Genomic DNA, 113,127 nt, shown 5'->3' on the forward strand with positions numbered 1-113,127 from the left:
CGGCCGGCGCCGGCGGCGCCACATAGCGCGGCGCCGGCGCGGCCTCGTACCGCCGCCCGGCCCAGATCAGATATCCGAACAGCAGGCCGAGGCCGAATGCCGTCAGGATGATGAGGATGGTCTCGCTGGCTCCGTGTTCCATGTCCGTCCCTTTCCCGATCGTGTTTCCGAAATGGCCCGGACCGGGTGGCGGCCGGAGCTCCGGCTCAGCTGCCGATCCAGGCGAACTCGATCCGCCGGTTACGCTCGCGGCCCTCGGCGGTCTCGTTGGAGGCCACCGGCGCCGCCGCGCCGCGCCCGACCGCGCGCAGCAGCTCGCCCGGAAGCCCGCGCGCGACCAGCGCCGCGCGCACCGCCATCGCCCGCTCGGCGCTGAGCGCCCGGTTGCGTGCCGGGTCGCCCTTGGCATCGGTATGGCCAAGGATCTCGAGCCGCCGCCCGGCCACGGCAAGACAGGCATAGGCGATGCCGGCGATCCGGTCGAGCACCCGGTCCATCTCCGGGCCGAGCACGCTCTGCCCGCTCGGGAAGCTCAGCCTGGGCGCGCGCTGGGCGGCGGCGATCGCCCGGGCGCAGCTCTCCCGGTCGGCGGCGATCTCCGGCTCCGGGATCCAGTGCCCGGCGATGCGCCGCTCGGTGCCGCCGGTGAAGGGATCGGTGCGGCGGTCGGTGGCGCCGGCGGGCCGCGACCGGCCGGCCACCGCGATCTCCCAGTCGGCCGGCAGCACCGCGGCGAGCCAGGCCGCCACCTCGTCGGCGTCCTGCCCCGGCGCGAGGCGGCCCTCGACGGCGAAACGCACCGCCGCGTCCTCGCCGGGGGCAAGGCTGCCGGCGGCGGTCTCGTAGATCAGGGCGAGCCGGCCGATGGCGCCGAGCGCCACGCTCCAGTCGGCGCTGTTGCCGGTGCCGCCGCCGGTGAGGCGCGCCTCCGCCGGCACCCCGAGCGTGGTGACCGCCTGGCGCACCGAGAGCCCGTCCGGCAGCATGCCGGTCAGCGCAAGCGCGGCGGTCTCGGGCGGCGGCGGCAGCGGCGGCGGGCCGGCGCCGAGCTCGGGCACCGCCTCCGGATCGTCCCGCAGCGCGGTCTCGCCCGCCGCGGCGGCGGAACCGGCCTCGTCCGCCTCGGCCCGGCCGATGCGGAAGCTGAGAGCGGCGGGCGGCGGCGGCTCCGCGAGGTCGAAGGCCAGCTCCCAGCCGGCGCCGACCGCGAGGCGCAGCGCCGCCGCGGTCTCGGCCCGGGCGAAGCCCTCGCGCAGGCGCCCGCTGAGCTCGAGCCGGCCGGCGCAGATGGTGATCCGGGCCACCGCGATGCGCGGCAGCGCGATCTGCAGGGCGGCGAAGGCGCGCTCCCAGGCGACCGGGTCGCCGGGGCCGGCCGACACCAGCTCCTCGGAGATCCGGGCGTTCGGGAACAGGCTGCGGAGGCTGCCGGCGCGCAGGCTTGCCGGCAGCGCGCCCGTGACGCGCGGCCGCTCCCCGGCGGTGACGGCGATGCGGAGCACCGGGTCGGCGCCCGCCGCCGCCTCCCCGGCCGGCGCGGCATCCGGCGCACCGGCGATGGACAGGCCGAGCGCGAGCCCGAGCGCCCCCGCTCGCGACAGCATGCCGCCGACCACAGACCCGATCAGGCCACGCATCGCCCCCGTCCCTTTCCCCGTCTGCCGGGGCAACGCGCCACGTCGCCGCCCGGTCACCCGCAATCTGGTGCTGCGTCCCGGCGAGACTACCCGATGCCGCCGCCCCGCGCGACACATCTTCGCCGCGCCGGCCTTGCGGCGGCGCAGTCGCGGCGCCGGCCTTGCGGCGGTGCCGCCGCCGCGGGGCCGCCCGCCGCTCAGGGCGCGGCGGCGCCCCGGGCCACCCGCCGGCGCAGGCGGGTCTCGCGCAGCGAGATGTAGAGCGTCGCGCCGATGATGATGGCGCCGCCCGCCGCGGTCCAGCCGTCGATGGTCTCGCCGAACAGCAGCCAGCCGGCGAGCCCGACGGTGATCAGGCGCAGATAGGTGAAGGGCGCGATGAAGCCGGCATCGCCCACCGCATAGGCCCGGATGTCGGAATAGGTGCGCACCGCCGAGCCGAGCACCAGCACGGCAAGGATGGCCCAGGCGAGCCCGCCCTGCGGCAGGCCCCAGACGAACAGCGCCGGCGGCAGCGTCGCCGCCACCACGACGATGGAGGAGGAGACGAAGACCGCGTCGGAGCCGTCGACCGAGCCGATCTGCCGCCCGATGATCAGCGCCGCGGCGAAGGCGAGGGCCGAGAGGATCGCGATCGCCATCACCGGGTCGAAGGCGGCGATGCCCGGGCGCAGGATCACCACCGCGCCGAGCAGGCCGGCGGCGATCGCGCCCCAGCGGCGCAGGCCGACCGGCTCGCCCATGAAGAGCGCGGCGAAGGCGGTGGCGAAGGCCGGCGCCAGGAAGAACAGGATGGTGGAGGTGGCCAGCTCGAGATGCGCGATGGCGTAGAAACCGGAATTCAGCGCGACGCCGATCAGCAGCCCGCGCAGCAGGTGCAGCGGCCAGCGGCTGAAGCGGATCGGGGCGCCGCCGCTGAGCCTTGCCCGCACCAGGAAGGGCAGCACCAGCACCGCCGCGAAGGCCGAGCGCAGGAAGGCCAGCATGGAGGTGTGCAGCTCCGGGCTGAGCAGGCGCACCGCGACGGTCATGGCGGTGGCACCCGCCACCGAGGCGAGAAGCCAGAGCGCGCCCTGTGCATTCGGTGAGAGCGGATCGGGCCGGGGCATGGGAGGAGGTCCTCGGGACTGTGGGCGGCCAACCTAGCGGTTGTCTGCCCGCGCCGGCAAGACGCAAGGCCGCAAGGCTGCCTTGCCCGGCCTGTCGCCGGCCTGCCGGCCGGCCCGCCGCCTCCCCCACCCTGTCGGCCATCCGCCCCCGGCCCGCGGTTTCAAGAGCCCACCCATGGGAGGCGGCGGGGGCTGCGCCGGGCGGGGCGGTCAGTCCCCTCCCCGGGGATGGGTCGCGGCGTGCACCGCGGCGAGGCGGGCGGCATCGACGCCGGTATAGACCTGGGTGGTGGCAAGGCGGGCATGGCCGAGCAGCTCCTGCACCGCGCGCAGGTCGCCACCAGCCGCCAGCAGCTCGGTGGCGAAGGCGTGGCGCAGGGCGTGCGGCGTGGCATTGGCCGGCAGGCCGAGCCCGGCCCGCGCCGCGGCCATCGCCCGGCGCACCATGTTGCCGTGGAGCGGGCCGCCGCGGGCGCCGAGAAAGAGCGCGCCCCCGGGCGTCGCGGCATGCGGGCAGAGCCGGCGGTAGCGCTCGACCCAGGCGCCGGCGGCCGGCAGCACCGGCACCCGGCGGCTGCGCCCGCCCTTGCCGCGCACCGTCACCGCATCGCCGAGCGGCGCGTCGCCCCAGCGCAGCCCCAGCGCCTCGGAGATCCGCAGCCCGGCGCCCCAGAGCAGCGCCAGCACCGCGGCGTCGCGGGCGGCGATCCAGGGCTCGGGATGGCCGGCATCGACCGCGGCGAGCAGCGCCTGGGCATCCGCGGCCGCCACCGGACGGGGCAGCGGGCGCGGCGATTTCGGGCTGGTCACGCCGTGGATCGCTTCGCAGGCGATGCCCTCCCGCTCCTCGAGGAAGGCGAAGAAGCCGCGCAGCGCCGAGACCGCGCGGGACAGCGAGCGCCCGGAGCGGCCGCGGGCGCGCTCCGCCGCCAGCCAGGCGCGGAAATCGCCCAGCGTCAGCCCGGCCAGCGCCGCCGGCGCCGGGGCGCCGCCGAGATGGCCTGTGAGAAATCCGAGGAACCCCGCAAGATCCGCGACATAGGCGGTTCGCGTCGCCGGGGCCCGACCGCTGGCGGCGAGATGCGCCGCCCAGCGCGCCAGCAGCTCGCCGAGCGCCGGCGCGAGCCCGGCCGCCGCCGCCCCGCCGGCAACGGCAGGGCCCGGGCCGGAGCCGCTGCGCCCGGCCACCCGGCGCCTCAGGCGGCGGCGAGGCGCTGGAGCAGCAGCCGCTCCACCACGCCGCCGAAGAAGATCAGCAGGTCGACCCCCTGGTCCGGGCCGAAGCGGTCCGGGTCGGCGGCGCCGAAGAGCAGCAGCCCGGCCGCGCCGTCGAGCTCGAGGCGCATCATCGCCTCGGAGCGCACCGAGGTGAGATGGCCGAAGATCAGCTCCGCCTCGCTCGAGGCCTCGCGCAGCACCACGCCCTCGGGCACCGGGCCGCCATCCAGCATCAGATAGGCCTCGACCATGCCCTCGGGCAGCGCCAGCACGCGGCCCTCGAGCCCCTCGCCGAGCCCGTCCGCCGGGCGCGCCTCGTCGATCTCCGCCTCGAGGCAGAGCCGGGCCTCCTCGACGCCGATCAGCCGCGGCACCTCGACGGTGAGGCAGCGCAGGAAGCCGGTGAGCTCGGTCTCGGCGATCAGCGCCAGCACCGCGCGGTGCAGCGACCGGGTGCCGGCGACGTTCTCGTAGGCCGCGGCGATCACCGAGCGGTTGGCCTGCACGAGCCGCTTCAGCCGGCTCTCGAGGCGCTCCACCAGCCGGTCGCGCAGATCCACCACCTGCCGGTCCGGCGCCGCGGTCTCGCCGATCAGCGCGCGCATCACCTGGTCGTCGGCGAGCACCAGCTCGGGATCGGCCACGATCAGCGAGCGGATCAGGTCGCGCTCGTCGGTGTTGAGCTCGAAGCTGTTCGGCGCCCAGCCCTGGGCGGCACCGGTTCCGGGCCCGGTCGCACGATCCATGCCCCGCCCCTCAGCCGAGGATCGACTGGCCGGTCTTGGCCCAGTCAGCAAGGAAGGTCTCGAGGCCCTTGTCGGTGAGCGGATGATCGGCCAGCTTGCGCAGCACGCCCGGCGGCAGGGTGGCGACATCCGCGCCGATCTTCGCGGCCTCCTGCACGTGATTGACCGTGCGGATCGAGGCGGCAAGGATCTGCGTCTCGAAATGGTAGTTGTCGTAGATCTGGCGGATGTCCGCGATCAGCGCCATGCCGTCGAGGCCGATATCGTCGAGCCGGCCGATGAAGGGCGAGATGAAGGTGGCGCCGGCCTTGGCGGCGAGCAGCGCCTGATTGGCGGAGAAGCAGAGCGTGACATTGACCATGGTGCCGGCATCGCTCAGCGTCTTGCAGGCGCGCAGACCGTCCCAGGTGAGCGGCACCTTGACCGCGATGTTGGGCGCGATCTCGGCAAGCCGGCGGCCCTCGGCGATCATCGCCTCCGCCTCGGTGGCAGCGACCTCGGCCGAGACCGGGCCGGAGACCGCGGCGCAGATCTCGGCGGTGACCTCCTCGATCTTGCGGCCGGATTTCAGGATCAGCGACGGGTTGGTGGTCACGCCGTCGACCATGCCGGTCGCGGCAAGGGCACGGATTTCGGCGATGTCGGCGGTATCGACGAAGAATTTCATGGGATCTCCCGGGGCATGCTGTGGCCGGCGCGATTGCCGGGCGCACCATAGGCGAGAGCCGGGCGCCGCGAAAGCCCCGAGGGCGGCCGCGGCATCGCCGGGGCGGGAGGCCCGACGCCGCCCCCGGCCCGGCGCCGCCGCGGCGGCCTGCAGGGCGGCGCGGCACGGCCCGGGAGAGCGGCGGGCCGGCGCCCCGGGGGCGGGGCCGTGAGCGGCGCGGCGCGGGAGCCGCGGGAGGCGGTGTTCGGCCCCGGCGAGCGGGTCGCGGTGCTGGTGCCGGCGCCGCTCGACGGCCCGCTCGACTACCGCGTGCCGGAGGGGATGGTGCTCGCGCCCGGGGCGATCGTGGAGGTCGGGCTCGGCCGGCGCGGCGTGATCGGTGCGGTCTGGGGCCCCGGCACCGCGGCGATGGCCGACGACCGGGTGAAGCCGGTGCGCCGGGTGCTCGAGGTGCCGCCGCTCGGCGCGCCGCTGCGCCGCTTCGTGGCGCGGGCGGCGGAGTATACCCTGACCCCGCCGGGGCAGATGCTGCAGCTCGCGCTCCGGGTGCCGGACCTGGCGAACCCGCCGCAGGGCAGGATCGTCTACCGCCTCGCGCCGGCCGGGCTGCCGCCGGGCCTGCGCGTCACCGAGGCGCGGCAGCGGGCGCTCGATACCCTGGCCGGCGCGCCGGAGGGGCTGACCGCCGCCGCCATCGCCGAGACCGCGGGCGCCAGCCCCGCGGTGCTGCGGGCCATGGTGGCGGCCGGCGCGCTCAGCGCCGCGCGCGAGCACCGCGAGACGCCCTATCCCGCGCTGTTCGGGCAGGCCGCGGGGCAGCATCTCAGCGGCCCGCAGGAGGCGGCGGCCAGCACGCTGCGCGCCGCGGTGGCGAGCGGCGGCTTCGCCACCCTGCTGATCCGCGGCGTCACCGGCTCGGGCAAGACCGAGGTCTATCTCGAGGCGGTGGCCGAGGCGATCGCGCAGGGCCGGCAGGCGCTGGTGCTGGTGCCCGAGGTGGCGCTGACGCCGGCCTTCCTCGCCCGCGTCGAAGCGCGCTTCGGCGCCCGCCCGGCGGCCTGGCATCACGGCGTCGGCCAGGCCGAGCGGCGGCGGCTCTGGATGGCGACGGCGGCCGGCGAGGTGCCGCTGGTGGTGGGCGCGCGCTCGGCGCTGTTCCTGCCGTTCCGGCGGCTCGGGCTGATCGTCGTCGACGAGGAGCATGACGGCTCCTACAAGCAGGAGGACGGGGTGCTCTACCACGCCCGCGACATGGCGGTGCTGCGTGCCGCCGAGGAGGGCGCGCTGGCGGTGCTGGCCTCGGCGACGCCGTCGCTCGAGAGCTGGGCCAATGCCGAGGCCGGGAAGTATCGCCGGATCGACCTGCCCGAGCGCTTCGGCCCGGCGGCGATGCCGGAGATCCGGCTGGTCGACCTGCGCGGCGATGCCCCGCCGCGCGATGCCTGGCTCTCGGAGCGGCTGGCCCTCGCCATCGACCGGCGCATCGCCGCGGGCGAGCAGGCGCTGCTGTTCCTCAACCGCCGCGGCTATGCGCCGCTCACCCTCTGCCGCAACTGCGGCCACCGCTTCGCCTGCCCGGACTGCGACGTCGCCATGGTCACCCACCGCCTGCGCGGGCGGCTGGTCTGCCACCAGTGCGGGCGCACCGCGCCGCTGCCGCGCGCCTGCCCCGCCTGCGGCCGCGACGACCGGCTCTCGGAATGCGGCCCCGGCGTCGAGCGCATCGCCGAGGAGGCGGCGCGGCGGTTTCCCGGCGCGCGGCTCTCGGTGCTCTCGTCCGACCATGTGACCGGCCCGCAGGAGATGCGCGCCCGGCTCGAGGAGATCGCCGAGGGAAGGGTCGACCTGATCGTCGGCACCCAGATCGTCGCCAAGGGGCACAACTTCCCGCGGCTGACGCTGGTCGGCGTGGTCGATGCCGATCTCGGGCTGCATGGCGGCGACCTGCGCGCGGCGGAGCGCACCTTCCAGCTGATCTCCCAGGTGGCCGGGCGCGCCGGGCGGGCCGAGAAGCCGGGCACAGCGCTGATCCAGACCGCGAATCCCGACCATCCGGTGATGCGGGCGATCCTCTCCGGCGAGGCCGAGGCCTTCTGGGCGGCCGAGGCGGAGGCGCGGCTGGCCGCCGGCGCGCCGCCCTATGGCCGCATGGCCGGGGTGATCCTGAGCGGCCCGCAGGAGGGCCCGGTCTGGGAGGTGGCGCGCGCCCTCGGCCGCGGCCGCGGCATGCTGGAGCGGGCCGGGATCGAGCTCTACGGCCCGGCGCCGGCACCGCTCGCCCGGCTGCGCGGCCGCTTCCGGGTGCGGCTGCTGGCCAAGGCGCCGAAGGGAGCCCCGCTGCAGGCCGCGCTGAAGGCCTGGCGGGCACAGGTGAAGGTGCCCGGCGCAGTGCGACTCACCATCGACATCGACCCCCAGAGCTTCCTCTGAACCGGCACCGCGGACGCCGAGGCCCCGCCGGGCCGGGCGTGCGCGGCGGGGCAGGCGGCGGACGCGGCGTGCCTCACCACCGACGTCGGCCCGCGGGACTTTCCCTGAGCCGGCGTCGGGGAGGCGAGCGGATCCGCGCCGCGGAGGCCGGGTCTGGGCAGTGAGTGGAGCGGGGCAGGCGCGGGGCCGAGGTTCCGCCCGCTCGGGGGATGCCGAGCGGGAACGGCGCCGGGCGGATGATCGGACGGACATGATGGGCGGAGCGGAACGGGCACCGGGCGGACGTTCCGGCGGAACAAATGTTACGGGACCGATGGGGCGCCGGGCAGAAGTTCCGACCGAGCAAATGGCATGGAGCGGAAAAGGCACCGGTCGGAGGTTCCGGCCGAACAAAGGGTGTGGAGCGGGAAACGCGCCGGGCGGAGGTTCCGGCCGAACAAAGGGTGTGGAGCGGGAAAGGCGCCGGGCGGAATTTCCGGCGGAACAGATGGTATGGGCCCGATAGGGTGTCGGGCGGAGGTTCCGGCGGAACAGATGGTGCGGGGCTGGAATGGTGTCGGGCGGTGGCTCCGGCGGAACATCGGGTGCGAGGCGGGACGGGCGCCTGGTGGCGGTTCTGCCGGTGCCGGGCTCCGGCGCCCGGGCGGGCCCCTTTCCGTGCCGGATTCAAGGCCCGGCGACGTGCCAGGGGGGGGCGTCGGAGGGCGCCGGCGCTCAGCCGTGCGGGCCGCCGCGCCGCGGCGCGAAGCGCTCGATCAGCGCCCGCAGCTGGTCGAGCCGCACCGGCTTGGCGAGATAGGCGTCCATGCCGGCGGCGCGGCAGGCCCGGCGCGTCTCGGCGTCGTCGCTGGCCGAGACCGCCGCGATCGGCACCCGCGGGCGCGCCTCCATCGCCTCGATCTCGCGGATCCGGCGGGTCGCCGCCAGCCCGTCGAGCAGCGGCATGTTGGGATCGACCAGCACCATGTCGAAGCGCCCGGCGCGGTACATCGCCACCGCGTCCTCGCCGTTGATCGCGATCTCCGCCGCCAGCCCCTGCAGCCCCAGCAGCGCCGCCATCACCTGCGCGCTGGTCACGTCGTCCTCGGCATAGAGCAGCCGCAGCTGGCCGCTGCCGGCGGTGCCGCGGGCCGCGGGCTCCTGCGCCTCGATCCGCGGCAGGCGCACCGTGCTGCGATGCGGGCCGCCGGCGGCGCAGTCGAAGCCGACGCTGCCGCCGAGGGTCTCGACCAGGGCCAGCAGTTCGGCGATGCGCCGGGCCCGCCCCGGATCATGCGGGCGCCGCGGCGCCGGGGAGGCCAGGGTCATCCGCAGCACCAGCGCCCCCGGCTCGGCAAGCAGCCGCATTGCCAGCTCGCCGCGCGCGCCGCTGGCGAGGCCGTCGGCGAAGATCAGCTCGAGGATGCGGCGCAGATAGTCGGGATCGGCGAGCAGCCGCTCGGGCACCTCGGGCAGCACGCTGAGCGCGATCCGCGGCGCGGCGCCGGGCGCCAGCACCCCGGCGAGCCGGCCGCCCGGCCCCTGTTCGGCTTCGGCGGCCAGCGCCTCGATCCCGGCCAGAACGGTGCGGGCGATCTCCGCCGGGTCGCAGGGACGCGGCTCGGGCACCGCCGGCAGCGCCGGCCCCGGGGCGACGCCGCAGACCGGCAGCTCGTCCATCTCGCCGCGCAGGCGCGGGCCGCTGCCGGTCTCGCGGCGGATCAGCCGCTCGCGGATGCGCCGGGTGCTGCCACCCGGCCCGATCAGGCGATAGTCGACGAGGAAGGGCACGCCGGCCGCGGCGCCGGCCCGGCAGGCGGCAAGGATCGCGCGGCGGTCCTCGGGATGCAGCGCGCCCTGCCAGAAGTCCGGCTCGCGCCAGCGCTCGATGCGCACGCCGAAGATCGGATCCCCGGCACGGTCGGGAGCCGGCTCGATCCAGCAGGTTTGCAGGCCCGGAAGATCCATCTCCCTGACTGCGGCGGGAACCGCCGGCTGACCTGACCCCATGTCATTCCCTCGAGACGTACAACCTCAACAGCATACAACGCGTGAACCGCACCACCTAGTGGAGAGAGTGTTACAAAATGGAACGCTCCATGCAATTGCACAATTCCCCGCCCGGATTCCCCGGCGCCGCCGGCCGCCGCGGCCGGGCCTTGCGAGCCGGCCGGCAGCGGGTGCCGGGAGGCGGGGGGAATCGGGTGCATCCACCCGGCCGCGCGATGCGACGATCTGACCGGCACCGGGATCCGGCAGACATGCCGGGCGGCGCATGGCGCCAGTGCGGCGCGATCCCGCGAATTCCGCGGCGCTTCCGGCTTCGTGGCGCGACAGGACGCACCGTTGCGGCGCAGTTGCAAGCGCGTGAGCCCTGTGCTAGCTCGGCTGCGATTTCGGATGGCTCCGGCGGGGCCGGTCCGCATATGCTGCGCGCAGGCGCGACGGGCTTCGGGAGGACGGCAAGAGTGTCAGACGCGACCATGCTCACATCCACCATCGCCGGGCGCTATGCTACGGCGCTCTTCGATCTCGCACAGGAACAGGACGCCCTGGAGCGGGTCGAGACGGATATCGGGGCACTGAAGGCGGCGATCGGCGAGAGCGCGGATCTGCGCCTGCTGATCCAGAGCCCGCTCTATGGCCGCGACCAGCAGGCCCGGGCGATGGCGACGATCACCGACCGGATGGGCCTCGGCCCGATCACCGCGAACCTGATCGGCCTGATGGCGTACAAGCGGCGCCTCTTCGTGCTGCCGGCGGTGGCGGAGATCTTCACCGCCCTCCTGGCCGAACATCGCGGCGAGGTCACCGCCAAGGTGACCGCGGCGCGGCTGCTGTCGGACGCGCAGATCGAGGCGCTGAAAACCACCCTGCGCGCGAAGCTCGAGCGCGAGGTGAAGCTGGATATCATGATCGACCCTGCCATCATCGGCGGGCTGATCGTCAAGGTGGGCTCCCGCATGATCGACACCTCTATCCGGTCGAAGCTGGCGGGTCTGCAAAACGCAATGAGAGAGGTCGGGTGAGATGGGGATCCAGGCGTCAGAAATTTCGGCCATCCTGAAGGAGCAGATCAGGAACTTCGGCCAGGAGGCCGAGGTTACCGAGGTCGGTCAGGTTCTGTCGGTGGGTGACGGCATCGCCCGCGTCTACGGGCTGGACAAGGTCCAGGCCGGCGAGATGGTCGAGTTCCCGAACGGCGTTCGCGGGATGGCGCTGAACCTCGAGGCCGACAATGTCGGCATCGTGATCTTCGGCTCGGACCAGCAGATCAAGGAAGGCGACACGGTCAAGCGCACCAACTCGATCGTGGACGTGCCGGCCGGCAAGGCGCTGCTCGGGCGCGTGGTCGACGGTCTCGGCAACCCGATCGACGGCAAGGGGCCGATCGAGGCCTCGGAGCGCCGCGTCGCCGACGTCAAGGCGCCGGGCATCATCCCGCGCAAGTCGGTGCACGAGCCGATGGCCACCGGCCTGAAGGCGATCGACGCGCTGATCCCGATCGGCCGCGGCCAGCGCGAGCTGATCATCGGCGACCGCCAGACCGGCAAGACCGCCGTGGCGCTCGACACGATCCTCAACCAGAAGAGCTACAACGAGGCCGCCGGCGACGACGAGAGCAAGAAGCTCTACTGCATCTACGTCGCGGTGGGCCAGAAGCGCTCGACCGTCGCGCAGTTCGTCAAGGTGCTCGAGGACCAGGGCGCGATGGACTACTCCATCGTCGTGGCCGCGACCGCCTCCGAGCCGGCGCCGATGCAGTATCTCGCGCCCTACTCCGCCTGCGCCATGGCCGAGTATTTCCGCGACAACGGCATGCATGCGCTGATCATCTACGATGACCTGTCGAAGCAGGCCGTCTCCTACCGCCAGATGTCGCTGCTGCTGCGCCGCCCGCCGGGGCGCGAGGCCTATCCGGGCGACGTGTTCTACCTCCATTCCCGCCTGCTCGAGCGCGCCGCCAAGCTCAACGACAACAACGGCGCGGGCTCGCTGACGGCGCTGCCGGTCATCGAGACCCAGGCCGGCGACGTGTCGGCCTATATCCCGACCAACGTGATCTCGATCACCGACGGGCAGATCTTCCTCGAGACCGAGCTGTTCTACCAGGGCATCCGCCCCGCCGTGAACGTCGGCCTCTCGGTGTCGCGCGTCGGCTCCTCGGCACAGACCAAGGCGATGAAGTCGGTGGCGGGCAAGATCAAGCTCGAGCTGGCGCAGTATCGCGAGATGGCCGCCTTCGCGCAGTTCGCCTCGGATCTCGACGCCTCGACGCAGCAGCTGCTGAACCGCGGCTCGAAGCTGACCGAGCTGCTGAAGCAGCCGCAGTATGCACCGCTGACCAATGCCGAGCAGGTCTGCGTGATCTATGCCGGCACCCAGGGCTATCTCGACAACATGAAGCTCGCCCAGGTCGGCCCGTTCGAGGAGGCGCTGCTCAGCGAGCTGCGCAACAAGCATCGGGATCTGCTCGAGGATATCCGTGACAACGACCGGAAGGTCGAGGGCCAGCTCGCCGACAAGATCAAGTCGGTGATCGAGAGCGTTAAGCGCACCTTCGCCTGAAGCCCGAGGATTAGCTGAGGGGGGATCGCGGCGATGCCGAGCCTCAAGGACCTGAAGAACCGGATCAACTCGGTCAAGTCGACCCGGAAGATCACCTCGGCCATGAAGATGGTCGCGGCCGCCAAGCTGAAGCGTGCCCAGGAGCACGCCGAGGCGGCCCGGCCCTATGCCGAGCGCTTCGACGCGGTGATGGCGAACCTCGCCCGCGCCGCCAAGGACAGCCCGACGGCGCCGGTGCTGCTCACCGGCACCGGCAGGTCGGCCGTGAAGCTGTTCATCGTGGCGACCGCCGAGCGCGGTCTCTGCGGCGGCTTCAACGGCTCGATCGTGCGCCGCGCGCGCACCGACATCGACGCCCACATCAAGGAAGGCGGCACCGCCAAGATCCTGACCATCGGGCGCAAGGGCCGCGACATCCTGCGCCGCGACTACCGCGAATATCTCGTCGGCCATGTCGATCTCTCCGACGTCAAGCGCGTCGGCTACGGCAATGCCGCGGAGATCGCGCAGGACGTGCTGGCCCGCTTCGAGGCGGACGAGTTCGACGTCGCGGTGCTCTACTACAACAAGTTCAAGTCGGTGATCAGCCAGATCCCGACCGCGCAGCAGCTCATTCCGGCGGAAGTGCCCGAGCTCGACGAGGACCCCGACAACGGCGGTGCCCTCTACGAGTACGAGCCGGAGGAGGAGGAGATCCTCGCCGACCTGCTGCCGAAGAACCTCGCGGTGCAGATCTTCCGGGCGCTGCTGGAGAACGCCGCCTCGGAGCAGGGCGCGCGGATGTCGGCGATGGACAACGCGACGCGGAACGCCGGCGAGATGATCGACCGGCTGACCATCGTCTACAACCGCTCGCGCCAGGCGGCGATCACCAAGGAGCTGATCGAGATCATTTCGGGCGCGGAGGCTCTCTGAATGGACGCCTCGGCCAAATCGGAGGCGAGGACCAACCCGCTGCCAGGCTGGCCGCTGGTCGAGTCCCCGCTTTATGCCGATCTGGTCGAGGCAGCCGGTCTCGACGCCGAGGAACGCCGGATCGCCGACGAGCTGAACCAGCGCGGCTATGCGGTTCTCGACTTTCCCGATCCGGAGTTCGATACCGTGGCGGAGCGGCTCAAGGCCGCCCTCGTGAAGCGGCCGGAATTTGCCGACGTGGCGAAGATCGGCCCCGGCAACCCGGTCCAGCACTCGCGGCGGATCCAGGATCACGTCTCCAATGACGACGTGCGCAGGATCGCCTGCAACGCCAGGATCATCGCGCTGCTCGGCAGGCTCTACGGCCGGCGGGCGTTCCCGTTCCAGACGCTGAACTTCCCGATGGGCACGCAGCAGAAGGTGCATTCCGACAGCGCGCATTTCTCGTCGATCCCCGAGCGCTTCATGTGCGGGGTCTGGGTGGCGCTCGAGGATATCGGCCCCGAACAGGGACCGCTGATCTACTATCCGGGCTCGCATCGCTGGCCCGTGCTGCATGCCGACGACGTGGGCCATGCCCGCGGCCGCAGCGAGCTGCGCGGCCAGGCGATCTACCAGCGCGCCTGGGAGGCGATGATCGAGGCCCATGGCGTGGAGCCGGCCTATTTCCACGCGAGGAAGGGCCAGGCGCTGATCTGGGCGGCCAACCTGCTGCATGGCGGCTCGCCGCACACCGACCGGACCAGGACGCGCTTCTCGCAGGTCACGCACTACTTCTTCGAGGACTGCGCCTACTGCACGCCGATGAAATCGAACATGCGCCTCGGCGCGACCGTGTTCCGCGATCGCGTGCGCAACATCGAGACCGGCGAGCTGGTGCCGAACCTCTATGCCGGCCAGCCGGTCGCGAACGAGATCACGCGCTACCGCAAGGATCAGCGCCTGTCGGCAAGGGTCACCGAATTCGCGCGCGAGCACGGGCTGCGCGGCTTGGTGAACGCCGGTATCAACCGCCTGGCCGGCAGGGCCTGACCTGGCGGCCGAGCTTGAGGAAAACTGCCCGGGCCTGAGGCGGCCGGGGCGATTGATGGAGACGCGAAGATGACCTGGATCGTCGGGAGATCGGCCGAGCTCAGCGGCGCACTCGAGCCGATCGACGGGTTCGTCGACGCGTTTCACCCCTAATCCAACGCCAGGGCGGGGACCATGCCCGTCACGCTGACGGCGGCATGAGCCGCGAACGGAGGAGCACATGAGCCAAGCTGTCGGAAAAATCGCGCAGGTGATCGGCGCCGTCGTCGACGTGAAGTTCGACGAACATCTGCCGGCGATCCTGAACGCGCTCGAGACGGAGAACCAGGGCAACCGCCTCGTGCTCGAGGTCGCCCAGCATCTCGGCGAGAATACGGTCCGCACCATCGCGATGGACGGCACCGAGGGTCTCGTGCGCGGCCAGGAGGTCAGGGACACCGGCCAGCCGATCGCCGTGCCGGTGGGCAAGGCCACGCTCGGCCGCATCCTCAACGTCATCGGCGAGCCGGTGGACGAGGGCGAGCCGGTGAATGCCGACGAGAAGCGCGCGATCCACCAGCCGGCGCCCGACTTCGTCAGCCAGTCGACCGATGCGGCGATGCTGGAGACCGGCATCAAGGTCGTCGACCTGCTCGCGCCCTATGCCAAGGGCGGCAAGATCGGCCTGTTCGGCGGCGCCGGCGTCGGCAAGACCGTGCTGATCATGGAGCTGATCAACAACATCGCGAAGGGCCATGGCGGCTACTCGGTGTTCGCCGGCGTCGGCGAGCGGACCCGCGAGGGCAACGATCTCTACCACGAGATGGCCGACTCGGGCGTCATCAAGCTCGACAACCTCTCGGAGTCGAAGGTGGCGCTGGTCTATGGCCAGATGAACGAGCCGCCGGGGGCGCGTGCCCGCGTGGCGCTGACCGGCCTGACGCTGGCCGAGCAGTTCCGCGACGAGTCGGGCTCCGACGTGCTGTTCTTCGTCGACAACATCTTCCGCTTCACCCAGGCGGGCTCCGAGGTGTCGGCGCTGCTCGGCCGCATCCCCTCGGCGGTGGGCTACCAGCCGACGCTGGCCACCGACATGGGCGCGCTGCAGGAGCGGATCACCTCCACCAAGCAGGGCTCGATCACCTCGGTGCAGGCGATCTACGTGCCGGCGGACGACCTGACCGACCCGGCGCCGGCGACCTCCTTCGCCCACCTCGACGCGACCACCGTGCTCAACCGCCAGATCGCCGAGCTCGGCATCTACCCGGCGGTCGACCCGCTCGACTCGACCTCGCGCATCCTCGAGCGCTCGGTCGTCGGCGAGCGGCACTACAAGGTGGCCCGCGACGTGCAGGGCATCCTGCAGCGCTACAAGTCGCTCCAGGACATCATCGCGATCCTCGGCATGGACGAGCTCTCCGAGGAGGACAAGCTGACCGTGGCCCGCGCCCGCAAGGTGCAGCGCTTCCTCAGCCAGCCCTTCTTCGTCGCCGAGGTCTTCACCGGCTCGCCGGGCAAGTACGTGCCGATCGAGAAGACCATCGAGGGCTTCGAGAAGTTGGTGGCGGGCGAGCTCGATCACCTGCCGGAGGCCGCCTTCTACATGGTCGGCGACCTGGACGAGGCGCTCGAGAAGGCGGAGAAGATGGCCGCCGAGGCGGCCTGATCCATGGCCGGAGAGGTGCTCAGCCTCGCCGACTGCATCAATTCGGCCTGCCCCTGGTCGGGCAGGCCGGTGGTCCCGGAAGGGCTGACCCGATATCGCGGCCGCGTCGTCGGGTTCTGCAATTCCGGGTGCCGCGAGAAATTCGAGGCGGCAATCCGCGCCTTCGATGCCGAGCTCGAGACGAGCGAAGGGGAATGAGATCATGGCCGAGACCCTGAAATTCGAACTGGTGAGCCCGGAGCGGATGCTGGCTTCCAAGGAGGCCGCCGCGGTGGTGATCCCCGGCCAGATGGGCGAGATCACCGCCATGCCCGGCCACTCGCTGTTCTTCACCACGCTGCGCCCCGGCTACGTGACCGTGGATGGCGGCGCCGGCGGGCGCTATTTCGTGACCGGCGGCTTCGCCGAGATCTCGCCCGAGACGCTCTCGGTGCTGGCCGAGGAGGCCGTCGAGGCCGAGGTGGTGACCGCCGACTGGCTGCGCGGCAAGATGGCCGATGTCCAGAAGCTGCTGGACGAGGCCGGCGAGGACCGCCGCACCGCACTGGCCCAGACGGTGAACGACTACGCCTTCCTCGCCGAGAGGGCGTGATCGTGACCGGCAGGACGCACGCCGCCGCCCGCCAGCCGCGGGGGATGACCGTTCTGGCGGGGCTGCTCGCGCTCGGCCTCGCCGCCTGCACGGATCCCGACTTCTACGACACCGGCGTGCCGGTAACCTCGGGCACCAAGGCCGAGGAGGAGGTGCCGCTCGGCGCCCTCACCGCCGCCGAGGTCCGGCTCTATCTGCGCGACAGCACGCTGATCCACCGCACCGACGACGAGACCTGGTCGATCTATGTCTCCGAGGATGGCAGCCTGCGCGGCATCGTCGAGACCAACGCCGCCGAGAGCGCCTCGACCCAGGCCAGCGGCAGCTGGGAGGTGACCGAGGACGGGCTGTTCTGCCGGCAATGGTCCGGGCGCTGGGACCCCGACGATACCGGCTGCGCCAGCATCACCCGCACCGGCGAGGTCTATGCCTTCACGCCGGTCGAGCCCGGGGGCCGGGCCTATCGCCGGCTGCGCAAGCCCGGCAACACCAAGGGGCTCTGAGCCGCCGCACCGCCCCGGGGGCCGCCGCGGCCCCCTGCCGCGCCGGGATCAGCCGATCAGATCGGCAAATTCCTCGAAGATCTCCCGATACAGCGCCCGCTTGAAGGGCACGATCTTCTCGGCAAGCTCCGGGGCCGGCATCCAGGCCCAGCGCGAGAACTCCGGCTCGTCGGTGTCGATCCGCACATCCGCATCGGTGCCGAGGAAGCGCGCCGCAAACCAGCGCTGCTCCTGACCGCGATAGCGCCCCTTCCAGATCCGCCCCAGCAGCTCCGGCGGCAGGTCGTAGCGCCGCCAGACCGGGCTGGCGCGCAGGATCCGCACCTGCTCCGGGCGGATGCCGGTCTCCTCGCCGAGCTCGCGCAGCGCCGCCGCCTCCGGGTCCTCGCCCTTGTCGATGCCGCCCTGCGGCATCTGCCAGGCCGGGCCGGGATTGTCGATCCGCTGGCCGGCGAAGATCAGGCCGCGCGGGTCGAGCAGCATGACCCCGACACAGGGCCGGTAGGGGAGCGCGGCAAGGCGGGCGGCATCGGTCTCGCTGGCGGGCATCGGCGGTCTCCGGGCAGGCTTCTGGCGATTGCCCCGGGGCTAGCACGGCCGGCCCGCCGCCCCAAGCCCGCAGGTCACGCAGCCCGGCGGAAACCTGCTATGCTGACGCAGAGGAATGGAGGCGCGGATGCAGGTCACCGTCAACATCGCCACCCCGACGCAGCGCACCTATACCGTCCGCGGCAACACCCTGCGCGAGGCCCATGGCCGGCTGCCGCGGGGCTGCTGGGGGCGCTATGCCGGCAATTTCACTTGGGACTATCGCGGCCGCAACGGCATGGTGAGCCACCTGATCCTCAACGCCGCGCCGGTGATCACCCTGCCCCGCTGGCACGGCCGCGGCCGCGCGAGCCGGGAGGAGCAGCGGGAATGGGACCGGATGCTGCGCGCGCTCACCGCCCATGAGGACGCGCATCACGAGGTGCTGGTGAACGCGCTCGAGGACCAGCGCCACTTCTTCTCCGACGAGCCCGACACCGCGGTGCGGCAGCTCCGCCAGGATCTCGGCAGCTATGGCAGCGAGCTGCAGCAGTACCAGGACGATTTCGACCGGACATCCCGGCACGGCCAGCGCGCCGGGGTGGTGCTCAACTTCCCGGACTGAGCCGGGCGCCGGGGCTGGAGCCCCGGCGGGGCGGCCTCAGCGGTTGCCGCGATAGATCGCCAGCCCGTTCAGCAGGTCCAGCGCATAGGCCATCTGGAAATCCTCCTGCCGCAGCTTGGCGGTGGCCTCGTGGCGGGCGCGCTCCTCCTCGAGCTGGCGCTGCTGCTCCTCGGTCAGGTCTTCGTTCTCGAGGCTGCCGCGCAGATCCGCCTCCGAGCGGCCGCCGCGCCGGGTGCTGCCCTCCTCGGCCTCGACGATGCGGCGCTCCTCGACGAGGATGTCCGGCTCGATGCCGAGGGCCTGGATCGAGCGGCCCGAGGGGGTGTAGTAGCGCGCCGTGGTCAGCTTCATCGCGCCCTTGTCGCCGAGCCGCATCACGGTCTGCACCGAGCCCTTGCCGAAGCTCTTGGCGCCCACGATGATCGCCCGGCGCTGGTCCTGCAGCGCGCCGGCGACGATCTCCGAGGCCGAGGCCGAGCCCTCGTTGATCAGCACCACCAGCGGCTTGCCCTGGGCGAGATCGCCCGGCCGGGCATCGCGCCGCTCCGCCTCCTCGAGATTGCGCCCGCGGGTCGAGACGATCTCGCCCTCGTCGAGGAAGGCATCCGAGACCGAGATCGCCTGGCTCAGCAGCCCGCCCGGGTTGTTGCGCAGGTCGATCACGTAGCCGATCAGGTCATCCGCCGGCAGCTCGCTGGCGATCTCGTCGATCGCCGCCTCGAGGCTCTCGGTGGTGTTCTCGTTGAAGGCGGTGATGCGCAGGATGCCGACATTGCCCTCGACCCGGGCCCGCACCGCGCGGATGGTGATGACGTCGCGCACGATGGTCACGTCGAAGGGCTCTTCCTCGCCCTCGCGGCTGATCGTGATGATGATCTCCGAGCCGACCGGCCCGCGCATCTTGTCGACCGCGTCGGAGAGCGTGAGCCCGAGCACCGACTCGCCGTCGATATGGGTGATGAAGTCGCCCGCCTGCAGCCCGGCCTCGGCGGCGGGGGTGTCGTCGATCGGCGCCACCACCTTCACGAAGCTGTTCTCCATGGTGACCTCGATGCCGAGCCCGCCGAACTCGCCGCGGGTCTGCTCGCGCATGTCCTCGAAGTTTTCCGGCGGCAGATACGAGGAATGCGGGTCGAGCGAGGCCAGCATGCCGTTGATCGCCGCCTCGATCAGCGCCTGCTCGTCCACCTCCTCGACATAGTTCTGCCGCACCCGCTCGAAGATGTTCCCGAACAGGTCGAGATATTCATAGGTGTTGCGGGCGGTATTGTCCTGGGCCCAGGTCTTCTGGACCACCTGCGGGATGCTGGCCCCGATGGCCGTTCCGATCAAGAGTGCCATCACAGTCTTGCGCGTCATCAGAGCCTCACTCTCTCGTGTTTTCGAACCAGGGTGCCGGATCCACCGCCGTGCCCGACTGCCTCAGTTCAACATATAGGTCGGTTGTGTCGATCTTCGGGACCGGGCCGCTCGCTTCAAGTAAAAATTCTTCCGAACTCGGCAGCGGGCCGCCGAGATCGCCGAGCCGTTCCCCTGCAAGCACCGTTTCGCCGACGCGCCGGTCGGTGGCGGCGAGCCCGGCCAGCACGAAGAGCCAGTCGGCCTCCGGCTCGAGGATCACCACGGTGCCATAGTCGATCAGCGGCCCGGCATAGCGGATCGTGCCGGCTGCCGGCGCGCGCACCTCGGCCCAGGCCGGGGCCCGCAGGCTGATGCCCTGCCCGGTCCGCCCCCAGGGATCGACACCGCCGAAGCTGCCGACTTGCCGCCCCGCCACCGGCAGCGGCAGCCGCCCGCGCAGGCTCTCGAAGGCCGGGCCGGGTTCGGCACCGAAGCTGGCCCGGAGCGTGGCGGCGAGCTGGTCGAGATCGCGGGCGCGGGCCTCGGCCTCCGAGGCCTGCTGCAGCAGCGCCCGGCGGGTCGCCTCGGCGCTGCGGGCCGGCCGGTCGCGGCGGCTGGTGCGGCTGCTCTCGGCGCGCAGCGCCTGCAGCGCGGCGAGGGTTCCGCGGGCCTCGGCGCGGGCGATCTCCTGGCGCAGGCGCAGGCTGCGCAGCGCGTCGATGCGGCGGGCGATGCCGGCCATCTCGGCCTTCAGCCGGGGGGTCAGGTCGGCCATGATCATCGCGGTGCGCGCCGCCGCCACCGAGCCCTCGGGATGCACCAGCATCGCCGAGCGCGGCGCCTGGCCGAGGCTCTGCAGCGCGCCGATCACCTGCGCCATCCGCTCGCGCTCGGCGCCGAGGGCATCGACCAGCGCCCGGTCCTCCACCGCCAGCCGCCGCAGCCCGTCGCGCAGCGCCGCCAGCGCCGCCTCGTGCGCCGCCACCGCCTTGCCGAGCGCGGCCCGGCGCGTGCCCTTGCTGCCGGCCCGGCGCAGCGCGTCCTCGGCGTCGTCGAGCATGGCGCGGGCGCGGTCGATCTCGTCGAGCGCCGGTTCGGCCCGGGAAAACCCCGGCGCCAGCGCCACGAGGGCGGCGAGGGCAAATGCGCGCGCCGCCGCCGCGATCATGCCCCGTCCCAGTCGATCAGCGATTGCCCGGTCATCGCCGCGGGCCGGTCGAGGCCCATCAGGTCGAGCAGGCTCGGCGCGAGATCGGCGAGCCGCCCCGCGCGCAGCCCGGCCGCCCGCCGGCCGGCGCCCTTGCCCTGCACCAGCGCCAGCGGCACCGGGTTGAGCGTGTGCGCGGTGTGCGGCCCGCCCGAGGCCGGGTCGATCATCACCTCGCAATTGCCGTGATCGGCGGTCACCAGCATCGCCCCGGCGCCGGCCTCGATCGCCGCGATCGCCGCGCCGAGCCCGGCATCCACCGCCTCGCAGGCGCGGATCGCCGCCGCCAGATCGCCGCTGTGTCCCACCATGTCGGGGTTCGCGTAGTTCACCACGATCAGATCGTAGCCGGCCCCGATCGCCGCGACCAGCGCCTCGGTCACCTCCGCCGCCGCCATCTCCGGCGCGAGGTCATAGGTCGCGACCTTAGGGCTCGGCGCCATGTGCCGCTCCTCGCCGGGATAGGGGGGCTCCACGCCGCCGTTCAGGAAGAAGGTGACATGGGGGTATTTCTCGGTCTCGGCGAGGCGGAACTGGCGCAGCCCCTTGCCCGCCACCCAGGCGCCGAGGGTATCCGGGATCGGCTCCTGCGGGAACACCACGTCGAAGATCCCGTCGAGCCGTTCGGAATAGGAGACCATGCCGAGCCGGGCGGCGAGCGCGGGCCGCGGCCCGGTGTCGAAGCCGTCGAAGGCCGGGTCGGCCAGCGCGCCGAGGATCTCGCGCGCGCGGTCGGCCCGGAAATTGAGGCAGAACAGCCCGTCGCCATCGGCCATGCCGGCATGGCTGCCGATCACCGCGGGGCGGACGAACTCGTCGCTCTCGCCGCGCGCATGGCCCGCCGCGATGGCCTGCGCGGCGCTCTCCGCGCGGTCACCCTCGCCGCGCAGCATGGCGGCGGCAGCGAGCGAGACCCGCTCCCAGCGGTTGTCGCGGTCGAGCGCATAGAAGCGGCCGATCACCGTGGCCACCTCGGCGCCCGCCGCCAGCGCCGGCTGCGCGCTGGCGAGGAAGGTCTCGAGATAGCCCGGCGCGGCCTTCGGCGGGGTGTCGCGGCCGTCGAGGATCAGGTGCAGCCGCACCGGGATGCCGCGGGCCGCGAGCAGGTTGGCGGCCTCGGCGAGATGGTCCTGGTGGCTGTGCACGCCGCCGGGGCTCAGCAGCCCCACGAGATGCGCCGCGCCGCCGCTCGCCTCCAGCGCCTCGGCAAAGCGGCGGAGCGCCGGGCGCTCGGCAAAGCTGCCATCGGCGATGGCGCGGTCGATCCGCGGCAGGTCCATCCAGACCACGCGGCCGGCGCCGATATTGGTGTGGCCGACCTCGGAATTGCCCATCTGGCCGGCGGGCAGGCCGACATCCTCGCCGCTGGCGGAGAGCTGCGCGCTCGGGCAGCGGGCCATCATGCCGTCGAAGGCGGGCGTCGCGGCCAGGCGCGGGGCATTGCCCTCGGGCGCATCGCGCAGGCCCCAGCCATCGAGAATCATCAGGACAACGGGTGCGTGTTTCATGGCGGCTGCCTTCTCCTGCTCGCCGCCTTGTCCGAAACCCGCCGGGGTGCCGTCAAGCCCGGCAGTGACGCAAGGCGCGGCGCTCAGCTTCGGTGATAGGGGCTGCCGGCGAGGATGGTGACGGCGCGGTAGAGCTGTTCGGCCAGCATGGCGCGGGCCAGCATGTGCGGCCAGACCATCGGCCCGAAGGAGAGCAGCCGGTCGGCCCGGCTGCGCAGCGCCTCCGTATGCCCGTCGGCGCCGCCGATCAGGAACACCGTCTCGCCGCGCCCGGCATCGCGGAAATCCGCGATCAGCCGCGCGAGCCCGGGGCTGTCGAGCAGCTTCCCGCGTTCGTCGAGCGCCACCGCAGCGGCGCCCTCGGGGATCATCGAGAGCAGCCGGGCCCCCTGCGCCTCGGCATCGCGGGCCTTGCGCTCGTCGACCTCGGCAACCTGCACGGGCCCGAGGCCGAGCGCGCGGCCCGCGGCGCCGGCCCGCGCGGCATAATCGGCCACGAGCTCGCCCTCCGGCCCGCCCTTCAGCCGCCCGACGGCGGCGATGGTCAGGCGCATTGCCCGGCGCCTCCCGGCGCGGCGGCCACCCGGCTCAGGCCGAGCGGGCGGTCCGGTCCGCCGGGGTCATCCACATCTTCTCGAGCTGGTAGAACTCGCGCACCTCCGGGCGGAAAATGTGGACGATCACGTCGCCGGCGTCGATCAGCACCCAGTCGGCCACCTCGCGGCCTTCCGAGCGCGGCAGCACCCCGGCCTCGCGCTTGACGCGCTCCGCGAGCTTCTCGGCCAGCGCCGAGACATGGCGCGACGAGCGTCCCGAGGCGATCACCATGTGGTCGGCCTCCTGGCTCTTGCCGGCGAGCGGGATATGGACGATGTCCTCGGCGCTGTCCTCGTCGAGCGAGGCAAGCACAAGGGCCAGAAGCTGGTCCGCTTCGGCGGTTTTCGCAGCGGACCCGAAGGCGGGCGGCTGCGGATGGGCGGCAATGGCGCCCACGGAACCCTGTCCGGTGAGAATGGCGTCCTCCGATCGACCGGGTCACGTTGCCCCCATGGCAGCGCCGCCCGGCGTAGTAACAAGGTAGCCGGACCATACTACACCTGCGCGACAGGCGCTAGGGGGCGGCAACCGCCGCGCCGCCGCGCCGGAGGGCGCCGCGCCGCGGCACCCCGGTCCGCGGGTCCCGTGCCCCGCCCACCCCGGAGAGCGGGCGCCAGGCCCGGCCGGAACGCCCCCCATCCGCGCGGGCCCCGCGGACCGGCGCACGGGGTTCGGCCGGGTCGCGGGACGGCGCCCGCCGCCAGGCCCGCGGGCCCCGCGCGGATGGGGAGTGCAGCGCTGCGGCCAGGCAGGACGGTGCAGGGGTGGGCGGGGCACGGGGTCCGCGGGCCTGGCGGCGGAATGCCCGGCGATCCGGAGCCGTTCCGCACCGCCGTCGCCCGCGCCGGCCGGCCCGGGCCGATCGGCGCCGGTCCGGCGCGGCGGCCCTGCCCCCTGCGCCGCGATGCGGGACGGCGAGGGGCCTGCGCCTCAGTGGTTGCCGCGGACGGTGCGCTCGTAGTCCTGCGCGATGTCGCGGGCGAGCTGGCCCACCTCGAAGTTCCACGGCCCGATCTCGCCCACCGGGGTGACCTCCGCCGCCGTTCCGGTCAGCCAGCACTGCTCGAAGCCCTCGAGCTCGCCCGGCTCGATATGCCGCTCGACGACCTCGATGCCGCGCTTGCCGAGCAGCTCGATCACCGTCTGCCGGGTCAGCCCGTTGAGGAAGCAGTCCGGCGTCGGGGTGTGCACCTTGCCGTCCTTGACGAAGAACACGTTGGCCCCGGTCGCCTCGGCGACATAGCCGCGATAGTCCATCATCAGGCTGTCGGAGCAGCCCTTGGCCTCGGCGGCGTGCTTCGACATGGTGCAGATCATGTAGAGCCCGCTCGCCTTGGCGTGGCAGGGGATGGTCTCCGGGCTCGGCCGCTTCCACTTGGAGACGTCGAGCTTCGCGCCCTTCATCTTGGCATCGCCGTAATAGGCGCCCCATTCCCAGGTGGCGACCGCCATGCGGATCGGGTTGCGCGCCGAGGCGACGCCCATGTCCGGCCCGGCGCCGCGCCAGCAGAGCACCCGCACATAGGCATCCGAGAGGTTGTTGGCGCGCATGGTGACGGCCTTGGCCTCCTCGATCTCGTCCACCGTGTAGGGGATCGGGATGTCCATCGCCATGCCCGAGGCCAGCAGGCGCTCGGAATGCTCCACCGAGCGGAAGATCCGCCCGCCATAGGCCCGCTCGCCCTCGAACACCGAGCTGGCGTAGTGCAGGGCGTGGGTCAGCACATGTACCTTGGCATTGCGCCATTCGACGAGGTTGCCATCCATCCAGATGAAACCGTCGCGGTCGTCGTAGCCATGCCCTGCGGGTGCCATCTCCCTGGTCCTTTCCTGAACAGCCGGGGTATGCCCGGCTTCGATCGTTGCGTATCGGGGCAGAATCGCGACAGATCCGATCCTCCCCGCAGGCACAGCGGCTAACATTGCGATTGTAATCCGTCAACAAGGCTGACATAAATCGTGAGCGCGGCCCGGCTCGCAGGGGCGCCGGCGACAGGCAGGGGGATGCGGCGGATGCAGGACGGCAAGACGGCGGCGAGAGGCGCGGCACGGGCGGGCTCCGGTGCGGGCGCCAGCCGGTCGGAGAAGCTCCTCTTCCTGACCGACGAGCAGCTGCGCCAGAGCGCCGAACTCCTGTTCTTCGCCTATCGCGACTTCACCTCCGACCCGGACGAGATCCTCGCCGCCCGCGGGCTGGGGCGGGCGCATCACCGGGCGCTTCACTTCATCCGGCGGCGGCCGGGGATCACCGTGGCCGGGCTGCTGGAGATCCTCCGCGTCACCAAGCAGTCGCTCAACCGGGTGCTGCGCCAGCTCGTCGACGAGGGGCTGGTCGAGAGCACCGAGGGGCTGCAGGACCGGCGCCAGCGCAACCTCCGCCTCAGCCCCGCCGGCGAGGCGCTGGAGCGCGCGCTCTCGGAGCCGCAGCGGGCGCGGCTGCGCCGGGCCTATGCGCTGGCCGGGCCGGAGGCGGTTGCCGGCTTCCGCCAAGTGCTCGAGCAGATGCTCGACGGCGCCGGCCGCGACGGCGTGCTCTCCATGGTCGGGTCCGACGCCGATGAGCGCAGCTGACGAGCCGAGCCACATCCTCGTCGTCGACGACGACCGGCGGATCCGCGATCTGCTGGGCCGCTTCCTGCATCGCAACGGCTATCTCGTCACCGGCGCGCGCGATGCCGGCCATGCCGACCGGCTGCTCGAGAGCCTCGCCTTCGACCTGATGGTGGTCGACGTGATGATGCCCGGCGAGGACGGCGTGAGCTTCACCCGCCGGGTGCGCGAGGGTACCCGGACACCGGTGCTGCTGCTCACCGCGCGCACCGAGATCGAGCACCGCATCCTCGGGCTCGAGGCCGGCGCCGACGACTATCTCGCCAAGCCCTTCGAGCCGCGCGAGCTCTTGCTGCGGATCGCCGCGATCCTGCGCCGCGCGGTGCCGGCGCCGGTGGAGAGCTCGCGCCGGGTGCTCTCGCTCGGCGCCTCGAGCTACGACACCGGCCGCGGCCAGCTGATGCGCGGCGAGGAGCTGATCCGGCTCACCACCACCGAGCAGGCGCTGATGCGCGTGTTCTCCGCCCAGCCCAACGAGCCGGTCAGCCGGGCCCGCCTCGCCGAGGAGCTCGGCGGCGCCGGCGGCTCGGTCCAGGACCGCGCGGTGGACGTCCAGATCACCCGGCTGCGGCGCAAGATCGAGGCCGACCCGAAGGCCCCGCGCTATCTCCAGACGGTGCGCGGCGCCGGCTACATGCTGACGCCCGACTGAGCCGCGCGCACCGGCAATTTCCTCATTTCCCTTGCGTGAATCAGGAAATCGTGCAGTAATCGCCGCTAAGCGTTTCCGTTTCCCGAGGGTGTTGATCATGCTTCCGAGAGTATTCGCCATAGCGGCGATCCCCCTGCTCGCAGCACAACCTGCGAATGCATTCTTCGTCGACTTCACCGACACCGACGTCTTCCCGGCAGGTCCGAATGCCGCGGTGGTCGTGCCGAATGCGGGCGGCAGCGGGGTGACCCTGACGATCTCGGGCACGCCGCAGGAGCCGAACTTCAACGATGTCGTCAGCAACCTGGCGGCCGGGTTCTGCAATGGCACCCGCCCGGGGCTTGCGCTGGACTTCGAGTGCGAGTCCGACGGCGCGGGGATCGGCGGCTTCAACCCGGACGAGGTGGACGGCGAGGAGATGCTCACCGTCTCGTTCAGCCAGTCGGTCGAGATCACCGCGATCTACCTGCTCGACTTCTTTTTCGACGAGGACGGAAACGAGATCGCCAATGTCGACTACATGAACGGCAATGACGACACCTTCGTGCCGGAAGAGGGCTTCGCGCTCTTCGGCAACGGTTTCGCGGCCTTCACGGTGAACAACGAGATCACCTCGGTGGTGAAGTTCACTGCCGGCGATGGCAACGACAACCAGGGCGTCGGCGACTATGCGCTGGCCGGCATCGAGTTCAACCTGATCGAGCGCGAGATCCCCGTTCCCGCGGCGCTGCCGCTGCTGCTCACCGGCATCGCGGGCCTGGCACTCTATCGCCGCCGCCGCGCGGCCTGACGGTCTACCCAGCTTGCCCGGCGGCCCCCGTGGCCGCCGGTGGCCCTGCCGCCGGTGATTCTCTCGCCGCTGCGGCTTGTCCGGCTTGCGGGGCCGCAGTGCGGGCGACCCCGACACCGTGACGCGGCCGCGCCCTGTTGTCCCGGCGCAACAAGACAACCGGAGCGGGATCGCGGCCGGAACCGCCCCCGAAACGGCCGCCGCCAGCGCGATACCCTCGCAATTAGCGGCAATTCCGGCGCAATCACCGATCCGGCTCCGTCTCAGCCCCGGACAGACCGGCCGTTCGCCCCCACCATTCGGCGCCCCGATTCCGGCGATTCCGCAACATCTTGGCCCAGCTCGGGACGGAAGGTTTCGTTGACTCTACCTTTCCTGCGGGTTAACAATTGCTTCGGATGCGATGGACTTGCTCGCGGGGTGGATGCGGGCAGGTCGGCCGGGAGGAGCGAAGCGCGCACTCCCTGAGTTTGGTTGGGCCGGGCGGTTGTGGAGAACTCGCCCTCCGGTCGAAAAAAGGGGGTGGGTATGAACACTCGGCTTCTCTCGATTATTGCCGCTGCCGGTATTGCGGTTTCGACGTCTGCAAATGCCCTTTTCGTTGATCTCACGGATACGTCGCTGTTCCCGGCGGGCCCGGTTGGCGGGCCGGTCGCGACCTCTGTCGGCGGCGTGACGGTCACGGTTACCAGCAGCCCCAACACGCTGAACTTCAACGACATCATCGCCTCGCCGGGCACCTCGGCCTTCTGCACCGCCGGTGGCGGCAGCTTCGCCTGCGACTCCGACGGCGCGGGCATCGGCGGCCCGAACCCGGACGAGATCAACGGCGACGAGGTGCTGACGATCACGTTCAGCGAAGCCGTCGAGATCACCGCCTTCTACCTGCTCGACTTCTTCTTCGACGAGGACGACGAGGAGAGCGCCGAGATCAGCTACGATTCCGGCCCGTCCGACGTCGTCGATGCCACCGAGGTCTTCGTCCAGTTCGGCAATGGTTTCTTCGCGAGCACCGGCCTGAGCCGGATCACCTCGACCGTGACCTTCGTCGCCCTCGACAGCAACGATCTCCAGGGCGTGGGCGACTTCGCGGTTGCCGGTCTCGAATTCAACCTGATCGAGCGCGAGATCCCGGTTCCGGCGGCGCTGCCGCTGATGCTGACCGGCCTCGCCGGGCTGGCGCTCTATCGCCGCCGCCGCGCCGCCTGAGCGCGCGCTGCAAAGGCACGGATATCGGGCCCCGCTTCGGCGGGGCCTTTTGCGTTCCGCGGGACGTTGGCCGGAGCTTCCGGCACCGGTCCGCACCGGGGCAGAACGCCCCACCCCCGCCCGCCTCACGAGGGGCCCGCGCTGATTGCCGGGCGCCGCTTCTCTGTCTATGTTCGGCCCCATGAGCGTCCTGATCGTCACACATCCGTCGAGCCACCGTCACGTGACGCCCCCCGGGCATCCCGAGCGGGTGGCCCGCATCGAGGCGGTGCAGCACCTGCTCGCCACCCTGCCCTATGCCGACCTGCCCCGGATCACGGCGCCTGCCGCCAGCCGGAAGCAGCTCGCGCGGGCGCATGCCTCCGACTACATCGACGCCATCGAGTCCAGCGCGCCGGAAGAAGGCTTCGTCAGCCTCGACCCGGACACCCACATGTCGCCGGGCAGCCTCGAGGCGGCGCGCCATGCCGCCGGCAGCGCCGTGGCCGCCGTGGATGCGGTACTCAAGGGCAGCCACCGGGCCGCCTTCTGCGCCGTGCGCCCCTGCGGCCACCATGCCGAGTACGACCGCGCGATGGGCTTCTGCCTCTTTGACAATGTCGCGGTCGGGGCGATGCACGCGCTGGAGGTGCACGGGCTGAAGCGCGTGGCAATCGTCGATTTCGACGTGCATCACGGCAACGGCACGCAGGACATCTTCCAGTCCGAGCCGCGGGTCTTCTTCGCCTCGAGCCACCAGTATCCGCTCTATCCCGGCACCGGCGCGGCGCACGAGACCGGGGTGGGCAACATCCTCAACGCGCCGCTCTCGCCGATGTCGGGCGGCAAGGAGATGCGCAGCGCCTATGAGGGGCAGATCCTGCCGGCGGTGGACGAGTTCAAGCCGGAGCTGCTGATCGTCTCGGCCGGCTTCGACGCCCATGTCAACGACCCGCTCGCCAATCTCAACTGGATGGACGCGGATTTCGGCTGGGTCACCGCCGAGCTCTGCAAGCTGGCCGCGAAGCATTGCGACGGGCGGATCGTCTCGGCGCTCGAGGGCGGCTACGATCTCGAGGGGCTGATCGGCGGGCTGCGCGCCCATCTCGACGCGCTGATCGACCATGTGGAGGCGAGATGAGCAGCGATCCGCATTCCGCCGAGACCCTGGTCTCCGAGATGAGCTTCGAGGAGGCGCTGGCGGCGCTCGAGACCGTGGTCGGCCGGCTCGAGGACGGCAAGGTGCCGCTCGAGGCCTCCATCGCGCTCTACCAGCGCGGTGCCGAGCTGAAATCCCGCTGCGAGGCGCTCCTGCGCGATGCCGAGCTCAAGGTGAGCCGGATCGTGGCCGGCGCCGATGGCGGCCCGGCGCTGGCGCCCGAGGCCGAAGCCTCCGGGCCCGCGGCCGAGCGCCCGGCGCGCAAGCCTGCAGCCGCCAAGCCCAAGCCCAAGCCCAGGCCCGATCCGGCAGCCTCCGGCGCCGCGGACGAGGACGACATTCCCTTCTGAGCCGGCCCGAGAGGCCGCCTGCCAATCGAGGAGCCCACCCAGTGAGCGACCGCCCGCAAACCCCGCTCTTGGATCTCGTGAACGACCCCGCGGACATTCGCGGCTTCTCCGACGCCCAGCTCGAGCGGCTTGCCGACGAGCTGCGCCAGGAGACGATCTCCGCCGTCTCGGTCACCGGGGGCCATCTCGGCGCGGGGCTCGGCGTGGTGGAGCTCACCGTGGCGATCCATGCGGTCTTCGACACCCCGCGCGACAAGCTGATCTGGGATGTCAGCCACCAGTGCTACCCGCACAAGATCCTCACCGGCCGGCGCGACCGGATCCGCACCCTGCGCCAGGGCGGCGGGCTCTCGGGCTTCACCAAGCGCAGCGAGAGCGCCTACGACCCCTTCGGCGCGGCGCACAGCTCGACCTCGATCTCGGCGGCGCTCGGCTTCGCCATGGGGCGCGAGTTCGGCTGCGACACCGGCGATGCCATCGCGGTGATCGGCGACGGCGCGCTCTCTGCCGGCATGGCCTATGAGGCGCTGAACAATGCCGGCCATCTCGGCAAGCGGCTGATCGTCATCCTCAACGACAACGAGATGTCGATCGCGCCGCCGGTGGGCGCGATGTCCTCCTATCTCTCGCGGCTCTACGCGCAGAAACCGTTCCAGGACTTCAAGGCCGCCGCCAAGCAGATGCTCTCCTACATGCCGGAGGTGTTCCGCGAGGGCGCGCACCGGGCCGAGCAGCTCTTCAAGGGCGCCACCGTGGGCGGCACGCTCTTCGAGGAGCTCGGCTTCGACTATATCGGCCCGATCGACGGGCACGACATGAGCCAGCTGCTGCCGGTGCTGCGCACGGTGAAGGCCCGCGCCGACGGGCCGGTGCTGATCCATGCCATCACCCGCAAGGGCAAGGGCTACGGCCCCGCCGAGGAGGCCGCCGACAAGGGCCATGCCACGGCGAAGTTCGACGTCGTCACCGGCAAGCAGTCGAAGCCGCCGGCCAACGCGCCCTCCTACACCAAGGTGTTCGCCGAGAGCCTCGTGGCCGAATCGAACGACGATCCGCGCATCGTCGCGATCACCGCGGCGATGCCCTCGGGCACCGGGCTCGACCATTACGGCAAGATGCATCCCGACCGCTGCTTCGATGTCGGCATCGCCGAGCAGCATGCGGTGACCTTCGGCGCCGGGCTCGCGGCGGCGGGCATGAAGCCCTTCGTGGCGATCTACTCGACCTTCCTGCAGCGCGGCTACGACCAGGTCGTGCACGACGTCTCGATCCAGGGCCTGCCGGTGCGCTTCGCGCTCGACCGGGCCGGGCTCGTGGGCTCCGACGGCGCGACCCATGCCGGCAGCTTCGACATCGCCTATCTCGGCTGCCTGCCGGGCATGGTGATCATGGCCGCGGCCGACGAGGCGGAGCTCCGCCACATGGTGCGCACCGCGGTGGAGTATGACGAGGGCCCGATCGCCTTCCGCTTCGCCCGCGGCGAGGGGGTCGGCGTGGAGATGCCGGAGCGCGGCGAAGCGCTCGAGATCGGCAGGGGCCGCGTGGTGCGCGAGGGCACGAAGATCGCCCTCCTGTCCCTCGGCACCCGGCTCGGCGAATGCCTGAAGGCGGCGGAGGAACTCGAGGCCATGGGGCTCTCGACCACCGTCGCCGATGCCCGCTTCGCCAAGCCGCTCGACCGCGACCTGGTGCTGCGGCTCGCCCGCGAGCACGAGGCGCTGGTCACGGTGGAGGAAGGCTCGGTCGGCGGCTTCGGCTCCTTCGTGCTGCAGCTGCTGGCCACCGAGGGCGCGCTCGACCAGGGCTGCCGGATCCGCCCGATGGTGCTGCCGGACGTCTATATCGACCAGGACAAGCCGGCGGCGATGTACGACCGGGCCGGGCTCAACGCCCCCCACATCGTCGCCCAGGCCCTCGCCGCCCTCGGCCAGTCCACCGGTGACGCCGCCGCCAGGGCGTGAGGCCATGTCGGACGGGTTTCCGACGATCAACGATGCAAATCTCCCGGTGCTGCGGGAGATCGCCGAAGGCCGGCGCAACTCGCGCGAGGCCATGCCGGGGGTGGTGCGGCATTTCGGGCTCGGCCCCGAGGCACTCGACACCGCGCCCGGCGAGGGCGCCAAGCCGCGCATCATGCGCCGCATCGCCTGGTGCCTCGTCAGCCTGAGCCAGGCGGGGCTGATCGAGAAGCGCACTGCCGGGCACTACGAGATCACCGAAAGCGGGCGGAGCGTGCTCGCGGCACCTCCCCCACTGCTCGACCATCAGTACCTGCTGCGGTTTCCCGGATACGCCTCGGCGAACGGACCGGGCAATTCCGCCAACGCCTCCGAGGTCGCTCTGCAACGGGACACGCAGCACGACCGCGCGCCCGACGAGATCATCCGAGACGCTGCCCGGATGATCGAGCGTGCCCTGGAGCGGGATATCGTCGAGCGCCTGCACAATGGCACCCCAGCCTTTTTCGAGAAGGCCGTGGTCGAGCTCCTGCTCGCCATGGGCTACGGGCGCGGGAGGGACGGGGCGGGCCGTGTGCTCGGCCGTTCCGGCGATGGCGGCATCGACGGGCTGATCGACGAGGACGCGCTGGGGCTCGACCGGGTCTACATGCAGGCCAAGCGCTATGCCGCGGAGAACACCATCGGCCGGCCGGCGATCCAGCAGTTCGTCGGCTCGCTGACCGGCGAGGGGGCGAGCAAGGGGGTCTTCGTCACCACCTCAGGCTTCTCGCGGGAGGCGCGGGACTATGCCGAGCGCGTGCAGCAACGGGTGATCCTGATCGACGGGGCGCGCCTTGCCCGCCTGATGATCGCCTATGGCGTCGGGGTGCGGCCGACCGAGACGATCACGCTTTCCGAGATCGACGAGAACTTCTTCGCGGAGGACTGAGGCGCCGCGCCGTGCTATGCGACAGGCCATGACCGGGGGGGAGTCGCAGATCCATCGGCGCTGGCGCCGGCTGACCGCGGCGGAGCGGCGGGCGCATCCGCTGAACCGCCTGCGCGGCGGGCTGCTCGCCGTGGCGGGCTGGATCGGCGCGCAGTGCCTGCTGGCGGCGGCGATTCTCGCCGTGCTCGTCACCGATGACGGGGCCGATCCCGGCGGCGTCGCGCTGCCCTTCGGCTGGCTCTACTGGGGCGTGGTGCTCACCGGCCCGCCGCTGGCGCTGGCGCTGCTGCTGCGGCGCCACCCGGCGATGCCGCGGGTCTATGCCGGCTACATCGCCGCGGTGATCCTGCTCGAGATCGCCGAGGAGCTGCGCGAGCCGGCGCTGCTCACCGAGGCAGGGACCGACTGGGAGGTGCTGGGGCCATTGCTCGCCGCCACCGCTGTCGATCTCGTGGTGGTGCGGTATCTGCTCCTCGGCACCCGACCCAACATCGTCTTCCGCGGGCGGCAGCCATGAGCGCCGAGCGGCTCGACCGGGTGCTGGTGGCCCGCGGGCTGGCGCCGAGCCGGGCGCGGGCGCAGGCGCTGATCGCGGCGGGGGCGGTGCGGCTCGGCGGGCGCGTGGCCACGAAACCCGCCGCCATGGTCGCCCCGGATGCGCCGATCGAACTCGGCGAGGACCCCTGCCCCTGGGTCTCCCGCGCCGGGCTGAAGCTCGACCATGCGCTCGACGCCTTCGCCCTGGTGCCGGCGGGCATGGCGCTCGATCTCGGCGCCTCCACCGGGGGCTTCACCGAGGTGCTGCTGGCGCGCGGGGCGGCGCATGTCCATGCCGTGGATGTCGGCCACGGGCAGCTCAGCCCGAAGCTCGCCGGCGACCCGCGGGTGACGCTGCACGAGGGGGTCAACGCGCGGGCGCTCGGCGCTGCGGGCCTGCCGCCGGTGGACTGGATCACGGCGGATCTCTCCTTCATCTCGCTGACGCTGGCGCTGCCGCCGGCGCTGGAGCTCGCGCGGGCGGGGGCGCATCTCGCGGCGCTGGTCAAGCCGCAGTTCGAGGCCGGGCGGGCGGCGATCGGCAAGGGCGGGGTGGTGCGCGACGCGGCCGTGCATGCCGAGGTCTGCGCGCGGATCCGGGGGTTCCTGGAGGACCGCGGCTGGGCCGTGCTCGGCCTCACCGAAAGCCCGATCCGCGGCGGCGACGGCAACACCGAGTTCCTGATCGCCGCGCGGCGGGCGCCATGAGCGTCGCCCGCGCACGGTCACGCCCGGAGCTGGCGCTGTGCCTCCGCGAGCGCGATCGCCCCGGCCACCGCGATGTTGAGCGAACGCGCCTGCGGGTGCAGCGGGATGCGCAGCCCGAGATCCGCCGCGGCCAGCGCCGCCGCCGGCAGGCCGGCGCTCTCGCTGCCCAGCAGCAGGAGGTCGCCGGGGGCGAAGCGCGCCTCCCAGAGGCTCGCCTGGCCATGTGCGGTGAGCGCCACCAGCCGCGCCGCGCCGCGCGCCGCGAGGAAGGCCGCCCAGCTGGCATGGCGATGGATCGCGGCGAGCCCGGCATAGTCCATCGCGCTGCGGCGCCAGGCCTTCGGCGAGAAGGCGAAGCCGCAGGGCTCGACGACATGCACCGGCGCGCGGAGGCAGGCCGCGGTGCGCAGGATCGCCCCGAGATTGCCGGCCTGGTCCGGCATCACGGCCACCAGCCCGACCGGCGATGGCGCGGCGAGCACGGGCGTTGCCGAAGGGGCTTGATCGGCGGCGCGGGACATGCTCAAGCCTCCGCTGCGGCGCTCTGTCCCGTCGACCCGCTGGACACGAAACTACTATTCCCCGAGCATACGCGCTCTGTGATCTTGTCCCGAGCTCTGGCCGGCCCCGAGGGCGTCAGGCGCCCGCCAAAGGAGGAGAGAACCCGATGTCTCATGCGGAGACCGACAGCGACCACACCCGGCGAGACTTTCTCTACGTGGCGACCGCGGCGGCCGGAGCCGTCACCGTGGGTGCCATGGTCTGGCCGCTGATCGATCAGATGAACCCCTCGGCCGACGTGCTCGCGCTGGCAAGCATCGAGGTGGATGTCGGCAGCATCGAGCCCGGCACCGAGATCAAGGTGATGTGGCGCGGCAAGCCGGTCTTCATCCGGCGCCGCACCGAGGAGGAGATCGAGGCGGCGCGCGCCGTCGCGCTCTCGGACCTGCCCGACCAGAACGCGGAGAACGCGAACAAGCCGGGCGCCGACGCCGCGGACCAGAACCGCACGCTGGACGCTGCCGGCGAGTGGCTGGTGATGGTCGGTGTCTGCACGCATCTCGGCTGTGTTCCCCTCGGCGACGGCTCGGGCGAGTTCAACGGCTGGTTCTGCCCCTGCCACGGGTCGCATTATGATATCGCCGGCCGCATCCGCAAAGGTCCGGCACCGCGCAACCTCGAGGTGCCCCAGGCTGCGTTCCTGGACGACACCACGATCCGGCTCGGCTGAAGGAGAGCGACATGTCCGGCATTCCACAGGATCATTACGAGCCGAAATCCGGCTTCGAGAAATGGGTCCATTCGCGCCTGCCCGTCATCGCGCTGGCGGCCGACTTCCTCAAGTTCCCGACCCCGAAGAACCTCAACTGGATGTGGATCTGGGGCGTCGTGCTCACCGTCTTCCTGATGGTGCAGATCGTCACCGGCATCACCCTGGTGATGCACTACATCCCCTCGACGGACGCCGCCTTCGCCTCGGTCGAGCACATCATGCGCGACGTGAACGGCGGCTGGCTGCTGCGCTACATGCATGCGAACGGCGCCAGCTTCTTCTTCATCGCGGTCTATGCGCATATCTTCCGGGGGCTGTACTACGGCTCCTACAAGGAGCCGCGCGAGATCACCTGGATCATCGGCATCCTGATCTACCTCGCGATGATGGCGACCGCCTTCATGGGCTATGTGCTGCCCTGGGGGCAGATGTCGTTCTGGGGCGCCACCGTGATCACCAACCTGTTCTCGGCGGTCCCGCTGATCGGCGATGACATCGTGGTCTGGCTCTGGGGCGGCTTCTCGGTCGACGAGCCGACGCTGACCCGCTTCTTCTCGCTGCACTACCTGCTGCCCTTCGTGATCCTCGGGCTCACGGTGGTGCATATCTGGGCCTTCCACACCACCGGCAACAACAACCCCACCGGCGTGCCGGTGCGGACCAACGACGTCGCCACGGTGAAGAAGGACACGGTGCCCTTCCACCCCTTCTACACGATCAAGGACATCTACGCGCTGGCGCTGTTCCTGATCCTCTTCGTGGTCTTCGTGTTCTTCATGCCCAACTACATGGGCCACCCGGACAACTACATCGAGGCCAACCCGCTGGTGACCCCGGCGCATATCGTGCCGGAATGGTACTTCCTACCGTTCTACGCGATCCTGCGCGCGATCACCGAGGATGTCTGGCTGATGCAGATCATGCCCTTCACCGCGAAGCTGGGCGGCGTGATCGCGATGTTCGGCTCGATCCTGGTGATGGCGCTGGCGCCCTGGCTCGACACCTCCCGCGTGCGCTCGGGCCGCTACCGCCCGCAGTTCAAGTGGTGGTTCTGGCTGCTGGTGGTCGACTTCCTGCTGCTGATGTGGTGCGGGAGCCAGGCGCCGACCGACACGATCGCCTCGATCTCGCTCCTCGGCACCGCCTACTGGTTCGGCTACTTCCTGGTGATCCTGCCGGTGCTCGGCATCACCGAGAAGCCGCTGCCCCAGCCCAAGACCATCGAGGAGGCCTTCGAGGCCGAGCATCCGAAACCCGAGGCCGGCGGCAAGGCGGCCGCCACCCCGGCCGAATGACCCGCGAGGAAAGGAGACATCCCATGATGATCAAGCGAATCCTCGCCCCGCTCGCGGTGGTCGCGGCCACCGGCCTCGCCGGCCAGGCGCTGGCGGCCGGCGAAGGCGGGCATGTGACGGATGTGGACTTCAGCTTCGAGGGGCCGTTCGGCACCTACGACTCGATGCAGCTGCAGCGTGGCTTCCAGGTGTTCCACCAGGTCTGCGCGAGCTGCCACGGGCTGAAATACCTCGCCTTCCGCTCGCTGGGCGATTCCACCGGCCCGGCCTTCCCGGACGACCAGGTGAAGGCGATCGCCGCGTTGTACGAGGTGGCCGATACCGGCCCCGAGGCGCTGCCGGGCGACACCCGCCCCGGCCTGCCCTCCGACAAGTTCCCGGCGAACACCGCGGCCGGCGCGCCGGATCTGAGCCTGATGGCGAAGGCCCGCGCCGGCTTCCACGGCCCCTATGGCCTCGGCATCAACCAGTTCCTCAAGGGCACCGGCGGCGCCGAGTACATCTACTCGCTGCTCACCGGCTATACCGGCGAGGAGCACGAGGCCGCGGGCAGCATCCTCTACGGCAACGAGGTGTTCCCGGGCGGCAAGATCTCCATGGCGCAGCCGCTCTGGGGCGACGACGTGGAGTATACCGTGCATGGCGGCGGCGACCATGAGGGCGAGGAGGGCTATCACGGCGCCGACTACACGCCCCCCGAGGCCACCATCGAGCAGGAGGCCAAGGACGTCGCGGCCTTCCTGATGTGGGTCGCCGAGCCGAAGCTGACCGAGCGCAAGGAAGCCGGCCTGCGCAACCTGATCTGGCTGGTGATCCTCTCGGTGCTGCTCTACTTCACCAACAAGAAGGTCTGGGCCTCGGTGAAGGGCGACCACTGATCCCACCGCGACCACGTCTTTACGAGCCCCGCCCCTCACCGGGCGGGGTTTCGCATTTCCGGCCCGCGGTGTAGGCGAAGGCGCAGCGTTCCAGCAGGGAGACGGCGATGTCCCACAACAGCTTCGGCCACATGTTCCGCGTCACCACCTGGGGGGAGAGCCACGGGCCGGCGCTCGGCTGCACGGTGGACGGCGCGCCCTCGGGCCTGCCGCTGGCGGAGGCGGAGCTGCAGCACTGGCTCGACCGGCGCAGGCCCGGCACCAGCCGCTACACCACCCAGCGCCGCGAGCCGGACCGGGTGGAGATCCTCTCCGGCGTCTTCGAGGGGGTGACCACCGGCACGCCGATCCAGCTGATGATCCGCAACACCGACCAGCGCTCGAAGGATTATTCCGAGATCGCGCAGAAGTTCCGCCCGGGTCACGCCGACTACACCTACTGGATGAAATACGGCATCCGCGACTACCGCGGCGGCGGGCGCTCCTCGGCGCGGGAGACCGCAGCGCGGGTGGCTGCAGGCGGCGTCGCGCGCAAGGTGATCGAGGCACTGGCGCCGGGCTGCACGGTGACCGGCGCGATGGTGCAGATGGGCCCCCACGGCATCGACCGCACCGCCTGGGACTGGGACGAGATCGAGCGCAACCCGTTCTGGACGCCGGACCCGAAGGCGGCGACGGACTGGGCCGGCTATCTCGACGGGCTGCGCAAGGCGGGCAGCTCCGTCGGCGCGGTGGTCGAGGTGGTGGGTCGCGGCGTGCCCGCCGGGCTCGGCGCGCCGGTCTACGGCAAGCTCGACGGCGATCTGGCGGCGGCGATGATGTCGATCAACGCGGTGAAGGGCGTCGAGATCGGCGACGGCTTCGCCGCCGCGGCGCTCACCGGCGAGGAGAATGCCGACGAGATCTTCATGGGCAATGACGGGCCGCGCTTCGGCGCCAACCATGCCGGCGGCGTGCTCGGCGGGATTTCCTCGGGGCAGGACGTGGTGGTGCGCTTCGCGGTGAAGCCGACCTCCTCGATCCTGACGCCGCGGCGCACGGTGGACCTGGAGGGCCGCGAGACCGAGATCGTCACCAAGGGGCGCCACGACCCCTGCGTCGGCATCCGCGCGGTGCCGGTGGGCGAGGCGATGATGGCCTGCGTGCTGGCCGACCACCTGCTGCGCCACCGGGGCCAGCAGGGGGCGAACCGCGGCAGCATCGGCAAGGGCGGCGAGCCCTGACCTTGCGGCGGCCCGCCCTCCGGGCGCGCCATGCCATTGCCTCGGCAAATCCTCCGGATTTGCCGAGCCGCGCGGAACCGCCGTCGCGACGCCCTTGCACCGGCTGACGGAGCGGTGGCAGATGATCCGGCGTGCAGGATGGGAGGCAGGCATGACGATCGAGGCCGCGATCTTCGACGTGTTCGGCACTGTGGTGGACTGGCGCCGCGGGGTGGCGGAGGCAGTGGCACCGGCCTTCGCGGCCAGGGGGATCGCGCTGGCGCCGGAGCGCTTTGCCGATGCATGGCGGGCGGAATACCAGCCGGGCATGGCGCCGATCCGCGCCGGAACCCGCGGCTACACCCCCCTCGATGTGCTGCACCGGGAGAATCTCGACCGGGCGCTCGTAGCCTGCGGCCTCGGGGAGATCTTCGACGGGCCGGAGCGCGACGCGCTCAACACCGCCTGGGAGAAACTGCCGCCCTGGCCCGATTCGGTGCCCGGCATCGCGGCGATGCGGCGGCGGCTGCTGGTTGCCCCCTGCTCCAACGGCTCGATCGCGCTGATGGCCCGGCTCGCCCGCTTTGGCGGGCTGGAATGGGATGCGATCCTCGGCGCCGAGATCGCGCAGACCTACAAGCCGGAGCCCGAGGTCTATCTCCGCGCGGCGGCGGCGCTGCGGCTGCCGCCCGGGCAGGTGGTGATGGTTGCCGCCCACAACGACGACCTCGCGGCGGCACGCGCCGCCGGGCTCGCCACCGCCTTCGTGCCGCGACCGGCGGAACACGGGCCGGGACAGCGCAGCGACCTGGCGCCGGAGGCCGACTGGGACTTCGTCGCGCCGGAGATGACGGCGCTCGCGGAGCGGCTCGCCGGCTGACCGCCGCCCCGCGCCGCACGCGCGGCTCAGCCGGTGCGTGCCAGCATCCGCCCGAGACCGCGCCCGCCGAGCATATGGACATGGTAGTGCGGCACCTCCTGCACCCCGTTGACGCCGGAATTGGCGATCAGCCGGTAACCCTCGCCCCCGGCCGATTCGGCGACACCGGTTTCGGCCGCCACACGCGCGATGGTCCGCTGGAAATCCGCGAGCTCCCCGGCGCTGGCCTCGGCGCCGAAATGATCGGCGTTCACATAGGGGCCCTTCGGGATCACCAGCACATGCACCGGCGCTTGCGGCGCGATGTCGTGGAAGGCGAGGCAATGCTCGGTCTCCAGCACCGTTCGGTTCGGGATCTCGCCGCGAAGGATCTTTGCGAAGATGTTCTGGTCGTCATAGGCGTAGCTCATCGGGCCCCTCCGGTCGGTGGCTTGGGCGCCGACTCTGGCCCGCGACCTGGGAGGCGGCAAGCCCCCAGATCGCCGCTGGAGATCCCCGGGCGGCCCGGCCCGTCGCGGCGCCGGTGCCGGAGGCCCGCGCCCAGATTTGCAAAGCGCCGCCCGGGAGGCTAGGCAGGCACGCGCCCGCGCCGCTGCGGGGCCAGTCCGAGCGAGGCGAGACGTGAGCCGAGAGGTCGTCCATTTCCTGCTGCACGTGCCGAAATGCGCGGGTACAACGGTGGAGCACCACTTCGAGCGGCATCTCGGCAAGGGTTTCCTGATCGCCCCGCGCTGGGAGAACCCCTGGCGAAACGTGGTCGGCAACCGCTACGACTATGCGCCGGGCGACGCGCGGCTGTCCGGGGTGCGCGCGGTGTCCGGGCACTCGCTGAGCACCTCGCTCAGGGCGGCGTTTCCCGGGGCGCAGATCCGCGAGAGCGTGCTGCTGCGCGACCCGGTCGGCTACCATCTCTCGCTCTACAACTATCGCTGGACCTGGCACCGCAAGGGCCACGGGCCGCAGCCACCGGACTTCGCGCGCTGGTACCGGGCGCAGCGGCGCGATCCGATCGCGCGATTCCTGCTGACGCGGTATTTCGAGCAGGGGGTACCGGCGCTCTACCGGCTCTCCTCGGCCGGACGGCTGGCCTATCTCGAGGCGCGGCTCGCCGGGTTCTGGTTCGTGGGCGACTATCGCCGGGCCGGCGAGCTGGTCGCCGCGGCGAGCCGGGATCTCGGCATCCCGGAGACGGTGGAGAATCGCAACGTCACCGAGCGGAAGGAAGTGACGGCGGACAGCCTCGGGGCGGACTGGGTGGCACGGATCGCTGCGGACAACCCGGTGGACGCGGCATTGCATGCCCGCTGGAAGGATCGCGGCTGGGCGACGGCGGCCGCGCCGGAGGAAGACGCCTCCGGCAGGGCATCGAGCCCCACCGAAGCCGCGCGCGCCGCCGATGGCGCCGCGCGGGCACCGGCGGCACCGGCGCTCCCGGGCCACGATCAGCTGCGCCATCTTCTGGGGGACATGACGAGCGGAATAACCAAGAAGCTGATCCGCTGAAGCATGCGGCACCTCCACGCGGCGGTGGCGCAACGTTGGTAAAGCATTCCGCATCCGCGCCTTGCCAATCACACACCGTGCATGGCTATGCGCAAGCGGTGGCAATCTGCGCCGGCTGCCACGGGTGACGAGGGATCGAACCGCGCCGCGGGCGGATCGGTGCCGCCGGCGGGACGCGGGACGCGGCGCCCGGTCGCAGCGGCACCGACGCCGGGCGTCTCAGCCCTCCGCCGGCGTCTTGCTGGTGAGGGCGAGGAAGACATCCTCGAGATCGGGCTCCTCGGTCGAGATGTCGGTGCAGGCGAGGCCCGCCGCCTGCACGCGGGAGACGAGATCCGGCGCCTGCCAGCGGCTCCGGGAATAGGTGATCCGCAAGGTCCGCGGGTCGCGCAGCTCGACCTGCAGCCCGTCCCCGAGCTGCGGCACCTCGGTCGCCGCCTGCTCGAGGCGCAGCACCAGCGTCTTGGCGTCGAGCCGGCCGAGCAGCGCCGCCGTGTCGTCGCAGGCCACCACCTCGCCGTGATTGATGATGGCGATGCGGTCGCACATCTCCTGCGCCTCCTCGAGATAGTGCGTGGTCAGGATCACCGTCGTCCCGGCCGCGTTGAGCTCGCGGACATAGGACCAGAGCATCTGGCGGAGCTCGATGTCCACGCCCGCCGTCGGCTCGTCGAGCACCAGGACCGCCGGGTTGTGCACCAGCGCCTTGGCCACCAGCAGCCGCCGCCGCATGCCGCCCGAGAGGGTGCGCGAATAGGCCCGCGCCTTGTCCTCGAGCCCGACGCGGCGGAGGATCTCCATCGAGCGGCGCTCCGCCTTCGGCACGGCATAGAGCCCGGCCTGCACCTCGAGCGCGTCATAGGCGCAGAAGAACGGATCGACGTTCAGCTCCTGCGGCACCACGCCGATCGCGGCGCGCGACTGCCGCGGGTTGACGTCCTGGTCGAAGCCCCAGATCCGCACGCTGCCGGCGGTCTTGGTCACGAGGCCGGCGAGGATGTTGATGAAGGTCGACTTGCCGGCGCCGTTCGGCCCGAGCAGCCCGAAGATCGAGCCCGCCGGCACGTCGAGATCGATCCCCTTCAGCGCACGGTTCGGCGCGTTGCCGCCGCTGCCGGCATAGGTCTTCTCGAGGCCGCGGACCTCGATGGCATTCTCCGGCATCCGGGCCTCCTGTGCTGGCGCAGTCGCGGGCATCTCGGGTGGCAGGAATAGCACCGCCGGCGGCGGGAGCAACCGGGGGCGGCGCGATGCATGGCTTGCGGGCCGGTGCCGCATGGCTATGATCCGCCGGACGGGGCAAGCTCGCGCCGCATCCTGCAGCCTCCGAACACCCTGAGAGACAACGCCATGAACATCGACGCGCCCGAGACGATCAAGGTGAGCCAGACCCGCGTGAGCTGCGACGGCGGCGGCGGGGCGCTGGGGCATCCGAAGGTGTGGTACACCATCGGCCCCGAGGGCTTCATCGAATGCGGCTATTGCGACCGCAGGTTCGTGCTCGAGAGCGGCCCGGCGGACAAGCCCGCGGATGGCTGAGGCCCGCGCGCCGCGGCCGCTCGGCAAGGGCGACCTGCTCTACCTGGTCGACGGCTCGGGCTTCATCTTCCGCGCCTATTTCCAGGCGGCGAACCGCGACGCGAAGTACAACTTCCGCTCGGACGGCACGCCGACCGGCGCGGTCAACATGTTCTGCGCCATGCTGCATTCGGAGATGGGGCTGGCCTCCTCGCGGGGGCCGACCCATTTCGCGGTGATCTTCGATCATTCCTCCGAGAGCTTCCGCAACGCGCTCTATCCCGCGTACAAGGCCAACCGCACCGAGCCGCCGGAGGATCTGCGGCCGCAATTCGCGCTGATCCGCGAGGCGACGCGGGCCTTCGGCCTGCCCTGCATCGAGATGCAGGGCTACGAGGCGGACGACCTGATCGCCACCTATGCGACGCAGGCGGCAGCGGCCGGCGCGGCGGTGACGATCCTCTCCTCCGACAAGGACCTGATGCAGCTGGTGAGCCCGGCGGTGCATCTGCGCGACCCGATGAAGAAGGTGGATATCGGGCCCGAGGAGGTCGCGGCGAAATTCGGCGTCGCCCCGGAAAGGGTCGTCGACGTGCAGGCGCTGGCGGGCGATTCCGTGGACAACATCCCCGGCGCGCCGGGCATCGGGGTGAAGACCGCGGCTCAGCTGATCGGGGAATACGGCGATCTCGACACGCTGCTCGCCCGTGCCGGGGAGATCAGGCAGCCGAAACGCCGGCAGACGCTGATCGAGAAGGCCGACCAGATCCGGCTCTCGCGCGAGCTGGTGACGCTGAAGCGCGACGTGCCGGTGGAGACCGGGCTCGAGGCGATGTCGCTGGAGAAGCCGGACCCGGAGGCGCTGCTGGGCTTCCTCGCGGAGATGGAGTTCCGCACGCTGACGAGCAGGATTGCCGAGACGCTGGGCGCCGAGCCCCCGGCGGTGGTGCCGCGGGCCGAGGCCGCGGGGGGAAGCGGCGCCGCGGGGGCATCGAGCCCCCCCGGCGCCGGTCACGCCGCCCTCGGCGGCGCTCCGGGCGCCCGGATCGACCTGCCGGACCTCGAGGCGGCCGTGCACGAGGTGGTGCGCGATCCGGGCACGCTGGAGGCCTGGATCGCCGAGGCGCGGGAGGCCGGGCGGCTCTGCATCGATCTCGAGACCACCTCGCTCGACGAGATGGTGGCGGAGATTGTCGGCATCGCGCTGTCGGTGGTGCCGGGGCGCGCCGCCTATGTGCCGGTCGGCCACACCACCGGCGAGGGCGACCTGCTCGGCGCATCGGAGCGGGTCGAGGGCCAGCTGGCGCTGGAGGACGCGCTCGCGCGGCTCGGGCCGCTGCTGGCCGACCCGTCGATCCTCAAGATCGGGCAGAACCTCAAATACGACATGAAGGTGCTCGCCCGCCACGGGCTCGCGGTGGCGCCGATCGACGACACCATGCTGATCTCCTATGCGCTCGATTCGGGCCGCGGCGGGCATGGCATGGACGAGCTCTCGGAGCGGCATCTCGGGCACAAGCCGATCCCGATCAAGGAGCTGATCGGCTCCGGCAAGTCGGCGATCACCTTCGACCGGGTGGAGATCGACAAGGCCGCCGGCTATGCCGCGGAGGATGCCGAGGTCACGCTGCGGCTCTGGCACGTGCTGCGCCCGCGGCTGGCGGCGGAGCGGGTCTCGACCGTCTATCACACGCTGGAGCGGCCGCTGGTGCCGGTGCTCGCGGAGATGGAGCGCGCCGGCATCCGCATCGACCGCGACGAGCTGGCGCGGCAGTCCACCCGCTTCGCGCAGAAGATGGCGGAATACGAGGACGAGATCCACAAGCTCGCCGGGCGGAGCTTCAACGTGGGCAGCCCGAAGCAGCTCGGCGAGATCCTGTTCGACGAGCAGGGCCTGCCGGGCGGCAAGAAGGGCAAGGCCGGGGCATGGGGCACGGGTGCGGACGTGCTGGAGAGCCTCGCCGCGCAGGGCCACGAACTGCCGGCGCGGGTGCTCGACTGGCGCCAGCTCTCCAAGCTGCGCTCGACCTATACCGATGCGCTGCCGACCCATGTCAATGCCGAGACCGGCCGGGTGCACACCTCGTTCTCGCTCGCGGCGACCTCCACCGGGCGGCTCGCCTCGACCGATCCGAACCTGCAGAACATCCCCGTGCGCACCGAGGAGGGCCGTGGCATCCGGCGCGCCTTCGTCGCCGAGCCGGGAAACCTGATCCTCAGCCTCGACTACAGCCAGATCGAGCTCCGCATCCTCGCCCATGTCGCCGGGATCGACGCGCTGAAGGCAGCCTTCCGCGAGGGCCAGGACATCCACGCGATGACCGCCTCGGAGGTCTTCGGCGTGCCGGTGGAGGGGATGGACCCGATGGTCCGCCGCCAGGCCAAGGCGATCAATTTCGGCGTGATCTACGGCATCTCCGCCTTCGGGCTGGCCAACAACCTGCGCATCCCGCAGGGCGAGGCGAAAGCCTTCATCGATGCCTATTTCGAGCGCTTCCCCGGCATCCGGGACTATATGGAGGCGACCAAGGCGACGGCCCGAGAGAACGGATATGTCGAGACCCTGTTCGGCCGGCGCATCCACACGCCCGGCATCGCGCAGAAGGGGCCCGGCCGGGGCTTTGCCGAGCGCGCCGCGATCAATGCGCCGATCCAGGGCAGCGCCGCCGACGTGATCCGGCGGGCGATGATCCGCATTCCCGAAGCGCTGGCGGCGGCGAAGCTCTCGGGCCGGATGCTGCTGCAGGTGCATGACGAGCTGCTCTTCGAGGTGCCGGAGGCCGAGGCCGCGGACACCGTCGCCGTCGTGCGCCGGGTGATGGAGGAGGCGGCCGAGCCCGCGGTCAAGCTCGACGTGCCGCTGGTGGTGGATGCCGGCCAGGGGGCGAGCTGGGCCGAGGCGCACTGAGCGCCCCGGCGGTCACTCGGAGGCGGCCGGGTCCGGCGCACCCTCGACATGCTCGATGGTGAAGTTCGGCTCGGCGCGGACCACCCCCTTGGTATGGGAGAGCAGATCGAGCACCGCGGCGGGGTCGAATTCCGTGGCCAGGCGCAGCTCGAAGACGCGGGCCTGCGACCGCGCCCGGGATAGGTCGGGCTTCAGGATCGCCCAGGCCCGCGCGAGGCCCTCGATCGAGGTGCCCCGTTCGATCATCACCACATAGCTCTGTGCGATCGGTGCATCGCGCGGCACCGGGTCGGCCACCCCCTCGAGCAAGGCCTCGGGGGTGGGCAGGCCCTGCGCCCCAGGCCCTGCCCCCGCGGCCAGCGCTGGGAGCGCCGCCGCGAGAGCCATGAGCGCGCGCCGGGTCGGGGCCATCGCGCTCACTCGGCCCCGAGGAGCTCGTTGACATTGATCGAGCCCTTCACCGACTCCGCCTCGGCGGGGGCCGGCTGCGGCGCCGGGGCCGGCGTGGCGGCGGCGGTGGCCGGGGCCTGCCCGGCGCCGGGCAGGGTGTAGCTCGCCCCGGCGGTCGTGCCGGTGCCCTCGCCGTCGCAGCCCGGCAGGCGGCGCGGCGCGCCCTCGCTGCAGAGCGCGGCGAAGAGGTTGATCTCGCCGCCCGCCACGGTGCGCTCGCCGAGGCTGCCGGAGCGGTCCACCGTCGCCATCAGCCGCGCCTTGATCTCCGCCGGCGTCATCTCCGGGAAGGCGGCGCGCAGGATCGCCACCGCGCCGGAGACCGCAGGCGTCGCCATCGAGGTGCCGCTGAAGGTGGCATAATCGGCCGCGAAGCCCTGCCCCTCGAGCCGCGGAATGGTGCTGAGAATCGCCTTGCCGGGCGCCGCCAGATGCACCTTCTGCGGGCCCCAGTTGGAGCCGATCGGCATCTGCCCGGGGTTGAGCACGGAGACCTCGGCGCCGCTGGTGTCGATGCCGCCATCGGCGGTGTAGCGCAGGCCCGAGACAACATGGGTGTAGTCGATCCCCTCGCGCCAGGCGCGCACGAAGCGCGGGTCGCCGCCCTCCGGGTCCTCGGTGGCGGCCACCGTGATCTGGCCGCCGAGGTTCCAGGCCGCCGGATACATCGGCGCGATGGCCCGGCGCACCGGGGTCAGCTGGCCGTTCTGCATGCGCGCGAGCACCGCCATCACCGGCTGGTCGCCGTCGATGTCGAGCCCGTCATTGCCGGCCGCCACGACGACCACGATCCCGGCATCTGTCGCCGCCTGCAGGAGGTCGCGCTGTACCTGCGAGCGGCGCGGGCCGCCGAGGCTCATGGAGATCACGTCGGCGCCCATCAGGGTCGCATAGTCGATCGCCGCGGTGATCGAGCCGTTGGCGGCATAGCGGCAGCCGCCCTCGTCGAGCACCTCGGAAAGCTTGAGCGCCATGATCTGCACCTTCGGCGCGGCACCGACCACGCCGATGCCGTTGCCGCCCACCGCGCCGACCGTGCCGGCCACATGGGTGCCGTGGGCGCTGTCGCCGCCGCCGGCCCAGCAGGCCGCGTCGGGCCGCGGATCGCCGTCGTTCTCGCCGAAGTCGAAGCCGTTGACGTCGTCGACGAAACCGTTGCCGTCGTCATCCACGCCATTGCCGGGGATCTCGCCGGCGTTCACCCAGAGATTGCCCGCGAGGTCCTCGTGATCGGTCTGCACGCCGTCGTCGATCACCGCGACGACCACCGGCTGGGCATCGTCGAGCACGCCCCAGGCCTCGGCGAGCTCGATCGCCTCGATCATCCAGAGCTGGTCGGCCATCGGGTCGTTGGGCACGCCCATGCGCGTGATCTCGAAGTTCGGCTCGACCCGGCGCACGCCGGGCAGCGCGGAGAGCCGGGAGATCGCGGCGTCCATTCCCATCGATTCGAAACCGGGCTGGCGGATCACCGCCACCGAGCTGCGGCGGCTGTGGCTGACCACCTGGCCACCGAGGCTCTCGAGCCCGTCGGTGGCGATGCTTTCGAGATTGCTGTCGAGCTGGACGACGAATTCGCCGGGGATCGTCGGGGCGAGCTCGGCGACGATCCGGTCCACGAGCTGCGCCGAGGCCGGCGCTGCTGCGAGCGTCGCGACGAGCACGAGGGATGCGCGGGCAGGGAACATGGGGGTTGCCTCTCCTCTGGGGAAATCGGACGATACGTTTATAGCGCAATATCCGCGACAAATCCGGTTTGGAACGTCGCGTCACGCGCGCCCCCGCCCCCGGAGGCCCGTCCGAAGTCTCCCGCGCGGCCCGGTTCAGCTCCGGCTGGCCGCGGCGGTCAGCAGCCCCGCCCCGATCAGGAAGCCCGCGCCGGTGCGCCCGAGCGCGCGCAGCACCTGCGGCCGGCCGATCCGGGCGCGCAGGCTGCCCGCCGCCCAGGCCCAGAGCGCGGTGTTGAGCGCCGCGAGGCCGAGGAAGATCGCCTCGAGCGCCACCAGCTGCGGCATCAGCGGCTCTCCCGCCACGATGAACTGCGGCACGAAGGCGACGAAGAACACGATGCTCTTGGGGTTGAGCGCCGTCACCACATAGGCTTGCCAGAAGAGCCGCCCCATCGGCTGGCGGCGCGGCACCGGCGCGCCGGTCTCCATCGTTTCCGGCGGGTTGCGCCAGAGCTTGACGCCGAGCCAGACGAGATAGCCCGCGCCGGCAAGCTTCAGCAGGGTGAAGAGCGTGGCGGAAGCCGCCAGCACCGCGCCCGCGCCGGCCAGCGAGACGGTCATCGCGGTGGCATCGCCGAGCACCACGCCGGGAACGGTGGCGAGCCCGGTGCGCCGGCCGCCGGCCAGCGCCTGCGCGACCACCACCATCACCGTCGGCCCCGGGATCGCGAGCAGCACGGCAGAGGCCACCGCAAAGGCCAGCAGGATCTCGTAGGACATCGCTCTCTCCTCAGCAGCAGCCGGGCACGCCGCCGGCCGGATCGGCGCAGCGGGGCCCGGCGGGCGCGGGTGGGCGGGCGGGGCGCCCGCCGGGCCCCGCCGGCATCGCCGCCAGGATCACGGCTGCCATTCCAGGAAATTGCCGATCAGCCTCAGGCCGGTCTCCTGGCTCTTCTCGGGGTGGAACTGCGTGCCCACCCGGTTGCCCCGGCCGACCACCGCCGCCACCATCTCGCCATAATGGACATGGGCGAGCCGGTGCTCGGGGTTGCGCGGGCGCAGATGGTAGGAATGCACGAAATAGGCATGCGCCCCGGGCTCGATCCCGGCAAACAGCGGATGCTCGTCCACCAGCAGCTCGTTCCAGCCCATATGCGGCACCTTGAGCTCCGGGTCGTTCGGCTCGATTCGCACCACGTCGCCGTGGATCCAGTCGAAGCCCGGGGTCTCGCCATGCTCGAGCCCGCGGGTCGCCATCAGCTGCATGCCGACGCAGATCCCGAGGAAGGGATGGCCGGCATCGGCACGCTCGGCGATCGCGTCCATCATGCCGTCGACCGCCATCAGCCCGGCGCGGCAGTCGGCAAAGGCGCCGACCCCTGGCAGAACCACCCGTTCGGCCCGCGCCACCGCCTCCGGATCGCCGGTCACGAGAATCGGCCCGCCGGCGCCGCGCTCCTCGGCGACGCGCTGGAACGCCTTCTCCGCCGAGCGAAGATTGCCCGAGCCGTAATCGACGATGGCCGTGGTCATTGCAGCGCGCCTTTCAGGAAGAGCTCCTCGGCGCCCTCGGGGGTCTGCGCCTCGACGCAGCCGACCTCGCGCCAGCCGCGCAGCCGCAGCTCGAGCCGGTGGAACATGTTGCCGTCGAACACCGTGATCAGCACCAGCGCGAGATAGGCCGCACTGAGTGCCAGCGGCGCCAGCCAGAAGACGGCGGCGAGAAACGCCGCCTGCAACCCCAGCGTCAGCCAGAGCCCCTCGTAGAGCGCCCAGAGCGGCGGGATCACCGCGAGCCAGCCCGGCTCGCCGACCACCTCGAGATCGCCGGAGCGGGCATGGCGGTGCAGCGTGTAGAGCCGGTTCTCCATCAGAGCGCGCCTTTGGTGGAGGGAATCTCGTCGGCCCGGCGCGGATCGGGCTCCACCGCCTCGCGCAGCGCCCGCGCCACCGCCTTGAAACTCGCCTCGGCGATGTGGTGGCTGTTGATCCCGGCCAGCCGCTCGACATGCAGCGTGATCTGCCCGTGAGTCGCGAGCGCCTGGAAGAACTCGCGCACCAGCTCGGTGTCGAACTGGCCGATCTTGGGCGCCGTCATCTCGACGTTCCAGACGAGAAACGGCCGGCCCGAGAGATCGAGTGCGGCGCGCACCAGCGTGTCGTCCATCGGCAGCAGGCAGGCGCCGTAGCGCCGGATGCCGCGCTTCGAGCCCAGCGCCTGCGTCAGCGCCTGGCCGAGCGCGATGCCAGTGTCCTCGACCGTGTGATGGTCGTCGATATGGGTGTCGCCATCGGCGCGGATGGTCATGTCGATCAGCGAATGCCGCGCCAGCTGGTCGAGCATGTGGTCGAAGAAGCCGACCCCGGTGGCACAGTCGTACCGGCCGGTCCCGTCGAGCGCGACCTCGACGGCGATGTCGGTCTCGGCGGTGCGGCGCTCGACGCGGGCGGTGCGGCGCAGCGCCGGCACGAAGGGCGGTGTGGGCAGGGTCATCGGCAGGCTCCTGGATCTTTCCCCTAGAAAGCCGATTGCGCGCCCGAGATCAACGGGCGCGCAGCGCTTTGCCAGCCATGCCGGTGGCCCCGGCCGCTCAGCCGAAGCCGATGAAGCCGAATTCCCAGTCCCCCGGCGTGGTTTCGTGCAGCGTCGCGACGAAGGGCGAGCCCTCGCGGTTCTCCTCGCTGTCGGCGAAGGCGAGCAGCAGGTCGGCCCGGTCGGTGCCGGGCGCCGCCAGCACGCTCTCCCAGAAGGCGGTCCCGGCATCGTCGGCGGGGCGGTCGAGCACGTTCTCGTAGAGCCGCTGCACCAGTGCCCGGTCGTCGAGCTCGTCCGGCGCACCGAAGGCCGCGGCGAACTCGTTCGAGTCGAGGAAGACCTCTGCCAGCGCCTTCTCCGAGAGGCCCGCCTCGCGCCGGTCGATCCAGAAGTTGATACCCCCGATATCCCCGCCGCGGTCGAGCCCGGCCTCGTAGAGATAGGCCACCGTCATCGCCGCTTCCGGCGATAGCCCCTGCGGCTGGTCGAGCGCCACCGGCCCGTCGTCGAACAGGAGCTGGTCGATGTTGCTGAGCCGGTCGGTGCCCTCCGGCCCGGTCACGGTGGCGGCGCGGCCATCGCCGGAGATGACATGGTCCGCCGCAGGGCCGGCAAAGCGGGCGGTGTCGAACCCGGCTCCGCCCTCGAGGCTGTCGTCGCCCGCGCCGCCGACGAGCAGATCGTCGCCCGGGCCGCCGTCGAGCCGGTCTGCCCCGGCGCCGCCGAGCAGCCGGTCTTCACCGAAATCGCCCGCGAGGCTGTCATCCCCTGCGCCGCCATCGAGCACATCCGTGCCGGCACCGCCCGAGAGGCTGTCGTCGCCGGACAGGCCGTAGACGAAATCATGCCCGTCGCCGCCGTCGAGGGTGTTGTCCCCGCCGTCGCCGCCGATCTCCTCGCCGCCGTGGAACTGGCCGAAATCGAGGGCGACCTGACGGATCGCGGACTGCCCGAAATCGGTGAGATCATGTCCGCGGACCTCCGCGGCGACCGCGTTGCGGGCATTGGCGAGATCGCGGTCGAAGTTCGGGTTCACGTCGATCCCCCGCGGGAAGCCGCCGTTCACGGTCAGGTAGTGCACCGACTGGTTGACGGTGGTGGAGCTGAGCCCGCTGCGCGCGATGACCTCGACGAAGAAGGTCCCGCCGCCGAGGATCGTGCCGGTGACGATGTCGGTGGTGTCGGGAAAGTGGTTGGTTACCGAGATATTGCGGTTCACCAGGCCCGGCAGCGCGCTGGCCTGGATCTCGTTCAGGATCGAGCGGACATCGGCGAGCGGGCCCTGGATGGCATCCGCGCCGAGGGCACCGTCCTCAAGCGCGAGCGACACCTGCATCCGTGTCTGCATCGCATAGGCGAGGCCGCCGGTCACCGCCGCGAATTTTGCCGGCGTCGGGTTGCCGTCGATCAGGCTGCGGGCCTGGCGGATCGCCACGTCGAGCCCGTTGGTCACGGCCTCGAGGATCGCGGTCTCGCGCACCGCGATCTCGATCGGGTCGCTCAGCCGCTCGAGCCCGGACAGCAGGTTGCGCGCGGTGTCGATCTGACCCAGCGGCTCGTTGAGGAACTGCAGCGCCACGCTGTCGAGCTGGCCGCTCAGCCCGTCGAGGCCGTCGCGCAGATCGTCGAGCTGGCCGGAGATCTCCTCGAGCCTGCGGGTGGTGTCGGCCGCCTCTACTCGGCCGAAGATGAAATCGGCGATGCCGACGAGGCCGAAGCCGATTTCGGCGAGGATGGGAAGGGGCATGGCGATCTCCTTTGCGCCTGGATCCGTGTCCGTTGGCAAAGGCGATGGGCCGGCCCCGGCGAGAACCGCCCGGCATGCCGGCAGAATGGGGTGTTGACCCCATATGGCGATATCACATCGAAACGGTCAGGCAGCGGCGATCCGCACCCGCGCCTCGCGCACCGGCAGATGCACCAGGGCGGAGAAGACCGCCAGCGCGATGGAGATCCACCACATCCAGTCGTAGTTCCCGGTGGCATCGTAGATCCGCCCGCCCATCCAGACGCCGAGGAAGCTGCCGACCTGGTGCGAGAGGAAGACGAAGCCGTAGAGCATCCCCATGTTGCGGGCGCCGAAGATCGTCGCCACCAGCGCCGAGGTGAGCGGCACGGTGGGCAGCCAGAAGAGCCCCATCGCCAGCGAGAAGACGATCACGGTGAGCGGCGTCGGCGTCACCGCAAGGAAGCCCAGGATCACCACCGCCCGCATGGCATAGATGCCCGACAGCACGAACGGCTTCGGCACAACCGCGCCGAGGCGGCCGAAGAGATAGGTGCCCGCCACATTGGCCGCGCCGATGATCGAGAGCGTGGCAGCGCCGAGCGTCACCGAGCCGCAGACCTCCGCGACATAGGGTGGCAGATGCGCCGCGAGGAAGCCGACATGGAAGCCGCAGACGAAGAACCCCATGGTGAGCAGCAGATAGGAGCTCTGCGCAAAGGCGCCGCGCAGCAGGCGGCCGAGCGGGATCTCCGGATCGTCGGCATCCTCGGGCTGCGCCGCCGGCTTGAGGAGCGGAATGCAGAGCAGCATCGGCAGCAGCAGCCCGGTGATGGCGAGCATCGCGGTCTGCCAGCCGAAGGCCTCGGTCAGCGAGCCGGCGAGCAGCGGCATGAGCATCTGCCCGCCCGAGCCGATCGCCGCCGCGGTGCCCATGGCGCGGGAACGGCCGGCCTCCGGCGTCGCCCGGCCGACGAGGCTCAGCACGATGCCGAAGCCGGTGCCGGCGACCCCGAAGCCCACCAGCACGCCGGCGCCGAGATGCTGCGCCAGCGGCGTGGTGCCGAAGGCCGAGAGGAGCATCCCCGCCAGGTAGAGCACCAGGCCGATCATCAGCGCGCGGCGGTCGCCGAAGCGGTCGGCGATGCGCCCGAAGACCGGCTGCGCCAGCCCCCAGACCAGGTTCTGCAGCGCGATCGAGATCGAGAAGACCTCGCGCGGCCAGCCGTATTCCGCCGAGATCGGGTCGAGCACGATGCCGAAGATCGAGCGCGCGCCGAAGCTGAGCGCGATCACCAGCCCGCCGGCGGCGATGACGACCGCGGCCGGCGAGAGCCGCTTCATGCCATGGCCGCCCGGTCGGAGCGCGCCTCCCGCACCGGCAGATGCACGATCACCGAGAGCAGGCCGACGCCGACCCCCACCCACCAGACCGTGTCGTAGGAGCCGAAGCGGTCATAGAGCGCGCCGCCCATCCAGACCCCGAGAAAGCTCCCGAGCTGGTGGCTGAAGAACACGATGCCATAGAGCGTGCCCATGTAGCGCAGACCCCAGATATGCGCGACCAGGCCGGAGGTGAGCGGCACGGTGGCGAGCCAGAGACTGCCCATCACGGCCGAGAACACCAGCACCGTCAAGGGTGTCATCGGGGTCAGGATGAACCAGGCGGAGATCAGCGTCCGCCCGGCATAGATCGCCGCAAGCAGGTTCTTCTTCGGCAGGAACGAGCCCAGCTTGCCGGCCAGCAGCGTGCCCGCAATGTTGGTGAAGCCGATCACCGCGATGGCCAGCGCACCGAGCGCCGTGGTGTCGCCCACGCCGATGCCGGCGAGCAGGCCGGACGGATCGATCGGGCCGCAGACCTCGGCGATGAAGGCCGGGAAATGCGCCGTCACGAAGCCGAGCTGATAGCCGCAGGAGAAGAAGCCGACGAAGATCAGGAAGAAGCTCGGATCGCGCATCGCCCGGCGCAGCACGGCGCCCATGCTCTCCTCGAGCTCGGCCCTCGAGACCGGCGCCGGGGTGCGCAGCAGCGGCAGGAACATCAGCAGCGAGAGCGAGACCCCGGCGAAGACGAGGAACACGCCGGACCAGTCCATCATGCCGAGCAGCCAGGCGGTGACCGGCGGGCCGACGATCTGCCCCGCCGAAGCCGCCGCGGTGACGATGCCGAGCGAGAGCGAGCGGTGCTCCGCCGCCGCGGTGCGGCCGACCACCGCAACCACCACGCCGATGCCGGTGCCCGCGATGCCGCAGCCGATCAGGATGTTCCAGAGCTGGTGCTCGACCGCGGTGGTGCCATAGGCCGAGAGCACGAGGCCGAGCGCATAGACGATGGCGCCGAGCACGATGGCGCGCCGGTCTCCGAACCGGTCGGCGAAGGCGGAGAACACCGGCTGGCCGATTCCCCAGGCGAGGTTCTGGATCGCGATGGCCAGCGAGAACTCCGCCCGCGGCCAGCCGAAGCTGTCGGCCACCGGGATCTGGAACAGCCCGAAGCTCGAGCGGATCGCGAAGCTGATCAGCACGATGACGCAGCTGCCGATCAGCACGGGGGTGATGAGCGCGGCGCGGTCGGCGCGGATGGTGTTGAAAGCCATGGGCGGGTACCTCCGCGATTTGTGTGGGATGCGGCCCCGTGCCAGTCAAAGCAAAGCTTGTGATGGGGTCGATCACCGGCGGCTCTGACCGCGTCCAAGCTCTTTATCTTCAACCGGTTTTTCCGCCAGGCCAAGGGCCGAGAAAGTTCTCGTGCGGAACCGGCCGATGCAGCCTGCGTGTTGCGGCGGGCGGCGATGGGCCTTATGGCTTGTGGCGCGTCCGACCGATCCGGGGGGAGCCGATGCCCGACGGGCCCATGTCACGCTACCGGTCGCTGATCGCCGAGGGGACGCTCCGGCCCGACCCCGCGCAGGCGATGGCGGTCGAGAAGCTTCAGCTCCTGCATATGCGGCTGAAGGACTACAACCCGCTTCGCGGCAAGCGGGTGCAGCGCGGCTGGTTCGGCTTCGGCCGCGGCGCGCCGCACAAGGTGATCGCGCTGACCGGGCTCTACCTCTATGGCGGGGTCGGGCGCGGCAAGTCGATGCTGATGGACCTGTTCTATGCCGGCGCCCCGGTCGGGGCGAAGCGGCGGGTGCATTTCCACGCCTTCATGTCGGAGATCCATGTCGGCGTGCATATCGCGCGCGAGAGCAACGTGACCGATCCGATCAGGGTGGTGGCCGACGAGGTCGCCGAGGGCGCGACTCTGCTCTGCTTCGACGAGATGCAGGTGACCGACATCACCGATGCGATGATCCTCGGCCGGCTGTTCGAGGCGCTGTTCGAGCGCGGGGTGGTGGTGGTCGCGACCTCCAACCGCCCGCCGGACGATCTCTACAAGGACGGGCTCAACCGGGTGATCTTCGAGCCCTTCATCGGGCTCCTCAAGGAGCGGCTCGACGTGCTCGAGCTGGCCTCCCCGACCGACTACCGCATGGGGCGCGAAGGCGCCGAGACCCGCTATTTCCACCCGCTCGACGAGGACACCCGGGCCGGCATGGCCGCGGCCTGGGACCGGGAGACCGGCGGCGCCGCGCCGGAGCCCGCCACGATCGAGATCGGCACGCGGCAGGTGACGGTGCCCGAGGCCGTCGGCCGGACCGCGCGGGCGCCCTTTGCCGCGCTCTGCGAGGTGCCGCTCGGGGCGCGGGACTATCTGGCCATCGCACGGCGCTTCGACACGCTGTTCCTTGAGGAGGTGCCGGCGATGACCTGGGCGCAGAACAACGAGGCCAAGCGCTTCGTGACGCTGGTCGACGCGCTCTACGAGGCCCGCACCAGGCTCTATCTCTCGGCCGAGGTGCCGCCTTCCGAGCTCTACACCGAGGGCAAGGGCGCCTTCGAGTTCTCGCGCACGATCTCGCGGCTTGCGGAGATGCAGGCGGCGGACTATCCCGGCTGACCCCTGCCGGGAACCATTGCGGGTCTTGCTTGAGACCCCTTAAGTCGATTTCGCATGGCCAGCGGTCGGCGCGGCGACTAGGCTCGCCAAGGAGAAACGGTCATGAAATCCGGCCCCGATGCCCCATGCCGGGGCGGCCGGCGGAGGCGCCAGATGTCCGACCCCCTGCCCGAACTGCCCACTGCGCTGGCGCAGGCCTCGCCGATGCAGGACGGAGACCTGATCTTCCTCACCGGCTATGTCGCCGAGATCGAGATCGGCGCCTATCGCGAGGAGCATGGCGTGACCCAGCGCCTCGCCTTCGACATCGTGCTTGAGGTGCGCCGAAACACCGCCCATGTCGACGACCAGGTCGGCCGGGTGATCAATTACGACCTGCTGGTCTCCAGCATCCACGAGATCGCCGAGGGCCCGCGCATCGCGCTGGTCGAGACCTTCGCCGAGCGGCTGGCGCAGGCGCTGCTGACCGATCCGCGGGCGCGGCAGGTGACGATCCGCATCGCCAAGCTAGACCGGCTGCCCGGCGGCGCGCAGCTCGGCTGCCAGATCACCCGCATGCGCAGCGCCGAGGCCGACGAGCGGGTCTGGGAATTCGCGCCCGAGATCCCGATGGACTGACCGCGCCGCCGGTCCCGGAGCGCTCAGGCCTCGCCGGAACCGGCCTCCTCCACATCCGCGAAGATCCGTTCGACCACCGCCGCCGCACCGGCCTGCGCCGCGCCGAGCGCCGCCTCCAGCGCCGCGAAATCCTCGAAGCCCGTCGCCGCCGCCACCGCCGCCTTGAGGCCGGCCCCCGCGGTGGCGCCATCGAAGGGCGTTTCCAGCGCCACCCGCTCGATCTGCTGGATATGGCTCTGCAGCGCATGGGCACGGGCCAGCTCGTCCGCCTCCGCCGCCGAGATCCAGCCCGCCGCGCCGAGCGCCGGCAGCACCTCCGTCACCCGCCTTGTGCCCGCGAGCCCGCGCAGCAGCGCCCCGGTCTGGGCGAGGAACTCGATCTCCATCAGCCCGCCCGCGGTGTGCTTCAGCGACCAGGGCCGGGCCCGCTCCTTGGCATGGGCCTCGAGCAGCCGCACGCGCATCTCCCGCGCCTCGGCCAGCACCTCCGGCGCGCCGGCCCGGCTCTCGAGCGCTGCGGCGATCACCGCCTCGACCCTTGCGCCGAGGCCCGGCTCGCCCGTCACCACCCGCGCCCGGGTCAGCGCCATGTGTTCCCAGACCCAGGCCTTCTCGCGCTGGTAGCTCTCGAAGGCGGCGAGCGAGACCGCTACCGGCCCCTGCCGGCCCGAGGGGCGGAGCCGCATGTCCACCTCGTAGAGCCGGCCCTCCGCCGTGGGTGCGGTCAGCGCCGCCACCAGCGCCTGGGTCAGCCGCGGATAATAGACCGAGGGCGAGAGCGGGCGGCGCCCCTCGGAGGCGGTGGCGTCGCCGGCATCGTAGACGATGATGAGATCCAGATCCGAGCCCGCGGTCATCTCGCCGCTGCCGAGCTTGCCCATGGCGATCACCGCGAGCCCCACGCCCGGCGGCGGGCCGTGACGCGAGGCGAAATCGTCGATCACCCGGGGCAGCAGCACCGCGAGGCAGGCCTCGGCGATGGCGGAGAAGGCGGCCCCCGCCTCCTCGGCGCTCGCCTTGCCCTTGAGCACCTGCAGGCCGGCGCGGAAGCGGGTCTCGCGCGCCCAGCGCCGGGCGGCGTCGAGCCGGCCCTCGTAGTCGGCCTCCCGCGCCACCCAGTCCTCGAGATCGGCGGTCAGCGCCTCGGTCCCGGGCAGCGGCTCGAAGAAATCCGGCGTCAGCAGCGCATCCAGCGCCTTCGGCTCGCTGCCGAGATGGGCCGCCAGCTTCGGGGCCAGCGCGCAGGTGCCGACGATCAGGTCGAGCAGATGCGGGTTGGCGGAGAACAGCGAGAACACCTGCACCCCGGCCGGCAGGCCGGAGAGGAAGCGGTCGAACTCGGCGATCGCCTCGTCCGGCCGGCCGGCCCGGGCAAGCTCGGCGATCAGCCGCGGCTCGAGCCCGGCATAGAGGCGCCGCGAGCGCTGCGAGCGGGTCGCGGGCAGGCTGCCGGAGCGCCAGCGCTCGATCCGGCGGCAGGCATCCTCGGGCCGCTCGAAGCCCTGGGCGGCCAGCCACTCGGCGGTGATCTCGAAGGGCTGCGCCTCGGCCTTGCGGGGCGGCCTGCCCGGGCCGAAGAAGGCCTCCGTGGCCCTGTGCACCCGTGCCAGCCGGTCGGCCACGTCGCGCTCCCAGGCAGCGAGATCGTCCCAGCCGGCCAGCGCCGCGACCCTGGCACGGGCCTCGGCGGTCTGCGGGATGATCTGGGTCTGCGCGTCCTCGACCATCTGCAGACGGTGCTCGAGATCGCGGTGCGCGGTGTAGTCGGCGCTGAGCGTCGCGGCGGTGCCGCGCTCCACCCAGCCGAGCGCGGCCAGCGCGGCCAGTGCCTCGAGCGTGCGCGGCGAGCGGATCTCCGGATGCCGGCCGCCGCCGATCAGCTGGCGGGTCTGGGCGAAGAACTCGATCTCGCGGATGCCGCCCGGTCCCAGCTTGAGATCGTGCCCCGGCAGCCCCGCGGGGGTGAACTTGCCCTTCTTCTCGCGGATCTTGCGCAGCATGTCGTGGGTGTCCTCGATCGCCGCGAAGTCGAGATGCTTGCGCCAGACGAAGGGGGCGAGGCGCTGCAGATAGCCTTGCCCCGCGGCGATGTCGCCGGCCACCGTGCGCGCCTTGATATGGGCGGCGCGCTCCCAGGTCCGCCCGAGGCTCTCGTAGTAGCGCTCGGCTGGCTCCATCGCCATGCAGACCGGGGTGGTCGACGGCGCCGGCCGGAGCCTCAGATCGGTGCGGAAGACGTAGCCCTCCGCCGTCTGGTCGGCCATCAGCCGCACCAGCCCGCGGGTGACCCGGATGAAACCGGCCTTGGCCTCGGCATAGTCGGCCGGGTCGAAACGGCCCTCGTCGAACAGGCAGATCAGGTCGATGTCGGAGGAATAGTTGAGCTCGCCCGCCCCGAGCTTGCCCATGGCGATCACCGCATAGCCCGCGCCGGTGGCGAGATCCTCCTCCGCGATGCCGGGCAGGCGCTTGCGCCGCAGTGCCTCGGCGAGCAGCCAGCCGGTGGCGCCCGAGAGGCAGCCCTCGGCCAGCCGGGTCAGCGCGCCGGTTGTCTCCAGCGTGCACCAGGCGCCGCCGAGATCGGCGAGCGCGATCAACAGCGCCGCGCGCGACTTCGCGAGACGCAGCGCCGAGGACACGGCCTTCTCCTCGCCGGCCTCGGCGACCTCCGCGGCAAGGGTCGCGAGCAGGTCGTCCAGCGCATCCTCGGGCGCCTGGGCGACGGCCGCCTCCAGCCAGGCCGCATGGTGCTCGGTCAGCCGGGCGAGATAGGGCGCGCTGCCCGCGGTGCCGTGCAGCAGTTCGCCGAGCGGGCCAGCGGCAAGCGCGGCCGGCAGCCCGGCCATCAGCGCATCGGCGCGCTCCCGGTCATGCGCGACGGGGGCACGGCTGAGGCGGCTCTCGAGGCTTGCGGTCATTGTCCCTCCCTGCGCCGGCCGGCCATGCTCAGCGGCCCTCGAAACGGGGGGCACGCTTCTCGAGGAAGGCGGTGACGCCCTCCATGAAGTCGCGGCTCCGGCCAGCCTCGCCCTGCAGCCGCGCCTCGAGGCCGAGCTGGGTCTCGAGATCGTTGGCGGCGGAGGCCAGCAGCGCCTGCTTGGCGAGCCGCAGCGCCAGGGTCGGCCCCTCGGCCAGCCGCCGGCCCAGGGCCTCGGCGCGGGCCTCGAGCGCGTCGTCCTCCACCACGTCCCAGATCAGCCCCCATTCGGCCGCCTGCGCGGCGGTCACCGGCTCGGCCAGCAGGCACATTCCCATGGCGCGGGCCTTGCCGACGAGCCGCGGCAGCCAGTAGGTGCCGCCGGCATCCGGGATCAGCCCGATCCGCGCGAAGGCCTCGATGAAGCGCGCCGAACGCGCCGCGATCACGATATCCGCCGCCAGCGCGATGTTCGCCCCGGCCCCCGCGGCGACGCCGTTGACGGCGCAGATCACCGGCACCGGCGCCTCGGTGATCCGGGTCAGCAGCGGCTCGTATTCCTCGCGCAGCGTGCGGTCGAGGTCGAGGTTCTCGAAATCCGAGGCATCGCCGAGATCCTGCCCGGCGCAGAACCCCCGCCCCGCGCCGGTAAGCAGGATCGCCCGCGCCTCTGCGGCGCCCCGGTCGAGCGCCTCGGCCAGCGCGGCGCGCATCGGCGCGGTGAGGCTGTTCATCTTCTCCGGCCGGTTGAGGGTGATCCGCGCCAGCCCGTCGGAGCAGGCATAGAGAATGCTCTCCTCGCCCTCCCTGTCCGCTTCCGCTCCGTCCTGCATCGCGCCACCTCCCCGGTTCATGCCTTGCGCCATGGGAGGCCAGCACCCTGCCACGGTCAAGCCCGCCATGGCGCGCAGTCAGAGGGTGTCGACCGGAAGCGCGCTGGTCTCCTTCAGCTCCTCCATCACGAAGCTCGCCGAGATGTCCTTGAGCGGCACCCGGCGGATCAGCCGCTGGTAGAGCCGGTCATAGGCGGTGACGTCGTGCACCCGGGCGCGCAGCACATAGTCGGTATCGCCGGAGGTGCGGTAGGCGCCGAGGATCTCCGGGATCTCGCGCACCGCCCGGGCGAAGAGTTCCAGCCACTCGGCATCGTGCCGCTCGGTGCGCACGGCGATGAAGACGCTGAGCCCGAGGCCGAGCGCCGCGGGGTCGCAGAGCGCCACGCGCCCGCGGATGACGCCCGCCTCCTCGAGCCGCCGGATGCGCCGCCAGCAGGCGTTGCGGCTGAGCCCGACAGCCTCGCCCAGCGCCTCCAGCGACTGGTCGGCATCGCGCTGAAGCGCCGTGAGGAGTCGCCCGTCTGCACGATCCATGTCCACCATTTAAGGATTATCGTGGGAAATTCTCCCGGATTCAATGTGAATGTTCCGAAGATTGGGAACACATCCCGCCACAGACTTGGCATTCTGTGCCCAGAAAGAACACCAGCCCCAGGGGAGCCGCTCATGACCCGCATCGCCAACCTGTTTCTCGACCACCCCCGCTCCGTCGAGGAGAGCTATCTCGGGCATGCCCGCTTCGCGCTCTGGTTCGCCGGGCGGCTGGCGCTGGCCGCCGGCGCGGCGCTCTGCCACGCCGTCCTGCCCTTCGCCTGCAAGACGACGGCCTCCCGGATCATCGCGGAGCTCTACACCCGCACCCAGAACCGCGGCGCGGCGCAGACCGGGCACTAGTCCGGAATCCGATCGGCCGGGACCGTATCGCCGGGGGCTGAAGGATCTGGCGCCTACTGTCGGCGTGAAGAGATCGACGATCCGGCCGATGGCGGACCGGAGGCTGTCCACGATGCGCTCGGCGGCCTTCCGGCGGCGACTGGCCTCTGCATCGACGGGAACAAGAACACGGATGCGGAGATCGAGGGAGCGAACTTCGACATGTCCCGTGCGCTCCTCCTCAGACAGGCCGCGTGAACCTGCCGCCCGCCGCGTCCGCAAGGGCTCCCGGATCCGGTGGCAGAGCGACCCGGTGCCTGCAAGTCCGATGTGCCGAGACTAGGCCGCCCCGGATTGCGCCATCCCGTGATCAGAGGCAAACCTGTCCGGAGAGCCCAGCTGGAACCGATCGGTTCTGCGCGCGCTAACACCCCCTTAACCCTGCCGCCGGCAAGCTGTGCGCGAGCTGTGCAGGCAGGGAACAGGGAATGGAACAGATCACCGGCGAGCCGAACGGGCTCGCGGCCGGCGCGATCGTCTCGGCGCTCGACGAGGCGATCCTCGCGATCGTCTGCATCGATCATGAGAACCGCATCATCTATGCCAATGGCGCCGCAGAACGGCTCTGGCGCATCTCGCGCCCGCAGATGATGGGGCAGAACGTCAAGCTGCTGGTGCCGGCGGCGATCCGCGACGATCATGACCGGCTGGTGGCCCACCACCGCCACACGCGGGAGGACCGGATCGTCGGCTCCAGCCGCGATCTCGAGCTGGAGCGGCCGGACGGCTCGCGCATCTGGATCAGCCTCGCGTTGTCGCGGCTGCCGCTGCCGGGGGACCGGCTGGGCTATACCGCCTTTGCCCATGACATCAGCGCGCGGCGCGCGGCACTGGCAGCGGCGGAACAGGCGGTGCAGCAGGTGGGGGCGGCTTGCGAGCAGATCGCCCGCTACGGCGAGCGGGTACGCGAGCTGGCGGACCGGACGAACCTCCTGGCGCTCAACGCCTCGATCGAGGCGGCGCGGGCGGGCGAGGTGGGCCGCTCCTTCGCGGTGGTGGCACAGGAGGTCCGCCGCCTGGCCGACAGCACCCGCGAAGCCGCCGCCGACATCGCCAGCGAGGTGACCCAGAACCAGGAAAAATTCGCGGAGGTCGAGGCGACGCTCGCGGCGATGCGGCGCTGACCTCCGCCCGCCGGAGAAGGCGGCCGCCGCGCGAAAGGCGGCGGCCGCAGGGCAACCGGCCTCAGCCGGCGAGCGCCCTGTTGAGGTTCTCGTCGACCTTCTCGAGGAAGCCCATGGTGGTGAGCCAGCCCTGGTCCGGGCCGACCAGCAGCGCCAGATCCTTGGTCATGTAGCCGCTCTCCACGGTGCTCACCACGGTCTTCTCCAGCGTCTCGGCGAACTCCTGCAGCTTGGCATTGCCGTCGAGGGTGGCACGGTGCTTCAGGCCGCCGGTCCAAGCGTAGATCGAGGCGATCGAGTTGGTCGAGGTCTGCTCGCCCTTCTGGTGCTGGCGGTAGTGGCGCGTCACGGTGCCGTGCGCCGCCTCCGACTCCACCACCTTGCCGTCCGGCGTCATCAGCACCGAGGACATCATGCCGAGCGAGCCGAAGCCCTGGGCCACGGTGTCGGACTGCACGTCGCCATCGTAGTTCTTGCAGGCCCAGACATAGCCGCCGTTCCACTTCATGGCGCAGGCCACCATGTCGTCGATCAGCCGGTGCTCGTAGGTCAGGCCCGCGGCCTTGAACTTCTCCTCGAACTCCTCCTCGTAGACCTTCTGGAAGAGATCCTTGAAGCGGCCGTCATAGGCCTTGAGGATGGTGTTCTTGGTCGACATGTAGACCGGGTAGCCGAGCGCCAGGCCGTAGTTCAGCGAGGCGCGGGCAAAGTCGATGATCGAGGCGTCGAGGTTGTACATCGCCATGGTGACGCCGGCGCCCGGGGCCTGGAAGACCTCGCGCTCGATCACCTCGCCGTCCTCGCCCTCGAACTTGATGGTCAGCTTGCCGGCGCCGGGGAACCGGAAGTCGGTCGCGCGATACTGGTCGCCGAAGGCATGGCGGCCGACGACGATCGGCTTGGTCCAGCCCGGCACGAGGCGCGGCACGTTGCGGCAGATGATCGGCTGGCGGAAGATCACGCCGCCGAGGATGTTGCGGATGGTGCCGTTGGGCGAGCGGTACATGCGCTTCAGCCCGAACTCCTCGACGCGCGCCTCGTCCGGCGTGATCGTCGCGCATTTCACGCCGACGCCGACTTCCTTGATCTTGTTCGCCGCATCCACGGTGATCTGGTCGTCGGTGCGGTCGCGCTCCTCGATGCCGAGATCGTAGTAGAGCAGATCGACATCGAGATAGGGCAGGATCAGCTTGTCCTTGATGAACTGCCAGATGATCCGGGTCATCTCGTCGCCGTCGAGCTCGACGACGGGGTTGGCCACCTTGATTTTCGACATGTCGGTCTCCCAGGGTCGTTCTTGCGATTTCTCGCGCGGACACTAGAGCGCGGCAGGGGAGCCGGCAACGTGCCAAAATGGCAGGGTGCGTGCTTCATCGGGCACAGGCGCCCTGCAGGGGCTTGCGCGCGGGCCCGCAGTGCCGCCAGAAGGGCGCATGATCCAGGGCGGGGAAATCCGGCGCCGGGCGCGGCGCATCTCGATGGGGCTGTCGACGCTGCTCGGCCGGCCGCGCGGCTTCTTCAGCCCGTTCCGCTATGCGGCCGGGATCGCGCCCACGGCCTATCCCGAACTCGAGGCGGTGTTCGCCGCCGCGGCGCCGGAGATCGAGGCGGTGCTGGAGGCGATCGCGGCGCATGGCGACCGGCTCGCCAGCCTTGCCGGGCCGGCGCCCGAGCCGCGCTGGAACCAGCAATGGTTTCCCGGACTGGACGGCGCGGCGGCCTATGCGCTGGTGCGGATGACCGGGCCCCGGCGCATCCTTGAGGTCGGCTCGGGGCATTCGACGCGCTTCCTCGCCCGCGCCGTGCGCGATGCCGGGGGCGCGCCGACCGGGATCGTCTGCATCGACCCGCAGCCGCGCGCGGCGCTCGGCGGGCTGCCGGTAACCTGGCACCGGCGGCTGCTCGGCGCCGAGGACATCCCCGCCTTCGCGGCGCTGGAGCCGGGCGACATCGCCTTCTTCGACAGCTCGCACCTGCTCTGGCCCGGCTCGGATGTGGACCTCATCGTCAACCGCATCCTGCCGGCGCTGCGCCCCGGGGTGCTGGTGCATCTGCACGACATCTTCCTGCCGGACCCGTATCCCGCCGAATGGGACTGGCGCGGCTATACCGAGCAGCTCGGCCTCGGCGGCTGGCTCGCGGGCGGCGGCATGCGGCTGCGCTTTGCCAGCCGCTACGCCTCGACCCGGCTCGGCGCGACGGCGCGCCCGGGGATCGCGGGACGCCCCTTTGCCGAGGCGCGCCTCGCCTCGAGCCTCTGGCTGGAGCGCCGCTGAGGATCCGCGCTTTCGTTCTCCTGGCGAATCTTTTGCGACGCAGGGCTGTTTCCTCTTGTGCCCTGCCCTGGCCCATGACACGATATTTTGGGGTCGGGGCAAGATATCCCACGATCCATGGCAACCCTCGGTGGTCCTTGGGTCCTCGCCGATCAGGACCGCCACGAGAAGTGGGACCTGAGGCAATGACCGTCATCGAGCACGACCACTCCCTACCCGACATCCATCCCATCGACATGGTGGAGACCCTCGCCGAGCAGTCGGCCTGGGAATTCGACCGGGTGGGTGAGAACCAGATCGCCATGGCGATCGAGGGTGCCTGGCGCACCTATTCCCTCACCCTCGCCTGGTCGAACTGCGACGACATGCTCCGGCTCGTCTGCACCCTCGAGCTGAAGCCGGGAGAGGATCGGGTTGCGGAATTCCACGCCCTGCTCAACCGGATCAACGACCGCATCTGGGGCGGCAGCTTCAGCCACTGGGACGAGGAGGGGCTGCTGGCCTTCCGCTACGGATTGTCGCTGGCCGGCGGTGCCGAGGCCACGCCGGAGCAGATCGAGGCGATCGTGCACAACGCTCTGGGCCTGTCGGAGCGGTTCTACCCGGCGTTCCAGATGGTCTGCTGGGGCGGGTCGACGGCAGAGGAAGCCTGCAAGATGGCCATCGACGCGGCCTACGGCACCGCCTGAGCCCTTTCGCCCGCCCCTCGGGCTTTGCTAGCCTCCTCGCCAAGCCGGCACAGAGGAGGCATGCATGGGCGGGAACGAGGCGGATATCTCTGCGGTGGGCCGGGTTCTCCTGCTCGGCTGCGGACGGATGGGCGGCGCCATGCTCGCCGGCTGGCTGGCCGGCGGGCTGCGGCCCGGGCAGGTGCAGGTGATCGAGCCGCATCCGTCGGACTGGCTGGGCGCCCGCGCGGCCGAGGGGCTCGCGCTCAATCCGGGCGCGCTCGAGCAGCCGGACGTGGCGGTGCTCGCGGTCAAGCCGCAGATGATGGCAGAGGCGGCGCCGGGGCTTGCGGCCTTCGGCGGGGGCGGCACGCTGATGCTCTCTGTCGCCGCCGGCACGCCCATCGCGCGCTTCGAGGCGATGTTCGGGCCGGGCACCCCGATCATCCGCGCCATGCCCAACACGCCCGCCGCCATCGGCCGGGGCATCTCGGCCTATACCGGCAATGCGGCGGCCACCGAGACGCATCACGCAACCGCCGACATCCTGCTCCGTGCCGTCGGCAAGGCGGTGCGGCTGGAGGGCGAGCACCAGATGGACGCGGTCACCGGCCTCTCCGGCTCCGGCCCGGCCTATGTCTTCCATCTGATCGAGGCGATGGCCGCGGCCGGCGAGGCGCAGGGCCTCGCCCCCGATCTCGCCATGACGCTGGCGCGGGAAACCGTCTGCGGCGCCGGCGCGCTGGCCGGGCAGGACCCGGCCCCCGCGGCGGTGCTGCGCGAGAACGTCACGAGCCCGGGCGGCACCACCGCGGCCGGGCTGGCCGTGCTGATGGAAGAACTGCCGGATCTGATGCGCCGCACCGTGGCCGCCGCGGCAGACCGGGGACGCGAACTGGCGAGAGATTGAGGGCGGGGGCGCCCGCCGCCCCTTTTCGGTATCGGATTCCGCCGGCTAGAATTTTTGTGCGCCGCACAAAATAATTCTTGACTCCATGCTGCACTGCACCGATATGGGTAATGCGAGTTGTCCAGACCGACATGCCCAGCAAATCCGAGCCCCAGGAGCGCAGCTATGACCAACAGCACCTTCCCCTTCGTCTTCGACGCCGAGAAGATGAAAGACCTCTTCAAGATGCCCGAGTTCGACAAGATGTTCGAGGCGCAGCCGATGCCCGGCATCGACATGCAGGCCATGGTCGACGCCCACAAGAAGAACGTCTCCGCCCTGGTCGAGGCCAACAAGGCCGTGATGGCCGGCTACCAGGAGCTCTACAAGCGCCAGGTCGCGCTGGTCGAGGAGAGCCTCGCCAAGGCCAAGGACCAGATGATGGAGCTGCAGGGTCAGCCCGTCTCGCCCGACCAGGCCGGCAAGACGATGGAGAGCCTCAAGGCCGCCATCGAGAAAGCCTCGACCGACATCAAGGAGCTCGCCGAGCTGGCGCAGCAGGCCAATGTCGAGGCCTTCAACATCATCAAGGCGCGCTTCGAAGAGGCCGTCGGCGAGTTCAAGCAGGCGGCCGAGAAGGTCTCCGCCACCTGATCTGATCTCAGGGGCGCGGGTCGCGCCGCGCGCATACAGGCAACGAGCGGTTCGGGCCGCCTGCATCGCAGGCGGCCCTTCGCATCTCTGCCGCCCCTTGCAATTGCCGGCGCCGCCGGAGACGAATGCGGCAACCGACAACACGCGGGGAGACCGGCATGAGCGACGACAGGCCCGAAACCATCGCCTTCGAGGAGTTTCTCAAGGTCGACATCCGCTGCGGCAGGGTGGTCGATGCCCAGCCGTTTCCCGAGGCGCGCAAGCCCGCCTACAGGCTCTGGATCGATTTCGGCCCGGAGATCGGCGTGAAGAAGAGCTCGGCCCAGATCACCGTGCACTACACGCCGGAGACGCTGCTCGGGCGGATGGTGATGGCAGTGGTCAACTTTCCGCCCCGCCAGATCGGCCCGCTGCGCTCCGAGGTGCTGACGCTCGGCTTCTCGGACCCGGACGGCGCCATCGTCCTGGCCGATCCCGGCCCCGGCGTGGAGCCCGGCCAGCGGCTCCACTGAGCGCCTGCGAAACGTGACTTGCCGCGCCCGATCCGGCATACAGGTCACAAGGCAACCGAGCAGTGGGGCGCGACATGACCGAGCAGGCGGGCGGTCCGCATTTCTGGGACCTGCACCAGTACAAGACAGACACCGTTGCCTCCCCCTCCTCCGGCCGCGAGCCGCAGAAGCTGCGGCTGACGCTCGACGCCGATGCCATGCTGCTGTTCTGGATCGCGCTCAGGTCGGTGGTGCTCTCGATCCTCACAATCGGGATCTACCGGTTCTGGATGATCACCCGGATGCGCCGCTTCTACTGGGGCGCCATCCGCATCGGCGGCGACCCGCTGGAGTATACCGGCCGCGGCATCGAGAAGCTGCTCGGCTTCCTGCTCGCGCTGGTGATCCTCGCGGTCTATCTGGGGCTGGTGAACCTCGGGCTGACCTTCGTCGGGCTCTCGATCGCCTCCGACGACCCGATCGCCACGCAGCTCGCGCTCAACCTCTCGGTGCTGGCCACGCTGCCGCTGATCTTCTACGCGCTCTATCGCAGCCAGCGCTACATCATGGCGCGGACGCGCTGGCGCGGCATCCGCTTCGGCCTCGGCCCCGGCGCCTGGGGCTATGTCGTCCGCGGCATGCTGCTGACGCTGCTGACCTTGCTCACCCTCGGCCTCGCCTATCCCTACCAGCAGTTCAAGCTCGCGAAATACGTAACCGACCGGGCCTATTTCGGCGATCTGCCCTTCGCGCAGGAGGGCAGCTGGAAGGAGCTCTTCGCGCAGTGGATGTGGATCTACATCATCGGCGGCATCGGCGCCGTGCTGGTCTGGGGGCTGATCGACAACCCCGAAGACACCACCGCCGCCTTCCTCGGCACGCTGGCGCTGGCCTTCGGCGCGACGATCATGGTCGTGGCCTATTTCCGCTACCAGATCTCGGCCTTCCGGATCCTCTGGAGCAACCGCACCCTCGGCCTCGCGCGCTTCGAGAACGATCTCGCCCCGGCCCGCGTGGTGGGGATCTATCTCGGCGGCGGGCTCCTCGTCTCGATCTGCACCGGCGTGGTCGGCGCCGCGATCGGCTTCGCGGTGTTCTACGGGCTGAACCAGGTGCTCGACCCGGCGGCGATGCAGGCCCTGATCGCGGCGGAGGGCGAGCTTACGACGGCGCAGTTGATGGAGGCCTGGCCGATCTTCGCGGCCTTCGTGCTGACCTATCTGCTGATCATTGGCTTCGCCTTCGCCTTCACCCAGATCTTCATCCACCTCCGGGTGCTGCGCGCCAAGGTGGAGGGCATGATGCTGGTCGATCCCGAGGCGCTGCTCGAAAGCCGCCAGCGCGAACATGATCCCTCGGCCGAGGCGGGCGGCTTCGCCGATGCGCTCGGCGTCGATATCGGGGCAGGCATCTGAGCGCGATGACGGCACTCGCGAAATACGCGCGCCTCGAGGCACCGGGGCGGTTCTTCGACGGCATCTCGAGCCGGCCCCTGGAGGTGATGGTCAGCTTCGGCGCGCGCAGCCTCGTCATCATGGGGTTCGACGGCGTCGCGGTGGCGCACTGGCCGCTGGCCACGCTGAAGGCGATGAGCGACCGCGGCGACCGCGCCGTGCAGCTTGCCCCCGACCTGCAGAGCGACGAGCGCCTGGTGATCGAGGAGCCGGAAATGATCCGCGCCATCGAGGCGGTCTGCCCGGGGCTGCGGCGCAAGCCGGCGGACCGGCGCGGGATCTCCCGCGCGGTTCTCTGGGGCGGCGGCGCGCTGGCTGCGGTGCTGCTGCTGGTCTTCGTGATCCTGCCGGGGCTGGCGAGCCAGCTCGCGGTGCTGATCCCGCCGGAGCGCGAGCGCCAGCTCGGCGACACGCTGGTGTTGCAGGTGCGCGACCTCCTCTCGCTCGGCGAGGGCGAGCACGACTTCTGCACCGAGCCCGCCGGGCTGGCGGCGCTCGCGGCGATGGTGGCACGGCTCGAGGCCGCCGCGCCGGCGCTGCCGGCGGATCTCGAGGTGATCGTGCTCGACCATCCGTTGACCAATGCCTTCGCCGCTCCCGGCGGGCGCATCGTGATCTTTCGCGGGCTGATCGACGATGCCGAGACGCCGGAGGAGGTGGCCGGCGTGCTGGCCCACGAGATCGGCCATGTGCTGTATCGCGACCCCACCGTGGGCGTGCTGCGCTCGGCCGGCACGGCCGGTGTCTTCGGGCTGCTGGTCGGCGATGTCTTCGGCGCGGCGATCGTGGTCGCGGGCAGCGAGGCGCTGCTCAACGCGCGCTACCAGCGCGAGGCCGAGGCCCGGGCCGATGCCACCGCGCTGGCGATCCTGCGCGAGGCCGGGCTGCCGGCGACGCCGCTCTCGGCCTTCTTCCGCCGGCTCTCGCAGCGCTATGGCAAGAGCAACGCGATGCTCGGCTACTTCGCCAGCCATCCGGCGCTGGGCGACCGCGCCGAGGCTGCGGAACAGGGCGACAGCCTCGATGGCAGCGCCTTCGACCCGGTGCTCGACGATGCCGGCTGGATCGCGCTCGGCCAGATCTGCAGCCGCACCGCCGAGACACCGCCCGAGTGACGCCTCAGGCGGGGGCGAAACGGCAGTCCGGCCCGATCTCGCCCAGCGCCCGCAGCTCGCCCGCCTCGGCCCGCCAGATCAGCGTCGCCAGCAGGTTGCGCATCGCCGCCGGATGCAGGCCGAGCGGCGTGTCGGCATAGATCCGCGGCGTGAGATCGGCAGCCGAGGCCGGCCCCTCGGCGAGCGCCGCGCGGATCGCCGCCGCCCGCGCCTCGCGATGGGCGATCTGCTCGGCGACGAGGCGTCGGGGATCGGTCACCGCCCCGCCATGGCCCGGCAGGTAGAGCCGGTCGTCCCGCGCCGCGAGCCGCTGGAGCGAGGCCATCAGCGCGGCCATGTCGCCCTCGGGCGGCGAGACCAGCGTGCTCGACCAGCCCATTGCCGTGTCGCCGGTGAAGAGCACGCCCTCCCCCTCCAGCGCGAAGCAGAGATGGTTGGAGATGTGGCCCGGCGTGTGCAGCGCCGAGAGCCGCGCCTCGCCGGTCGCCACCTCGTCGCCATCGGCCAGCAGACGGTCCGGCGCGAAGCCTTCATCGGCCCCCTCGCCGCCGCCGAGCCCGCCCCGCGCCGCGAGCCGGCGCATGGTCTCCGACATGCCTGCGCCATGCGGGCCGAAGGCGAGCACCGGGGCGCCCGTCGCCGCTGCCAGCGCCGGCGCGCCGGCGCTGTGGTCGCGGTGGCTGTGGGTGACGAGGATCGCCGCCAGTCGCCCCGTTCCCAGCGCCGCCAGCAGCGCCGCGCGATGCGCCGCATCCTCCGGCCCCGGATCGATCAGCAGCACCTCGCGGCGACCGACGAGATAGCTCTGCGTGCCTTCCGCGGTCATCGGCGAGGGATTGCCGCAGGTGATCCGCCGCACCCCCGGCGCGACCTCGACCGGCTCGCTCATCTTGTCGCCTCCCCCGCGCACCGCTAGCCTGCAGACCATGGCCGCATACAGCTCCACGCTCAAGCGCTACCTGCCGAAAAGCCTGTTCTGGCGGGCCTTTCTGATCCTCGTGATCCCCATCCTCGCGCTTCAGGTGGTGGTCGCCTTCGTGTTCGTCCGCCGCCACTACGACGCGGTGACGGAGCAGATGGCCGGCTCGGTGGCGCGCGAGATCGGCGCAGCCGTGCAGGAGGTCGAACGCGCCTCGGGCCCGCTCGAGGCCGAGCGCCGGCTGATCGCGCTGACCCTGGCGAGCGAGCTCGAGATGGGCTTCGAGCACGGCGTGACCGTGACGCCGGAGATCCACCGCGAGCCGTTCGACTTTACCGCCGCGGTGATCGCCAAGACGCTGCGGGACCGCATCGGCCGGCCCATGGCGCTCGATTTCGTGGCGGTGCGCAAGCAGGTCGACATCCGCATCGGCGTGCATCGCGGGGCGCTGCTGGTGGTGGTGCCGCGGGGCCGGGTGAACCCGTCGAACCCGCATCTGCTGCTGGTCTGGATGTTCACCACGGCACTCGGGCTCACGGTGGTGGCGGTGATCTTCCTGCGCAACCAGGTGCGCCCGATCCGCGAGCTCGCGCGCGCCGCGGCGGATTTCGGCCGCGGCCGGCCCGGCGCCTTCCGCCCGCGCGGCGCCGAGGAGGTGCGCCGCGCCGGCCATGCCTTCCTCGACATGCGCCGGCGCATCGAGCGCCAGATCGGCCACCGCACATTGCTGCTCTCCGGGGTCAGCCACGACCTGCGCACCCCCCTCACCCGGATGAAGCTGGCCCTCGCAGTGGCCGAGCCATGCCCGGAGATCGAGGAGATCGGCCGCGATGTCGCCGAGATGGAGCGGATGATCGAATCCTTTCTCGACTATGTCCGCGGCGAGGGCGAGGATCTGGCGGAGCCCGTCAGCCCGGTCGCGCTGGCCGACGAGATCGCCGGGGATTTCGCCCGGCAGGGCCGGGAGATCGAGCGAACCGACCGGATCGAGGCTGTCGGCAGCCCGCTGGTCCCGCTCAAGCGCTCGGCGATGAAGCGCTGCCTGACCAACCTGGTGGACAATGCCGCCACCCATGGCACGCGGGTGCGCCTCACGGTGCGCCTCACCCGCAAGAATCTCGATTTCATTGTGGAGGACAACGGCCCCGGCATTCCCGCGGAGCACCGCGAGGAGGTGATGCGCCCGTTCACGCGGCTCGACGCCGCGCGCAACCAGGATGCGGGTTCGGGCGTGGGCCTCGGCCTCGCCATCGCCGGCGACATTGCACGCGGCCACGGCGGCACCCTGCTGCTGGAGGACGGCACCGATCTCGGCGGGTTGCGCGCGGTGGTCTCGCTGCCGCGCTGAAGGCCTGCCGGGAGATCTACTCGAAGACGATTCCCTGCGCGCCCTTCGGCTGGCCCTCGCCGCCCTCGCCGACGCCGAAATTCGGCGTGTCGGTCAGCGAGACGCTGCCGGTGCCGGTGCCGGTGCGGGGAGCCCCGCTGCCGCCTGGCGCACCGCGGAAGCGCGAGGCGCGGTCCACCGTCTCGCGGTGCAGGCGCGCATTGTCCATGGTGCCGGCATCGCCGAAGCGCACGCCGTTGAGCGGCTCGGCGCGGGAGAACACCGGCAACCGGTCGTCGCAGTTGTCCGAGGCATAGGACATCACCGTGCGCCAGCCGCCCTCCTCGCCGTTGCGGCTGTTGCAGTAGCCGTGGCCGTAGGGATAGCGCGCGTTGCGCCCCTGCGCGATGTCGTGGAAGGCGCCGAGATTGTGCCCGATCTCGTGGGCGAAGCTGTAATAGCCCGTGGCGCAGTGCTGCGCGACCACCGAGAAGGCCCGGTCCTCGGCGGCGTCGATATAGCCGTAGCCGCAGGCGTTCTTGTTCTGCGAGACGATCAGCACCGCGAGATCGGCGCCGTGCCGGTCGCGCAGGGCATGCACCTCGTCCATGGTCCCGTCGTCCGGCTCGCGAAAGCGCCGCAGGTCGAGCGCCATGTCCTCCGGGCCGTTGTAGTCGGTGCGGTAGCTGTGCACGAGGCGGATCTCCGCCGGGATACCGGAGGCGTCGTAGATGTCGTTGGTCTCCTTCACCGCGAGCGCGATCAGGGCGTCGATATCCGCGACCTCGGTGGCGGCGTCGGGGGTGTAGGCGACGATGACGTCGAGCCGGGTCTTGCCGGCCTCCGTGGTCTCCGGCGGGGCGCCGTCATCCGGCGCGGCCCGGTCCCGCGTGACCGCTTCGGGCACCGGAGCGCCGGCCGGCGGATGGTCGGCGAGCCCGGCGGTCTCGAAGCGGTAGACGGCGGTGGTGCCGTCGCCCATCGGCGCCATCTTGTAGAGCCCCCGGGGCGTGCGCAGCGTGCCGGTGGCGCCGCTGTCGCCGAGCACCGCGGTCAGCCGGCTGCCATCAGCGGCGCTCTCGGCCACCAGCACGCGGCCGGCGGTGGAGGCGGGCCCGAGATCCAGCGCGGTGAAATTGATCGCCCCGGCGCCGGCGGGAAGCGCGATGCTGAACCCGGCGGCGCCATCGGCCGCGGCCGGTGCGATGCGGCCGAGCGCGATGTCGGAGACCGCCGGATTCGCCTTCAGCGCCGCCAGCGCGGCGGAGGCGGCATCGCCCGCCGCCTCGGCCTGCGCGCCATCGGCGAAATACTCGATCAGGCTCGGGCTCTGGGCGGCCGCGCTGCCGGCAAGAAAGCTGGCCACCGCGGCGGCCGTGAGAACTCTGCGCATGGGGACCTCCGGATCGCGACGCCTGGGAGCTGACACCGGGTCAGCTTCACCCACGGCCCCGATTCCCTCAAGGCCGGTTCACCGGGGCGATGCACGGATCAGGACAGGAATGGCCGACCCGGCTCAGAGCACGTAGCGGCTGACATCCACCGATTTCGCGAGATCGCCGAGGGAGCGCTCGACCATGGCGGCATCCACCGTCACCTTGTCGCCGGAGCGGTCGGGCGCGGTGTAGGAGAGCTCCTCGAAGACCTTCTCCATCACCGTGTAGAGCCGCCGCGCGCCGATGTTCTCGACCTGGGCGTTGACCTCCGCGGCGATCCGGGCGAGCGCCGCCACCCCGTCCTCGGAGAAGCCGACCTCCACCCCCTCGGTCTGCATCAGCGCGACATACTGCCGGGTCAGCGCATTGTCCGGCTCGGTCAGGATCGCGCGGAAATCGGCCTCGGTGAGCGCGCCCAGCTCGACCCGGATCGGCAGCCGGCCCTGCAGCTCGGGCAGCAGGTCGGAGGGCTTGGCGATGTGGAAGGCGCCGGAGGCGATGAAGAGCACGTGGTCGGTTTTCACCGCGCCGTGCTTGGTGGCCACCGTGGTGCCCTCGATCAGCGGCAGCAGGTCGCGCTGCACGCCCTCGCGGGAGACATCGGCGCCGCGGGCGTCGGAGCGGGCGCAGACCTTGTCGATCTCGTCGATGAAGACGATGCCGTTCTGCTCCACCGCCTCGATGGCGGCGCGGGTGATCTCCTCCTGGTCGATCATCTTGTCGGCCTCTTCGGCGATCAGCACGTCATAGCTCTCGGCCACGGTCATCTTCCGCTTGCGGGTGCGCCCGGAAAACGCCTTGCCGAAGATGTCGCCGAGCTGCGCCATGCCGGCCTGGCCCTGCATCCCCGGCAGGTCGAGGATCGGCAGCGCCGGGCCGCTCTCGGCCACCTCGACCTCGATCACGGTGTCGTCGAGCTCGCCCGCCATCAGCTTGCGGCGGAAGCTGTTGCGCGTGGTCTCGCCCGCCTTGTCGCCGACGAGGGCGGTGATCACCCGCTCCTCCGCCGCGCCGCGGGCCTTGGCCTCGAGCTCGCTGCGGCGGCGCGCGCGGGTCATCACGATGGCCTGCTCGACGAGGTCGCGGACGATCTGCTCCACGTCGCGGCCGACATAGCCGACCTCGGTGAACTTGGTCGCCTCGACCTTGAGGAAGGGCGCCTGTGCCAGCTTGGCGAGGCGGCGGGAGATCTCGGTCTTGCCGACGCCGGTGGGGCCGATCATCAGGATGTTCTTCGGCGAGACCTCCTCGCGCAGTTCGGGCGCGAGCTGCTGGCGGCGCCAGCGGTTGCGCAGGGCGACTGCGACGGCGCGCTTGGCGGCGGCCTGGCCGACGATGAAACGGTCGAGCTCGGAGACGATCTCGCGCGGGGTGAGGTTGGTCATGTGCGGTCCGTGGCGGTGGTGTCCTGCGCAGCACTTAGGAGCTGCGTGCCCCGACGGCTAGACCGTGCGGCACGGCGCGCCTCCCGGCGGGCCTCGCGCTCGGCGTCCCAGCGCGCCAGGCTCTCGGCGGTGGCGTAGGGCCAGTAGCGCCAGAACACGCCCCGATGCGCCAGCGGCGGCTTGCGCCCGCCGGGGCCGAGCGTCCAGTCACGCGCGCGGGAGACCCGGTGCAGCGGCAACCAGATCAGCAGATCAGCGACGAGGATCGCGGTCAGCACCCAGGTCCAGTCCCAGATGTCGAGCGAAAGCCCGAGCAGACCCGCCACGCCGAGGATCATTGGCTTGGTCATGGCGAAATGCGTGGCGAAGAGCACCGCGATGCGGTTCAGCCGCAGCGCCCAGGCCCAGGCCAGCCCCCAGGCGAGCGCCAGCAGCGCCAGATCGAGCGGCGCCGGCGCCATCGCCAGCACCCGGCCGGCCACCAGCGCCACCACGCCGCCGCCCACCAGATGCAGCGGCCGCGCCGCGGCGAGCCCGAAATTGTCCCCCGCCAGATCGAGCCTGCGCGCATAGACCGCGCCGGCCAGCGCCGCCAGCCCGAAGCCCGCCGCCATCAGCGGCTCCGACATCAGCGCCGCGACGATGCCGCGCGGCGAGAAGCCCTCGAGCTCGCGCATCCGCACCGGGTCGGCGCCATAGAGGCTGAGGAAGAGCCCGACCAGCAGGAAGGTGATGATCGGCGAGACCAGCCCCGGCAGGCGGAAGCGCAGCAGGAAGGGGATCATGCCGAGCCCCGCCACCCCGGCGACGATGGCCAGCCGTTCGAGATGCGGGCCGGTGCGCAGCTCGGGCGTCGAGAGCGCGAATGCGAAGCCGAGCGACAGCGGCCCGACGATGCCGAGCGCACTGCCAGGCCAGATCAGATGGCGGCGCCGGGCGAGGATCTCCGCGCCCCACCAGCACAGCGCGGTCAGTCCGATCAGGCTGAGCGTGGGCCAGGCGACATCGTCGGCCCGGTCGCGGCCCATCAGCGCGAGCAGCCCGCCCATCAGGAAGATCCAGAGGAAGACGAGGCCGAGCGCGAAGGCGGCCTCGAAACCGGCACGTTTGAGCGGGCGCCCCGAGGGATCGATCTCGAAGGCCCGCGCGCTCATGCCTCGCGGATCTCCGGGCCGCCGATCACCTCGACGGTGGCATGGCCGTTGGTGTAGACGCAGATCCCCGCGGCGATCGAGAGCGCCTCGCGCGCGATCGCCTCGGCGTCCCAGTCGGTATGGCGCAGCGCCCGCGCCGCCGCCAGCGCATAGGAGCCACCGGAGCCGATGGCGGTGACGCCGTCCTCGGGCTCGAGCACGTCGCCCGCCCCGGTCACCACGAGGAGCGCGGTGCCGTCGGTGACGATCAGCATCGCCTCGAGCTTCTGGAGATACTTGTCGGTCCGCCAGTCCTTGGCGAGCTCGACCGCGGCGCGCAGCAGCTGCCCGGGCGCCGCCTCGAGCTTGGCCTCGAGCCGCTCGAGAAGGGTGAAGGCATCGGCCGTGGCGCCGGCGAAGCCCGCCACCACCTCGCCGCCGGGCTTGCCGATGCGGCGCACCTTGCGCGCATTGCCCTTCACGATGGTCTTGTCGAGGCTCACCTGCCCGTCGCCCGCGATGGCCACCTTGCCGCCGCGGCGCACGCCGACGATGGTCGTTCCGTGCCAGCCGGGGAACGCGCCGCTCTCGGATACCGTCATCTCCACCTCCGCATGGGGAATATACCCCCAAGCACTTAAAAGACCATCGCCCGCGCGCCACCCCCTGCGGCGCCGCGGCCCGCGCCATTCGCGCTTGCCGCTGGAAATCCGCGCCGGCATCGCGCATGCTCCCGACCGATTGGCGTTTGACATCGGGGGAGGGCACCTTGGCCTGCTTCTGCCAAATTCCTGCGGCAACCCACCTGCCGAGCTATGCATCCATGAACTTCGGCTTCTCGCCGCCGAAGATTCCGATCCAGATGCAGGCGGCGCTGGCGGCCGGCATGGGCAATTCCACGCGGCTCGACATGGCGATTTCCGCCTGGATGGGCTCGGTGACGCTGCCGAGCCTGACCATGTCGGCCGGACCGCTGCTGCAGATGAACCTCGCGCTCGGGATGTTCGACCTGTTCGACCTGCCGAAGCTCAAGCTCCAGCTCGAGATGGCGATCACCAGCTTCGCCAAGCATGTCTGGCCGCATCTTTCCTTCCTGGCACGGATCAACCTCAAGGCGGTGCTCCAGCTCGCCGCGATCGCCCGCCTGCAGCTCGCCCTCGACGGGCTCAAGATCAACCTCGCCGCGACGCTCGGCTCCGGCGCCCCGACCAGCATCTCCGCCCGCGCCAAGTTCGCGCTCACGCCGCCGCAGATCAAGATGGGCCAGATGCTGCTGGCGCTGCCCATCGCGCTGAAGTTCCAGGAGACGCTCGGCAGCTTCGGCCACATGAAGTCGCATTTCTCGGCGATGGCGAAGATGCAGCTCGCGCTGCCGAAATTCGCGATCTCGATCCCGCTGATGATGAAGCTCGCCCTCGCGCTCGAGGCGATCGCCACGATCAAGGCGGCCTTCGGCGCCGATGCCATGACCCCTGCCGGCCTCAGCAGGATCGCCGCACGGCTCCGGCTCTACATGGGGCTGCCGCTGCCGAGCCCGCTGCCGCCGCTCGCGCTGGCCGCCAAGCTGCCGGCGCTGCCAACGCTCGACAGCCTGAAGATCGCCGCCAGCTCCGGCCCCTCGAGCTTCCGCCTGCAGCTCCCGAGCATCCCCATCATGGCCCAGATCAATGCGATGATGGCGATCAAGGCCACCCTGCCGATCGAGATTCCGATCAATGCCTGCGGCGCTGGCGCCTGCCCGCTCGGCGGGACCTGAGGGCACCCCGGCGCCGCGTGCCGTTGCCGCAGCGGCATGGCTGGGGGCTTTCCAAGCCCGGCTCTCTGCGCCAGAAGGAACGAGCCGCGGCAGCGGCCAACGATCCCCAGCGCGGAGACGACCATGAAGGACATCCTCGAACAACTCGAAGCCCGCCGTGCCGAGGCCCGCGCCGGAGGCGGGCAGCGCCGCATCGAGGCGCAGCATGCCAAGGGCAAGCTCACCGCGCGCGAACGCATCGAGGTGCTGCTCGACCCGGACAGCTTCGAGGAGTTCGACATGTTCGTCGCCCATCGCTGCACGGATTTCGGCATGGCCGAGACCAAGATGCCGGGCGATGGCGTGGTCACCGGCTGGGGCACGATCAATGGCCGCCAGGTCTATGTCTTCAGCCAGGACTTCACCGTGTTCGGCGGTTCGCTCTCCGAGACCCATGCCGAGAAGATCTGCAAGATCATGGACATGGCGATGAAGAACGGCGCCCCGGTGATCGGGCTCAACGATTCCGGCGGCGCCCGCATCCAGGAGGGCGTGGCCTCGCTCGCCGGCTATGCCGAGGTGTTCCAGCGCAACGTCCTCGCCTCCGGCGTGATCCCGCAGATCTCGGTCATCATGGGCCCCTGCGCCGGCGGCGCGGTCTATTCCCCGGCGATGACCGACTTCATCTTCATGGTCCGCGAGAGTTCCTACATGTTCGTCACCGGGCCGGATGTGGTGAAGACCGTGACCGGCGAGATCGTCACCGCCGAGGATCTGGGCGGTGCCAAGACCCACACCTCGAAGAGCTCGGTCGCCGATGCGGCCTTCGAGAACGACGTGGAGGCGCTCGCCGAGGTCCGCCGGCTGGTCGATTTCCTGCCGCTCTCCAACAAGACCGGCGTGCCGGAGCGGCCCTTCTTCGACCAGCACGACCGGGTCGAGATGGCGCTCGACAGCCTGATCCCGGGCAACCCGAACCAGCCCTACGACATGCACGAGCTGATCCGCGCCACCGCCGACGAGGGCGACTTCTTCGAGATCCAGGCCGATTTCGCCAAGAACATGCTCACCGGCTTCGTCCGGCTCGAGGGGCGCACCGTGGGCGTGGTGGCCAACCAGCCGATGGTGCTCGCCGGCTGCCTCGACATCGACAGCTCCCGCAAGGCGGCCCGCTTCGTGCGCTTCTGCGACGCCTTCGAGATCCCGATCCTCACCTTCGTCGACGTTCCGGGCTTCCTGCCGGGCACCGGCCAGGAGCATGGCGGCGTCATCAAGCACGGTGCCAAGCTGCTCTTCGCCTATGGCGAGGCCACGGTGCCGAAGGTTACCGTGATCACCCGCAAGGCCTATGGCGGTGCCTATGACGTGATGAGCTCCAAGCATCTGCGCGGCGACATCAACTATGCCTGGCCGACCGCGGAGATCGCCGTGATGGGCGCCAAGGGCGCGACCGAGATCCTCTATCGCTCCGAGCTCGGCGATGCGGAGAAGATCGCGGCCCGCACGCAGGACTACGAGGCACGCTTCGCCAATCCCTTCGTCGCCGCCGAGCGCGGCTTCATCGACGAGGTGATCATGCCGCACTCGACCCGGCGCCGCGTCGCCCGCGCCTTTGCTGCGCTGCGCAACAAGACGCTGCAGAACCCTTGGAAAAAGCACGACAATATCCCCCTCTGACGCTACCATGGGGGCATGATCAGGCGGACGCGCAGCGAAACGGGCACGATGACGCTCGAGCCCCACCAGTACCCCAACGGGCGGTACAAGGTGGAGGTCGAGATCGAGAGCCTCGCCGAGCTCGCGCGTCTCGCTCGCATCGGCACCATCGACGGCCGCCCGATCACCGGGGTCCGCATGTCCGACCGCCCCGTCACCGACCCCGTACTGGTGCCGCCGCGGGAGATCGAGTTTTGACAAGGCAGACAGATTCTGAAAAGATCTCTCGCTGTTCTCTAAAGGTCTTGCGAGTACAAGTGTGACAAAAACAAACCGCTGGGTAGACGAAATTTACGACGCTCTTTTAGAATTTGGAGGAGCCGCAAGGTATTCCGATCTATACGAGTACATAGAAATAACCACATCGCGAAATCTACCCCGAACCTGGCAGGCAATTATTCGGAGAACAATAGAAGATCATTCGAGCGATTCCGCCAACTTTAGAGGTGTGGACAAATTCAAACACGTTGATCGCGGATTCTGGGCAATCCGAGGAGTAGAGATCACGCTGGACGCACTCGATGAACTTGAAAAATTCACCCCAAAGGAGAGAGTAGAGCGCACACTGAGCCGTTCTCAAGATGCTATTGGCACCATTCCAGTTTCAGATGAGCTGAAATACGGCCCTACTTTCCACATGATCCCAACCGGCCCGCGGCCGGTGGCGCCGTTCTCCCATGCGGTGGAATCCGATGGCTGGGTGATTCTCACCGGGCAGATGCCGACCGATCCGGCGGCCCCGGACGCGCCCCTGCCCGAGGGCATCGAGGCACAGACCGAACGCGTGCTGGCCAATCTCGAACTGGTGCTCGCGGGCCTCGGCCTCGACCGCAGCCACATCCTGCAATGCCGCGCCTATCTCACCCGGTTCGAGCGGGATTACGCCGCCTTCAACGAGACTTACCGCAGCTTCTTCCCGGCGGACAGACTGCCCGCGCGCACAACCGTGGGGGTCACCGCCCTTGCCGTCGGCGCGCTGGTGGAGATCGACTGCATCGCCCGCCGCCCCTGACCGCGGCCCCGCCGCTGCGGCGGAAATTCCTTCGCAACACGATTTTTTTGCCTTCCGCCGACGGAAACCGCCCCATCCGCGTTATTGTAGGGCAGACCTTACGGGGAGAGACCTCATGCGGATCAAGACAATCGCCCTTGCGGGCCTGATGACCCTGGGCCTCGGCGCCTGCCACTACTACGGACCCGGCTATCCGGTGCGGGCTGCGGCCGGCGCGGTCGTCGGCGCCACCGTCGGCGCGGTCGCGGGCGCCGCGATCGGGGCCGCCACCGGCGGTTACCACTATGGCCCCTACTACGGCTATTACGGCCCGCGCCGGCCCTATTACCGCCGCGGCTACTACCGCCACTGGTAAGCCCCGCCCGCCCCCGGCGCCGGAGGCCAGCGACAACCGCGCCTCTGGCCAAGCCGGGGGCGCGGGATATATCCTCAGCCCATGACAGGGCATCCCTCCCAGCGGCCGCCGCGCGGCCACGGCACCGACCCCAACCGGCTGATCCGCTATGTCGGGCTGGCCGCGCTGGAGGGCGTGATCGCGGGCTGGATCTTCCTGATGGTGCTGCTCCGGATGGATATCGGCGGCCTCGGCTCGCTGGTCGAGGGCAGCGCCGATGCCGCCATGGCGCTCGTCATCCTGCTGATGTCCTTCGGCGTGACCTTCGGCTTCGTGGGCATTGCCTGGAAGGTGATGGTCATGCTGCCCGGTCAGGCGGACCACGACTGACCCCCCGCGACTGCCCCCCGCACCCGGCGCCGATGCGCCCGTTCCCGACCTCCCCCAGACCGGACGGCTCCCCGATGACCAAAGAAATCGATCTGAATGCCCTCTTCTCCGCGCGTCGCTGGGCGAAGCGCCGGACGCCTGCGGGCGAGCGCATGGTCCGCTTCCGCTGGGCCGAGGAGCACGGCGCCGTCTGGGTGTTCTCCGCCGGGCTGGTGAGCTGGCAGGGGCTGGCGTCGCGCGCCGCCGAGAGCCGGTGGCAGGTCCCGAAGATGCCGGCGCCGGTGCCCTTCTCCTTCTGGCTCGCCACGGCCGCGCGGCAGGATGTCTGGCGCTCGCTGAAGGGCGTGCCGACACTGATGCCGGTGATCCGCGTGACGTCGGATGCCGAGGCGCGCTCCGTCTCGGTGATGCTCGGCGCGGTGATGGACCCGAAGCGCGCGAGCCCTGCCATCGAGGGGGTGCTCGAGGACATGTTCCAGCCGCGCCGGATCAATGCCTGGACGGAATGGGCTGTGCGGAATTGTCGCGCGCAGCGGCGGGGGCCGGCACCGGCGCCCGCACCGGCAGCCTCGAAAGGCTGACCCCCGCGGTAACGGCCGGGATCGGGCAGACCGGCCTTCGATGAGGAAGGCGGGCGGGCCGACCCGCCGCCGCTCGGCCCCGGCGCGGGCGACCTCTCGAGACCCCTCCGGTTACGCGGCGGCGCTTGCCGGGTCTGCAACCGGCTCGCGGCCCGCCCGCGCTCGCCCGGCCGCCCGCCTCGCGGCGTGCTGGCCCGGCGGCAGCATGTCCCTCGCCCTCGCCCGCATTTTCCGTTATCGCGGATTCCTGATCCACGACGGGGCAGCAAGAAAAGAGGGAACCAAGGCCAGATGTTCAGCAAGATCCTCATCGCCAACCGGGGCGAGATCGCCTGCCGCGTGATCAAGACGGCACGGCGCCTCGGCATCGCCACGGTGGCCGTCTACTCCGACGCCGACCGCGACGCGCTGCATGTGCAGATGGCGGACGAGGCGGTGGCAATCGGGCCGGCCCCGGCTTCCGAGAGCTATCTGGTGATCGAGAAGATCCTCGACGCCGTGCGCCAGACCGGCGCGCAGGCGGTGCATCCTGGCTATGGCTTCCTCTCCGAGAACCCCCGCTTCGCCGCTGCGCTGGAGGCCGAGGGCGTGGCGCTGATCGGCCCGCCGGCCTCGGCGATGGAGGCGATGGGCGACAAGATCACCTCGAAGAAGCTCGCGGCAGAGGCCGGCGTCTCCACCGTGCCCGGCCATATGGGCCTCATCGAGGACGCCGCGGAGGCCGCGCGGATCGCCGCCGAGATCGGCTTCCCGGTGATGATCAAGGCCAGCGCCGGCGGCGGCGGCAAGGGCATGCGCATCGCCTGGGGGCCGGAGGAGGTCGCCGAGGGCTTCCAGTCATCGAAGAACGAGGCGAGCTCCAGCTTCGGCGACGACCGGATCTTCATCGAGAAGTTCGTCACCCAGCCGCGGCATATCGAGATCCAGGTTCTGGCCGACGGCCATGGCAACACGATCTATCTGGGCGAGCGGGAATGCTCGATCCAGCGTCGCAACCAGAAGGTCATCGAGGAGGCGCCCTCGCCCTTCCTCGACGAGGCGACCCGCAAGGCCATGGGCGAGCAGGCCTGCGCGCTGGCCCGCGCGGTCGGCTACCGCTCCGCCGGCACGGTCGAGTTCATCGTCGATGGCGAGCGCAACTTCTATTTCCTCGAGATGAACACCCGGCTGCAGGTCGAGCATCCGGTGACCGAGCTGATCACCGGGGTCGATCTTGTCGAGCAGATGATCCGGGTCGCCGCCGGCGAGCCGCTCTCGCTCGCCCAGGAGGACGTGAAGCTCAACGGCTGGGCGATCGAGAGCCGGATCTATGCCGAAGACCCCTATCGCAACTTCCTGCCCTCGATCGGCCGGCTTACCCGGTATCGCCCGCCCAACGAGCGCGCCACCGAGGCCGAGGTGATCCGCAACGACACCGGCGTCTACGAGGGCGGCGAGATCTCCCGCTTCTACGACCCGATGATCGCCAAGCTCTGCTCCTGGGGACCCGACCGCGAGGCCGCCATCGAGACCATGCGCGGCGCGCTGGACGCCTTCGAGCTCGAGGGCATCGGGCACAACATCCCCTTCCTGCAGACGGTGATGGACCATCCCCGCTTCGTCTCCGGCGCCATCACCACCGCCTTCATCGCCGAGGAGTTCCCGGACGGCTTCGGCGGCGCCGAGCTGCCCGAGCCGGTACTGGCGCGCCTCGCCGCCGCCGCCGCGGCGATGATGAGCGAGCGGGTCGAGCGCGACAGCCGGATCAGCGGCCGGCTGCGCCCCGCGGCGCCGGCGCCCCGGCGGGTCTGGTCGGTCTCGCTCGGCGGGCAGAGCTACCGCGCCACGGCCACCACCGAGGCTGCCGAGATCGCGCAGGGCTATGTCAACCGCGGCGGCCGCGACTACGAGGTGACGCTGGCCGATGCCGCCGGCGGGCCCGAGCGGCGCGCCGCCTTCGAGCTCTTCTGGGATCCCGGCCAGCCGATGGCGCGGGTGCATCCCGAGCGCTATCGCGGCCACGAAGCGGTGGAGAGCTACGCTGCCCGCACCATGGATTTCGCCGAGCTGGTGGTGCGCATCGACAGCCGCGCCGAAGGCTTCCGGATGCGCTATCGCGGCGCCGACCTGATGGTCTGGGTGCGGCCCGAACGGGTTGCCGCACTGGCCGAGCTGATGCCCGAGCGCCTGCCGCCGGATACCTCGAAGATGCTGCTCTGCCCGATGCCGGGGGTGGTTGTCTCGATCGCCGTCGAGCCCGGCGAGCAGGTCGAGGCCGGCCAGGCGCTGGCCACGGTCGAGGCGATGAAGATGGAGAACGTGCTCCGCGCCGAGCGCCGCGCGGTGGTGAAATCCGTGGCCGCGGCGCCGGGGCAGAGCCTCTCGGTGGACGAGGTCATCATGGAGTTCGAGTGAGCCCCGCGGCAGGGCTCGCGCCCGGCGACTGGGTGGCCGCCGATGACGGGCTCACCGGCCGGCTGGTGCTCGACCTCGACGCCGGGCAGGCGCTGGCGGGCTGGTCGCTCGGCGACTGGCGCCAGCTCGGCACCGGCGTGCTCGTGGAAACGGTGCAGGCCGGCCCGGTGCATTACCCGGACCGGGCGGTGCTGCGCCCGGCCGGGCCGGAGGGGATCGCCGAGCTGATGGCGCTCCGCTTCGGCAGCGGCGGCGGCATCGAGGCAGCGGGGCTGGATCGGGCCGGGGCGGAAGCGATCCGCCGGCTGCTCGACCGCCGCGCCTGCCGGCGTTTCCGCGACGAAGCCGTTCCGGAGGGGCTGCTGCGGCTGGTGCTCGGCACGGGGCTTGCCGCGCCGTCGAAGTCGGACCTGCAGCAGGCCGACATCGTCTGGGTCCGCGACCCGGCGATTCGCGCGGACGTGACCCGCGGCTGCGGCGACTGGCTGGAGGCGGCCCCGGCAACCGTCGAGATCCTCGTGATCTGCGGCGACGGGCGCCGGCTCGCGGCGCTCCATGCCGGCGAAGCGGAGCCCTGGGCCAACGACCATTTCGACGCCCTGTTCAACGCCACCGGCGATGCCGCGATCCTGCTCTGCCAGCTGCTCACGGCGGCGGCGATGGCCGGTCTCGGCGCCTGCCCGGTGAGCGTGATGCGCAACCGCGCCGAAGCGATCTCCGATGCGCTCGGCCTGCCCGACCGGGTCTTCCCGTTTGCGGGGCTGGCGCTCGGCTGGCCGGCGGAGCCGCGCGCGCCGATCAGCCCGCGGCTGGGTCCGTCGGGCGCGCTGCATGTCGACCGCTTCGACACGGAGGGCCAGGCCGCCGCCATTGCCGCCTATGACGCACGCCGCGGCCCGGTGGCGCAGTCCCCGGCCTGGTCCGAGGCCAAGCGCAGGCAATATGCCACCGCACAGCGCACCGGCTGGGGCGAGTTTCTCAGGGGCAAGGGCTTCCGGATGGACTGAACCGGCCCCACCCGGGCCAACGCGCGGCACAGCGGCGTGGCGGCGGTGTCGGGCCCGGGCGATCGTGGGACGGCCGCCGCGCGGTCGCCGGCAGCCACGCTGACCCGCCGGTCTCCCGGCGCCTGAAACCGCCGTGATGGCCAACCCTACCGTTTCCGCTCAATATGGGGCGCCGGGCAAGGGGCCGAGCCTGCACCGCGGGCGGGACAATGCGCGTGCTTTACAAGCCGTGCCGCACTGCGGCAGGACATCGGGTCAGCCGGGGCGCCGCCAGCGGACCGCCCGAGAGATGCCCGAGCGATGGAGGACGCGATGAGCGACGCAGATGACGGCCGCGAGACCTGGCGCAGGCTCGCCGAAAAGGAACTCAAGGGCCGCGATCCGGACAGCCTGATCTGGGAGACGCCGGAGGGCATCGCCGTCAAGCCGCTCTATACCGAGGCCGACACCGCGGATCTTGCGCATCTCGGGCAGGTGCCGGGGGTCGCGCCCTTCACCCGCGGCGTGCGTGCCACGATGTATACCGGCCGGCCCTGGACGATCCGCCAGTATGCCGGCTTCTCCACCGCGGAGGAGAGCAACGCCTTCTATCGCAAGGCGCTGGCCGCCGGGCAGCAGGGCGCCTCGGTCGCCTTCGACCTCGCCACCCATCGCGGCTATGACAGCGATCATCCGCGGGTCGTCGGCGATGTCGGCAAGGCGGGCGTCGCGATCGACTCGGTCGAGGACATGAAGATCCTCTTCGACGGCATCCCGCTCGAGAAGGTCTCGGTCTCGATGACGATGAACGGCGCGGTGATCCCGGTGCTGGCCTCCTTCATCGTCGCCGGCGAGGAGCAGGGGGTGGCGCGCAGGGATCTCTCGGGCACCATCCAGAACGACATCCTCAAGGAGTTCATGGTCCGCAACACCTATATCTATCCGCCCGAGCCCTCGATGCGGATCATTGCGGACATCATCGAGTTCACCGCCGCCGAGATGCCGAAGTTCAACTCGATCTCGATCAGCGGCTACCACATGCAGGAGGCCGGCGCGAACCTGGTGCAGGAGCTCGCCTTCACGCTGGCCGACGGCAAGGAATACGTGAAGACCGCGCTCGACCGCGGCATGGACGTGGACAGGTTCGCCGGGCGGCTCTCGTTCTTCTTCGCCATCGGGATGAACTTCTTCATGGAGGTGGCGAAGCTGCGCGCCGCGCGCACCCTCTGGGCGCGGATCATGGAGGAGTTCGAGCCGAAGGACCCGCGCAGCCTGATGCTGCGCACCCATTGCCAGACCTCCGGCGTGTCGCTCGCCGAGCAGGACCCCTACAACAACGTGGTGCGCACCGCCTACGAGGCGCTGGCAGCGGTGCTCGGCGGCACCCAGAGCCTCCACACCAACAGCTTCGACGAAGCGATCGCGCTGCCGACCGAGTTTTCCGCCCGGATCGCGCGCAACACGCAGCTGATCCTGCAGCACGAGACCGGGGTGACGAAGACCGTCGATCCGCTGGCCGGCTCCTACTACATCGAGGCGCTGACCGACCAGCTCTGCAAGGAAGCCTGGGCGCTGATCGAGGAGGTCGACGGGCTCGGCGGCATGACCAAGGCGGTGGCCTCCGGCATGCCGAAGCTGCGCATCGAGGAAAGCGCCGCGCGCTGGCAGGCACGGGTGGACCGCGGCGAGGAGGTGATCGTCGGCGTCAACAAGTACCGGCTCGAGAAGGAGGACGACATCGACATCCTCCAGATCGACAACGCCAAGGTCCGCGAGGCGCAGATCGCCAAGCTGGAGAAGATCCGCGCGACCCGCGACCAGGCCGCCTGCGACGCGGCTCTGGCCGAGCTCGAGCGCCGGGCGCGGGAAGGCGGCAACCTGCTCGAGGCGGCGGTGGACGCGGCCCGTGCCCGCGCCACGGTGGGCGAGATCACCAGCGCGATGGAGAACGTCTTCGACCGGCATCGCGCGGAGATCCGCACGCTGGCAGGCGTCTATGGCAAGGCCTATGAGGGCGACGACGGCTTCGAGCGCATCCAGGGCGCGGTGGAGGCCTTCGCTGAGGAGGAGGGCCGCCGGCCGCGCATGCTGGTGGTGAAGATGGGCCAGGACGGGCACGACCGCGGCGCGAAGGTGATCGCCACCGCCTTCGCCGATATCGGCTTCGACGTGGATGTCGGCCCGCTGTTCCAGACCCCGGAGGAGGCGGCCGACGACGCCATCGACAACGACGTCCACGTGATCGGGGTCAGCTCGCAGGCCGCGGGGCATCGCACGCTCGCGCCGGCACTGGTCGAGGCGCTGAAGGCGAAGGGCGCCGGAGACATCATGGTGATCTGCGGCGGGGTGATCCCGAGCCAGGACTATGCGTTCCTGAAGCAGTCCGGCGTCAAGGCGATCTTCGGCCCGGGAACCAACATCCCCGCCGCCGCACAGGAGATCCTCGACCTGATCCGCGCCGCCCGCACCACCCGGGCGGCGGAATGACCGGCGTCGCCGCCGTGCCTGCCCCTGCATCGCCCGGCCGGACCGTGATCGCACCGGGGCGCCGCGGCATCGCCGCCCACCGGCGCCCGAACGCGCCGCGGGCCGGCCTGCCGGGGCGCTGAGCGACCCGCACCGGCGCTGGATCGTGCCCGGTGCCGCGGCAGGCGCGGTCAGGGTGCCTTGGTGCTGACCGAGGGGCGCTGCGGCAGGCCGGCGAGGCTCCGGCGCGCTGAATGCTGCGGCCGGTGATGGTACCCGGGACAGCCGGCAGGCGGCTGTTCCTCGGCATCGCGATCATCGGCGGCGACGCTCGGCCGGAGGAATCTCCTGCGGAGTTCGGCCGGCGGGTGTTGCAGAACAGCGTCGAGCGGGCGATGGTCGCCCTGCTGGTCTGGCCGGCGCCTGCCGCGCAGCTCACGCCGCGGCCTCGGGGCGTGCTGCCGGCGCGGGCCGCCGGCTTCGTCAACGCGCGGCCTGCGTTCCGGTTCGGCGACCACCGGTCCGGCCAGGCGCGGGCCTCGGCTTTGCGGCAACGATGTATCCGGGCGCGCTGGCGGCTGTCCTGGCTGCGGGCATCGCGCCCTTCGGTTGAGGAGAACACGGCATGCGGATTGCGGTGATCGGCGCCGGCGGGGTCGGCGGCTATCTGGCGGAGCGGCTGATTGAGGCCGGGAACGAGGTCGCGCTGCTTGCCCGCGGCGCACATCTGGCGGCCATCCGCGAGGGCGGGCTGGTGCTCGAGGCGCCGGACGGCAGCGAGCGCCGCGCCGTACCCGCCCTGGCCACCGACGATCCGGCGGGGCTGCCGGCCTCGGAGCTGGTGATCCTCGCGGTCAAGGGGCAGGATCTCGATGCGCTGATCCCCCGCCTCGGCACCGCGATGGGCGAGACCGGCGTGGCGCTGCCCTTCCTCAACGGGGTGGAGGCGCCGGGGCTTCTCGCCAATGCCTTCGGCCGGAACCGGGCGCTGATCGGAACCGCGCGGATCTCGGCGGTGATCGCCGCGCCGGGGCGGGTGCGTCAGGTGACCGAGCACGCCGCCTTCGCCTTCGGCGATCTTGACGGGCGCCAGGATCGGGCACCGGTGCCGGCCCTCCGCCAGGCATTCCGGGCGGCCGCGATCTCCGCGCCGGACTGCGCCGATATGCGGGTCGATCTCTGGCGGAAATTCGTGAGCCTTACGGCCATCGCCGGCGTCACGGCGGGCGCCCGGAGCGATCTCGGCACCGCCCTCGCCACCCCGGAGCTCCGCGCCCTCCTGAGCGATCTGATCGCCGAGACGGTGGCCGTCGCCACGGCCCGCGGCGTGCGGCTGCCGGCCAGCGTGGCAGCCGAGACCTTCGAGTTCCTGGCGAACCTGCCCCCGGAGATGAAGGCCTCGCTGGCGCATGACCTCGAGGCCGGCAAGGCGCTCGAGATCGACTGGCTGTCGGGTGCCGTGGCCCGGCTCGGCGCCGCCGCCGGGGTCCCGGCCCCGCGCCATGAGACCATCGCCGCGCTGCTTGCCCCACATCGCAACGGGCGTCGCTGAGCGGCGGCAGGTTCCGAAGGCGCTGCCCCTGCCCCTGCCCCGGCCGCGACCGTGACCGTGACCGCACGGCGGCATTCCGCACCGCGGCGCGCACTGGCGACGAGCCGCCAGCGAAGAGCCCCCGCGACGCGCCGGCGCACCCCGCCGGATCGGCGCGATGGCCACTATGCGCCGCGCGGGGGACCGGGCTAGGATACCGCCGCGCCCGCTGCCCTATGGCATCCCGCCCCGCGAGACGGATGGGGCGGGCGGCACGGGAGGGCAGCCGGGACGAGGACGTCAAGAACCGGAGCGGGGGCGGCGCGTCAGGTGCCGGCCACCCGCCGAACAGGGGGAGGACCGGCGCATGAGCCAGGCAAAGGACGACGCGCTGCGCGAAGCGGCGCTGAGCTACCATGCGGAGCCGACGCCGGGTAAGCTCGCGATCCGTGTCACCAAGCCGATGGCGACGCAGCGCGACCTCTCGCTGGCCTATTCCCCCGGCGTGGCCGATGCCTGCCTGGCGATCCGCGACGAGCCGGAACTGGCGTTCAAGTATACCGGCAAGGCCAACCGGGTCGCGGTGATCTCCAACGGCACCGCGGTGCTCGGCCTCGGCAATATCGGTGCTGCCGCCTCCAAGCCGGTGATGGAGGGCAAGGTCGCGCTCTTCAAGAAATTCGCCAACATCGACGGCTTCGACATCGAGGTGAACGAAACCGACCCGCAGAAGCTCGCGGAGATCGTGATCGCGCTCGAGCCCACCTTCGGCGCCGTGAACCTCGAGGATATCGGCGCGCCGGCCTGCTTCGAGGTGGAACGGATCTGCAAGGAGCGCATGGGCATTCCCGTGTTCCACGACGACCAGCACGGCACCGCGATCGTGGTGGCTGCAGCGGCGGTGAACGCCATGCTGCTGGCCGGCAAGGCGCTCGCCGATGTCAAGATGGTCTCGACCGGGGGCGGCGCCGCCGGCATCGCCTGCCTCAAGCTGCTCTGCGACATGGGGCTGAAGCGCGAGAACGTCTTCCTGTTCGACATCGACGGGCTGGTCCATGCCGGACGCGGCGGGCTCGACGCCACCAAGAAGAGCTTCGCGCAGCCCGAGAATGTCGGCGCCCTCGACGAGGTGATCGCGGGCGCGGACATGTTCCTCGGGCTCTCGGCGGGCGGCGTGCTGAAACCCGAGATGGTGGCCAAGATGGCGAAGGACCCGGTGATCTTCGCCCTGGCCAACCCGACACCGGAGATCTGGCCGGATCAGGCCCGCGAGGTGCGCGAGGACGCGATCGTCGCCACCGGCCGCTCGGACTATCCCAACCAGGTCAACAACGTCCTCTGCTTTCCCTTCATCTTCCGCGGCGCGCTGGACGTGCAGGCGACCCAGATCACCGAGGAGATGAAGGTGGCCTGCGCCGAGGCGATCGCCGGGCTGGCGCGGAAATCCGCCACGGCCGAGACCGCCGCGGTCTATCGCGGGGAGCGGATGGTCTTCGGGCGCGACTACCTGATCCCCAAGCCCTTCGACCCGCGGCTGCTCGGCCAGGTCGCCGGCGCGGTCGCCCGTGCGGCGATGAAGGCCGGGGTGGCGCGCAAGGCGCTCGACAGCGTCGACGACTATCAGCGCCGGCTCGACGCCTCGGTGTTCCGCACCGGGATGATCATGAAGCCGGTCTTCGAGGCGGCGCGCTCGGGCCACCGGCGGATCGTCTTTGCCGAGGGCGAGGAAGAGCGCGTGCTGCACTGCGCCCAATCGATGCTGCAGGAGGGGGTGGACCAGCCGATCCTGATCGGGCGTCCGGACGTGATCGCGAGCCGCATCGAGCGCGCCGGGATCAACCTGGTCGCCGGGCGCGACTTCGAGGTCTGCGACCCCCATGACGACCCGCGCTACAAGGACTACTGGTCCGAGTACCACGACATCATGCAGCGCCGCGGCGTCACGCCCGACCTGGCGCGGACCATCCTGCGCACCAACACCACGGCGATCGGCGCCATCATGGTCCGCCGCGGCGAGGCCGACAGCCTGATCTGCGGCACCTTCGGGCAGTATCTCTGGCACCTGAAATACGTCGACGAGATCCTCGCCGGCCTGCCCGACGGCAAGGGCGGCAAGCTGAAGCCGATCGGCGCGCTCTCGACGTTGATCCTCGACCAGGGGGTGATCTTCATTGGCGACAGCCAGGTGCATCCCGATCCCTCCGCCGAGCAGATCGCCGATACCGTGGTGGGCGCCGCGCGGCACATCCGCCGCTTCGGCATCGAGCCCAGGATCGCGCTGCTCAGCCATTCGGTCTTCGGCAACCTCGACACCCCCTCCGGGCGCAAGATGCGCGAGGCGCTGGATCTGCTCGAGATGCGCGGGGTCGATTTCGAGTTCGAGGGCGAGATGCATGCCGACCATGCGCTCGATCCAGAGCTGCTGCGCCGGATCATGCCCAATGCCCGGCTCACCGGGCCGGCCAACTGCCTGATCTTCGCCAGCGTCGACGCCGCCTCCGGCAGCCGCAACATCCTCAAGCAGCTCACCGGCGGCCTGGAGATCGGGCCGATCCTGATGGGCATGGGCAACAAGGCGCATATCGTCAGCCCCTCGATCACCGCCCGCGGCCTGCTCAATATCGCCGCATTGGCGGGAACGCCCGTTACCAACTATGCATAGTGCTGAATAGGTGAATTCAGGGTCCGGAAGCGAATCGGTGCCGGCAGCAGATCGATTTGTCCAGTCACGGGAGAATCCCGCGCTGCCGCGGGAAATTCACGGCAGCGCGGGAGGCGTCAAGAAATCACTTCTTGCCGCCGGCCTTGCCACCACTGCCGCTGCCGCCCTTGGTCGAGCTGCCGCCGGCTTTTTTCGTGTTGGGGTTGTTCGACATAGCCATGTCTATTTGTCCTCTGGACCATACCGGGGCGCGTAATTGCACCGCGGTGCCGTATATGTGAGCTGGGCACTTGGCGCCGACAAGATGGGGGCAACCCCGCGCGAGAAAAATATTTGGCGCGAGCCAGGAGAGAGAGATGGAGGAACGCATGGCGAGCTATCGCGAGGTCTATGACGGCTGGAAGGCCGATCCCGAAGGCTTCTGGATGGAAGCCGCGAAGGAAGTCGACTGGATCAAGGCGCCCAGCCGCGCCCTCGACGACAGCCGCGCGCCCTTCTACGAGTGGTTCGCCGACGCGACCTGCAACACCTGCCACAACGCCGTCGACCGCCATGTCGAGGCCGGCCATGGCGACCGTGTCGCGATCATCCATGACAGCCCGATCACCGGCACGCAGCAGAAGATCACCTATGCCGAGCTGCAGGAGAGGGTGGCGCGGCTCGCCGGCGCGCTGGCCGCGAAGGGCGTGGTCAAGGGCGACCGGGTCATCGTCTACATGCCGATGGTGCCGGAGGCGGCGATCGCCATGCTCGCCTGCGCCCGGATCGGGGCGATCCATTCGGTGGTGTTCGGCGGCTTCGCGGCGCACGAGCTGGCGGTGCGGATCGATGACTGCACCCCGAAGGCGGTGATCGCCGCCTCCTGCGGCATCGAGCCGAACCGCGTCGTGCCCTACAAGCCGCTGCTCGACGCGGCCATCGAGCAGGCCCGCGAGAAGCCCGAATTCTGCGTGGTGCTGCAGCGCGAGCAGGCCCCGGCCACGCTGATCGCCGGGCGCGACCACGACTGGCACGCGTTCCAGGACGGTGCAGAGCCGGCCCCCTGCGTCGAGGTCGGCGGTGCCGACCCGCTCTACATCCTCTACACCTCCGGCACCACCGGGCAGCCCAAGGGCGTGGTGCGCCCCACCGGCGGGCACATGGTGGCGCTGCTCTGGACCATGCGGAACATCTATGGCGTGGGGCCCGGCGACACTTACTGGGCCGCCTCGGATGTCGGCTGGGTGGTCGGCCATTCCTACATCGTCTACGCGCCGCTGCTGATGGGCTGCACCACCATCGTCTTCGAGGGCAAGCCGATCGGCACGCCGGATGCCGGCACCTTCTGGCGGGTGATCCAGGAGCACGGTGTGAAGGCCTTCTTCACCGCGCCCACCGCGTTCCGGGCGATCAAGCGCGAGGACTCCGCGGGCGAGTTCGTGAAGAAATATGCCATGCCGAGCCTCGAGGCGCTCTATTTCGCAGGCGAGCGCTGCGACCCGGACACGCTGAACTGGGCGGCAGAGAAGCTGGGTGTGCCGGTGATCGACCACTGGTGGCAGACCGAGACCGGCTATGCCATCGCCGCGAACCCCCGCGGGCTCGAGCTGATGCCGGTGAAGGCCGGCAGTCCGACCGTGGCGATGCCGGGCTACGACGTGCAGATTCTCGACGAGGGCGGGCATCCGATGGGACCGGGCAAGCTCGGCGCCATCGCGGTGAAGCTGCCGCTGCCGCCGGGCACGCTGCCGACGCTCTGGAACGCCGACGACCGCTATCGCAAGAGCTATCTCGAGGCCTTCCCGGGCTATTACGAGACCGGCGATGCCGGGATGATCGACGATGACGGCTATCTCTACATCATGGCGCGCACCGACGATGTCATCAACGTCGCCGGCCACCGGCTCTCCACCGGCGCGATGGAGGAGGTTCTCGCAGGCCATCCCGATGTCGCGGAGGCCGCGGTGATCGGCGTGCATGACGATCTGAAGGGCCAGATGCCGCTCGGCTTCGTCTGCCTCAACAACGGCTGCAGCCGCAGCCACGACGAGATCGCGAAGGAATGCGCGAAGCGGATGCGCGACGAGCTCGGCCCGGTGGCCGCCTACAGGACCACGGTCGTGGTCGACCGGCTGCCGAAGACCCGCTCGGGCAAGATCCTGCGCAAGACCATGGTGCAGATCGCCGACGGGCAGGACGTGAAGATGCCGGCCACGATCGAGGACCCGGCGGTGCTCGACGAGATTCGCAGCGCGCTCGGCAGCATCGGACGCGGCACCTGACCCGCCAGTTGTGCAGTCCTTGCTCCACGCACCTTGAGCCTGCGGCCGCGGCACGTATGTTGGCAGCCGCGGGGGTCGGGATCGACCCGGCCCCGCATGCGGCGGAGCGCGCGATGAACCTCGACGGCCTGCACATCCTCCTGGCCGAGGACAACCCGACCAACCAGATGGTCGCTGCCCAGATGCTGAGCGCCCTCGGCGCCTCCATCTCGCTGGCGGTCGACGGGGTCGAGGCGGTCGAACTCGCCGCGAAGGAGCGCTTCGACCTCGCCCTGATCGACATCGAGATGCCGCGGATGTCGGGGCTCGAGGTGATGCGGCGGCTGCGCGCCGCGCCGCCGCCGCTCTGCGACATGCCGCTGATCGCGCTCACCGCCTATGTGATGCGCGAGCACCAGATCGCCGTCGAGGAGGCCGGAGCGGACGGGCTGATCGCCAAGCCGATCCTCTCGATCGAGCAACTCGGCTCCGAGATCCGCCGCTTCATGCGGGCGCGCCAGCGCCGCATCGAGGGCGGCCCGCGGCTTGCCCCCGATCCCGAGACGCCGCCCCCCGCTGCGGCGGAGGCGGACCGCGCGGCGTCCGGCGATATGGACGAGGCGCAGGCCGAGGCGGCGGCGGAGGTCGACCCCAGCACCTATACCGCGCTCGCACGCTCGATCGGCCCGGACCACATGCGCGACCTCCTGCGCCAGATCGACGAGGACATCCTCGGTGTGCGCCGCGACATCGAGACCGCCAGGGCCAAGCGCGACACCAAGTTGCTCCGCGAGGCGACGCATATTCTCGTCGCCGTCGCCGGCACGCTGGGCGCGACCGCCCTTCAAAAGAATGCCCAATGCCTTAATTCTGCCGCGCATTCGAGCGAATTTAACGAGATTAACCGGCTTGCTGGAATCGTTTTGTCCCAAATTGATCACCTTCGGGTCTTTGTCAGTATAAAATACAAGGGTATGTAATGACGTTGCGTCAGTCTGAGCCCGTGTTGCTGGTCGAGGACACCCGTTCGCTCGCGAGCCTCTACGAGGCCTATCTGAGCAAGGCCGGGTTCAGGGTAGAGTGTGCCTATGACGCAGAAAGCGCCGTCGCCGCCTATGACCGTCTGAAACCCCGAATCGTGCTGCTCGATCTGGTCCTCCCGGATCAGGACGGACTGACCGTGCTGCGCAAGATCCACGGCACCGATATCAGCGCCAAGGTCGTCGTGATCACCGCCAACGGCTCGATCAACCGCGCGGTGGAGGCGATGCGCGAGGGCGCTTTCGATTTCCTCGTGAAACCCTTCGACGAGCGTCGCCTGATCGGCGCGGTGGAGAATGCGCTGACCCTGCTCGGCGACGAGGCCGCGGGGGGACCGGCCGCCACCGAGCCGGACATGAGCACCGCCGAAGGCATGCAGGGCTTCATCGGCAGCTCGGAGCCGATGCGGCGGATCTACTCCATGGTGCAGAGCATCGCACGCTCCACCGCCACGGTCTTCATCACCGGCGAGAGCGGCACCGGCAAGGAGATCTGCGCACAGGCGATCCACGACCTCTCGGTGCGGCGCAAGGGGCCCTTCGTGCCGGTGAACTGCGGGGCGATCCCGCGCGACCTGCTGGAATCCGAGCTCTTCGGTCATCTGCGCGGCTCCTTCACCGGCGCGGTGCTCGACAAGCGCGGCGCGGCGGCGGTGGCCGATGGCGGCACGCTGTTCCTCGACGAGATCTGCGAGATGGACCTGGCGTTGCAGACCAAGCTGCTGCGCTTCCTGCAGACCTCGATGATCCAGCCGGTGGGCGCCACCGAGGCCTCGAAGGTGGATGTCCGCATCGTCTGCGCCACCAACCGCGACCCCGGCGGCGAGGTGCGCGCCGGTCGCTTCCGCGAGGATCTCTACTACCGCCTCCATGTGGTGCCGATCGAGCTGCCGCCGCTGCGCGCCCGCGGCAGCGACGTGATCGCCATCGCCGAGGTGCTGCTGGCGAAGTTCTCCGAGGAGGAGGAGCGCGACTTCAAGCGCCTCTCGCCCGCCGCGCGTGCGGCGCTGAAGGCCTATCCCTGGCCGGGCAATGTGCGCGAGCTGCAGAACGTGCTGCGCAATGTGGTCGTGCTGAACGAGGGCGAGGAGGTCACCCGCGAGATGCTGCCGCCGGCGCTGCTGGCGGCGGCCGACGGGGCGGATGGCGTGGCCGGCCCGGGTCCTGCCTTGGGTCTTGCCGCCGGTCCGGCAGCGCCGGCTGCGGCCGCGGCGCAGGGGGCCGCCGGGGCCGATGGCGCCGGACATGAAGCGGCGGTGCGCAGCCTTGTCGGCGTGCCGCTCGCCGAGATGGAGCGGCGCTTCATCGAGGCCACCATCGACGCCTGCAACGGCTCGATCCCGAAGGCCGCGCGGGTCCTCGATGTCAGCCCGTCCACGCTCTACCGCAAGCGCGAAGCCTGGACGCGCGGACAGGATTGATCTCCTGTCGCCGTCTGCGATACGGGGCGCGTGCCGGACACGGGCAGGCGAAAGGTTTCGCTTCCGTCCGCGCCAGGCGCGGAGCATCGGCTCGATGGCGGCGCCACCGGCGATTGGCCATTGAGGGCTTCTTAAGCCGCAGACCGGATACTCGCGGGCACGGGGGGGGATGCCCTTGCCAGGGCGCCAACGAGAGCCGCCGGGCGCGTTGGGGGCCCGGCGTTCCCCGGGAGAGTATCGGGGCGGTGCCCGTCCCGGAACTCGCCGGACGCGTGCGCCGGATCGGGTGGGGCCCGGCCACGCGCCCCTGGGGCGCCCCTGGGGAGGGTTGCCGCCCTAGCCATTCGGGCTGAGGATCTATCAATGATTTCAACGCGATTTCAGATGTTTCACGTTCTGTTCACGGGCTTTCGCGTCAATGGGTTAGAGGTTGAGTCTGAAGACCAAGCGGCGCCCCCTCACCCTCTTCGGTCGAGGCTTCGCTCACAACTCCTTTGGTAGGAGGTAATGACCTCATCCTCCGCCCGGGCGATCTCATTGGCCAGGTTCTTATCCTTGACGGGGGCGATCTTGGAGTCGCCTACATTGGTCGTCTCCACATTGTCTTGCCGCCCAGCCTCGCCCAAAGGCCACTCGAGTGCATCTATTGCCTCCGGTGTCCTCTCGCGAGCGGGACCAGACAGCGTCGCCCGCACGGTCGGGCTATCGACGGAGCGACGAGTGCGGTTGGGGGGAGCCTGGCCCTTAACCAATCGAGACCCCACGGATACAGATTCAAAGTGCATCTCAGATGATCTATCTAGCATAGTTGGAGATATAATATGATACTCTCTTGATGTGAATCATAGTTTATGCGATTCACATCGCAAAATCTCTGATTCAACAGCTGGGAGGATCGGCATGGAGCACTTCGCAGTCGTCCAGAGCATCATCAAGGCCGCCCTCACGGGCGACGAGGCCGCCGTGCGCAAGCAGGTTAGCCGCCTTGAAGCGCGGCTGCGCAAGAGCGGGGCCAACAAGGAGGTAGCAACGCTTGAGCGGCTATTGAATGCATCTTCCGAAGCGAAGGATCTGGTCCCCAGCCAGGTGGAGATCTCCCGCGCCCTCATCACCGGCGAGACGCTAACGCCTGAAGTGCACCCCCCCATAGACAGAGAAACGGGGGCCATGCTCTGTTTGATCGATTTTCCAAACGGGGAAACGCCGAAGCCGGTCTACGGACGAGCGGCACAAGAGACGATCGAAGGACTTCTTGGCGAGTGGCGGAACGGCGGCGCGCTACAGGCAATAGGCGTTGAACCGACGCGGTCCCTCTTGGTCTACGGCCCTCCAGGCACCGGAAAAACCTTAACTGCCCACTACATTGCCGAACAGCTAGGACTGCCTATGGTCACGGCGCGGATCGATGGACTCATTTCGTCGTTTCTCGGCACTACGGCGCGTAACATCGCGAACCTATTCGATTTCGCAAATCGATACGCGTGTGTGCTTCTGCTCGATGAATTCGACGCCCTCGCGAAGCTGCGGGACGACCCTCATGAAATAGGTGAGATCAAGCGGGTGGTGAACACGCTCTTGCAAAACCTCGATCGACGGCGAGCATTTGGCATCACGATCGCGATCACCAACCATGACGGGCTGCTGGATCCTGCCGTTTGGAGGCGATTTGAGACGCAGCTTTTCATTGGCGAGCCAGAGAATGTTGCGCGCGAGGCTTTAATCATTCGGTTTCTTGAACCGATTATAGTTGATAAGGCCACCGTCAGGGTGTTTTCCTACTGCCTTCCCGGCCGATCCGGTGCGGACCTAGAGCGCATCTGCCGTTCGGTGAAGCGGTCGGTCGTTATGGCCAGCGAGGAACCCGATGCATCAGCCTTGTTTAAAGCCCTGAGCCAAGTGCTCGGACGAATGCCAAAGCTTGACCATGCACCTGCCCGCATCCTTGCTGAAGATCATCAAGCGTTTGTAAGCCTCATAGCCAACGACCCCGACATCGGACTAGACCAAACAGAAATTGGCCGAGCAACTGGAACAACCCAAAGTCGCGTCAGCACACTTAAGAAAGAAAGAAGACACGTCGATTTGATGGAGAGGATAAATGCCCAATAATCCAGTTCAGATTATCCTTAACGATACAGACTTCCATCGCGCACCGGACCCTGGCCAACCACCGCGGCCCAAGGATTTTTTCGCTGGCGCCGATAAAGCCTTTGTAACCCATCGCGATAGACTCGCCGCAAACGTCCAGAAAATCATCGACGACGTAAAAGAAAGTCCTTACGGACCCGCTACCTATTTGAAAGTTCAGATGCGGCCCGAGGCGCTCGCTAAGTCCTATAGGCCGATCTTCTGGTTACTAAAGCCTGATCAGTTTCCATGCATCGGCGCCGAGTCTGTGGGAACACTATATTTTCGATCGCCGCTGATATACTTGCGCCGACTAAAGGCACGAATTGAGGAAGCGGAACCCTCCGTACGCATCGCCACCCGACAAAGGGACGGCAAACCCTATCCATCACCCTCACGGAAGCGGGCTGAGGTTGGTGCAATTGAAGCGATCACGATCCCTTCGCCAACAGACAAGAGAAACTTCTCGACTGCAACGGCGATGAGGATGTTTGCCGATCCCGCCACGGTTTCTGGCTATCAGATCGATCTCTTTGAAGCGTTGGATCCTCAGGAGATCGCAGCCGACGCGACAGGATTAACCGAACTCTACCGATCGCTGGAAAGACTCCTTCTATCTTTCGGGCCAGGGACACGTACACTACTGTCTGTACGACTTGCCAGAATGCCGGTCTTGGAGTTTCAACTCACGCAGGACGACGCCGATCCAGTAGTTGATAATAGGCTGGGGCTCATCCGGAGCGATGTCTCTCCGGCAAGAGCGCCAACACTGATTGATCTGAATGCGGATCGCCACGAGGCGGCACTAAACGCCTTGCAGGATCACCCGCTAGTCCGCGCGATCCGTCCGCCAATTCGGTTGCAGTTGATCGACACTCCCATAACAGCTGCAAGCAATGCAACCGATGCGGCAACTAAGCCGATTTTACTACCAAAGCCAGCCCAAGATGCGCGGTATCCCATCGTCGGCGTGATCGATTCCGGCGTCGGTGAGATCCTCGATCCTTGGGTCTTGGACCGATTCGATTTTCTTGACGCCGAGGATTACGACAAAGAACACGGGACTATGGTCGCTGGCTTGATGACAGTGGGCCAACAGATCAATGATCCGTCCATCGCTCCAGAGCGCGACGGCTGCATGATTGTCGACATTCCGCTCTTTCCAAGCGGTCCATTCCGCGAGCTTTACCCTGACGGATTTTCCCAGTTTCTAGCCGAGGTGGAGCAAGCCGTGCGGGAAGCCCGTGAGAATCACGGCGTGCGCGTTTTCAATATGTCCATCAACGCCACATCGCCGGTCGATCGACACACCTACAGCTCCTATGCCGCGGAGCTGGATCGTATCGCCGACACGTATGGGGTCGTATTTGTGAATTCAGCGGGCAATCTCAGCCATTCTGAAGCTCGTGCGCCATGGTCGCCTAAAGTGTCGGAAGTTATCCGTTACTTCGCCAATCGCACCGCTCCGGATACGATATTTAAGCCGGCCGAAAGCGTTCGGTCGATTTCCGTTGGCGCCCTCAATCCGCCAACGATCGACTTATCCCACAGAGACAGCACGCCTACGGTCTACACGCGCCGCGGTCCAGGGCTCCAGGTTGGCGTTAAACCCGATCTGGCGGCGTTTGGGGGTACCGGATCGACAGCGCAAGACGCTTCGACCGGCCTGACGTCAATCGACTGCCACGGCGCAGTGACACCAGTCATCGGGACAAGCTTTGCCGCACCGCTGGTGGCGCGTAGCCTAGCGGGGCTCGACGCTGCGACTTCAGGCGGCCTGACGCCTGAAGCGCTTCGCGCAATGATGTTGCACAATGCCGTGATGCCTCAACCGCTAAGGAAACGCGGTCTTGGCGATCTCGCCCGGCAATTTGCAGGGTTTGGTCAACCTTCCTCCGTCCAAAACATGCTAGAGACCGACGATCATCAAATCACGCTGCTTTTCCAAAGCCGCCTTGAAACTGGCGAGAAGAAGCCGGTGATCTTGCGCTTCCCCTTCTCCTGGCCGCAAAGCTTGGTGTCGGGCGGAAAGTGTTCGGGCCGCGCCCGGATCACGCTCGTCTATGCGCCACCGCTCGATCCTGCGTTTGGCGCAGAATTCGTCCGCGTCAATCTCGAGGCCAGTCTCAAACAGCGCCAAGCGCGGAACGCAAAGGATGGATCGGCGCGGTATACGACGCAGATCGACCCGAAGTTTTTGCCCAAACGAGCCAATCTTGCAGTACCGGAAAAGGCGCTCATTGACCAAGGTCTCAAATGGTGGCCAGCGAAACAGTACGGGAAAATCTATAGAGGCCATGGTACGTCCTCGGAGTGGCGACTAGAGGTGACAAGCCTAGTGAGAGCGGAGGCAACATTCCCCGCCGAAGGTATCCCCTTCGCCGTGCTCCTCACTATTGATGATCCGGATGGAATTGCGCCCGTGTTTCAAGAAATGCAACAAGCTTTGCAGGCGAGCGCCGCTCAAATGCATGCGCTGCAGACAGTGTTCCGCGTTCGCCCCCGGCGCTAGAGCAGAAGGCACTCACATGGAAGCCTCTGGTAACCGGCCTTCAGGAGCGGAAGTTGGAGACCTTCGGTAACCGCGCCGACGGCGCGGGACGACGGGAGAGCGGCGTCGAGATCGGCCCGGGTGCTCTGGAGGCGGCCAGTACATCGTCACCGGGCGGCGGATGGCGGGCTTCCGGCCCGGTCGCGCGTCATGCGGGCGCACTCCTCCTGTCGAGCCAACACCATCGCTTCATGTTGTAGGCCATGTTGGCGAGCGTGACGGTTGCCGTGGCCCGCGCGATGCCGATGGTCCGGATCACGAGCCCCATCGGGCCTTTCTGGTGGGCGAAGGGATGCTCGACATGCGCGCGCACCGCGGACTTGGCGGCGTTCGCCCTGGCGGTCCGCTTCGGCATCGGCTTGGCCTTCGGCTTGCGCCGGTGGATGCGGCTGACCTTGCCGATCCCGGCGAGGAACCGCTCGTTCGCCGCCGAGCGATAGGCGCTGTCGGCCCAGATGTCGGAAGCTGTGTTGTTCGGATCGATCAGCCCCTCGCGCAGCCGCGCGCCGTCATGCGCCGCCGCGTCGGTGACCTTCGCGCGCCGGATGACGCCGTGCCGGCGATCGATCGAGATGTGCGATTTGTAGCCGAAGGCCGGGATCGCGATGTCGATCCGCGGCGTGCCGTCGGCGGCCGGCTTCGCCTTGGCGAACTTCACCGTCCAGCGCGCGTCCATATCCTTTTGGCGCGCCCTCGCGGGCTTGTCCGGCCAGATGGCGTCGGCCGTCTCCCCGGCCTTGATGCGGGCCTTCTCCTCCTCGGTGTTGCGCTGGCGGGGCGCCGCCACCAGCGTGGGGTCGAGGATCTGCCCGGCCATCGGCAGATACCCCGCCTCGGTGATCGCACGGTCCAGGCGCGAGAACAGCGCGTCGAGCGCCCCGGCTCCGATCAGCGCCTCGCGGAAGTCCCACAGCGTGTTGGCGTCCGGCACGGCGTCGCCGGGACCGAGGCCGCAAAAGCGCATCCAGCTCAGCCGGTCGGCGACCAGGTATTCCGTCTGCGCCAGAGACAGCCCGTGCATCGCCTGCAGCACCAGCATGCGGAACTTGAGCACTGGATCGAAGGGCGGCCGACCGCCCCGGGAGAGGTCCCGCGGCCCGAGCGTCGCGTCCAGGTCGGCACGGAAGATCTCGAAATCCACCGTCGCGCCCAGCTTTTCCAGCGGATCGCCCTGAGCGGAGAGTTCCCGCAGTCGTTGCTCGACGTCCCAAAACCCCGGCTGCCGTCCCGCCATGCTCGATCCCCTCGCCTGCGCCTCACGACGATGGAATCATGCAATTCCGGTCAGCGCCAGCCCAGTTTCCGGAGGTCTCCATCTGTTAAGCGCCCGCTGCCGGGCATCAGGGTGCCTGGAAGGCTGAGCACCCACTCCCGCAAACCTGCCGTCCGATTCGGACGCAGCGAACGGCCGCATCCCGCCCTTCTCCATCGGGAAGTACAATCACGTCCAAGCAGCGCATTTAGATGGATTGGATGCCCCTCCTGCCGGTTCCTACGTAACCGCCGGGAGGTTTTGCCTGGGGGTCTGTCTGGGCCAAAACTGACCGATTCTGACCGGGCCCATGGCGGAAATCGCGAGGCTTCCAGTATTCCTAGCACAGTGGAAGACCGGCGGCGCGGCCAGGCCGATTTCCTCAATCTTTCCGGTACGCCCTGTGCAGGGGCAGCCGGTTCGGACCTTCAAGAATGACCGAAACGGGAAGATAGCCACGGCCATCAACATGGGCAATGCTGACTCCTCGTGCTGTAGATGGTTTTGCTTCTCCTGCTTCTGGGTTAAGATGAACCAAAGTGGGGTAACAGCCAACACGAGCGTGCCATAATGGGGATAATGAAGCAGCACGTTATCTATGACGCGATGCGGTATGTTTATTTTTCATTTATTGTTATCGGTCTTTTCATATCTGCTGGCTGTGCGAATCGCGATTTAACAGCCGGACAGCAGAATTTCTCCCACAACGAAAACGCAGAAGCACAAATCGCTAGAATCGGACGGTCGCTTGATCGCGAGTATCCGAGGAATCTCCCAATTTTTGGCATTCGGCAACGCCTTCACCCGGATCGAATCGATGTATTGCGAGAGTTCGTACGTCGCATTGACGGCGGCTCCTTCATTATAGGCGGAGATCCTGTTTATTATTTTGATATCAACCGTGGTCAATCGCGATATACGAGCTCTGTGGGGAGTATCAGAACCAGGATGAAGATCTACACCTATACGGTCGAACTCAGAGAGGCTCGTTCAAATAAGCTGATAATGTCAGGTCGGGCTAACGAAAAGTGCGTCGACAAGAAAGTTGCATTTAGTTACCCGATAAGTTGCGAAATACAAATAAATCGCGTACTGGCCCTAGCCCTCTTAAGCATGAGATAGCTCATTATGCACCAAATAGCGCCAATAGTATGCATCGCTCTGTTGTTTTCATGCATAAAGGTAGAGCCCTCTCAGATCAACTCCCTATTTATTAATTCTGAGGAAGAAGAGAGGCGCGCTAGGGAGTTCTTATCAAGAATATACAACAAGTATGGAGGGGTGCGGAACCCCACAATAGGTGTGATAAATCCTCGCAGGCATGACTTTACAGATATTGTAGCTGAATTTGCGAGCCGTGCAGGGTGGATTTTTGTCAAAGGAGGGCATCCCAATTTTTTGATCCAGTACGATGTGGAATATGAAGTGTTAGGTTCCCGATTTAGTGCGTATGATGTTAAGGCGCAGTTTATAGATGTAGGTGGGACATCCGGAGGCGTAGAAATACTGTACGCCTCCCGGAAGAAGCGCACCTGTATACGTGAGGAAGTATCTCGAACACTCAGGTGTTCAAAAGCACCGCGGGTATTGGCCAAGGCGGTGCTATACTCGTTTATCCACCGATAGCGAGAGGTAGTCATGATCTATCGCAGGTTTTTTTTGTTGGGAGGCTTCGCATCGATCGTCGTTCTTCCAAGCGGCTGCCTGTTCCTGCTGGCGCGGCTAGCATTGAGAGGCGGCCTTCTTCGGGCGGGTGCTCGGGGATTGCGGCGAGGCCGCGCTGGCACTGTAAACACCTTTGGCCGGGGCGCTGGAGCAGCCGTGCAGGCAGTCCGGATCGCGCGCTTGACTCGCGGCACCACACGAATTCTGCGCCTTGATGACAAAAAGGAAGCTGGGGCCGTGGATGTAGATGACGATGGCGCCGCCTGCAAGACGCCGGGCGGCGACACAATAACGTATTCCAACAGAGACGGAAGGTACTTGATCCACTACAGCAGGCTATATAACGTCGAGTGTGGAAGAACAAAGGCGATCGATAACGATAACTACCACTACGATTACAGAAATCGATTCATTGGATCGGATCGGATAGATGGCAAGTCAGTCAAGCACTACGATGGAGATGGAAACAGTATCGGCGAGAGCCGGGTTGTCTCAGGTGGTGAAGTCCCTCAGCTTAAATCTAACCGACTTGCGGGAGAGCTTGAGAGAATGGCAAAGCGTGGTGGCTTGGCGGACCCTCGCATCGCAGAGAAGTATCAAGAAATCGAGCGAATAATGAGTGTGTGCAACACAACATATCCACCGAGGTGGTGCCAAGACAGCCATATTCGAGTTGCAAATTTGCTTAGACAGCTTGAAAATTAGCGCAATTTTGTCAACGCTCGCTCTACAGCTTCTTGTTTTGAAATTGAGCAATCGCTTCCGCGATTATTGCAACGCACATGAGCATGACCAGACATGACAACATGATTTCCACCAGACAGCTCCTGCGTGTTTATTAGTAAAACGGTCGCTGAGGCCGTGCTATAGCGCCCCGGAGCACGTTGTATGGACGTATCTAGCTCAATAACAAAATTAGGTCGGCCGCCCTCTATAAAAACTGCCCCTCCCATCCTACGGACGTAGTTAAAAATGATATATGTATAGTTCTCTCTCTTTGGCTGGGATAGCCCAAATGTGTAATTGTACTGCGGACCATAGTTGCTGCGCAGAGAGTTTAGGACCCGTTTTGCGGAGTTGTCATGGGCCACGTCAGCAGGAATACGATTTCCACAGGAAATATTCGAGATCAATAAAATTAACACACATATACGTTTGAATGTACAATGCATTGGGGAAACTTCCGTCGCAACACCTTTGATTTGATCCAGTGTATCAGCTGCAGAGCGCCCATGATCGTCAGGCGCCAAGATTTTGGTGTCCAGGAGTGGTAGTGTCCAGAATCTTTCGCACATTTCTCATGCGACGGCGGTTCCGGTTTCGGCCTTGGCGGCCATCAGCGGGTCCATGTTGATGTATCAGGTTGTAGAAGCACCTTACCGCACGGCCCATTTCAGAAGGCCTTAAGACGGTCGAGGCGGAGCCATTCCCGCAAGAAGCTCGTCAGTTCCATCGAGCCAGCGCGCTGCCTCGCCTGCGTCGTCGTTGGCGCGAAGCTCCGCAGTCAGGCGGGTGAACGTAGGCACCGAGCGGATGACAATCTCAGCCAGGTCGACCTCGCTATCGGCATCAAGCATAAGCCACTGCGTGAGGTGAGCGGCTCCTTTGTTAATGTTGGTGCGTTCCGCTTTCGTGAGGAAGCTTCCCATCTTCGGACAAATGACGTTGGCTGGGTCGATCCCGATGTCAGACGCAATTAAGTCATCCGCGTTCGAGCGCTTTCCGCGAAGGAACTCATCAACCCGTCGTAGGGCTAAAAAACTGAGTAAAAGCGTGGCGTCAGAAACCAATTCGTGGCCGCGGCCCAAGCCTATAACCATCTCGTCAGGATCTTCATGCTGAGCGAAATCTCTGCACCAGACCTCGAATGCGAAGCAGTGATCAATGCACTCGCAAACCGTTGCAATTCGAGCAGCCTTCTCGTCCATAGTTCAAGCTTGCATAGACGATCATCGTACGCAATTGCCCATCCCGTAAGATCCGCATTCGAGCGGCTGTGATGGCTGTTGGAACAGGTTGCCGGATATCGTTGCCGCACCATCCGAGCCGACGAGCGGTGCGCTTGCGGAGGCGGCCCGGTGTGCCGCTCACAGCCCGCAGGCGGAACGCATCGCCGCGCTCAGCCGGGCGATGTCGCGGAGGCCATAGCGCGGGCCCTTGGCGCGCAGGATGCGCTCGGCCGTGGCCGCCCAGCCGGCCGGGCAGGCGATGCGCCGGCCCTCGCAGCCGGCCAGCAGCACCGCGCCCGCATCGGCGCCGCGCGGCAGCCGGTAGCGATCTGCGCCGCTGCGGATCAGGTTCGCGGCGATCCGCGTCTCGGTCGCCGAGCAGATCACCGCGGCCGGGCGCCCGGCCGGGATCGGCACGCTGTCCACCGCGCAGGCCGGCGGCGGCGGCACCGCGGGGCGGAGCAGCTGCGCGGCGAGATCCGCCGGCCAGCGGATGGTGACGTGCAGCCCGTAGCGCGCCGCGACCTTGCCGTCCGTGCTCGGCACGATCACCCCGACCTGGCACGCCCGGTGGTGCGGCGGCACCGTCATCAGGTGCTGGCCGCGCTCCCAGGCGGCGGCCGGGGCTGCCCACCAGCCGAGCACGAAGGCCGCGACCACGGCCGCGACCAGGCGGGCATATTCCCAGAGCTTCACGGTCATGCGTCACCCTCCTCGCGTTCCCGCGCGCGCTGCTCGAGGCGCGCCCGGATATTGCCGTTGATGGTCTCGAGCCGGGCCCGCGCATAGGCCCGCGCCTCCTCGCCGGCGCCCTGCGCCTCTGCCTGGCTCAGCGCATAGTCGAGCCCGCGCAGCGCGACCTCGAGGCCGAGCATCCACGCCTTATCGCTCATGGCATCACTCCCGTTTCGATCTGCGCGACCCAGCCGAGCACCCGCAGCACGGTCGCCTGCGTCGCCGGATAGTCGCGGCGGCAGACGCCGACCGCCTGCCCGTCGAGAACATCGAGCCGCGCCAGATCCTCGGGCGCGAGCGCGCCGCGGATCGCGTGAGCGCTGGCCGAGGCGCTGTCATACTCGGCGCAGGCATCGGACAGCGCAGCCGTCCAGTCCGGCTCGCCGCAGCCGGTGAGCGCCAGCGCCGCGGCGAGGGCGAGCGCCGCGCGGCTCACGATGCACCGCCCGGCTTGCCGCCCGGGATGGTCCAGCCGAAGAGCGTGAGCTCGGCCTTGCCGGTGATGCGGAGATAGTTGCCGACGGCGCGCATGATCACGGCCGCGAGGGCCGCATCGAGCGCGGTGAGATCGCCGAGCCATTCGGCGGCGAAGCTATCCGGCTCGCCGAGATCCACGCCCATGATCCGGGCGATCATGGCGAGGATCGCGAGCGCCGAGCCGATCTTGGCCCAGGTGCTCGCGGCGATCAGCGCCGGCAGCTGCTCCGGCGCGGCGCTGTCGTTGAAGGCGTCGGTCATGTCGTCTCTCCATGGCGAAGGGCCCGCCGGGGGCGGGCGGTCAGGTCGGCGGTGGTCGGGTGGTCAGGTGTGCGGCAGCCCGGCGGCGCGGCGCAGGACCGCGGCGAAGAGGCCGTCGGCCTCGACATCAAGCCGCTCCATCGCAGCCTCCTCGGCGGCGATGGTACGGGGCCCCCGGATGCCGTCGACCGGCCCCGGCGAGAACTCGTGGCGGAGGGCGCGCTGCATGTCGGAGACGTTGGGCTCGCCGGCGAGCACCCGGCGCGCGCGGGTGGTCATCGCCGCCCGCTCCTCGGCATGGAGCATCGCCGGGCCGTTGATCCCCCTGGTGATCAGGTCGCCCTGTCCCATCCGGGCCCACCACTCGAGCGTGCGGCCCGCGACCCGCGTGCGCTCGAACCAGGCGCGGGCGATGGCCCAGAACGGGGCCGGCTCCGAGGCGAGCTCGGGCTGGTCCTCGAGCGGCAGGCCGACCCACTCGCCGACGGTGCGGTAGTTGCCGCGCCCGGTCAGGCCCGGCCCGCGCCCGCGGTAGCGGTAGCCGTCGCCGCTCGCCTCCGGGCCGTTGCCGTTGCGGTTGGCATAGGCGCGGTTGGCGATCAGCTCGGGCTTGAAGGCATGGGCGTGCGCCGCCTCCGGGTCGCCGCGATAGGCGCTGAAGACGTCCATGAGCCGGCTCGGCGAATAGCCAAGCCGTTCCTCGAAATGCTGGTATCCGCCGGTCTCGACGGCGAACTGCCCGATCATGTGGCCGAGCACCGACACATCGAGCCCGGCCAGCGCATCGGGCGCGGCGGCAGCGTAGGGGGCCGAGACGCGCGGGGCGGCCGAGCAGGCCAGGACAGCGGTGGTGATGGGTCTCATTGGTGGCCCTCGATCAGCGGGCCGCCGCTGAGCGCTCCTCGAGCGCCCGGATCGCGCCGCGGTTCTCCTTGATGGCCTCCTCGACGGCGAGGAACCGGCGCAGCGCCTCGGCGCGGTCCCGGTCGGCATCGAGGCGCGTGTAGCGTTCGGAGGCCTGCACGGTCAGGAACTCGATCCGCGCCCCCATCGCCTGCACGCGCTCGGTGAGCGCGGCCTGCCCGATCTCGAGGCTGTTCAGCTTGGCATAGAGCCCGAGCGCTGCCCCCGCCACGATCGGCGTTGAGGCAGCGGTGATCCAGCGGAGCACGCTGGCCGCGGTAATCGGCGTTCCGTTCACAGTCATGGTCCACCCCCGAGGAAGTTGCGGTTGCGCGTCGTCTTGAAGAAGGCGGCTGGCTCAGAACTGCATCAGCAGCCTGTTGCCGCCGAAGCGGGCGTCGAAATACCCCATCTCCTGGCGGCGCAGGATCGACGGATCGCTGACCATCAGCCCGCCGTAGAAATGCCCGGTGAAGAGGCCCCGGAACATCTGCACCGGGTGGCTCGTGGCATCGGCAAGGGCGGTCGGCGTGCCGGGCGAGAAGGTGCCCGTGTGCCGGTCGAAGCTGTAGCCGTGGTTCGCACTCGCCACGCCCGAGCCGAGGCGCAGGCTGTGCAGGTGCGGGTCCGCCCACATCGCCGCCCAGTCGGACTGGTAGATGCTGTCGATGCCCGACACCCCGTAATGCGGGGTGTCGTTCACATAGACCGCGATCTTCTTCGTGGCGCCCGAGACATCGAGCGCCCATTCGACCCCGCCGCCGTTGCTGCGGGCAAGGAAGCGCTGCGTGTTGCCGAGCACCGGGGCGAAGTCGCTCACCGCCCACTGGAACAGCAGCGCGGCGGCACTGTGGCCGGTGTCCGTGACGAGAGCGCCGCCGCTGGGGATCTCGAGGTAGTAGGCGCCGTCGGCGTTCTGCCGGAGCACCGGGTAGACGCTGCCGAGCACGCTATCGTGGATCCAGTCGATCTGACCGCGCTGGCCGTTGACGCGCTCGACGTTGTCGCCCACCGAGGGCGTGCCGCCGCCCTGCTTGACGCAGGCATCCGGCTGGATGATCCACCAGTCGCCGGTCTCGCCATCGTTGAAACGCTCTGCCGGGGTCCACGGCCGTGCCATCACGAAATCATCCACCCGCGGGCGCTGCGCCAGCGGCAGGCCCATGCCGCCCTCATGCGCCGACCTGATCCGCGGGGCGCCCTTCCAGAGCTCGCGCTCGTTGCGCAAGGTCTTGCCGAAGGCGAGCTGCGCGCCGGTCCAGTAGAAGAGCTCGGTGCCGGCCTCCCATTCCGCGCCGCCGGCCTTGGTGAGATGGATGGTGCCGGCGGCGGCGTCGGCGATGGTGGCGACGCCCGCGCTGCGGCTCGGATGGGTCTCGGAGGGCTCCCAGGTGTGGAAGCCCTGCACCGGGCTCTCGCTCGCATGCGGGGTCTCCGAGAGTTCGACCCACTCCGTCGTGAGGTCGCCGGTCGCGCCCTGCTTGTCGACCGTCACGATGATCGTCTTGTTGTCGCCGCTCATCGTGACCGTGCCGATATACGGGTCGGGCTGCACGGCGAAGCCGGCCCAGCGGGCCATCGTGATCATGTTGCGCCGGCAGGCCCGCTCCTGCGAGGCGGTGCCGTCGGAATGGCCGCCGTCGACCTTGCGGTCACCCTGCATCGAGCCGGACAGGTAGCCCTTCAGCGCCGCGTAATCGTGGATCCGCTCGCCCGCCGTCCAGACCGACCCCTGCCGCCCGCCGGCGGCGACGGGGTTGGCAAAGAGCATGTCGAAATCCTGCGTCCAGGTCGGATAGGTGCCGCTCGGATACTCGAGCTGCGCCCCGTCGCCGCGCGCGAGGATGATGTCGGCATCGGCCGGGAACGGCGAGCCGTCGCGGAGGTAGTGATCATAGGGCGTGTCGACGCCGTCGATGAACTCGTCATACTCCTCGGGCTGGTCGAGCGAGACCTCGTAGTTGAGGTAATGCGCGTTCACATCCGCGCCGCCGACCGCGGCGACCCGCTCGACATCCGACCACTGCCAGTCCGTGTCGGCGTCGTTCACGAGCTTCTCGTAGCCGGCGCCGTTGACCGAGAGCACCATGACGATGCAGGGCGTGTTGGACCAGGCGCCCCATTCCTCGGCCGCCGCGGCCCAGTTCACGGGATGCGCGCCGCCATCGTCGAGCCGGCGCTTGACCACCGTGCCGGTGCCCGGCTCGCCCGGGTTGATGTTCAGATCGACGATGACGACCGGGCCGGGGTTCACCGGCACCCGGGTCGCCGCCGCCCCGTGCCAGGAGGTGCCGGCATTGGACTGCCCGACCAGCGTGAAGCGGTGCCCGACCCCGCAGAGCTGCGTCGGCTGCTCGACCAGCGAAGTCGCGTTCTTCGGCCGGGCCTCGATCTTCCACCAGTCGTCGGTCGACCGGGCATGCACGAGCGTCGCGGTGCCGGAGCCCGCGGAAAGATCGTCGCCCCCGGCGTCGGTCCAGCCAGTGATCTCGGCGCTGTCGCTCGCGCGCAGAACGCGGATCTGCACCGGGCCGGTGAGGTTGCTCGCGGTCCATGAGAGGCTGATCGTGCCGTTGCCGGTGACCTTGTCGGCCTTCCAGACATGGGGATCGTCGATCGCGTCGATCGCAAACGCGGGTGGCGCCGCCGCCTCCTGGGCGGCAGCGAGATAGCCGATCGGCGTGTGCATGGGTCGGTCCTAGGCGATGTCGAGCCCGGCTTCGGGGCTGAGGACGAAGGCGGCGATCAGGTCGTGCTCGCCGATATCGCCCGCCGCGAGCGCATCGGACCAGTAGTCGAGCCCCGCAGCGTCGGCCTCGCGGCCGAAGGCGTTGCGGTAGAGCTGCCCGACGAAGGCGTCGGCCGCGTCATCGTCGAAGGTGCGCGGCTCCTCGAGGCCGGCATCGAAGATCAGGCTGTCGGGCCCGGTCAGCGGGCCGCCGCCGGCCAGGTCCTGCGCGATGTCGAAGTGCTGCGTCGCCGCCGAGACGCCGGCGAAGAGCCCGCCGAGCGTGACCTCGAGCGCGAGCCCGGCCTCGTTGGCGATGGTGGTCTGGCTGCCGTCGTAGCGGTCGCCGAGCAGCGCCCGGCCGAGGGTGTCGATCAATTCCACTGGGGTCCTCCTATCCGCAGAGATAGATGCAGGCGATGGTGGCGACGGCATCCGGCGCGGCGAAGGCCGCGCCCTCGCGCGCCCGGGCGACGGTGCAGGCGCGCAGGAGATCGTCGGCCTGGCGCATCCCCTTGCCCGGCATCGCGGAGGTCACGATCAGGTCGCCCGGCCGGATCTCCCCGCCCAGCCCGCAGACATTGATCTGACCCTCGCCCACGCCGTTCACCGCCATCTTGAGGAAGCCGGCGGCGATCTCGGCCCGCCGCCGCGCCGGCAGGTGCCCGGCCGCCACCGGCAGGCTCGCGTCGTCGAAGGCGGACATGTCCAGCGGCCGGAAGGTCACCACGCCGATGGCCCGCGGGTCGCGCGGCTCGCGCGCCAGGGCGATCTCGGTCACGGTGTCGTCGATACCCCGCCGCGCCACCACGCCGATGTCGACCACGATGTCGCCCGGCTCCGGGATCTCGGCATCCCGCGGCAGCAGCGCCTCGTGGCTGCCGGTGAAGGGCCCCGCGGTGCCGGAAAGCGCCTTGAAGGCGTAGCCGTCGCCCGAGGCGATCTTGCCCGAGGTGCTGGCGCCGGAGCTGGCAAGGATCGCCATCGAGTTGGTGTTGCTCGAGGTGTTGCGGACATTGAGATAAGGCCCGCTGTTGAAGCCGCCGTCGAAGGCGACCACCCGGCCCGAGGCCGCCGTCAGGTCGGCCGTCACCGTGAGCACGTCGCCGAAGAGCTGGTTGGTCTGCCCGAAGGTGCCGATCACCGAGCCGAACTGATCGAAGATCGTGATCTTGTTGGTGCTGTAGTTGTTGATGTCGACCCGGGCGCCCGATGTGCTGGTGCGGATGTTCTTCGCGATCAGGTCGTCGGTGTCGATCTTGTCGCCGGTGATGGTGCCGGCGACCAGCAGGTTGCCGTCAACAAACGCCTCCTGCTCGGTCCAGTCGTTGGAGAGCGGCCCGTCGAAGATCCACGCCTTCTGCCCCGTGTGGTTCGATGCCGTGCCGGTGTAGAAGATCGCCTGGTCGCCGGGGATCGCGATCAGGCCGGTGCCGCTGAGGAACTTGCTGTTGATCTCGCTCGCGTTGTCGACCTGGGTGAGCGAGGCCACGTTGATGTAGTACCGCCCCGCCCCGCGGGCGCCGTCGTTGCCGGCAGAACCGTCGGCGCCGTCGGCGCCGTCGGCGCCGTTGCGCGCGTCGATCGCCGGGGCCGACCAGCTCAGCGAGCTGTCGGTGGTGGTCGGCAGCGTCGCCGAGGGGAAGGCCACCGAGACATAGCGCACCCAGCTCTCGCCCGAGGGCAGCGAGGACGGGGTGCGCGACCAGCCGCTCGGCACCGAGGAGAGCGACCCGTCGTCGAAGTCGTAGGTGCCGCCGCTCGGCGTGCCGGGCGCGCCGCTGTCGCTGTTGCGGTAGATGCGGAGCTCGGTCTGCAGCGTGGCGTTGAGCCCGTCGGTGCCGTCCTCCACGGTCTTGACCGGGGTCGACCAGGTGCCGCCGCTCACGGTGCCGGAAGTGCCCGAATAGGTGAAGGTCTCGGCGCTCGACCAGAGCGGGTTGCTGCCGCCCGGGTCGTCGATCGACCAGCCCGAGGGCGGCGTCAGCACGCCGGTGGCGACGTTGAAGCTGCCGCCACTCGGCGTGCTCGGCTGGCTCGAGGCGCGCTTGAAGACGGTGATGCGGATCGAGACCTGCGGGCTGTCGCCATCGAGGAGCGCCTTGGTCACGCTCGACCAGCTCACGATGGCCTGCGCGGTCGCGCCCGGCGTCGCCGGCACCACCACCGCGGTCGAGGACCAGGCCGGGTTGCCGTCGGCCGCCGGCACGCCGACGGTCCAGCCCGAGGGCGGGGTGACGGCGCCGGTGGTGAAGTTGACGGTGCCGCCGCTCGGACCCG

104 protein-coding genes (1 of these 104 only partly in view) are annotated in these 113,127 nt (G+C 69.7%); 59 read left to right on the forward strand and 45 right to left on the reverse strand.

Going from position 1 to position 113,127, the window contains the following annotated elements; genetic code table 11:
- Positions 1–206: 206 nt before the first annotated feature.
- The 5 genes from QSJ97_RS08315 to fsa all read right to left on the reverse strand — a co-directional run bounded on the left by QSJ97_RS08315 (position 207) and on the right by fsa (position 5,377).
- The gene (locus QSJ97_RS08315) at positions 207–1,637 is read right to left on the reverse strand and encodes an OmpA family protein (RefSeq protein ID WP_285671255.1); all 1,431 of its coding nucleotides are present in this window, start codon (positions 1,635–1,637) and stop codon (positions 207–209) included.
- Between the two features lie 197 nt (positions 1,638–1,834).
- Positions 1,835–2,746, reverse strand: coding sequence for a DMT family transporter (locus QSJ97_RS08320; RefSeq protein ID WP_285671256.1), 912 nt, complete (start codon positions 2,744–2,746; stop codon positions 1,835–1,837).
- A gap of 210 nt (positions 2,747–2,956) precedes the next feature.
- The gene (locus QSJ97_RS08325) at positions 2,957–3,934 is read right to left on the reverse strand and encodes a tyrosine-type recombinase/integrase (protein WP_285671257.1); all 978 of its coding nucleotides are present in this window, start codon (positions 3,932–3,934) and stop codon (positions 2,957–2,959) included.
- Between the two features lie 8 nt (positions 3,935–3,942).
- Positions 3,943–4,710: a DUF484 family protein gene (locus QSJ97_RS08330; protein ID WP_285671258.1), complete on the reverse strand. Its 768-nt coding sequence runs from the start codon at positions 4,708–4,710 to the stop codon at positions 3,943–3,945.
- Between the two features lie 10 nt (positions 4,711–4,720).
- Positions 4,721–5,377, reverse strand: coding sequence for a fructose-6-phosphate aldolase (fsa, locus tag QSJ97_RS08335; RefSeq protein ID WP_285671259.1), 657 nt, complete (start codon positions 5,375–5,377; stop codon positions 4,721–4,723).
- Between the two features lie 207 nt (positions 5,378–5,584).
- Here fsa and QSJ97_RS08340 point away from each other — a divergent pair, with 207 nt between their 5' ends.
- Positions 5,585–7,807 (forward strand): primosomal protein N', encoded by a 2,223-nt coding sequence (locus tag QSJ97_RS08340; RefSeq protein ID WP_434220902.1) that lies wholly within the window; start codon positions 5,585–5,587, stop codon positions 7,805–7,807.
- Between the two features lie 714 nt (positions 7,808–8,521).
- On the opposite strand, the gene QSJ97_RS08345 is transcribed toward QSJ97_RS08340, so the two are convergent.
- Positions 8,522–9,754 (reverse strand): response regulator, encoded by a 1,233-nt coding sequence (locus QSJ97_RS08345; protein WP_285671260.1) that lies wholly within the window; start codon positions 9,752–9,754, stop codon positions 8,522–8,524.
- A gap of 293 nt (positions 9,755–10,047) precedes the next feature.
- Between QSJ97_RS08345 and QSJ97_RS08350 the strand changes: the two genes are divergently transcribed.
- The 8 genes from QSJ97_RS08350 (at position 10,048) to QSJ97_RS08385 (ending at position 17,042) form a co-directional block, all read left to right on the forward strand.
- Positions 10,048–10,815 (forward strand): F0F1 ATP synthase subunit delta, encoded by a 768-nt coding sequence (locus QSJ97_RS08350; protein WP_352231062.1) that lies wholly within the window; start codon positions 10,048–10,050, stop codon positions 10,813–10,815.
- A gap of 1 nt (position 10,816) precedes the next feature.
- On the forward strand, positions 10,817–12,355 hold the full coding sequence (atpA, locus tag QSJ97_RS08355; RefSeq protein WP_285671261.1) for a F0F1 ATP synthase subunit alpha: 1,539 nt from the start codon (positions 10,817–10,819) through the stop codon (positions 12,353–12,355).
- Between the two features lie 33 nt (positions 12,356–12,388).
- A complete protein-coding gene (locus tag QSJ97_RS08360) occupies positions 12,389–13,270 on the forward strand; it encodes a F0F1 ATP synthase subunit gamma (RefSeq protein WP_285671262.1) in 882 nt (293 codons plus the stop codon).
- Complete coding sequence (locus tag QSJ97_RS08365) at positions 13,271–14,302, forward strand: phytanoyl-CoA dioxygenase family protein (protein ID WP_285671263.1); 1,032 nt, start codon at positions 13,271–13,273, stop codon at positions 14,300–14,302.
- 220 nt (positions 14,303–14,522) lie between these two features.
- A complete protein-coding gene (gene atpD, locus QSJ97_RS08370; protein ID WP_285671264.1) occupies positions 14,523–15,947 on the forward strand; it encodes a F0F1 ATP synthase subunit beta in 1,425 nt (474 codons plus the stop codon).
- Between the two features lie 3 nt (positions 15,948–15,950).
- Positions 15,951–16,145, forward strand: coding sequence for a glutathione S-transferase (locus tag QSJ97_RS08375; protein ID WP_285671265.1), 195 nt, complete (start codon positions 15,951–15,953; stop codon positions 16,143–16,145).
- A gap of 4 nt (positions 16,146–16,149) precedes the next feature.
- Positions 16,150–16,539 carry an ATP synthase F1 subunit epsilon gene (gene atpC / locus QSJ97_RS08380; RefSeq protein WP_285671266.1) on the forward strand — a complete coding sequence of 130 codons (390 nt, stop codon included), beginning with the start codon at positions 16,150–16,152 and terminating at the stop codon, positions 16,537–16,539.
- Positions 16,540–16,541: 2 nt separating this feature from the next.
- Complete coding sequence (locus QSJ97_RS08385) at positions 16,542–17,042, forward strand: hypothetical protein (protein ID WP_285671267.1); 501 nt, start codon at positions 16,542–16,544, stop codon at positions 17,040–17,042.
- A 48-nt stretch (positions 17,043–17,090) separates the two neighbouring features.
- Here the strand turns inward: QSJ97_RS08385 and QSJ97_RS08390 are convergent, their stop codons facing one another.
- On the reverse strand, positions 17,091–17,591 hold the full coding sequence (locus tag QSJ97_RS08390) for an RNA pyrophosphohydrolase (protein WP_285671268.1): 501 nt from the start codon (positions 17,589–17,591) through the stop codon (positions 17,091–17,093).
- A gap of 127 nt (positions 17,592–17,718) precedes the next feature.
- Between QSJ97_RS08390 and QSJ97_RS08395 the strand changes: the two genes are divergently transcribed.
- Positions 17,719–18,195, forward strand: coding sequence for a DUF922 domain-containing protein (locus QSJ97_RS08395; protein ID WP_285671269.1), 477 nt, complete (start codon positions 17,719–17,721; stop codon positions 18,193–18,195).
- Between the two features lie 36 nt (positions 18,196–18,231).
- On the opposite strand, the gene QSJ97_RS08400 is transcribed toward QSJ97_RS08395, so the two are convergent.
- The 6 genes from QSJ97_RS08400 to QSJ97_RS08425 form a co-directional block, all read right to left on the reverse strand.
- Entirely contained in the window at positions 18,232–19,554 is a 1,323-nt protein-coding gene (locus QSJ97_RS08400; RefSeq protein ID WP_285671270.1) for a S41 family peptidase, read from the reverse strand.
- A gap of 7 nt (positions 19,555–19,561) precedes the next feature.
- A complete protein-coding gene (locus QSJ97_RS08405; protein ID WP_285671271.1) occupies positions 19,562–20,704 on the reverse strand; it encodes a murein hydrolase activator EnvC family protein in 1,143 nt (380 codons plus the stop codon).
- Positions 20,701–22,251, reverse strand: a complete 1,551-nt coding sequence (gene gpmI, locus QSJ97_RS08410) for a 2,3-bisphosphoglycerate-independent phosphoglycerate mutase (RefSeq protein WP_285671272.1) — start codon at positions 22,249–22,251, stop codon at positions 20,701–20,703. Before gpmI ends, QSJ97_RS08405 begins: the two co-directional genes overlap by 4 nt.
- A gap of 83 nt (positions 22,252–22,334) precedes the next feature.
- Positions 22,335–22,805 carry a 23S rRNA (pseudouridine(1915)-N(3))-methyltransferase RlmH gene (gene rlmH, locus QSJ97_RS08415; protein WP_285671273.1) on the reverse strand — a complete coding sequence of 157 codons (471 nt, stop codon included), beginning with the start codon at positions 22,803–22,805 and terminating at the stop codon, positions 22,335–22,337.
- Positions 22,806–22,839: 34 nt separating this feature from the next.
- The gene (gene rsfS, locus QSJ97_RS08420; RefSeq protein ID WP_285671406.1) at positions 22,840–23,235 is read right to left on the reverse strand and encodes a ribosome silencing factor; all 396 of its coding nucleotides are present in this window, start codon (positions 23,233–23,235) and stop codon (positions 22,840–22,842) included.
- 543 nt (positions 23,236–23,778) lie between these two features.
- Positions 23,779–24,663, reverse strand: coding sequence for a branched-chain amino acid aminotransferase (locus QSJ97_RS08425; protein ID WP_285671275.1), 885 nt, complete (start codon positions 24,661–24,663; stop codon positions 23,779–23,781).
- Between the two features lie 198 nt (positions 24,664–24,861).
- On the opposite strand from QSJ97_RS08425, the gene QSJ97_RS08430 reads away from it, so the two are divergent.
- The 10 genes from QSJ97_RS08430 (at position 24,862) to QSJ97_RS08475 (ending at position 33,731) form a co-directional block, all read left to right on the forward strand.
- Positions 24,862–25,419: a MarR family winged helix-turn-helix transcriptional regulator gene (locus QSJ97_RS08430; protein ID WP_285671276.1), complete on the forward strand. Its 558-nt coding sequence runs from the start codon at positions 24,862–24,864 to the stop codon at positions 25,417–25,419.
- Complete coding sequence (locus QSJ97_RS08435) at positions 25,406–26,110, forward strand: response regulator (protein WP_285671277.1); 705 nt, start codon at positions 25,406–25,408, stop codon at positions 26,108–26,110. The genes QSJ97_RS08430 and QSJ97_RS08435 overlap by 14 nt, the downstream gene beginning before the upstream one ends.
- Positions 26,111–26,207: 97 nt before the next feature.
- Positions 26,208–26,900 (forward strand): VPLPA-CTERM sorting domain-containing protein, encoded by a 693-nt coding sequence (locus QSJ97_RS08440; protein ID WP_285671279.1) that lies wholly within the window; start codon positions 26,208–26,210, stop codon positions 26,898–26,900.
- 528 nt (positions 26,901–27,428) lie between these two features.
- A complete protein-coding gene (locus QSJ97_RS08445) occupies positions 27,429–28,109 on the forward strand; it encodes a VPLPA-CTERM sorting domain-containing protein (protein ID WP_285671280.1) in 681 nt (226 codons plus the stop codon).
- 181 nt (positions 28,110–28,290) lie between these two features.
- Positions 28,291–29,229: a histone deacetylase family protein gene (locus tag QSJ97_RS08450; RefSeq protein ID WP_285671281.1), complete on the forward strand. Its 939-nt coding sequence runs from the start codon at positions 28,291–28,293 to the stop codon at positions 29,227–29,229.
- Positions 29,226–29,597 (forward strand): exodeoxyribonuclease VII small subunit, encoded by a 372-nt coding sequence (locus QSJ97_RS24970; RefSeq protein WP_352231063.1) that lies wholly within the window; start codon positions 29,226–29,228, stop codon positions 29,595–29,597. Before QSJ97_RS08450 ends, QSJ97_RS24970 begins: the two co-directional genes overlap by 4 nt.
- A gap of 41 nt (positions 29,598–29,638) precedes the next feature.
- Positions 29,639–31,558: a 1-deoxy-D-xylulose-5-phosphate synthase gene (gene dxs / locus QSJ97_RS08460; protein ID WP_285671282.1), complete on the forward strand. Its 1,920-nt coding sequence runs from the start codon at positions 29,639–29,641 to the stop codon at positions 31,556–31,558.
- A gap of 4 nt (positions 31,559–31,562) precedes the next feature.
- Positions 31,563–32,486, forward strand: a complete 924-nt coding sequence (locus tag QSJ97_RS08465; RefSeq protein ID WP_285671283.1) for a restriction endonuclease — start codon at positions 31,563–31,565, stop codon at positions 32,484–32,486.
- Positions 32,487–32,514: 28 nt separating this feature from the next.
- Complete coding sequence (locus QSJ97_RS08470; protein WP_285671284.1) at positions 32,515–33,003, forward strand: hypothetical protein; 489 nt, start codon at positions 32,515–32,517, stop codon at positions 33,001–33,003.
- On the forward strand, positions 33,000–33,731 hold the full coding sequence (locus QSJ97_RS08475) for a TlyA family RNA methyltransferase (RefSeq protein WP_285671286.1): 732 nt from the start codon (positions 33,000–33,002) through the stop codon (positions 33,729–33,731). Before QSJ97_RS08470 ends, QSJ97_RS08475 begins: the two co-directional genes overlap by 4 nt.
- 17 nt (positions 33,732–33,748) lie before the next feature.
- On the opposite strand, the gene QSJ97_RS08480 is transcribed toward QSJ97_RS08475, so the two are convergent.
- Complete coding sequence (locus tag QSJ97_RS08480; RefSeq protein WP_285671287.1) at positions 33,749–34,252, reverse strand: TrmH family RNA methyltransferase; 504 nt, start codon at positions 34,250–34,252, stop codon at positions 33,749–33,751.
- A gap of 146 nt (positions 34,253–34,398) precedes the next feature.
- Between QSJ97_RS08480 and petA the strand changes: the two genes are divergently transcribed.
- The 5 genes from petA (at position 34,399) to QSJ97_RS08505 (ending at position 39,259) form a co-directional block, all read left to right on the forward strand.
- Positions 34,399–34,962, forward strand: a complete 564-nt coding sequence (gene petA, locus QSJ97_RS08485) for a ubiquinol-cytochrome c reductase iron-sulfur subunit (protein WP_285671288.1) — start codon at positions 34,399–34,401, stop codon at positions 34,960–34,962.
- An 11-nt stretch (positions 34,963–34,973) separates the two neighbouring features.
- Positions 34,974–36,299 (forward strand): cytochrome b, encoded by a 1,326-nt coding sequence (locus QSJ97_RS08490; RefSeq protein WP_285671289.1) that lies wholly within the window; start codon positions 34,974–34,976, stop codon positions 36,297–36,299.
- A 26-nt stretch (positions 36,300–36,325) separates the two neighbouring features.
- On the forward strand, positions 36,326–37,177 hold the full coding sequence (locus tag QSJ97_RS08495; RefSeq protein ID WP_285671407.1) for a cytochrome c1: 852 nt from the start codon (positions 36,326–36,328) through the stop codon (positions 37,175–37,177).
- A 107-nt stretch (positions 37,178–37,284) separates the two neighbouring features.
- Positions 37,285–38,400 carry a chorismate synthase gene (gene aroC / locus QSJ97_RS08500; RefSeq protein WP_285671290.1) on the forward strand — a complete coding sequence of 372 codons (1,116 nt, stop codon included), beginning with the start codon at positions 37,285–37,287 and terminating at the stop codon, positions 38,398–38,400.
- Positions 38,401–38,551: 151 nt separating this feature from the next.
- A complete protein-coding gene (locus tag QSJ97_RS08505; RefSeq protein ID WP_285671291.1) occupies positions 38,552–39,259 on the forward strand; it encodes a haloacid dehalogenase type II in 708 nt (235 codons plus the stop codon).
- 26 nt (positions 39,260–39,285) lie between these two features.
- Here the strand turns inward: QSJ97_RS08505 and QSJ97_RS08510 are convergent, their stop codons facing one another.
- Positions 39,286–39,669: a histidine triad nucleotide-binding protein gene (locus QSJ97_RS08510; protein WP_285671292.1), complete on the reverse strand. Its 384-nt coding sequence runs from the start codon at positions 39,667–39,669 to the stop codon at positions 39,286–39,288.
- A 211-nt stretch (positions 39,670–39,880) separates the two neighbouring features.
- On the opposite strand from QSJ97_RS08510, the gene QSJ97_RS08515 reads away from it, so the two are divergent.
- Positions 39,881–40,762, forward strand: a complete 882-nt coding sequence (locus tag QSJ97_RS08515; RefSeq protein ID WP_285671294.1) for a hypothetical protein — start codon at positions 39,881–39,883, stop codon at positions 40,760–40,762.
- A gap of 219 nt (positions 40,763–40,981) precedes the next feature.
- On the opposite strand, the gene QSJ97_RS08520 is transcribed toward QSJ97_RS08515, so the two are convergent.
- Complete coding sequence (locus tag QSJ97_RS08520) at positions 40,982–41,926, reverse strand: ABC transporter ATP-binding protein (protein WP_285671296.1); 945 nt, start codon at positions 41,924–41,926, stop codon at positions 40,982–40,984.
- 186 nt (positions 41,927–42,112) lie between these two features.
- Here QSJ97_RS08520 and QSJ97_RS08525 point away from each other — a divergent pair, with 186 nt between their 5' ends.
- Positions 42,113–42,301, forward strand: coding sequence for a zinc-finger domain-containing protein (locus tag QSJ97_RS08525; RefSeq protein WP_285671297.1), 189 nt, complete (start codon positions 42,113–42,115; stop codon positions 42,299–42,301).
- Positions 42,294–45,188 carry a DNA polymerase I gene (polA, locus tag QSJ97_RS08530; RefSeq protein WP_285671298.1) on the forward strand — a complete coding sequence of 965 codons (2,895 nt, stop codon included), beginning with the start codon at positions 42,294–42,296 and terminating at the stop codon, positions 45,186–45,188. Before QSJ97_RS08525 ends, polA begins: the two co-directional genes overlap by 8 nt.
- Positions 45,189–45,200: 12 nt before the next feature.
- On the opposite strand, the gene QSJ97_RS08535 is transcribed toward polA, so the two are convergent.
- The 9 genes from QSJ97_RS08535 to QSJ97_RS08575 all read right to left on the reverse strand — a co-directional run bounded on the left by QSJ97_RS08535 (position 45,201) and on the right by QSJ97_RS08575 (position 54,170).
- Positions 45,201–45,599 (reverse strand): hypothetical protein, encoded by a 399-nt coding sequence (locus tag QSJ97_RS08535; RefSeq protein ID WP_285671299.1) that lies wholly within the window; start codon positions 45,597–45,599, stop codon positions 45,201–45,203.
- Between the two features lie 5 nt (positions 45,600–45,604).
- Positions 45,605–47,326: a S8 family peptidase gene (locus QSJ97_RS08540; RefSeq protein ID WP_285671300.1), complete on the reverse strand. Its 1,722-nt coding sequence runs from the start codon at positions 47,324–47,326 to the stop codon at positions 45,605–45,607.
- A gap of 135 nt (positions 47,327–47,461) precedes the next feature.
- Positions 47,462–48,088: a LysE family translocator gene (locus QSJ97_RS08545; protein ID WP_285671301.1), complete on the reverse strand. Its 627-nt coding sequence runs from the start codon at positions 48,086–48,088 to the stop codon at positions 47,462–47,464.
- Between the two features lie 117 nt (positions 48,089–48,205).
- Complete coding sequence (gene hisH / locus QSJ97_RS08550) at positions 48,206–48,841, reverse strand: imidazole glycerol phosphate synthase subunit HisH (protein ID WP_285671302.1); 636 nt, start codon at positions 48,839–48,841, stop codon at positions 48,206–48,208.
- Complete coding sequence (locus tag QSJ97_RS08555) at positions 48,838–49,179, reverse strand: hypothetical protein (RefSeq protein ID WP_285671303.1); 342 nt, start codon at positions 49,177–49,179, stop codon at positions 48,838–48,840. The genes hisH and QSJ97_RS08555 overlap by 4 nt, the downstream gene beginning before the upstream one ends.
- Positions 49,179–49,802: an imidazoleglycerol-phosphate dehydratase HisB gene (gene hisB, locus QSJ97_RS08560; protein ID WP_285671304.1), complete on the reverse strand. Its 624-nt coding sequence runs from the start codon at positions 49,800–49,802 to the stop codon at positions 49,179–49,181. The genes QSJ97_RS08555 and hisB overlap by 1 nt, the downstream gene beginning before the upstream one ends.
- Positions 49,803–49,899: 97 nt before the next feature.
- Positions 49,900–51,591 (reverse strand): DUF4214 domain-containing protein, encoded by a 1,692-nt coding sequence (locus tag QSJ97_RS08565; RefSeq protein WP_285671305.1) that lies wholly within the window; start codon positions 51,589–51,591, stop codon positions 49,900–49,902.
- 126 nt (positions 51,592–51,717) lie between these two features.
- Positions 51,718–52,914 carry an MFS transporter gene (locus tag QSJ97_RS08570; protein WP_285671306.1) on the reverse strand — a complete coding sequence of 399 codons (1,197 nt, stop codon included), beginning with the start codon at positions 52,912–52,914 and terminating at the stop codon, positions 51,718–51,720.
- On the reverse strand, positions 52,911–54,170 hold the full coding sequence (locus QSJ97_RS08575) for an MFS transporter (RefSeq protein ID WP_285671307.1): 1,260 nt from the start codon (positions 54,168–54,170) through the stop codon (positions 52,911–52,913). Before QSJ97_RS08575 ends, QSJ97_RS08570 begins: the two co-directional genes overlap by 4 nt.
- Positions 54,171–54,427: 257 nt before the next feature.
- On the opposite strand from QSJ97_RS08575, the gene zapE reads away from it, so the two are divergent.
- The gene (gene zapE / locus QSJ97_RS08580; RefSeq protein ID WP_285671308.1) at positions 54,428–55,516 is read left to right on the forward strand and encodes a cell division protein ZapE; all 1,089 of its coding nucleotides are present in this window, start codon (positions 54,428–54,430) and stop codon (positions 55,514–55,516) included.
- A 153-nt stretch (positions 55,517–55,669) separates the two neighbouring features.
- Positions 55,670–56,134 carry a dihydroneopterin aldolase gene (locus tag QSJ97_RS08585; protein WP_285671309.1) on the forward strand — a complete coding sequence of 155 codons (465 nt, stop codon included), beginning with the start codon at positions 55,670–55,672 and terminating at the stop codon, positions 56,132–56,134.
- A 23-nt stretch (positions 56,135–56,157) separates the two neighbouring features.
- Here the strand turns inward: QSJ97_RS08585 and QSJ97_RS08590 are convergent, their stop codons facing one another.
- The 3 genes from QSJ97_RS08590 to QSJ97_RS08600 all read right to left on the reverse strand — a co-directional run bounded on the left by QSJ97_RS08590 (position 56,158) and on the right by QSJ97_RS08600 (position 60,430).
- The gene (locus QSJ97_RS08590; protein WP_285671310.1) at positions 56,158–59,052 is read right to left on the reverse strand and encodes a bifunctional [glutamine synthetase] adenylyltransferase/[glutamine synthetase]-adenylyl-L-tyrosine phosphorylase; all 2,895 of its coding nucleotides are present in this window, start codon (positions 59,050–59,052) and stop codon (positions 56,158–56,160) included.
- Positions 59,053–59,080: 28 nt separating this feature from the next.
- Positions 59,081–59,884 (reverse strand): enoyl-CoA hydratase-related protein, encoded by an 804-nt coding sequence (locus QSJ97_RS08595; RefSeq protein ID WP_285671311.1) that lies wholly within the window; start codon positions 59,882–59,884, stop codon positions 59,081–59,083.
- Between the two features lie 78 nt (positions 59,885–59,962).
- Entirely contained in the window at positions 59,963–60,430 is a 468-nt protein-coding gene (locus QSJ97_RS08600; protein WP_285671312.1) for an Lrp/AsnC family transcriptional regulator, read from the reverse strand.
- 123 nt (positions 60,431–60,553) lie between these two features.
- Between QSJ97_RS08600 and QSJ97_RS08605 the strand changes: the two genes are divergently transcribed.
- Positions 60,554–60,781 (forward strand): DUF6356 family protein, encoded by a 228-nt coding sequence (locus tag QSJ97_RS08605; RefSeq protein WP_285671313.1) that lies wholly within the window; start codon positions 60,554–60,556, stop codon positions 60,779–60,781.
- 467 nt (positions 60,782–61,248) lie between these two features.
- Positions 61,249–61,944 carry a methyl-accepting chemotaxis protein gene (locus QSJ97_RS08610; protein ID WP_285671314.1) on the forward strand — a complete coding sequence of 232 codons (696 nt, stop codon included), beginning with the start codon at positions 61,249–61,251 and terminating at the stop codon, positions 61,942–61,944.
- A 61-nt stretch (positions 61,945–62,005) separates the two neighbouring features.
- Here the strand turns inward: QSJ97_RS08610 and QSJ97_RS08615 are convergent, their stop codons facing one another.
- Positions 62,006–63,220, reverse strand: a complete 1,215-nt coding sequence (locus QSJ97_RS08615; protein ID WP_285671315.1) for an NADP-dependent isocitrate dehydrogenase — start codon at positions 63,218–63,220, stop codon at positions 62,006–62,008.
- 157 nt (positions 63,221–63,377) lie between these two features.
- Between QSJ97_RS08615 and QSJ97_RS08620 the strand changes: the two genes are divergently transcribed.
- From QSJ97_RS08620 to QSJ97_RS08650, 7 genes are all read left to right on the forward strand, one after another.
- A complete protein-coding gene (locus QSJ97_RS08620; RefSeq protein ID WP_285671316.1) occupies positions 63,378–64,220 on the forward strand; it encodes a class I SAM-dependent methyltransferase in 843 nt (280 codons plus the stop codon).
- A 185-nt stretch (positions 64,221–64,405) separates the two neighbouring features.
- Complete coding sequence (locus QSJ97_RS08625; RefSeq protein WP_285671317.1) at positions 64,406–64,909, forward strand: type III secretion system chaperone family protein; 504 nt, start codon at positions 64,406–64,408, stop codon at positions 64,907–64,909.
- A 64-nt stretch (positions 64,910–64,973) separates the two neighbouring features.
- The gene (proC, locus tag QSJ97_RS08630; RefSeq protein ID WP_285671318.1) at positions 64,974–65,798 is read left to right on the forward strand and encodes a pyrroline-5-carboxylate reductase; all 825 of its coding nucleotides are present in this window, start codon (positions 64,974–64,976) and stop codon (positions 65,796–65,798) included.
- A gap of 165 nt (positions 65,799–65,963) precedes the next feature.
- Positions 65,964–66,431, forward strand: coding sequence for a phasin family protein (locus QSJ97_RS08635; protein ID WP_285671319.1), 468 nt, complete (start codon positions 65,964–65,966; stop codon positions 66,429–66,431).
- Between the two features lie 158 nt (positions 66,432–66,589).
- Positions 66,590–66,943, forward strand: coding sequence for a tRNA-binding protein (locus QSJ97_RS08640; RefSeq protein WP_285671320.1), 354 nt, complete (start codon positions 66,590–66,592; stop codon positions 66,941–66,943).
- 74 nt (positions 66,944–67,017) lie between these two features.
- Entirely contained in the window at positions 67,018–68,337 is a 1,320-nt protein-coding gene (locus QSJ97_RS08645) for a DUF898 family protein (RefSeq protein WP_285671321.1), read from the forward strand.
- Between the two features lie 5 nt (positions 68,338–68,342).
- Complete coding sequence (locus tag QSJ97_RS08650) at positions 68,343–69,491, forward strand: M48 family metallopeptidase (RefSeq protein WP_285671322.1); 1,149 nt, start codon at positions 68,343–68,345, stop codon at positions 69,489–69,491.
- Positions 69,492–69,495: 4 nt separating this feature from the next.
- On the opposite strand, the gene QSJ97_RS08655 is transcribed toward QSJ97_RS08650, so the two are convergent.
- Entirely contained in the window at positions 69,496–70,380 is an 885-nt protein-coding gene (locus QSJ97_RS08655; protein WP_285671323.1) for an MBL fold metallo-hydrolase, read from the reverse strand.
- A 37-nt stretch (positions 70,381–70,417) separates the two neighbouring features.
- Here QSJ97_RS08655 and QSJ97_RS08660 point away from each other — a divergent pair, with 37 nt between their 5' ends.
- Entirely contained in the window at positions 70,418–71,758 is a 1,341-nt protein-coding gene (locus QSJ97_RS08660; RefSeq protein ID WP_285671324.1) for an ATP-binding protein, read from the forward strand.
- Positions 71,759–71,774: 16 nt separating this feature from the next.
- Here QSJ97_RS08660 and QSJ97_RS08665 read toward each other — a convergent pair whose 3' ends face one another.
- From QSJ97_RS08665 to hslV, 4 genes are all read right to left on the reverse strand, one after another.
- Positions 71,775–73,130: a M12 family metallo-peptidase gene (locus QSJ97_RS08665; RefSeq protein WP_285671325.1), complete on the reverse strand. Its 1,356-nt coding sequence runs from the start codon at positions 73,128–73,130 to the stop codon at positions 71,775–71,777.
- Positions 73,131–73,253: 123 nt separating this feature from the next.
- Positions 73,254–74,558 carry an ATP-dependent protease ATPase subunit HslU gene (hslU, locus tag QSJ97_RS08670; protein WP_285671326.1) on the reverse strand — a complete coding sequence of 435 codons (1,305 nt, stop codon included), beginning with the start codon at positions 74,556–74,558 and terminating at the stop codon, positions 73,254–73,256.
- Positions 74,555–75,712: a hypothetical protein gene (locus QSJ97_RS08675; RefSeq protein WP_285671327.1), complete on the reverse strand. Its 1,158-nt coding sequence runs from the start codon at positions 75,710–75,712 to the stop codon at positions 74,555–74,557. Before QSJ97_RS08675 ends, hslU begins: the two co-directional genes overlap by 4 nt.
- On the reverse strand, positions 75,709–76,293 hold the full coding sequence (gene hslV, locus QSJ97_RS08680; RefSeq protein WP_285671328.1) for an ATP-dependent protease subunit HslV: 585 nt from the start codon (positions 76,291–76,293) through the stop codon (positions 75,709–75,711). The genes QSJ97_RS08675 and hslV overlap by 4 nt, the downstream gene beginning before the upstream one ends.
- Positions 76,294–76,514: 221 nt before the next feature.
- Here hslV and QSJ97_RS08685 point away from each other — a divergent pair, with 221 nt between their 5' ends.
- From QSJ97_RS08685 to QSJ97_RS08770, 18 genes are all read left to right on the forward strand, one after another.
- On the forward strand, positions 76,515–77,447 hold the full coding sequence (locus tag QSJ97_RS08685; RefSeq protein WP_285671329.1) for a hypothetical protein: 933 nt from the start codon (positions 76,515–76,517) through the stop codon (positions 77,445–77,447).
- Positions 77,448–77,570: 123 nt separating this feature from the next.
- Positions 77,571–79,103 carry an acyl-CoA carboxylase subunit beta gene (locus tag QSJ97_RS08690; protein WP_285671330.1) on the forward strand — a complete coding sequence of 511 codons (1,533 nt, stop codon included), beginning with the start codon at positions 77,571–77,573 and terminating at the stop codon, positions 79,101–79,103.
- Positions 79,104–79,151: 48 nt separating this feature from the next.
- Positions 79,152–79,340, forward strand: a complete 189-nt coding sequence (locus QSJ97_RS08695; RefSeq protein ID WP_285671331.1) for a hypothetical protein — start codon at positions 79,152–79,154, stop codon at positions 79,338–79,340.
- A 250-nt stretch (positions 79,341–79,590) separates the two neighbouring features.
- On the forward strand, positions 79,591–80,154 hold the full coding sequence (locus QSJ97_RS08700) for a RidA family protein (protein ID WP_285671333.1): 564 nt from the start codon (positions 79,591–79,593) through the stop codon (positions 80,152–80,154).
- Between the two features lie 115 nt (positions 80,155–80,269).
- The gene (locus QSJ97_RS08705; RefSeq protein ID WP_285671334.1) at positions 80,270–80,509 is read left to right on the forward strand and encodes a hypothetical protein; all 240 of its coding nucleotides are present in this window, start codon (positions 80,270–80,272) and stop codon (positions 80,507–80,509) included.
- A gap of 81 nt (positions 80,510–80,590) precedes the next feature.
- Positions 80,591–80,878, forward strand: coding sequence for a hypothetical protein (locus QSJ97_RS08710; protein ID WP_285671335.1), 288 nt, complete (start codon positions 80,591–80,593; stop codon positions 80,876–80,878).
- A gap of 74 nt (positions 80,879–80,952) precedes the next feature.
- Entirely contained in the window at positions 80,953–81,459 is a 507-nt protein-coding gene (locus QSJ97_RS08715; protein ID WP_285671336.1) for a hypothetical protein, read from the forward strand.
- 291 nt (positions 81,460–81,750) lie between these two features.
- A complete protein-coding gene (locus QSJ97_RS08720) occupies positions 81,751–83,853 on the forward strand; it encodes an acetyl-CoA carboxylase biotin carboxylase subunit (protein ID WP_285671337.1) in 2,103 nt (700 codons plus the stop codon).
- Positions 83,850–84,860 carry a nitroreductase family protein gene (locus QSJ97_RS08725; RefSeq protein WP_285671338.1) on the forward strand — a complete coding sequence of 337 codons (1,011 nt, stop codon included), beginning with the start codon at positions 83,850–83,852 and terminating at the stop codon, positions 84,858–84,860. Before QSJ97_RS08720 ends, QSJ97_RS08725 begins: the two co-directional genes overlap by 4 nt.
- 312 nt (positions 84,861–85,172) lie before the next feature.
- Complete coding sequence (scpA, locus tag QSJ97_RS08730) at positions 85,173–87,326, forward strand: methylmalonyl-CoA mutase (protein WP_285671339.1); 2,154 nt, start codon at positions 85,173–85,175, stop codon at positions 87,324–87,326.
- A gap of 233 nt (positions 87,327–87,559) precedes the next feature.
- Entirely contained in the window at positions 87,560–87,946 is a 387-nt protein-coding gene (locus QSJ97_RS08735) for a hypothetical protein (protein ID WP_285671340.1), read from the forward strand.
- Complete coding sequence (locus tag QSJ97_RS08740; protein WP_285671341.1) at positions 87,931–88,857, forward strand: ketopantoate reductase family protein; 927 nt, start codon at positions 87,931–87,933, stop codon at positions 88,855–88,857. The genes QSJ97_RS08735 and QSJ97_RS08740 overlap by 16 nt, the downstream gene beginning before the upstream one ends.
- A 346-nt stretch (positions 88,858–89,203) precedes the next feature.
- Entirely contained in the window at positions 89,204–91,498 is a 2,295-nt protein-coding gene (locus tag QSJ97_RS08745; protein ID WP_285671342.1) for an NADP-dependent malic enzyme, read from the forward strand.
- A 356-nt stretch (positions 91,499–91,854) separates the two neighbouring features.
- Entirely contained in the window at positions 91,855–93,759 is a 1,905-nt protein-coding gene (locus QSJ97_RS08750; RefSeq protein ID WP_285671343.1) for a propionyl-CoA synthetase, read from the forward strand.
- Positions 93,760–93,872: 113 nt separating this feature from the next.
- On the forward strand, positions 93,873–94,718 hold the full coding sequence (locus QSJ97_RS08755; protein ID WP_285671345.1) for a response regulator: 846 nt from the start codon (positions 93,873–93,875) through the stop codon (positions 94,716–94,718).
- A 23-nt stretch (positions 94,719–94,741) separates the two neighbouring features.
- The gene (locus tag QSJ97_RS08760) at positions 94,742–96,199 is read left to right on the forward strand and encodes a sigma-54-dependent transcriptional regulator (protein WP_285671408.1); all 1,458 of its coding nucleotides are present in this window, start codon (positions 94,742–94,744) and stop codon (positions 96,197–96,199) included.
- A gap of 900 nt (positions 96,200–97,099) precedes the next feature.
- Positions 97,100–98,308 carry an AAA family ATPase gene (locus QSJ97_RS08765; protein ID WP_285671346.1) on the forward strand — a complete coding sequence of 403 codons (1,209 nt, stop codon included), beginning with the start codon at positions 97,100–97,102 and terminating at the stop codon, positions 98,306–98,308.
- Positions 98,298–100,838, forward strand: a complete 2,541-nt coding sequence (locus QSJ97_RS08770) for a S8 family serine peptidase (RefSeq protein WP_285671347.1) — start codon at positions 98,298–98,300, stop codon at positions 100,836–100,838. The genes QSJ97_RS08765 and QSJ97_RS08770 overlap by 11 nt, the downstream gene beginning before the upstream one ends.
- 187 nt (positions 100,839–101,025) lie before the next feature.
- On the opposite strand, the gene QSJ97_RS08775 is transcribed toward QSJ97_RS08770, so the two are convergent.
- The gene (locus tag QSJ97_RS08775; RefSeq protein ID WP_285671348.1) at positions 101,026–102,111 is read right to left on the reverse strand and encodes an IS5 family transposase; all 1,086 of its coding nucleotides are present in this window, start codon (positions 102,109–102,111) and stop codon (positions 101,026–101,028) included.
- A 1,656-nt stretch (positions 102,112–103,767) separates the two neighbouring features.
- On the opposite strand from QSJ97_RS08775, the gene QSJ97_RS08780 reads away from it, so the two are divergent.
- The gene (locus QSJ97_RS08780) at positions 103,768–104,499 is read left to right on the forward strand and encodes a hypothetical protein (protein WP_285671349.1); all 732 of its coding nucleotides are present in this window, start codon (positions 103,768–103,770) and stop codon (positions 104,497–104,499) included.
- 698 nt (positions 104,500–105,197) lie between these two features.
- Here the strand turns inward: QSJ97_RS08780 and QSJ97_RS08785 are convergent.
- The 10 genes from QSJ97_RS08785 to QSJ97_RS08830 form a co-directional block, all read right to left on the reverse strand.
- Positions 105,198–105,722: a hypothetical protein gene (locus QSJ97_RS08785; RefSeq protein ID WP_285671350.1), complete on the reverse strand. Its 525-nt coding sequence runs from the start codon at positions 105,720–105,722 to the stop codon at positions 105,198–105,200.
- Positions 105,723–105,881: 159 nt separating this feature from the next.
- Positions 105,882–106,445, reverse strand: coding sequence for a hypothetical protein (locus QSJ97_RS08790; RefSeq protein ID WP_285671351.1), 564 nt, complete (start codon positions 106,443–106,445; stop codon positions 105,882–105,884).
- Positions 106,442–106,636 (reverse strand): hypothetical protein, encoded by a 195-nt coding sequence (locus QSJ97_RS08795; RefSeq protein WP_285671353.1) that lies wholly within the window; start codon positions 106,634–106,636, stop codon positions 106,442–106,444. The genes QSJ97_RS08790 and QSJ97_RS08795 overlap by 4 nt, the downstream gene beginning before the upstream one ends.
- Positions 106,633–106,914, reverse strand: a complete 282-nt coding sequence (locus QSJ97_RS08800; protein WP_285671354.1) for a hypothetical protein — start codon at positions 106,912–106,914, stop codon at positions 106,633–106,635. The genes QSJ97_RS08795 and QSJ97_RS08800 overlap by 4 nt, the downstream gene beginning before the upstream one ends.
- Positions 106,911–107,216: a hypothetical protein gene (locus tag QSJ97_RS08805; protein WP_285671355.1), complete on the reverse strand. Its 306-nt coding sequence runs from the start codon at positions 107,214–107,216 to the stop codon at positions 106,911–106,913. Before QSJ97_RS08805 ends, QSJ97_RS08800 begins: the two co-directional genes overlap by 4 nt.
- Before the next feature lie 63 nt (positions 107,217–107,279).
- Complete coding sequence (locus QSJ97_RS08810; protein WP_285671356.1) at positions 107,280–108,080, reverse strand: hypothetical protein; 801 nt, start codon at positions 108,078–108,080, stop codon at positions 107,280–107,282.
- Positions 108,081–108,093: 13 nt separating this feature from the next.
- On the reverse strand, positions 108,094–108,423 hold the full coding sequence (locus QSJ97_RS08815; protein WP_285671357.1) for a hypothetical protein: 330 nt from the start codon (positions 108,421–108,423) through the stop codon (positions 108,094–108,096).
- 54 nt (positions 108,424–108,477) lie between these two features.
- On the reverse strand, positions 108,478–110,808 hold the full coding sequence (locus QSJ97_RS08820; protein ID WP_285671359.1) for a hypothetical protein: 2,331 nt from the start codon (positions 110,806–110,808) through the stop codon (positions 108,478–108,480).
- Between the two features lie 9 nt (positions 110,809–110,817).
- Positions 110,818–111,231 (reverse strand): DUF4214 domain-containing protein, encoded by a 414-nt coding sequence (locus QSJ97_RS08825; protein WP_285671360.1) that lies wholly within the window; start codon positions 111,229–111,231, stop codon positions 110,818–110,820.
- Between the two features lie 10 nt (positions 111,232–111,241).
- Positions 111,242–113,127, reverse strand: partial view of a phage tail protein gene (locus tag QSJ97_RS08830; protein WP_285671361.1) — the 3' portion only. The gene runs 2,530 nt beyond the window's last position; the window shows 1,886 of its 4,416 coding nt (coding positions 2,531–4,416); its start codon lies off the right edge, out of view; its stop codon occupies positions 111,242–111,244.

It is taken from the genome of Paralimibaculum aggregatum, assembly GCF_030270585.1.
GTDB classification, from domain to species: Bacteria; Pseudomonadota; Alphaproteobacteria; order Rhodobacterales; family Rhodobacteraceae; genus Thermohalobaculum; species Thermohalobaculum aggregatum.

Coding starts and splice junctions, on each gene's coding strand:
- QSJ97_RS08315 (WP_285671255.1), bottom strand. CDS start 1,637: ATGCGTGGCCTGATCGGGTCTGTGGTCGGCGGCATGCTGTCGCGAGCG.
- QSJ97_RS08320 (WP_285671256.1), bottom strand. CDS start 2,746: ATGCCCCGGCCCGATCCGCTCTCACCGAATGCACAGGGCGCGCTCTGG.
- QSJ97_RS08330 (WP_285671258.1), bottom strand. CDS start 4,710: ATGGATCGTGCGACCGGGCCCGGAACCGGTGCCGCCCAGGGCTGGGCG.
- fsa (WP_285671259.1), bottom strand. CDS start 5,377: ATGAAATTCTTCGTCGATACCGCCGACATCGCCGAAATCCGTGCCCTT.
- QSJ97_RS08345 (WP_285671260.1), bottom strand. CDS start 9,754: ATGGATCTTCCGGGCCTGCAAACCTGCTGGATCGAGCCGGCTCCCGAC.
- QSJ97_RS08350 (WP_352231062.1), top strand. CDS start 10,048: ATGCCGGGCGGCGCATGGCGCCAGTGCGGCGCGATCCCGCGAATTCCG.
- atpA (WP_285671261.1), top strand. CDS start 10,817: ATGGGGATCCAGGCGTCAGAAATTTCGGCCATCCTGAAGGAGCAGATC.
- QSJ97_RS08360 (WP_285671262.1), top strand. CDS start 12,389: ATGCCGAGCCTCAAGGACCTGAAGAACCGGATCAACTCGGTCAAGTCG.
- QSJ97_RS08365 (WP_285671263.1), top strand. CDS start 13,271: ATGGACGCCTCGGCCAAATCGGAGGCGAGGACCAACCCGCTGCCAGGC.
- atpD (WP_285671264.1), top strand. CDS start 14,523: ATGAGCCAAGCTGTCGGAAAAATCGCGCAGGTGATCGGCGCCGTCGTC.
- QSJ97_RS08375 (WP_285671265.1), top strand. CDS start 15,951: ATGGCCGGAGAGGTGCTCAGCCTCGCCGACTGCATCAATTCGGCCTGC.
- atpC (WP_285671266.1), top strand. CDS start 16,150: ATGGCCGAGACCCTGAAATTCGAACTGGTGAGCCCGGAGCGGATGCTG.
- QSJ97_RS08390 (WP_285671268.1), bottom strand. CDS start 17,591: ATGCCCGCCAGCGAGACCGATGCCGCCCGCCTTGCCGCGCTCCCCTAC.
- QSJ97_RS08395 (WP_285671269.1), top strand. CDS start 17,719: ATGCAGGTCACCGTCAACATCGCCACCCCGACGCAGCGCACCTATACC.
- QSJ97_RS08400 (WP_285671270.1), bottom strand. CDS start 19,554: ATGACGCGCAAGACTGTGATGGCACTCTTGATCGGAACGGCCATCGGG.
- QSJ97_RS08405 (WP_285671271.1), bottom strand. CDS start 20,704: ATGATCGCGGCGGCGGCGCGCGCATTTGCCCTCGCCGCCCTCGTGGCG.
- gpmI (WP_285671272.1), bottom strand. CDS start 22,251: ATGAAACACGCACCCGTTGTCCTGATGATTCTCGATGGCTGGGGCCTG.
- rlmH (WP_285671273.1), bottom strand. CDS start 22,805: ATGCGCCTGACCATCGCCGCCGTCGGGCGGCTGAAGGGCGGGCCGGAG.
- QSJ97_RS08425 (WP_285671275.1), bottom strand. CDS start 24,663: ATGGCACCCGCAGGGCATGGCTACGACGACCGCGACGGTTTCATCTGG.
- QSJ97_RS08430 (WP_285671276.1), top strand. CDS start 24,862: ATGCAGGACGGCAAGACGGCGGCGAGAGGCGCGGCACGGGCGGGCTCC.
- QSJ97_RS08435 (WP_285671277.1), top strand. CDS start 25,406: ATGAGCGCAGCTGACGAGCCGAGCCACATCCTCGTCGTCGACGACGAC.
- QSJ97_RS08440 (WP_285671279.1), top strand. CDS start 26,208: ATGCTTCCGAGAGTATTCGCCATAGCGGCGATCCCCCTGCTCGCAGCA.
- QSJ97_RS08445 (WP_285671280.1), top strand. CDS start 27,429: ATGAACACTCGGCTTCTCTCGATTATTGCCGCTGCCGGTATTGCGGTT.
- QSJ97_RS08450 (WP_285671281.1), top strand. CDS start 28,291: ATGAGCGTCCTGATCGTCACACATCCGTCGAGCCACCGTCACGTGACG.
- QSJ97_RS24970 (WP_352231063.1), top strand. CDS start 29,226: ATGAGCAGCGATCCGCATTCCGCCGAGACCCTGGTCTCCGAGATGAGC.
- QSJ97_RS08465 (WP_285671283.1), top strand. CDS start 31,563: ATGTCGGACGGGTTTCCGACGATCAACGATGCAAATCTCCCGGTGCTG.
- QSJ97_RS08470 (WP_285671284.1), top strand. CDS start 32,515: ATGACCGGGGGGGAGTCGCAGATCCATCGGCGCTGGCGCCGGCTGACC.
- QSJ97_RS08475 (WP_285671286.1), top strand. CDS start 33,000: ATGAGCGCCGAGCGGCTCGACCGGGTGCTGGTGGCCCGCGGGCTGGCG.
- QSJ97_RS08480 (WP_285671287.1), bottom strand. CDS start 34,252: ATGTCCCGCGCCGCCGATCAAGCCCCTTCGGCAACGCCCGTGCTCGCC.
- petA (WP_285671288.1), top strand. CDS start 34,399: ATGTCTCATGCGGAGACCGACAGCGACCACACCCGGCGAGACTTTCTC.
- QSJ97_RS08490 (WP_285671289.1), top strand. CDS start 34,974: ATGTCCGGCATTCCACAGGATCATTACGAGCCGAAATCCGGCTTCGAG.
- QSJ97_RS08495 (WP_285671407.1), top strand. CDS start 36,326: ATGATCAAGCGAATCCTCGCCCCGCTCGCGGTGGTCGCGGCCACCGGC.
- aroC (WP_285671290.1), top strand. CDS start 37,285: ATGTCCCACAACAGCTTCGGCCACATGTTCCGCGTCACCACCTGGGGG.
- QSJ97_RS08505 (WP_285671291.1), top strand. CDS start 38,552: ATGACGATCGAGGCCGCGATCTTCGACGTGTTCGGCACTGTGGTGGAC.
- QSJ97_RS08510 (WP_285671292.1), bottom strand. CDS start 39,669: ATGAGCTACGCCTATGACGACCAGAACATCTTCGCAAAGATCCTTCGC.
- QSJ97_RS08520 (WP_285671296.1), bottom strand. CDS start 41,926: ATGCCGGAGAATGCCATCGAGGTCCGCGGCCTCGAGAAGACCTATGCC.
- QSJ97_RS08525 (WP_285671297.1), top strand. CDS start 42,113: ATGAACATCGACGCGCCCGAGACGATCAAGGTGAGCCAGACCCGCGTG.
- polA (WP_285671298.1), top strand. CDS start 42,294: ATGGCTGAGGCCCGCGCGCCGCGGCCGCTCGGCAAGGGCGACCTGCTC.
- QSJ97_RS08535 (WP_285671299.1), bottom strand. CDS start 45,599: ATGGCCCCGACCCGGCGCGCGCTCATGGCTCTCGCGGCGGCGCTCCCA.
- QSJ97_RS08540 (WP_285671300.1), bottom strand. CDS start 47,326: ATGTTCCCTGCCCGCGCATCCCTCGTGCTCGTCGCGACGCTCGCAGCA.
- QSJ97_RS08545 (WP_285671301.1), bottom strand. CDS start 48,088: ATGTCCTACGAGATCCTGCTGGCCTTTGCGGTGGCCTCTGCCGTGCTG.
- hisH (WP_285671302.1), bottom strand. CDS start 48,841: ATGACCACGGCCATCGTCGATTACGGCTCGGGCAATCTTCGCTCGGCG.
- QSJ97_RS08555 (WP_285671303.1), bottom strand. CDS start 49,179: ATGGAGAACCGGCTCTACACGCTGCACCGCCATGCCCGCTCCGGCGAT.
- hisB (WP_285671304.1), bottom strand. CDS start 49,802: ATGACCCTGCCCACACCGCCCTTCGTGCCGGCGCTGCGCCGCACCGCC.
- QSJ97_RS08565 (WP_285671305.1), bottom strand. CDS start 51,591: ATGCCCCTTCCCATCCTCGCCGAAATCGGCTTCGGCCTCGTCGGCATC.
- QSJ97_RS08570 (WP_285671306.1), bottom strand. CDS start 52,914: ATGAAGCGGCTCTCGCCGGCCGCGGTCGTCATCGCCGCCGGCGGGCTG.
- QSJ97_RS08575 (WP_285671307.1), bottom strand. CDS start 54,170: ATGGCTTTCAACACCATCCGCGCCGACCGCGCCGCGCTCATCACCCCC.
- zapE (WP_285671308.1), top strand. CDS start 54,428: ATGTCACGCTACCGGTCGCTGATCGCCGAGGGGACGCTCCGGCCCGAC.
- QSJ97_RS08585 (WP_285671309.1), top strand. CDS start 55,670: ATGTCCGACCCCCTGCCCGAACTGCCCACTGCGCTGGCGCAGGCCTCG.
- QSJ97_RS08590 (WP_285671310.1), bottom strand. CDS start 59,052: ATGACCGCAAGCCTCGAGAGCCGCCTCAGCCGTGCCCCCGTCGCGCAT.
- QSJ97_RS08595 (WP_285671311.1), bottom strand. CDS start 59,884: ATGCAGGACGGAGCGGAAGCGGACAGGGAGGGCGAGGAGAGCATTCTC.
- QSJ97_RS08600 (WP_285671312.1), bottom strand. CDS start 60,430: ATGGTGGACATGGATCGTGCAGACGGGCGACTCCTCACGGCGCTTCAG.
- QSJ97_RS08605 (WP_285671313.1), top strand. CDS start 60,554: ATGACCCGCATCGCCAACCTGTTTCTCGACCACCCCCGCTCCGTCGAG.
- QSJ97_RS08610 (WP_285671314.1), top strand. CDS start 61,249: ATGGAACAGATCACCGGCGAGCCGAACGGGCTCGCGGCCGGCGCGATC.
- QSJ97_RS08615 (WP_285671315.1), bottom strand. CDS start 63,220: ATGTCGAAAATCAAGGTGGCCAACCCCGTCGTCGAGCTCGACGGCGAC.
- QSJ97_RS08620 (WP_285671316.1), top strand. CDS start 63,378: ATGATCCAGGGCGGGGAAATCCGGCGCCGGGCGCGGCGCATCTCGATG.
- QSJ97_RS08625 (WP_285671317.1), top strand. CDS start 64,406: ATGACCGTCATCGAGCACGACCACTCCCTACCCGACATCCATCCCATC.
- proC (WP_285671318.1), top strand. CDS start 64,974: ATGGGCGGGAACGAGGCGGATATCTCTGCGGTGGGCCGGGTTCTCCTG.
- QSJ97_RS08635 (WP_285671319.1), top strand. CDS start 65,964: ATGACCAACAGCACCTTCCCCTTCGTCTTCGACGCCGAGAAGATGAAA.
- QSJ97_RS08640 (WP_285671320.1), top strand. CDS start 66,590: ATGAGCGACGACAGGCCCGAAACCATCGCCTTCGAGGAGTTTCTCAAG.
- QSJ97_RS08645 (WP_285671321.1), top strand. CDS start 67,018: ATGACCGAGCAGGCGGGCGGTCCGCATTTCTGGGACCTGCACCAGTAC.
- QSJ97_RS08650 (WP_285671322.1), top strand. CDS start 68,343: ATGACGGCACTCGCGAAATACGCGCGCCTCGAGGCACCGGGGCGGTTC.
- QSJ97_RS08655 (WP_285671323.1), bottom strand. CDS start 70,380: ATGAGCGAGCCGGTCGAGGTCGCGCCGGGGGTGCGGCGGATCACCTGC.
- QSJ97_RS08660 (WP_285671324.1), top strand. CDS start 70,418: ATGGCCGCATACAGCTCCACGCTCAAGCGCTACCTGCCGAAAAGCCTG.
- QSJ97_RS08665 (WP_285671325.1), bottom strand. CDS start 73,130: ATGCGCAGAGTTCTCACGGCCGCCGCGGTGGCCAGCTTTCTTGCCGGC.
- hslU (WP_285671326.1), bottom strand. CDS start 74,558: ATGACCAACCTCACCCCGCGCGAGATCGTCTCCGAGCTCGACCGTTTC.
- QSJ97_RS08675 (WP_285671327.1), bottom strand. CDS start 75,712: ATGAGCGCGCGGGCCTTCGAGATCGATCCCTCGGGGCGCCCGCTCAAA.
- hslV (WP_285671328.1), bottom strand. CDS start 76,293: ATGACGGTATCCGAGAGCGGCGCGTTCCCCGGCTGGCACGGAACGACC.
- QSJ97_RS08685 (WP_285671329.1), top strand. CDS start 76,515: ATGAACTTCGGCTTCTCGCCGCCGAAGATTCCGATCCAGATGCAGGCG.
- QSJ97_RS08690 (WP_285671330.1), top strand. CDS start 77,571: ATGAAGGACATCCTCGAACAACTCGAAGCCCGCCGTGCCGAGGCCCGC.
- QSJ97_RS08695 (WP_285671331.1), top strand. CDS start 79,152: ATGACGCTCGAGCCCCACCAGTACCCCAACGGGCGGTACAAGGTGGAG.
- QSJ97_RS08705 (WP_285671334.1), top strand. CDS start 80,270: ATGCGGATCAAGACAATCGCCCTTGCGGGCCTGATGACCCTGGGCCTC.
- QSJ97_RS08710 (WP_285671335.1), top strand. CDS start 80,591: ATGACAGGGCATCCCTCCCAGCGGCCGCCGCGCGGCCACGGCACCGAC.
- QSJ97_RS08715 (WP_285671336.1), top strand. CDS start 80,953: ATGACCAAAGAAATCGATCTGAATGCCCTCTTCTCCGCGCGTCGCTGG.
- QSJ97_RS08720 (WP_285671337.1), top strand. CDS start 81,751: ATGTTCAGCAAGATCCTCATCGCCAACCGGGGCGAGATCGCCTGCCGC.
- scpA (WP_285671339.1), top strand. CDS start 85,173: ATGAGCGACGCAGATGACGGCCGCGAGACCTGGCGCAGGCTCGCCGAA.
- QSJ97_RS08735 (WP_285671340.1), top strand. CDS start 87,560: ATGCTGCGGCCGGTGATGGTACCCGGGACAGCCGGCAGGCGGCTGTTC.
- QSJ97_RS08740 (WP_285671341.1), top strand. CDS start 87,931: ATGCGGATTGCGGTGATCGGCGCCGGCGGGGTCGGCGGCTATCTGGCG.
- QSJ97_RS08745 (WP_285671342.1), top strand. CDS start 89,204: ATGAGCCAGGCAAAGGACGACGCGCTGCGCGAAGCGGCGCTGAGCTAC.
- QSJ97_RS08750 (WP_285671343.1), top strand. CDS start 91,855: ATGGAGGAACGCATGGCGAGCTATCGCGAGGTCTATGACGGCTGGAAG.
- QSJ97_RS08755 (WP_285671345.1), top strand. CDS start 93,873: ATGAACCTCGACGGCCTGCACATCCTCCTGGCCGAGGACAACCCGACC.
- QSJ97_RS08765 (WP_285671346.1), top strand. CDS start 97,100: ATGGAGCACTTCGCAGTCGTCCAGAGCATCATCAAGGCCGCCCTCACG.
- QSJ97_RS08770 (WP_285671347.1), top strand. CDS start 98,298: ATGCCCAATAATCCAGTTCAGATTATCCTTAACGATACAGACTTCCAT.
- QSJ97_RS08775 (WP_285671348.1), bottom strand. CDS start 102,111: ATGGCGGGACGGCAGCCGGGGTTTTGGGACGTCGAGCAACGACTGCGG.
- QSJ97_RS08780 (WP_285671349.1), top strand. CDS start 103,768: ATGATCTATCGCAGGTTTTTTTTGTTGGGAGGCTTCGCATCGATCGTC.
- QSJ97_RS08785 (WP_285671350.1), bottom strand. CDS start 105,722: ATGGACGAGAAGGCTGCTCGAATTGCAACGGTTTGCGAGTGCATTGAT.
- QSJ97_RS08790 (WP_285671351.1), bottom strand. CDS start 106,445: ATGACCGTGAAGCTCTGGGAATATGCCCGCCTGGTCGCGGCCGTGGTC.
- QSJ97_RS08795 (WP_285671353.1), bottom strand. CDS start 106,636: ATGAGCGATAAGGCGTGGATGCTCGGCCTCGAGGTCGCGCTGCGCGGG.
- QSJ97_RS08805 (WP_285671355.1), bottom strand. CDS start 107,216: ATGACCGACGCCTTCAACGACAGCGCCGCGCCGGAGCAGCTGCCGGCG.
- QSJ97_RS08810 (WP_285671356.1), bottom strand. CDS start 108,080: ATGAGACCCATCACCACCGCTGTCCTGGCCTGCTCGGCCGCCCCGCGC.
- QSJ97_RS08815 (WP_285671357.1), bottom strand. CDS start 108,423: ATGACTGTGAACGGAACGCCGATTACCGCGGCCAGCGTGCTCCGCTGG.
- QSJ97_RS08820 (WP_285671359.1), bottom strand. CDS start 110,808: ATGCACACGCCGATCGGCTATCTCGCTGCCGCCCAGGAGGCGGCGGCG.